The organism is Pseudomonas putida (assembly GCF_009883635.2).
GTDB classification, from domain to species: Bacteria; Pseudomonadota; Gammaproteobacteria; order Pseudomonadales; family Pseudomonadaceae; genus Aquipseudomonas; species Aquipseudomonas putida_W.
In genome coordinates this window covers 1,695,408-1,807,149 of the sequence record NZ_CP026115.2, presented here as the reverse complement: position 1 = coordinate 1,807,149, position 111,742 = coordinate 1,695,408, and the positions used below count along the sequence as shown (strand labels likewise).

The window sequence follows — 111,742 nt, the reverse complement described above, 5'->3', positions numbered from 1 at the left end:
GTCGCCTCGGCGGGCTTGATCGGGCCGATCAAGGTGCTCAAGCTCAAAGAGAAGAAGGGCCTGCTGTCGGTGCATTACGACGTGGCTCGATAGCGCTGCCATTCAATACAACGACCGTGTCGACTTGCTGGTGTCCGCCACCAACCCTGAAGCTGCGGCGTTCTTCGGCAGTTTTTTCATCACTGTGCTGCCGGCACAGGCCTCTGGCTGGGTGCCGGTGGCTGCCGTCACGGTTGTCTCGCTGACGTCCGAAGTTAATCGGCAATAATCAGCAAATTCTCCACCGCAATCACCGATTTCGCGTATGGTGCGCCTTACGGCCCCGCCAAAAAGGCCGTCACTCCCGTCTTCGGCGCCGCCGAAGACCCATGCCAAGTTATTACACGTTGCCCGCCTCTCGCGTCGACTATTCTCACAAGCAGACCGCATGGATCGCTCTGCCCGGCGCAATGCTGAACGACATCGGAACCGGTATGACTCTCCATCAGCGGAACAACGTGAGCATCGCGGGCAAAGGCCGCGCCACCCTGATCCTGTCCCATGGCTTTGGCTGTGATCAGTCCATGTGGAAGTTTCTGCTGCCGCATCTCGTCGAGCGGATGCGCGTCATCACCTATGACCTGGTGGGCGCTGGGCAGTCAGACCTCGCGGCCTACGATCGGGAGAAATACGCATCGCTGTGGGGCTACGCGGAAGACCTCAACGAGATCATCGACGCTTATGGCCAAGGCCCCGTCATCGTCGCCGGCCACTCGGTCAGCGCCATGATCGGCGTGCTGGCCGAGCGTCAGCGGCCCGGGCGGATTGCCGGCCTGGTCATGATCGGTGGGTCACCTTGCTACATCGACTCGGGCACCTACAGCGGGGGCTTTTCGCGCGATGAGGTGCAGACACTGCTCTCGGTTATCGACGAAAACTACCTTGGCTGGTCCAGCACCATGGCGCCCGTGCTGATGGGGGCATCCGGTGAGCCGGCGCTTCAGGAGCAATTGCTCAGCAGTTTCTGCCGGACCGATGGGCAAATCGCCCGGCATTTCGCCCGGGTCATTTTTTTGTCTGATCATCGACAGGAGGTGGACGGCCTGCGCTTGCCGAGCTTGATCCTGCAAAGCTCCGACGACCCGGTCGTGCCGATGGCAGTGGGTGAGTATCTGCATCGTGTGCTGCCCGACAGCCAGCTGGTGGTGGTCGACAACATGGGCCATTACCCACAGCTGAGCGCCCCTAGCGCTTGCTCCGCGGCCATGGACGGCTTCTTCACCCGGCTGGGGCTTGGCCATGAATGATCCGGCCGTGTTGTTCACCGAATCGTACTTCGAGCACGCGCCCTGCGGGTTGGTGGTCATGGAGGCGGACGGCACCCTGGTGCGCTGCAACGCCACGCTGGGCAACTGGCTGGGGTATGACACGGACAGCTTGAAACAGCGCAGTTTCGACCAACTGCTGACCGTGGTCGGGCGCACCTTCCAGCTTACCCACTGGGGGCCGTTGCTGAACATGCAGGGTTCGGTGTCGGAGGTGAAAGTTGGCCTGCGGCATCGCGATGGCCATGTGGTTGCCATGCTGCTCAACGCTGTGCGGCGCGAAACCCCCGATGGGGTTCGCTACCAGCTGGCGCTGTTCTGCACCACCGAGCGCGATCGCAACGAGCAGTTGGTGTTCCAGGCCATGCAGCGCGCGGAGGAGCTGCTGGCGCAGAAAATCACTGCCGAGCAAGCCTTGCAGCGGGCCAAGGAAGAGCTGGCCACGGCCTACGCCGAAGCCCAGCGGCGCGCGGTGCTCGCCGAGCAGATGGTCGCCGTTGCCAGCCATGACCTGAAGAACCCCATGACGGCCATCAAGATGGCCACCGAGCTGCTCGGGCGCGATGCCCACAGCGACCGGGCGCGTCGCCTGTTGGGCAGCATCAGCACCTCGGCCGAGCGCGCGCAGCGCATGGTTGTCGACCTGCTGGACTTCGCCTCGGTCAGGCTGGGGCAGGGCATCAGTATCCGGCGCCAACAGGTCGACCTGCTGAGGGCGGTGGACCAGTGCGTGAGCGAACTGCGGATCGCCTTTGGCAACGCTTGCATCCGCCATCTGTCACGGGGGCAGGGCGCGTTCGAAGTGGATCAGGACAGGTTGCAGCAGATGATCGGTAACCTGGTCGCCAACAGCGTGGCATACGGCGACCTGCGCTACCCCGTCACGCTGACTTCCGAATTCTGCGCCGAGGGCGTGACCCTGAGCGTCCACAATCATGGGCCTGCCATCCCTGAGGCGCTGGTGCCGACCTTGTTCGAGCCGATGACGCGGGGCAGCGACCGGCAGGATGCGTTGCGCTCTGTCGGGCTTGGCCTGTTTATCGTCAAGCAGATTGCCGAGGCGCACGGAGGGCGGATCACCATGACGTCCAACCCGGTCTACGGCACCACCTTCACCATCCATCTGCCTTCGCAGCCGAGCTAGATCTCCCGCTCCTACACTGTAGGCATAGGCCGGCGCGCCTCAGGTGGCGCACGCCGCTGGGAGGTGTCAGGTGAACAAGTTATCAATCGTGGGTGCCGGGATCGTGGGCGAGGCGGCGGCGCAGGTGATCGCCCGGGAAGAATACTGCCGTGAGCTGGTGCTGATCGACGTACAGGGCGAGCTGGCGCAGGGCAAGGCGCTGGACGTGTGGCAGGCGGCCGTGGAGTCGGGTTCAGATACCCGCGTTCATGGCGGCGCCAAGCCTGAAATGCTGCAAGACTCCGACCTGGTGGTGATCACCGCAGGCGTGCCGCGCAAGCCCGGGCAATCTCGCCAAGATGTATTAAGCATCAACCTGCCGATCATCGACGGCATCATGCAGGACATCAACCGTTATGCGCCGGCGGCGACAGTGCTGGTGGTGTCGAACCCGGTCGACGTGCTCACCTACCGGGCCTGGTCGCTCAGCAAGCTGGGGCGAGGCAAGGTGTTCGGGCAGGCGGGGGTGCTGGATACCGCACGCATGAAGTGCTTCATAGCCGAAGAGACCGGGTTTTCTGCCCGAGACATCACGGCGCTGGTGCTGGGCGGGCATGGCGACAGCATGGTGCCGCTGATGCGTTACTGCCAGGTCGGGTCGGTGCCGCTGTCTCACTTCCTGTCCGCTGAGCAGATCGAACGGATCGTCGAGCGTACGCGTAAGGGTGGTGGCGAGATCCTGGGCTTTAAGAAGGTCGGCAGCGCCTGCGATGCCCCGGGTGTGGCCATTGCGCAGATGGTGGATGCGATCGCCAATGGGCGTAACCGCATTTTGCCGGCGGTTGCGATTCTTGAAGGGGAATACGGGCGCACCGATATCGCCATGGGCGTTCCCTGCGTGCTGGCAGAAGAGGGGATTGCCAGGGTGATTGAGTTGCCGCTGGATGCTCAGGAGCAGGCGATGTTTGATCACTCGGCGGATCAGGTGGCGAGGGATATTGCGGAGATGAAGGCGTTGTGAGGATTTGAATTGTCGTTGGTCATGCCATGCAGCGGGTGTGCAGGCTCGGGTGGTGTGGGGTAACTCAGGCAACCGTTACGCCAGGGAACATTTCACCATCCTACGTGTCACACCCGTTCATCGGGGTATCTCCCCACCATTACCAAGGAGAGGTAAGCATGGCCTTTGACGCTTTCATCCAAATCGACGACATTGCTGGCGAAGCGCTGGATGAGCAGTACACCAACTGGATCGAAATCAACGGCTATAACTTCGGCGTGAATCAAAGCACGTCTGCCACCGCGAGCTCTTCTGGCGGTGCCACATCGGGGCGAACCACCCTGACCAACTGCCGATTACTCGCAGAACGCCAGTTCAGGCGTTCCCATCGAAATCGTCCAGCTGAACTACGGGCGTATCAAGACCACCTACACCCGCCAGAAGCGCTCCGACGGCAGCGGCGGCGGTAATGTGGCCGGGGGCTGGGACCGGATCAACAACAAGAAGTACGCGTGAGGTAGGGCCATGTCCGAAGCACGCAGCTTCATCAACCCAAGAACCCAGTCGTACCAGTCGCTGAAAGCCAGTACGCCAGTGTCCGGTTACGCCAGGGGCAAATTCGATGTCTTGAATGCGCACATTGCCAACAGCGTGGTCATGGCCGGTGAACTGGTCATCCTGGGCGACCCCGATACGCCTTCTTGCACCAGCCAGGAAGCGTTCCTGATGGCCAAGGCTAGCGAGGTGCACGCATGCCTGCTGACCAGCGGGGTGGACGCGGATGATTTCTTCCTCGAGCACTTCGACTTGCTGCAAAGTCTGCTGGCCCACGCTTCGATGGGGGCCGGTGCTGCCAGCGAGGGTTGGAGCAAGCACCTTGGCAATATCAAGACCACGCTGGAAGATATCGAGAAACTGCACCGCGACTACCTGGGTTCTGGCACGCTCGCTGCCCGTGATGCGTTCTACGCCAAGCGCTCTGCCTTGTTCATGAAGCTCGAAAAGCAGTTGGGCAATGTTGCCGCGTACGGTTCGGGGTTGCGCCGCCAGGGCAAGGTCAAGCAGGCATTGGGCATCTCGACCCGCAGCTACCTGCATACCGGTGAAATCGCGGGTTATGCCGACAAGGTGTCTGGCGTTGCCAGAGCGTCGAACCTGGTCAAGAAGGGCACTTACATCGGTACCGCGTTGGATGTGGCATCCACAGGCCTGTCGATTCATAAAGCTTGCACTACGGGGCGAGAGGATCAGTGTCGGCGGGCCAAATATGTTGAAACATCGACTTTGATGGGGAGCCTGGCGGGAGGTAGCGCCGGGGGATATGCAGGAGGTATGGCAGGGACCGGTATTTGTGCCGTTGTACTGGGGGTCTCTACAGGCGGCCCCGGAGCATTGGCTTGTGCTGTCGTTGGCGGTGCATTGGGGGGGAAGGTTTTCGGTGATTTAGGGGGCAAGTGGGGCGAGACTTTTGGTGACGTATTGTATAGCGAGGTATCGGAGTGAATGCAGTTGAGCCTGTATGGATTGCGTTTATTATCCTTGCATCCATGATGCTGGCTATGGTCGTACAGTGTTATATCGCACATAAGTACACTGAGCGTTTTGAGTCCTTTCTTACAAACTGCATATTCGTGACCGGCAATAAAATTACTTTTCAACATGCAGGACTGCTGGGCAAGCTCATGCGCACAGGATTGATCTCCATGGTGTTGGCTGTGCCGAAGATTTTCTTGCGCAGGGGGTTGATTGATCTCGATGAAGTTAAACGCTTCCCGCCGCGTATGAGGCGACTGCTGGTGACGATGTTGGTAATCCAAATCGGATTGCTTGCTGCGCTGGTCATTTTCGATTACACGCAGCCCCCGATGGATCACTGAGGAGAAAATGAGGTTGAGATATTCCCCTTGAATCCAGGGGGCTGCATTGCAGCCCTTTCGTGGCTGAAGGCCGCCCCTAAAGGAAATTGCGATCAGGCCAGACGGGGTGGTACGAGTAGCGGAATCAGACGGATGTATAACAGCTCGCTCACTAATTCCACCAGCGTTTGGGTGATCACCGCCGCTGCTGCAAGCGCACGCAAGTCTTCCGGCAAGGCCAGCGCCAATGGCAACACCACCAGCGAGTTCCGTGTCGCGGCGCTGAAGGTCACCGAGCGTGCCTCGGCCACCGGCAGGCGCAGCAACCGTGCCGAAACGAACCCGAGCACCGGCGCCAGCAGCATGAAGCCGACGTACACCGGAATCACCGGCAGCAACTGGTCAAAATCACGCATAACCACGGCAATCTGCGACCCGATCACCGCCACCAGCACCAGGGCCATCGCGGGCACCGGCATCCATGCCCAGGCGTCATTCCAGGCCGACACAGCGCGGGAGCGGCGGGCGCCAGCACTGGTCAGTACGGCGAGGACCATCGGCAGCACGATCAGCAGCGCGAAGGCTTCCACGAACGGCGCGATGCTGATGGCCACGCCGCTGCTGTCGCCGAGCATCAGCGCCAGGTACACCGGCAGCAGCACCAGCTGCACCAGCAACAGCACGGGCGTGGCGGCGAGGGTCAGGCGCGAGTCACCCTTGCCGATGTGGGTGAACACCACCACATAGTCGATGCACGGCGTCAGCAGCACCAGCAGGGCGCCGATCAGGATCGCCGGGTGCTCGGCCAAGCCGCGGGTGAGGCCCCACACCAGCAATGGTACAAGGACAAAGTTGGCAAGCAGCAGGGCAGCCATGAAGCGGCGGTTGCCCAGGCCTTGGCGCAGGTCAAGGAAGGGGATCTGCAGGAACATCGCATACATGAGGACGGCGATGGCGGGGGTGATCAGGGCTTGCAGGTGTTGTGCGGCGTCGCCGGCCAGCAGGCCGAAGGCAACGGCAGCGAGCACCGCGGCAAAGTAGATCGGGATTTGCTGGGTTTCGAGTTGCTCTCTGGTCAAGACCGGGCCTGTGCTGGGTTGTGCTTGGGGTGGCACAGGTTAATACGTGACGACGGATGGCGCACGACGTATCAGGCCGGCTTGAGCCAATCGACACCGCGCTCCTGAATGATCAGGCTCAAGGTCCCTTGCTGGGCAGCCGGATAGCAGGCCAGAAACCCGCCCACCGGATGCAGATTGTGCACTTCCAGCGGATGCCCATCCGCACTGGCCAGCTGAATTTCCCTGCGCCCATTTTCAAGCTGGGTCAGGTCGAACGCCTCACCGGTTTGAGCATCGGTCAGCGCCCACAGGCTTGGGTCTTCTGCCTTGATCGGCTGGGCATTCACAAGGCCATCGTCGGTGATAAACACACCCTGGCCAGCTTGGGGGCCGCTGCGCAGATAGAGGCGGTAACCCGCATCGCCATGGCGAAAATACAGCAGCAACGCCGCTGGCTGGGCGGCTTGCTCGAAGGTGATCAGCCCGATCTCCTGGCCGTGATGCCAGTCCGTTTCGGTGCCATTCAACATGCCAAGGGTCGTGGCGCCTTCAACCGCGTAACCCGACGCTTGATGCGGACTCACCAGCATTACGGGCCCGGTGGTCATGTCGCCCAGTACATTGATGGGTGCTTCAGCAACCTGCAAGGTGGCAGTGAAGGACAGTGCTACGTGATCAGCCATGAGTGGCCTCCTGCTCGTTTATCAGAGGAGGTGGCAGGTTAGGCAGCCTGGTTCACACAGCCTATTCGGAAGCGGTTCCCGCGCCAGGACGCAGGCATGAAAAAACCCGGCACAAGGCCGGGCTTCTTCACATCAGGCTTGCGCCAATCAGTTGCCGTAGACCGGCAGCTTCTTGCAGATGGCCTTGACCTTCTCACGCACGGCGTCGATCACCGCTTCGTTGTTCAGGTCAGCCAGGATGTCGCAGATCCAGCCGGCCAGCTCGCGGCACTCGGTTTCCTTGAAACCACGGGTGGTGACGGCTGGGGTGCCGAAACGCAGGCCCGAGGTGACGAACGGGGAACGTGGGTCGTTCGGTACCGAGTTCTTGTTGACGGTGATGAAGGCTTTGCCCAGGGCAGCGTCAGCATCTTTACCGGAGATTTCCTGCTTGATCAGCGACAGCAGGAACAGGTGGTTCTGGGTGCCGCCGGAAACGACGTCGAAACCACGCTCGATGAACACTTCGGCCATGGCCTGGGCGTTTTTCACGACCTGCTGCTGGTAAGCCTTGAACTCAGGTTGCAGTGCTTCCTTGAAGCAGATGGCCTTGGCGGCGATCACGTGCTCCAGCGGGCCGCCCTGGGCACCTGGGAAGACGGCGGAGTTCAGCTTCTTCTCGATGTCGGCGTTGGCACGGGCCAGAATCAGGCCGCCACGTGGACCGCGCAGGGTCTTGTGGGTGGTGGTGGTGACCACGTCGGCGAACGGCACCGGGTTCGGGTACACGCCAGCGGCAACCAGGCCGGCAACGTGGGCCATGTCGACGAACAGGTAGGCACCGACCTTGTCGGCGATGGCGCGGAAGCGGGCGAAGTCCAGGACCTGCGAGTAAGCCGAGAAGCCGGCAACGATCATCTTCGGCTTGTGCTCTACAGCCAGGCGCTCGACTTCGTCGTAGTCGATCAGGCCGTTGCCGTCGATGCCGTACTGGATGGCGTTGTACAGCTTGCCCGACGAACTTACCGAAGCACCGTGGGTCAGGTGGCCACCGTGGGCCAGGCTCATGCCCAGGATGGTGTCACCGGCCGACAGCAGGGCCAGGTAGACTGCGGCGTTGGCTTGCGAACCCGCGTGCGGCTGGACGTTGGCGTAGTCGGCGCCGAACAGCTCTTTGGCACGGTCGATGGCCAGTTGCTCGACCACGTCGACGTACTCGCAGCCACCGTAGTAGCGCTTGCCTGGGTAGCCTTCGGCGTACTTGTTGGTCAGGACCGAGCCCTGGGCTTCCATGACTGCCGGGCTGGTGTAGTTTTCCGAAGCGATCAGCTCGATATGCTCTTCCTGGCGCAGGGCTTCTTGCTGCATGGCTTCGAAGAGCTCGGCGTCGTACTTGGCAATGGTCAAATCACGGCTGAACATGGCGGTCCTCAAGGATCGGGGTAATTTGGGGGGGCATTCTAACCGATTGATCCGCGCCTGGCATATGAACTGGCATCAAGTCGCGGACCAATGGGGCTCATGTTGCATCCCGCGCCGTGTCTGGGCTGGCTGGGAGTTGGAGTTGACCTCCAGGTCCGTTTTTACTGGCGCTCACTGGAACATGAACAGGGTCTCGTTGGCGAACTGCGCCTCGAACTGGCTGGCCGGCATCGGCCGCCCGAACAGGTAGCCCTGCACCTCGTCACAGCCATGCTCGCGCAGGAACTCCAGCTGCTCGTGGGTCTCCACGCCCTCGGCGATCACCGCCAGGTTGAGGCTGTGGGCCATGGCGATGATCGCCCGGGCGATCTGCGCGTCCTGCTCGCCTTCGGGCAGGCCGTCGACGAAGGTGCGGTCGATCTTCAGCACGTCGATAGGGAACTGCTTGAGGTAGTTCAGCGACGAGTAACCGGTGCCGAAGTCGTCGACCGCAATGCTCAGGCCAAGGTTCTTCAGGCTGGCGAGAATCTGCAGTGCCTCGTTGACCTCGCGCATCAGGATGCTCTCGGTCAGTTCCAGCTCCAGGCACGCCGGCGGAAGGCCGGTTTCCTCGAGGATGGTGGCGATGCGCGTACCCAGCTGGCCGTCGGAGAACTGCCGCGCCGAGATGTTCACCGACACCTTCGGCACGCGCACCTTGTTCTTGTGCCAGACCTTCAGCTGGCGGCTGGCCTCGCGCAGCACCCAGTCGCCGACATCCACCACCAGGCCCAGTTCTTCGATCACCGGGATGAAATCGCCAGGCGGCACCAGGCCGCGTGTCGGATGGCGCCAGCGCAGCAGTGCTTCGGCACCGGTCAGGCGCTTGCCGTCGCCGCTGAACTGCGGCTGGTAGTAGAGGATGAATTCGTTCTGCTCCAGCGCGTGGCGCAGGTCGCTCTCCAGCTCCAGGCGCTCCAGGGCGCTGGCATTCATTTCGGTCTGGTAGAACTGGAAGTTGTTCTTGCCGCGCTCCTTGGCGTGGTACATGGCAGTGTCGGCGTTCTTCATCAGCTGGCTCAACTCGTTGCCGTCCTGCGGGCTGAGGGCGATGCCGATACTGGCGGTGACGAAGAACTCGCGGCCTTCCAGCACGAACGGCCGCACCAGGCTGCCCAGAATGCTCTCGGCCACATGGATGGCGCGGTTCAGGGCCATCTCGCGGGTGGCGCGCGGCTGCAGCAGCAAGGTGAATTCGTCGCCGCCCATGCGCGCCACGGTGTCGTCGTCGTCGACGCAGGCCAGCAGGCGCAGGGCCATGTCCTTGAGCATGCGGTCGCCCGCAGCGTGGCCGAGTGAGTCGTTGATCGGCTTGAAGCGGTCGAGGTCGAGGAACATCAGCACTACCCACGACTTCTGCCGTTCGGCCTGCTGCAGGGCGGTGTGCAGGCGGTCCTGGAACAGCGTGCGGTTGGGCAGGTGGGTCAGGGCGTCGTAGTAGGCCAGGCGGTGGATGCGCTGTTCGCTGGCCTTGCGCTCGCTGATGTCGGTGAAGAAGCACACATAGCTGGCCAGGTCGCCTTCGTCGTCGAGCACAGCGGTAATGCCGACCCAGGCCGGGTAATGGTCGCCGTCGCGGCGCTTGAGCCACACTTCGCCTTCCCAGCTGCCGCGCTGGTGCAGTTGCTTGAGCACGTAGCGCAGGTGGCTTTGCTGCTGGTCCTCGACCACCAGCATGGCCGGCAGCTGGTCGAGCACGTCGCTGACTGCGTAGCCACTGACTCGGCTGAACGCTTCGTTGGCTTGCACGATGTAGCCGGCCGGGTCGGTGATGAGGATGGCCGAGGTGGAGTGTTCGAATACCGTCGCGGCCATGCGCAGGTCTTTCTCCGCACGGCGTTGCTGGCTGATGTCGCGGCCCACGCCGAGCACGCCTTCGAAGCGCTGGTGCTCGTCCCAGACCAGCACCAGGCGCAATTCGATGGGGATCTTGCGGCCATCGGCGCGCAGGCAGTCGAACAGGAACAGTTGCGTCGGCAGCTGGCTGCGCAGCTGTGCCAGCTGCTCGCTGTCGCCCATGGCCTTGCTGACCCGCTCCATCAGGCTGTAGATGCCGGTGAGCTGGGCCGGGTTGGCGATGATCGACTGCCAGCCGTTGTCGAAGATCCAGTCGGCCTGGTAGCCCAGCACGGCCTGCACCGAGGGGCTGACGTAGTTGAGCTGCAGGCGGCTGTCGGTGGAGAAGATCACGTCGCTGATGCTTTCGGCGAGCATGCGGTAGCGCTGCTCGCTGTCCCGCAGCGACTGGCTGGCTTCGATCTGCACGGTGACATCCTTGCCCACGCCGATGATGCGCGTGACCAGGCCATCCTCGTCGCGGGTCAGCACCTGCTCGCGGATTTCGTAGCAACGCCAGCCGCCGTCGCGGTGGCGGAAGCGCAGCTGGGTGTGCAACGACTGGCTGTGTGCGCTGTCACGCTGTTGCTGGCGCAAAGCCTGATAGTGCGCGGCGTCTTCGGGGTGCAGCAGCAGTTCCCAGAAGCGGTCGCCCATCTGCGCCAGCTCGGTGCGGTCGTAGCCGAGGGTCTGGCCGAGGTGGCGGTTGCTGAAGATCATTCGCTGGCTGAGCACGTCCTGCACGTACAGCTGGTCGGGCACGGTGCGCACCACGTCGGACCAGAAGCTTTCACGCTCCAGCAGTGACAACTCCACCTGCTTGCGGCTGGTGATGTCGCTGATGCTGAGGATCACCGCCTGGTAGTCGCGGCGCTGCTGTGGCAGGCGCGCCATCAGCCACAGGTGCAGTTCGCCGCCCAACGGTGCGGGCAGGCGCACTTCCAGCTCCAGTGACGGGCGCTGTTCGATCAGGGCGTCGATCAGTTGCATGCCAATGCTGTCGCGGCCAACGCCGCTGCCATTGATCAGCCGTTGCCAGGCACCTTCGTGGCACTCGACATTGAGCAGCTGGCGCGCCACCTGGTTGATCTCGGTGATCTTCAGCTCCAGCAGCAGCGAGCGGCGCAGGTCGGAGTCCAGTGCCAGGCTCTGCTTGAGCCCGGCCAGGTTGCGCAGGTGGTAGCGGTCGAGCTGGCCGGGCAGGCTCGACAGATCCAGCACGCATAACGCCACGCCTGTCCCTTCGAAGATCTCCTGGTAGCGCCGGCGGTCTTCCTGCAGCGCACGCTGGCGACGGCGCATGTTGACCAGCGCCAACACCGGCAGCAGGGCGCAGAGCAGCGCCAGCAGGCACTTGCCGATCAGTGCCGGCAGCAGCTTCTGCTGGGCCAGGCCGGCGTCGAACAGGCCACGCAATTGCCAGGCGCTGTTGTCGATGAAGGCGAGCATCACGCTTTGCAGCGGTTCGCCGCTGGTCTGTGCTGGGGCGTGGCGCTCCAGTACCTCGCCACTGCGGCTGTTTTCCAGCAGCCACAGCGGGTGGCCGGGGCCGTCCAGGTGTACGGTGAGCGCCTGGTAATAGTCCGGTGACAGGCGCAGCAGCCAGTAGCCACGATCCTGTTCCGCCGTTTGGCGCAACAGCAGGTAGACAGTGCGGTTGTCCGCCGAGTTGGCGAAAAAGTAGCTGCGGCCTTGGTTCAGGCCGACCAGTTCGTCAATCAACTGGCGGTCGGGGCTACCGGCCAGGCTGTCGCTGCGCAGTTGCCCGGCATGGTCCAGCCACGCCAGGTCGCGCAGGGCGGGCAGGCGTTCGCGAAGGGTCACCAGCAGGCTCGGCAGGGCGGCGGGCGTCGGCGCCTTGACGTAGGGCTGGACCACGTTGAGGGCCTGCTGGGCCTTGAGCGCCAGGTTCAGGCCCAGGTGGTCGGCGAGTTCGGCGCTCGCGTCGAGGTTCAGCTGGCGCTGGTCGGCCTGGGTGTGGCGGAACTGCGAGAACAGTTGCCACAGCAGCAAAGCCAGCAGGATCAGGGCCAGCAGGGCCAGCGCACCTTTGACCGAACCACGCAGCGAAGCGACTGGGGCCGGCGAAGCGGGGCGCAGCAGAGTCGGATGATTGAGATCGGTCAAGCGTTGGTCCTGCGATTGGGCTGGCGATGGCAGGGAGGGAACATGCACGGTGTATGCCGGTATCTGCACAGGCCAGGACCGCGGCTGCGCACTATAAAGCCGGACTTCCGAACGGGCTAGCATGCCTGTGATTATGGCAATGTGCCAGCCCTGTTGTCCGGTGCCAGTGGTCGTGGTGATGCCGGCCCGTTCGGCAAGACCCTGCATCCTGTGCGAGAATGCCGCCCGCTTCAATGACAACGCATCGGAGATGTTCGGTTTTGGTTACTCACTTTTCCACCAATGGCCTCGATTCCGCCTGTGGGCGCAGCAGTCAGACCCTTGTCAGCACTGCCGTGACCGCGGACGTATCCTGCAAATCGTGCCAGCGCTCGCTGGACAAACCAGACGCGGCTGCGGCCTCGAAGAACAAGACGCCATCGCTGGCTGAACTGCGAAAGACCGCCAAGGCGGCGGCAGCGCCAGCTGAACAGGCACCTGTGGCTGCCGTGGCCAAGCCGGCTGGCAAGGTTGTCAGCACGCCAGCTGCAGCCAAGCCTGCCAAGGTTGCCGAGCAGCCTGCCCGCAGCGGTGGCTTCAGCGTAAAGGCCGCTTATGCGGCGCGCCTGGCCGAGCAGGGCGAGCGTTGCCGTCTGCCACGGGGCAAGGCTGGCAAGCAGCGTCACGTCTGAGCCATCTTCGGCTGCCGTGCCGGCCTATTCGCGGGGCAAGCCCGCTCCTACAGGCCTGGTGGTCTTTGTAGGAGCGGGCTTGTCCCGCGAAAGGGCCGGCACAAGCAATAAATGCCCCCCAGGATCACAACGATCCCACCCCACCATCCGACCACCCTGTGCAACGCCGCGCGTTGGCGTAGAATGGTCGACTTTGTTCAATGAAACCCCGTAAACACATCCCCCTGGCCACAAAGGCTGGGCGATCGTCGATGTCTTTACCTATTTAGAGGGCTTGGTTTTGGCTCAATACGTCTACACCATGCATCGGCTGAGCAAGGTCGTGCCGCCGAAGCGGGAAATTCTCAAGAATATTTCCCTGTCGTTCTTCCCAGGCGCCAAGATCGGCGTGCTCGGCCTGAACGGCGCCGGTAAATCGACCCTGCTGCGGATCATGGCGGGCGTCGACAAGGAATTCGACGGCGAAGCCCGTCCGATGCCCGACATCAACGTGGGTTACCTGCCGCAGGAACCGCAACTGGACCCGAACAAGTCCGTGCGTGAAGTGGTCGAGGAAGCGGTCAGCGTGATCAAGGACGCCCAGGCTCGCCTGGACGAGGTCTACGCTGCCTACGCCGAGCCGGACGCCGACTTCGACAAGCTGGCTGCCGAACAGGCCAAGCTCGAGGCCATCCTGCAGGCTGCCGACGGCCACAACCTGGAGCGCCAGCTGGACGTCGCCGCCGACGCCCTGCGCCTGCCGGCCTGGGATGCCCGCATCGAACACCTGTCCGGTGGTGAGAAGCGCCGCGTGGCCTTGTGCCGTCTGCTGCTGTCGGCCCCCGACATGCTGCTGCTCGACGAACCGACCAACCACCTGGACGCCGATTCGGTAGCCTGGCTGGAGCGCTTCCTGCACGACTTCCCGGGTACCGTGGTTGCGATTACCCACGACCGTTACTTCCTCGACAACGTCGCTGGCTGGATCCTCGAACTGGATCGCGGCGCCGGCATTCCGTACGAAGGCAACTACTCGGGCTGGCTGGAAGCCAAGTCGGAGCGTCTGGCGCAGGAATCCAAGCAGCAGAGCGCCCACGAGAAGGCCATGAAAGAGGAACTGGAGTGGGTGCGCAAAGGCGCCAAGGCCCGCCAGTCCAAGTCCAAGGCCCGTCTGCAGCGTTTCGAAGAAATGCAGTCGCAGGAATTCCAGAAGCGCAGCGAAACCAACGAGATCTACATCCCGGCCGGTCCGCGCCTGGGCGACAAGGTCATCGAATTCAAGAACGTCACCAAGGGCTACGGCGACCGTGTGCTGATCGACAACCTGTCGTTCGCCATGCCGAAGGGCGCCATCGTTGGCGTGATCGGGGGTAACGGTGCCGGTAAGTCGACCCTGTTCCGCATGCTGATGGGCAAGGAACAACCGGACTCGGGCAGCATCGAGATCGGTGAAACCGTGCAACTGGCCTGTGTGGACCAGAGCCGCGAAGACCTGGACGGCGGCAAGACCGTGTTCCAGCAGGTTTCCGACGGTTCCGACATGATCAAGATCGGCAGCTACGAGATCCCGTCGCGCACCTACGTTGGCCGCTTCAACTTCAAGGGTGGCGACCAGCAGAAGTTCGTCAAGGACCTGTCCGGTGGTGAGCGTGGCCGCCTGCACCTGGCCCTGACCCTGAAGGAGGGCGGTAACGTCCTGCTGCTCGACGAACCGTCCAACGACCTCGACGTTGAAACCCTGCGTTCCCTGGAAGAGGCCCTGCTGGACTTCCCAGGCGCCGCCATCGTGATTTCCCACGACCGTTGGTTCCTGGACCGTGTGGCCACTCACATCCTGGCGTACGAAGACGACTCGAACGTGGTGTTCTTCGAAGGCAACTACACCGAGTACGAAGCCGACCGCAAGAAGCGCCTGGGCGATGCTGCTGCCCAGCCGCACCGCGTACGGCACAAGAAGCTGGCCCAGTAAGCCGGTCTTCTAATGCACAAGAATGGGGCCCTTCGCGGCCCCATTTTTGTGCCTGCCCACAGCGAAAGGGCGCCTGTTTTACCAATGGTTTGAAGCGTATTTTGTATACACTTATATAAAACGCACCAAATAATTTCATAAAAACGACATTTCGCCCTATTCCAGTGCGATTGCTTCTTGGTACATTCCAGAAAAAACCAATAAGTCCAATCCTCTTGGTGAGATGTCTACCATGATCGAATCTGTCGACAATTTCCTCGCGCGCCTTCAGCAACGCGACCCGGGCCAACCAGAATTCCACCAGGCTGTGGAAGAAGTGCTGCGTACCCTGTGGCCCTTCCTGGAAGCCAACCCGCACTACCTGCAGTCCGGCATCCTCGAGCGCATGGTCGAGCCTGAGCGCGCCGTGCTGTTCCGCGTGTCGTGGGTCGATGACCAGGGCAAGGTCCAGGTCAACCGCGGCTACCGCATCCAGATGAGCAGCGCCATCGGCCCGTACAAGGGCGGCCTGCGCTTCCACCCGTCGGTGAACCTGAGCGTGCTCAAGTTCCTGGCCTTCGAACAGGTGTTCAAGAACTCCCTCACCTCGCTGCCCATGGGCGGCGGCAAAGGTGGCTCGGACTTCGACCCTAAAGGCAAGAGCGATGCCGAAGTCATGCGCTTCTGCCAGGCCTTCATGAGCGAGCTGTACCGCCACATTGGTGCCGACTGCGACGTGCCGGCCGGTGACATCGGCGTGGGTGCCCGCGAGATCGGCTTCATGTTCGGCCAGTACAAGCGCCTGGCCAACCAGTTCACTTCGGTGCTGACCGGCAAGGGCATGACCTACGGTGGCAGCCTGATTCGCCCTGAAGCCACCGGCTACGGCTGCGTGTACTTCGCTGAAGAAATGCTCAAGCGTCAGAACCTGCGCATCGATGGCCGCCGCGTGGCCATTTCCGGTTCCGGCAACGTCGCCCAGTACGCTGCGCGCAAGGTCATGGACCTGGGCGGCAAGGTGATTTCTCTGTCCGATTCCGAAGGCACCCTGTACGCCGAAGCCGGCCTGACCGACGCCCAGTGGGACGCGCTGATGGAGCTGAAGAACGTTAAGCGCGGCCGTATCAGCGAGCTGGCTGACCAGTTCGGCCTGGAGTTCCGCAAGGGCCAGACTCCGTGGACACTGCCGTGCGACATCGCCCTGCCGTGCGCCACGCAGAACGAACTGGACATCGAAGACGCCCGTACCCTGCTGCGCAATGGCTGCATCTGCGTGGCCGAAGGTGCCAACATGCCGACTACCCTGGCGGCGGTCGACCTGTTCATCGAGGCCGGCATCCTCTACGCGCCGGGCAAGGCCTCCAACGCCGGTGGCGTGGCGGTGTCGGGGCTGGAAATGTCGCAGAACGCCATGCGCCTGCTGTGGACGGCCGGTGAAGTGGACAGCAAGCTGCACAACATCATGCAGTCGATTCACCATGCTTGCGTGCATTACGGTGAAGAGGCCGATGGCACGGTCAACTACGTGAAGGGCGCCAACATCGCCGGCTTCGTGAAGGTTGCCGATGCCATGCTGGCTCAAGGCGTAGTCTGATTCGAGATCGCCGGGACCGCTTTGCGGCCCATTCGCGGGTCAAGCCCGCTCCTACAGAAGTACGCGGTCCCCTGTAGGAGCGGCGGTGCGGCGATCCGACTTGTCCCGCGAATGGGCTGCAAAGCAGCCCCAGGGCCTCAACCGATTTCGATAATCTCGATCATCTGATCCCCCGCCGGCCGCCGCCACAGCACTTCATCCCCAGGCCCGGCCCCAAGCAAGGCCCGCCCCAGCGGCGATCCCCAGTTGATCATCCCGCGCCCGGCATCCGCCTCATCCTCGCCCACCAGCTGCACCACATGCTCCTGGTCCTGCTCGTCGACGAACCTGACCCGGCTCCCGATCTGCACCTTGCTGCTCGATGTCGCCGCCGGCACCACCTGCGCGCTCTGCACCCGCGCGCTGAAATAACGCAGGTCCCGCTCGGTATCGGCCAGGCGCTGCTTGTCGCCGCGCTCGCCCTGGGCCTGCAACTCGCTGCGCAAGGCATTCAGTTCGCTCACGCGCTGTTGCAGCTGGCGCAGGCCGCTGGCGGTGACGTAGTTGGGCTGGTCGCTGACGCGCCGCTCCACGGGCTGGTCGGCCTGGGCGGCGGCCTGGTCTTCGTTGACGAATGCTCGGCTCATGCAATGCCCTCCTTCTGTTGGAGACCAGCATGGCAGGCCGGTGGTTTCAGTGAATGTCCGTTTGCGACTTACTTGCTGCGATAGGCACGGGCGGCGCCTTGGTCTTTCTCCTGCTGCCACTCGCGATCACGCTCGTCCCAGAAGCGCTCATGGTACTGGCGCTGTTCCTCGCTGTTCTGCATCGCGTGGCACTGGCGGAAGCCATCGTCCCAGCCAGTCTCGTAGTGGCGATCGTGCAGGTAACGCGGTACGTCTTTCTTGAAGTCGCCAACCATCAACCCGGCCGCCTGACGGCCGCTGCTGCAACCGTCCTGATAGCCGTCGGCGTAGGCGGGGGGATAGCCGTGGTTGACCATCTGATCGTGGGTGGTTTCGCAACCCGCCAGCAACAACGCAATGCACACACCAAACCAGTACCGCGACATGACCACCTGAACCCTTGGATAGATATCGGAAAGTCTAGGTGGCGATTTGTCGGGGAGCTGTCAAAACAGTGTCAAAGAGTCGGTTGGTTCACATCTGTAGGAGCGGCCTTGCCGGGGCGCCGGACGGTCGGAAAAGGGCGCAAAGCGCCCTCATCGATCTCAATAGTGATACCACTTCAACTCCAGCATCACCTCATTCTGCGCCGTCGCCAGGTGGCTGAATTCCCGCGAAGCACTCAACCTCACCCCGAGGTTCTGGCTGATCTCCCACTGCTGATTCAGGCTCACACTGCGCCGCACTTCGCCATTGGTGAAGTAGTCGCCCTTGGCCTCCAGCGTCATGTTGCCCAGCCCGTTGCGCCATAGTAGCCCGCCATTGAACCCCGTCGCCGGGGCAATGAACTGGGCGAAGTCGTTGTGGTGCTCGATCCGTACCGTGCCCAAGGCAAAACCCAACAAGCCATCGGTCAGTTGCCAGGTGCCACCGGCACCGCCATTCACATGGCTCACCAGCACCTCGTCGTCATGCTTGCCCGGCACCCGCTCCAAGCCACCTGCCACTTGCCAGGACCAAGGCTTGAGCAGCTCGTTGCGCGGCGTCAGCGAGCGGATGGTGGCCAGGTCCAGGCGCTGCACCTGCCAGTCGTTGCCTTCGTACTGGCGGACCTTGAGCTGCAGGATCTCGATCTGCGCCCCCAGCGGGAAGCCATAGGCATTGTCGTTGAGGTCGTGGTAGGCCATGCGCAGGCCGTATTCGGCGTAGGCGCGATCCTCTCGGGTGCCGACGCCCAGTTGCCAGGTCCGCGAGTCATGGCCGTCCTCGGGCAGGCCGGGGCGCTCGATCTGCAAGGGCGGCGGTGGGTTGCTGTTGATCGCCCGCAGCAGCTCGAAACTGCGCTTGGCCTGCCCAGGGTCACGTTCCTGGCCATTGGCCCGGTAGCGCTCCAGGCGGTACGCGGCATCCTGCACCAGCGCCTGGCGCTCGCGGGGCAGGGCTTTGAACTCCGGACTCTGCAACTGCGTGGTATCGGCACTGACGGCCAGCACCTGGCGCTTCTCGTCATGGTCCAGGGGCTCGGCCCGGGCCAGCAGCTCGCGTTCGCGTGACGGGCGGTAAGTCTCGCTGGCGACCAGCCCCGACTGTTTCACCGCTTTCACCGTGTCGGTGGGAATGGCGGTCAGTGGGAACTGCGAGGTCAGGTCCAGGCTCGGCCGGGCTACCTGCAGCAACTCCAGCAGGCGGTAGGAGCAGTTTTCGTCGAAGAAGAAGTAATCGAACTGGATCTGCTTCAGTTCCCATACGTGCTCGACCATGCGCCCGGTTTCCTCCGGCGTCAGGTCCAGCTGGTATTCCCACAGGTCGCGGTTCTCCAGGCTGCGGTATTCGGAGAGCTTTTCCTGGTAGGGCATCAGCGCGAACAGGCCCGGGTAGCCGCCCATCAGGCCCTTCCAGGCATACAGGATGCTGTTGTCGCTGCCTTCGATGTAGGCACCGAAGTTGATTGCATAGCTCAGCAGCGTGGTGTCGTCGCTGCGGGTGTTGGACTGGTCGATGCGCAGCAACGTGTGGCCGAACATCGACGAGGGGCTGTTCAGGTAGGCTGCCGGGAATATCAGAGCCGCGCTGTGCGGGTCGATCGACTGGTACCAGGTCTTGAACTCCTGGCAGTCCGGTTGCGGCAGGCCTTGCAGGTCGAGTTGCTCACGCAACCAGCGGGTGCGTGCGGGGAATACGCATTGGGCGTGCTTGTCACCAAGGCTGGCCGGGGCGTACAGCGCTTCAACCGTGGCCTTGAGTTCCTGGTCCGGGTGGTGCGCGCCGTCCTCGGCGAGGAAGAAGGCATCATCGTCCACATAGCTGCGCCAGCCGCCGAACTTGGCGGTTTCGTAGTGGCCCAGGGCAATCCAGTAAGGGGTGTTGGCCAGTTGCTGGATACGGCCTGGGTCCAGCACGGGCATGGCATGAACGGGGGCGCAGGCACACAGCGCCAGGGAAGCGAGGCGTTTGAGCATGTCGGGCAACTACTTCTTAACGATGCCGAAAAAAGGCGAAACCCGCCCCGGAGACCGGGGCGGGAGCAGCTGCTGTCAGGCCTCGGTAGCGTATTTGGCCAGGCGTGGGTCGTTCTTCAGAACCGCCAGGGTGTTGCTGTGGACAGTCTCGGCAGTCACGTCGGCGCTGTTGAAGATCTGGTTGAAGTGCTGGTGGGTGACCGAGGCGAAGTAGCCGCGATCTTCCGGCGCGACGCCGAGGACCACGGCGTAGGTGGTCAGGGCTTCGCCCTGGCCCATGGCCATGTCTTCGGACAGCTCGTTCATCATGCCATTCATGGCAAACCAGGATTTGCCGCCGTAGGTCAGCGAAGCTTTGGTCGAGCAGCCGTTGGTGCCCGAAGTCATGCCGAAGGTGGCGTTACCGGAAGTGCCGTTGGTGGTGGAGGCCAGGAAGTGCGCTGGCGTACCGCGCTGGCCTTCGAACAGCATGTTGCCCCAGCCGCAGTTCGGGCCGCCCGGCGCTTCGGCGAGGGCGTTGAGCGAGACCACGGTGAACAGAGTACCCAGAAGAATCCGTTTCATAGCATTGTTCTCTTTGTCTTAACCAAGGGTCAGGGTTGTCTGGCAACGCGGTTGCCAGGTCGGGAAAGCATTTCACCCACCCGCGCAGCTTGGAGTTTAGGCATGTTCTAAAGGTTGCGTCGTTGATTGCGAAAAATTTGCTTGTACCTGACTGCGTCTTGGCTGCGACATAAAGTCCCGTGGAGCCTTGCAAGGCGCGCGCGGGCAGCGCCAGAATGCTGCATATCTGCCCCGCCGAAGTAAGGAAACCCAATGCCCGATCCTGTCGCTGCGCGCCTGCGTCTCGCGCCTGAAGCCCTGACCCGGCGTTTCTCCCCCGAGCAGTTTGCATTTACCAATACCGACGATCTGGAGCCGTTTCGCGGAGTCCTGGGCCAGGAGCGTGCTGTCGAGGCCCTGCAGTTCGGCGTGGCCATGCCGCGCCCCGGTTACAACGTGTATGTGATGGGCGAGCCGGGCACCGGCCGCTTCTCGTTCGTCAAGCGCTACCTCAAGGCCGAGGGCAAGCGCCAGCAGACCCCGGCCGACTGGCTCTACGTCAACCACTTCGACGACACTCGCGAGCCACGTGCACTGGAACTGCCCTCCGGCAGCGCGGCCGAGTTCATCAGCGACATGGGTGGGTTGATCGATAATCTGCTGTCGACCTTCCCGGCGGTGTTCGAGCACCCGTCGTACCAGCAGAAGAAGGGCGCCATCGACCGCGCCTTCAACCAGCGTTATGACCGTGCGCTGGATGTGATCGAGCGCGCCTCGCTGGAAAAGGACGTGGCCCTGTACCGCGATGCCAGCAACGTCGCCTTCACCCCGATGGCCGACGGCAAGGCGCTGGACGAAGCCGAATTCGCCCAGTTGCCCGAAGAGGTCCGCGAGCAGTTCCACGAAGACATCGCCCTGCTCGAGGAGCGCCTCAACGAGGAACTGGCCAGCCTGCCGCAATGGAAGCGCGAATCGAACAACCAGCTGCGCCAGCTCAACGAAGAAACCATTACCCTGGCCCTGCAGCCGCTGCTGGCGCCGCTGTCGGAAAAGTACGCCGAGAACGCGGCCGTCTGTGCCTACCTGCAGTCCGTGCAGTTGAACCTGCTGCGTACCGTGGTCGAGCAACTGGTGGAAGACAGCAAGACCGACGCCGCTGCGCGCAAGCTGCTCGAAGAGCAGTACGCGCCGAGCCTGGTGGTCGGTCACCACGCTGACGGTGGCGCGCCGGTGGTGTTCGAGCCGCACCCGACCTACGACAACCTGTTCGGCCGCATCGAATACAGCACCGACCAGGGCGCGCTGTATACCTCGTACCGGCAATTGCGCCCGGGCGCCCTGCACCGCGCCAATGGCGGCTTCCTGATTCTCGAAGCCGAGAAGATGCTGGGCGAGCCATTCGTCTGGGACGCTCTCAAGCGCGCCCTGCAATCGCGCAAGCTGAAGATGGAATCACCCATCGGCGAGCTGGGCCGTGTCGCCACGGTCAGCCTGCAGCCGCAAATGATCCCGCTGAACATCAAACTGATCATCATCGGCTCGCGCCAGCTGTACTACGCGCTGCAAGACCACGATTCGGACTTCCAGGAGATGTTCCGCGTGCTGGTCGACTTCGACGAAGACATGCCGATGGTCGACGAAAACCTTGAGCAGTTCGCCCAGCTGCTGCGCACCCGCACCAACGAAGAAGGCATGGCGCCGCTGACCAGCGATGCCGTGGCGCGCCTGGCCACCTACAGCGCCCGCCTGGCGGAAAACCAGTCGCGGTTGTCGGCACGTATCGGTGACCTGTTCCAGCTGGTCAGCGAGGCTGATTTCATCCGCCAGCTGGCCAGTGACGAGATGACCGATGCCGGGCACATCGAGCGTGCGCTGAAGGCCAAGGCCACCCGTACCGGGCGTGTCTCGCAGCGGGTGCTCGACGACATGCTCGCCGGCATCATCCTGATCGACAGCGAAGGCGCGGCCATCGGCAAGTGCAACGGCCTGACCGTGCTGGAAGTCGGCGATTCGGCGTTCGGCATGCCGGCACGCATTTCTGCCACCGTCTACCCGGGCGGCAGCGGCATAGTCGACATCGAGCGCGAGGTCAACCTCGGCCAGCCGATCCACTCCAAGGGGGTGATGATCCTCACCGGGTACCTTGGCAGCCGCTATGCCCAGGAATTCCCCCTGGCGATTTCCGCGAGCATTGCCCTGGAGCAGTCCTACGGCTATGTCGATGGTGACAGTGCCTCGTTGGGTGAAGCATGCACGCTGATCTCGGCCTTGTCGCGCACGCCGCTCAAGCAGTGCTTCGCCATCACCGGCTCGATCAACCAGTTCGGTGAAGTGCAGGCGGTGGGTGGGGTCAACGAGAAGATCGAAGGCTTCTTCCGCCTCTGCGAGGCGCGTGGCCTGACCGGCGAGCAGGGTGTGATCATCCCGCGTGCCAACGTTGCCACGCTGATGCTCGACGAGCGCGTGCTGCAGGCGGTGGAGAACGGCATGTTCCACGTCTATGCGGTTAGCCAGGCCGATGAAGCATTGAGCCTGCTGGTGGGCGAAGATGCAGGCGAGCTCAACGACGAGGGCGTGTTTACCGAAGGCAGCGTCAATGCCCGCGTGGTCGAGCGCCTGCGTGAAATCGCCGAGATGATCAGCGAGGAAGAGATCGAGAAGGCGGAAAAGGAACGCCTGGAAGAGGTGATTGCCCAGGCCAAACCGGCCTGAGTCAATAAATCGGCGCTGGCGGCCATGTGCTACCGTTCAGCGCCGGTTTTCCATCTTTCTGTGCTGTTCTTCTATGCTGGAACTTAAGGACGGTATCAGGGTTCAGGATGGAAACAGCCTGGCTTTTCAGGCTGAACAGGGCTCATTGGAGGGGACGCGGCCATGCGCAACCTCAGCCTTACTCGCCAGTGCCTGGGCCTGGTGACCCGCATCGAATGCAGCATCCGCCCACTGGCCGGCGACAACGGCATGTGGACCTTGCTTTTCGCCGCCGGCATGGCCGGTGAACAACCCTCGGCGATCAAGGCCCAGGGGCCTTTCCATGGGCCGATGGTGGCCGAATCCGTGCTCAGTGCCATCGTCGACAGCCTGACCCTGCACGGGTATCAGGTGGCCGATGATCCACAGATCTGGTGCCTGCACCTGCAGGCACAGCTGCGGCGGATCAACGGCGAACGCTGCCGGAACCTGGGGGATTACCAGTTCCACCCTGAAACCTGAGCATACAAACCAGCGGTGCGGCATCTGGCCGCAGGCTTTTGCTGTCACAGGTGGCTGGCTATACTCGCGGCCGATTTCCAGTCACCTGACGAGTCCCAAACCCTCCATGGAACGTATTCTCGAAAACGCGATGTATGCCTCGCGCTGGCTGCTCGCTCCCATCTACTTCGGCCTGTCACTGGGCCTGCTGGCCCTGGCGCTGAAGTTCTTCCAGGAAGTTGTCCACGTCCTGCCCAACGTCTTCGCCCTCAGTGAAGCCGACCTGATCCTGGTCATCCTGTCGTTGATCGACATGTCGCTGGTGGGCGGCCTGCTGGTGATGGTGATGATTTCCGGCTACGAGAACTTCGTGTCGCAGCTGGACATCGACGAGAGCAAGGAAAAGCTCAACTGGCTGGGCAAGATGGACTCTTCGTCGCTGAAGATGAAGGTTGCCGCTTCGATCGTGGCGATTTCTTCCATCCACCTGCTAAGGGTGTTCATGGATGCGCAGAATATCTCCACCGACTACCTGATGTGGTACGTGATCATCCACATGACCTTCGTGGTCTCGGCCTTCTGCATGGGCTACCTGGACAAGCTGACCAAGCACTGAGCGCCTTTTCTGTGGGATCGAGGCATAACTGACGAGCGGCGTCAGTTATGCCTTGTGCAATCCCCCGATCCGTACAAAAAATGAGCACTCATGCGTGGTTCCCAAAGCGAGGTGCTCTCATGAACCTGCATCAGCTCAATACCGAGGCCAGGGCAGGCCATGTCGATGAAGTGAACCTGATCGCCATCGAAGGCGGCGACTATCTCCTCGAGGCCCGGGTCAAAGGCCATCCCCACCCTCTGTCCGATACCCGTGGTGAGCGCTTGCGCGTGCACTCGGTGGAGGATGCGCGCAAGTTGCTGCAGACCATTCCAATGGTGTCGATGAACCTCGTGCACTGGTCGGTACAGGACGAAATGTGCGGCATGGGCACGCACCCGGAAGAAGACCTGAAGGTGCCGATTTCCCAGCGTTCGGCCTGGTAGCTGCTCGCGCCGCCCCAGTGTGCTAGGCTGCTCGCCCTTTTCATCAAGGGCGCGGCTGCACTGCGCCCTGCAGTGGAGCACGACAATGTCCGAACTCAACCTGTCCACCGACGAAACCCGCGTCAGCTACGGCATCGGCCGTCAACTGGGCGGCCAGCTGCGCGACAACCCGCCACCAGGCGTGAGCCTGGAAGCCATCCTGGCCGGCCTGACTGACGCTTTCAACGGCGCCGAGAGCCGTGTCAGCGAAGCCGACCTGTCGGCCAGCTTCAAAGTCATCCGTGATGTGATGCAAGCCGAAGCTGCTGCCAAGGCAGAAGCCGCCGCTGCCGCTGGCAAGGAATTCCTGGTCGAAAACGCCAAGCGTGACGGCATCACCACCCTGGCTTCGGGCCTGCAGTTCGAAGTGCTGACCGCCGGTGAAGGCGCCAAGCCGACCCGCGAAAGCAACGTGCGCACCCACTACCACGGCACCCTGATCGACGGCACCGTGTTCGACAGCTCCTACGACCGTGGCCAACCGGCTGAATTCCCGGTTGGCGGCGTGATCGCTGGCTGGACCGAAGCCCTGCAGCTGATGAACGCCGGCAGCAAATGGCGCCTGTACGTGCCGAGCGAGCTGGCCTACGGCGCCCAAGGCGTTGGCAGCATCCCGCCGCATAGCACCCTGGTGTTCGACGTCGAGCTGCTCGACGTTCTGTAATGCCGTTGAGGCCGGCGTTGCCGGCCTCAATTCCAGTCTGTTCCCCCTGGGCGCAAGGCCCGTGCATAGCAGAACAGAAACAGGTTTCGCACCAGCTCCTTGAGCACCATCGGCTCACTCGAATTCAGCCCGTACAGATCCAGGTCACCCTGGTCGCGCAATTCGTCCAGTGCTTCTTCTTCGAGCACTGCGCATACCTCACCGGTTTCCCGATGGAGGATGCGCAGATAGGGGTGGGGGCGGTCCAGCCAGGCGTCGATCAGATAAGTCATGGCTATTCTCCTTGGAAAGCGGTTCCAATGAGAATAATTCTTATTATCAGAATAGCAAGCGCCAATTGCCAGAATTTGTAATCAGACCTTACGCACGAATTCCGACTTCAGCTTCATGGCGCCGATGCCGTCGATCTTGCAGTCGATGTCGTGGTCGCCGTCGCACAGGCGGATGTTCTTGACCTTGGTACCGACCTTGACCACCAGGGACGAGCCCTTGACCTTGAGGTCTTTGATCACGGTAACGGTGTCGCCGTCCTGCAGGATATTGCCGACCGAATCCTTCTTCACCACGTCATCGCTGGCCGCTTCGGCTTCGCCGCTGGCCGACCACTCGTGGGCGCACTCGGGGCAAATCAGCTGGGTGCCATCCTCGTAGGTGTATTCGGAGTTGCATTTGGGGCAGGGTGGCAGCGTGCTCACTTCGGTTCCTTAAACAGCAGACGGTTAAAGGCCCATATTATATAAGGTTTTGCAGGGGAAGTGTTTCGTCCGCACAAAAGCTTCGCGGGTAAACCCGCTCCCACAGGTTTTGCGCTGCCTTTGAGCATGCGCGGTCCTTGTGGGAGCGGGTTTACCCGCGAAGAAGTTGACGCGTTTTATCAGTGGGTACGCGCGACCGCAAACTCGCTCAGCTCGACCAGCGCATCCCGGTATTCGCTGGCTGGCAGCGCTTCCAGGCATTCGATGGCACGCTTGACGTAGTCACGCGCCAGCTCGGCGGTGTATTTCAGGGCACCCGAAGCCTCGACGGCCTCGCGAATCTGCTCCAGGTCTTCCAGGCCACCCTTCTGGATCGCCTTGCGCACCAGTGCCGCCTGCTCCGGCGTACCTTCACGCATGGTGTAGATCAGCGGCAGGGTGGGCTTGCCTTCGGCCAGGTCGTCGCCGACGTTCTTGCCCAGGGCTTCGGCATCGCCTTCGTAGTCGAGCAGGTCGTCGACCAGCTGGAAGGCCACGCCCAGGTGGTCACCGAAGGTGCGCAGGGCTTCGCGCTGCGCTGCGCTGGCTTCGGCCAGTGCCGCGGCGCTGTGGGTCGAGGCTTCGAACAGCATGGCGGTCTTGCCGCGGATGACGTCCATGTAGATCTCTTCGGTGGTGCTGGCGTCGCGTACTCGCGACAGCTGCAGCACTTCGCCTTCGGCGATCACCCGGGTGGCCTTGGACAGGATCTGCATGACCGGCATCGAGCCCAGCTCGACCATCATCTCGAACGAACGCGAATAGAGGAAGTCGCCCACCAGCACGCTCGGTGCGTTGCCCCACAGGGCGTTGGCGGTGGAGCGGCCACGGCGCATGCCAGACATGTCGACCACGTCGTCGTGCAGCAGGGTGGCGGTGTGCAGGAACTCGATGGTCGCGGCCAGCAGGCGCAGGTCGGCGCCTTCACGGCCCAGGGCCTTGCCGCACAGCAGGACCAGCAGTGGACGCAGGCGCTTGCCACCGGCCGACGTGATATAGTCGCCGATCTTCGATACCAGCGGCACGCGCGAGGTCAGCTGCTTCTTGATGATCTCGTCGACGGCGCTGAAATCTTCAGCCACCGCGCGGTAGAAGGTTTGGGGTTGCATCGGCTGCTCCAGTGAGGTTGCGCGGCATGCTAGGTCGCAGGTCCCGGTGTGTCAAGGCGCGGTGCCCGCTGGCCGGGGGCGGGACTTGCAAGCAAAAGCGGGGTTGCGTACAATCGCGCACCCTAACTTCCTGGGCAGCACCTGCCTTACGCAATTGCACAGGGCCGTTCCAGCCCCATGCAGCCATGCCAGCCAATACTCATCATATAAAGCGCTGGGTGAGCAGGATTATCGGAGAAATACCATGTCTTACGCAGTAATCGTTACCGGCGGCAAGCAGTACAAAGTCGCTGAAGGTGAATTCCTCAAGATCGAAAAACTGGAAGTCGCCACTGGCGAATCCGTGACCTTCGATCGCGTCCTGCTGGTTGCCAACGGTGAAGAAGTCACCATCGGCGCACCAGTCGTCGCCGGCGCTAAAGTGGTTGCCGAAGTCGTTTCGCAAGGCCGTCACGACAAGGTTCGCATCATCAAGTTCCGTCGTCGTAAGCACCACATGAAGCGTATGGGCCACCGCCAGTGGTTCACCGAGATCAAAATCACCGGTATCCAGGCTTAATCGCCTCGGTCCCCTGAATTTATTTGGAGAATTGAACCATGGCTCACAAGAAGGCTGGTGGTAGTACTCGTAACGGTCGCGACTCAGAATCGAAACGCCTTGGCGTGAAGATGTATGGCGGCCAGGTTATCAAACCAGGCAACATCATCGTCCGTCAGCGCGGCACCGAATTCCACGCTGGCTACGGCGTTGGCATGGGCAAGGATCACACCTTGTTCGCCAAGATCGAAGGCGTGATCAAGTTCGAGAAGAAAGGCGAGTTCATGCGCCGTTACGTGAGCATCGTCGCCGCTTAATCGCGACGTCGCTCCAGAAGCCCCGTCATGCGACGGGGCTTTTTCGTTTGTGGTGAGCCTCTTGCAAAGCTGTTTGTCTGGGTTGCCGGCGTTGGTTTCTACGGTCGTACGGGGCCGCCGCGCTCATTTTTGCAAGAGCCTCATGTTTTTGAGTCATTCAGCTCGTCTACCGACGAGAGGCGGTTTTAATGAAGTTTGTTGACGAAGTATCGATTCGGGTCAAGGCCGGTGACGGCGGCAACGGTTGCATGAGCTTCCGTCGCGAGAAGTTCATCGAAAACGGTGGCCCCAACGGCGGTGACGGTGGTGACGGCGGTTCGGTGTACATGGTTGCCGACGAAAACCTGAACACCCTGGTCGACTACCGCTACACCCGTCACCACGAAGCCCAGCGCGGCTCCAACGGCGGCAGCACCGATTGCACTGGCAAGAAGGGTGAAGACCTGTTCCTGCGCGTGCCGGTCGGTACCACCGTGATCGACGCCTCGACCCAGGAAGTGATCGGTGACCTGATCACTCCAGGCCAGAAGCTGATGGTCGCCCAGGGCGGCTGGCACGGCCTGGGTAACACCCGCTTCAAGTCCAGCACCAACCGTGCGCCGCGCCAGACCACCCCAGGCAAGCCGGGTGACCAGCGCGACCTGAAGATGGAAATGAAAGTATTGGCCGATGTTGGCCTGCTGGGCCTGCCGAATGCGGGCAAGAGCACCTTCATCCGTTCGGTCTCGGCCGCCAAGCCGAAAGTCGCCGACTACCCGTTCACCACCCTGGTACCCAACCTGGGCGTGGTCAGCGTCGACCGCTGGAAGAGCTTCGTCATCGCCGACATCCCCGGCCTGATCGAAGGCGCCTCCGACGGTGCCGGCCTGGGTATCCGCTTCCTCAAGCACCTGGCGCGCACCCGCGTGCTGCTGCACCTGGTCGACATCGCGCCGCTGGACGAAAGCAGCCCGGCCGATGCCGCGGAAGTGATCGTCAACGAGCTGACCCGTTTCAGCCCTTCGCTGGCCGAGCGCGAGCGCTGGCTGGTGCTGAACAAGTCGGACATGGTCATGGACGACGAGCGCGATGAGCGCGTGCAGGAAGTGATTGACCGCCTGGAATGGGAAGGCCCGGTCTACGTGATCTCGGCCATCTCCAAGCAGGGCACCGACAAGCTCAGCCACGACCTGATGCGCTACCTCGAAGACCGCGCTGACCGCCTGGCCAACGACCCGGCCTATGCCGAAGAGCTGGCCGACCTCGACCAGCGCATCGAAGACGAAGCCCGCGCCCAGCTGCAGGCCCTGGACGACGCCCGTACCCTGCGTCGCACCGGCGTCAAGAGCGTGCACGACATCGGCGACGACGACGATGGCTGGGATGATGATTTCGAGGACGACGAAGACGGCCCGGAAATCATTTACGTGCGCGACTGATCGGTTGCAGTACACTAAACGCCGCTCTCAGGAGCGGCGTTTTTGTATCCACGGTATCTACAGATTCGACATAGGTTGGAAGAAGATGCGAAGCAAGGTGACGGGCGCCAAGCGCTGGGTCGTGAAGATTGGCAGTGCCCTGCTGACCGCCGATGGCAAGGGCCTCGACCGCGGCGCCATGGCCGTATGGGTCGAGCAGATGGTCGCGCTGCGTGAAGCAGGCGTGGAGTTGGTACTGGTCTCCTCCGGGGCCGTGGCTGCCGGCATGAGCCAGCTGGGCTGGACTTCCCGACCGAGTGCGATGAACGAGTTGCAGGCGGCTGCCTCGATCGGCCAGATGCGCCTGGTTCAGGCCTGGGAAACGAGCTTCGGCGAGCACGGCAAGCACACCGCGCAGATCCTCCTGACCCACGATGACCTGTCCGACCGCAAGCGTTACCTGAATGCCCGCAGCACCCTGCGTACCCTGGTTGACCTGGGCGTGGTGCCGGTGATCAACGAGAACGACACCGTGGTCACCGACGAGATCCGCTTCGGCGACAACGACACCCTGGCCGCGCTGGTGGCCAACCTGGTGGAAGCCGACCTGCTGGTGATCCTCACCGACCGCGACGGCATGTTCGATGCCGACCCGCGCAACAACCCCGAAGCCCAGCTGATCTACGAAGCCCGCGCCGACGACCCGTCGCTGGACGCCGTGGCCGGTGGTACCGGCGGTGCCCTGGGCCGTGGCGGCATGCAGACCAAGCTGCGCGCTGCGCGCCTGGCAGCCCGTTCCGGCGCCCACACGATCATCATCGGTGGCCGCATCGAGCGTGTGCTGGACCGCCTGAAGGCCGGTGAGCGCCTGGGCACGCTGCTGTCGCCCGAGCGCGGCATGCTGGCGGCACGCAAGCAGTGGCTGGCTGGCCACCTGCAGACCCGTGGCACCCTGGTGCTCGACGCGGGCGCCGTGCAGGCGCTGCGCGGGGCGAACAAGAGCCTGCTGCCGGTCGGCGTGAAGACCGTGCAAGGCAGCTTCCGCCGTGGCGAGATGGTGGTCTGCGTCGGCCCGGATGGCGTCGAGGTGGCCCGTGGCCTGGCCAACTACAGCGCGCTGGAAGCGCAGAAGATCATCGGTCAGCCGTCCGATCAGATCGAGGCCGTGCTGGGCTACATCGCCGAGCCGGAGCTGGTGCACCGCGACAACCTGGTGCTGGTATGAAGCTGCTCAAGCGGGCGCTTGCCCTGGCCGTCTTTACCCTGCCGATGCTGGCCGGGGCCGAAGAGATTGGTCAGGTGTCCACCGTGTTCAAGTTCCTCGGGCCGAACGATCGCATCGTGGTCGAGGCGTTCGATGACCCCAAGGTCGAAGGGGTGACCTGCTACCTGTCGCGGGCCAAGACTGGCGGCGTGAAGGGTGGTTTGGGGTTGGCGGAAGATCGGGCGGAGGCTTCGATTGCCTGCCGTCAGGTTGGGCCGATCAACTTCAAGGGTGACTTGAAGGACGGTGAGGAGGTGTTCAAGGAGCGCACCTCGCTGGTGTTCAAGACCATGCAGGTGGTGCGCTTTCTCGACAAGAAGCGCAATACGCTGGTGTACCTGGTGTATAGCGACCGCATGATCGAAGGCAGCCCGCAGAATGCGGTGACTGCGATCCCGATCCTGCCTTGGGCTCATTGATAGCCAGGTAGATCGCCGGGAGGCCTTTGGCCTCCTTTCGCCGGCAAGCGCGGCTCCCCCAGATACTGTGCAAGCTTTGAGATCTACACGGTACCTGTGGGAGCCGCGCTTGCCGGCGATGGGCCGCAAAGCGGCCCCCAGATGCCTCAGGCCAGCTCTTCGGCCTGATCCTCCCGCACAATCGCCTTCACTTCATCCAGCCGGCTGATGTACTTCCAGTCCGCCTCGTCGATGTAGATGCCATTCGGCCCACTGCCACCTTCCAGGTCGATCGCCACGCGTGCCGACACCTGCGGCTTCACGCTCGCCAGAATCGGCACGAAGCCCAGCTGCAGGCTGGTCTCCAGCAGTGCCGCCTGGTTGCGTTCGTCGATGTCCGCCGCTTCGTCGAGGTAGTACGGCAGGCGAATGCGCCCGGCCAGGTCACGGTCCATCAGGTGCAGCAACAAGTACATGTTGGTCAGCGCCTTGATGGTCATGGTGGTGCCGTTGGACGCCGCGCCGTCGATGTCGGCGTGGATGATCGGCAGGCCGTTGACCTTGGTGATCTCGAACGCCAGCTCGAACAGGTCCTTCAGGCCCAGCTGGTTGTGGTTTGCAGCCACCAGCCGTGCCAGGTACTCCTTGGCCTCTTCGTTCTTGTTGTCCTGATCGGCGCTCTGGGTCAGGTCGAACACCGACAGGGTCTCGCCTTCCTCGTACTGACCGGCGCTGTGGATGATCTGGTCGATGTGCTTGAGCGCTTCCTTGTTCGGCGCCAGCACCACGCGGAAGCTTTCCAGGTTGGACACCTGGCGCTTGTTGATCTCGCGGTTGAACAGGGCCAGCTGGTGCTCGAGGCTGTCATAGTCGCTGCGGATGTTGCGCAGGGTCCGGGCGATGTCGGTGACTGCGGCGCGGCGCGCCTTGGCCAGGGTCAGGGCCTCGTCGGTGCGGTGCGCGTAGGCGTTTACCAGCAGCTGCAGGCGGCGCTCCATGTCGTCTTCGCTGTCGAACTTGGCCACGCCCTTCAAGCGCACCTGGGCGTACAGCGCCTCGATCTGGTTGTCGACGCGTTGCAGGGCCTGCCAGCTGTCCTGGTAGTCGTTGAGCATCGGCAGCAGGTTGTCCATGGAGTCGTCGACCGCTTCCATGAACGGCGTGCCGTAGGGCAGGTCGGCCGGCAGCAGCTGGCGGCGACGCAGGGCGTCTTCCAGGGTACGCTGCTTGGCTTCGAGGTCGCCGATCTGGCGGCCGACCAGCTGCAGCTTGGCCGACAGCTGCTGGACGCGCTCGGTGAAGGCGTCGCTGGAGCGCTTGAGCTCGTCCTGGGCGGCTTCCAGTTGCGCCAGTTGCTCCATCTTCTCGGGCTCTTCGGCGCTCAGGGTTTCGCTGCGGCGGAAGTCTTCCAGGGCCTTCTGGGCGTCCAGCACCTCCTGGTAAAGGGCTTCTGTCTGCGCTTTGGAGGCGGTGCGGTCGGCGGCGACCTGCTGCTGGGTCTTGAGCTGCTTCAGCTCCTTCTCCAGGCGCTCCTTCTGGTCGCGCAGGGCGGCGCGGTCGGCCAGGGCCTGCAGGGCTGGCGGGTCGATGTTGGAGATGTCGATGGACAGGCCGGGGGCCTCGAAGCGCTCGCCCTTGAAGCCGTCGAGCACCGCTTCCAGGGATTTCACCCACAGGTCGCTGTCGTCCAGCTCGATGCCACGGTCGCCCAGCGGCAGGCTGAACAGCGCGCCGTTGAACAGGCGCATCAGGCGGTCGACATCCTGCTGCGAGAACTCTTCGCGCAGGCGGGCGTAGCTGTTGTTGTCGGCGTGGTCGAGCTGCTGCTTGACCTGCTTCAAGCGTTTTTCCAGGTCGCGCACGCGCTCGTCGAGGTCTTCGGCGCTGAACTGGCGCGACTGTGCCAGGGCGCCGGCCAGTTCGTCGTGGGCGTCCTTGGCGGCCAGCAGCCCCTGCTCCAGCACCTTGACGTCATCGACCAGGGCGAAGCGGTGCTTGAGCACCGACAGTTCGCCGAGCCAGCGCTGGATACCGGTGATTTCACGTTCCAGGCGCATCAGCTCCTGGGTGCCGCCACGCTGGTCGTTCTGCAGGCGGTCCTGCTCGCCACGGAAGTGCTCGGCCTGGATCACCAGCTCTTCCTTGCGCGCCATGGCGTATTCCTGCCAGGTGCCCAGCAGGTTGTCGAGCAGCGGCGAAAGGCGGTGCAGCTTGCCGCGCAGGATGTCGCGCTGGGCGACGCCGCCGGCCAGCGCCTCGACCAGTGGGCCGGCCGCGACCAGCGCGTTGTAGTCCTGCTCCATGCGGCGCACGTCGCGGAAGGCTTCTTCGCAGGCGGCGATGTAGTCGACGCTGCCCGAGCGCAGGCTGTGCTCAAAGGCATCGAGGAACAGCTGCTTGAGCTTGGCGGCGGTGATCTCGCGCATGTGCAGCAGGTTGATGAACAGGGCGCGGAAGGTCTTCAGGCTCTGCTCGCTGGTGGAGCGCAGCGGGATCAGGGTCAGGTCCAGCGGGCACGAGGTGTGGCCGCCGACCAGCAGCCGGCGCAGTTCATCGGGCTTGAGTTCATAGGCCTTCAGGCCCAGGCGCTCAAGGTTGGTGAACAGCTCTTTCTGGCGCAGGCAGGTGTCGTTCTTCTGGTAGTGGGCCAGGTCCAGCTCACCCTTGTAAGCGAAGAACTGGTGGCCGAAACCGCCGCCCGGGCCGCGGCCGACCACGCCGATCACGTGCGGGCCGTGGGGCAGGTTCAGTTCGCAGAGGATGTACGAGGTGTCGCTGGCGAAGTAGAAGCGGCGCGACTGCTCCAGGCTGTACTTGCCGAAGCTCATGTCGGACATGCGCGCCAGGATCGGGAACTGCAGGGCGTTGATCGACGCCGATTTACCCAGGTTGTTGGCACCGTACACCGACAGCGGGTGCTCCAGCGGGAACAGGCCGAGGCTGTAGCCGGCGGTGTTGAGCAGTGCGAAGCGGCGGATGCCGTAGCGTTCCTGGCTCATGCGTCAATCTCCTGTTGCTCTTCGCGGATGGCCCGGGCCAGGGCGTCCTCTTCGCTTTCCTCGCCGTCGAACGGGGTGAGGTCGAGCGGGTCGTCGGTGCGGTTGAGTTGTTCGGGCGTTTCTTCCACGACCAATACCGGGACTGGCAGCGGCAGGTCGCTGTGCAGTGTGGCGGCCAGGTCGCGGTCCTGTTGCACCGACAGGCACACGTCGAGGAAGCGGTGCATTGGCGGCAGGAAGCGGTAGATGCCGCCTTCTTCATGGGCGAAGCCGAGCTGGGTCATGCGGCGCATGATCTTTTCTTCCAGCTCTTCGACCGTTTGCACTTCGGCCTGCAGGAACAGGTCGCGGTATTTGTCGAGCATCGACGGCAGTTCGTCACGGCCGATGCTGCCGCCGTCGAGCACGGCCATCGGGTCGCGACCCTGGTCGGCCAGATGTTCGACCAGGATGAAGGTGAACAGCGACAGACGCTGGGCGGTCTTGTTGACCTGCGCGGCGGCTTGATCCGGGACGAAGTAGTAAAAACCTCGGGTATCGCACACCAGTTCGAAGCCCAGGGCCTTGAACAGGGTGCGGTACTGGTCCTGGAAGTTCGATAGCTGCGCGTACATTTCAGGGTCGCGGCGGCTGACGTGGAAGCCTTTGAACAGCTCGCGGAAGATCGGCGCGAGCTGGGACAGTTCGGAAAGATCAAGATGCATTGGCTGGGCTCGCGTTGGTTTCGGGCTTGGCTTCGCGGCTGGAGGTCAGGGCGAACGAGCGCAGGCTTACCAAGTGTTCCTGCGTGGTGTACTCGCGGCGGTCGAGGCGCTCGCGCTTGAAGCGTTTTTCCCGCGAGAGGCGCGAGAACCAGTAGAGCAGCTCGTCGGTAGCGCCTTCGGGCTCCTGCTCCAGCAGCCAGACCATCAGGTCTGGTAGTGGCAGGGCGTTCTCGCAGCGCTCGAGCATTTCCTTGACCGTGCGCGGTGCGCGCGGTTGTGGGCCATCCTGAGTCTTGTGGGCCTTGGGGAATTTGGCCGGTTTCGGCTCGAAGCGGGCGAGGGCGTAGACGTAAGCCTCGACCTGGCTGGCGCTGCCGAGGAAGGTGCTCTGCGGGCGGGTAAACAGCGGCATGGCTGCTTGCGGCACGGCATCGATGCCTTTGCGTCGGATCACCGACAGCGCCAGCGCGGCACCGCGGGTGACGGCGTTGTGCCGGCGCGCTTCTTCACGCAGCGGCAGAAGCAGTTCGCGGGCGTGGCGCAGGGTCAGTTGGGCGCTGGTCTGCATCTCCAGGATACGCGCGTGGGTGCGCAGGAGCATGTCGTCATCGACCAGGTGGCCCAGGCGAGCTTGCTCTCCGAGTAGTTTGAGCAGTACGGTCTCGACCTTGCGCACGCCTTGTTCGAAGGCGCCGTCAGCGTTGACCAGCTGGATCATCGGTTCGACGTATTCGTCCCAGGTCGCCAGCACTTCGGCATACCGCTGGCGCAGCGGGATCTGGCGGTTGCTGGTCTTGGCCCGTTCGGCCACGGCGACCAGTGCCTGCTCGTCGTTGTCGAGCTTCTTCAGTACGTCGCGCACGCGCATGTCGAGCAGGCGCAGTTGGCGCGCCAGGTCGTCGCTGTCGCGGTTTTCAAAAGCGTCCTGGATGTGCCCGGCCAGGCGCTCCAGATGGCGCAGGTAGGCCTCGATCTCCAGGCACAGACCCAGCCGGTGCTCCCGGCGCAGATAGGCGAGGAAGTCGTGAATCTGGGCGTTGAGCTCGAAACGGTTCGGGCTTTTCGCCACGGGCACCAGGATGTCCAGGCGGATCCATACATCGAGCAGCTGGGTGATGTCCTGCGGCGTGCTTTCGACCTGCTGGCGCCCTACGTGCTGGCGCAGTTCGACCAGGCTCAGGGTGCCTTGGTCAAAACGCTCACACAGTGGCTCGATCAGAGCCCAGTGCTCAGCTAGGGCGCGCAGGACGCGCTTTGGTTCGATCATTGGCGTCTACTCGTTGCCAAGTAAAAAGGGGGCGATTGTACTTCATCCGGGGGGGAGGATTTCACCCCTTGGTCTGTAATGAGAGATAACCTTTGCGCTTGTAGGGGATTCACTGGCTCGTTTGCAGGGCACAGGCAGCAAATTTCCGCCGACCAGTTGCAGCACAGCCCGGCCAACAACGTTAGAATGTGCGACGTTTCGAACCCCGGACCCCCGAGCCTTGCTGACCGAACCTCGCCGCCGCGCCTACCTTTCCGCCATGCAAGTGGTGCATTGGCTGCCGCGCGCCGAACTGCCGTTCGCCGCACCTTCGCGCCCTGAGCTGCTGTTGCCGCAAGCGCCGGTAGAGCAAGTCGATTTCGAGGTTCGGCCATCCGCGCCGGCGGCCAGCGAGGCCCCGGCCGCGCCCCCGGCGCGCTCCGGCGAGCGCCCGAAAATCGAGATTCCGCGTCCCGGCAGCACGCCCAAGGTCGCTGCCAAGCCAGTCGAAGCCGAGGAAGAGGCCCCCGCACCGCGCCCGGCCCCGGTGCCGCCACCGCGTTTCTCGTTGCAGTTGCTGCGCGCCGGCAGCTGCCTGCTGCTGGTCGAGCTGGCTACCGGTCAGCCTTTCCAGAGTCGCGACCCCTCCTATCTGCTGCTCAAGGACATGCTGCGTGCCGCCGGCCTGCCCGATGCGCCGCAGATCATCGGCGAACCCGTGCGCTGGCCGCTGCTGGTGCGCGGCAACATGGACCAGGGCCCGGATGCTGCACGCGACTTCGTCCAGGGCTTCATCCAGGCGCGCCTGGAAGAAACCCCCTGCAGCGTGCTGTGGCTGATCGGCTTGCCGGCCATGCGTTTCGCGGCCAGTGCCGATGATGCAGCCTATTACCAAGTACTGAAGGTCGAAGGCCTGGGCGATGCCTGGGCCTTGCCGGGCCTTGAACTGTTGATGGACGAGCCGCAGCGCAAGGCGGACGTCTGGCAAGCGATGCGCCAGCTGATGGCGCGCTGGAAGAGCGTTGAATGAGTGACTCGATCAGTTTCCGCCCGATGACCGAGGCGGATCTGGATGCCGTGCTTAAGATCGAATATGCCGCGTTCAGTCATCCCTGGACCCGCGGGATTTTCCAGGATGCGCTCAAATCCTATGAAGTGTGGCTGATGTTCGATGGCCAGCAGCAAGTGGGGCATGGGGTGATCAACGTGATCATCGATGAGGCGCACCTGCTCAACATCACCGTCAAACCCGAGAACCAGGGCTGTGGACTGGGGCTGAAGCTGCTTGAGCACCTGATGGCGCGGGCCTACCAGCTTAATGGCCGTGAGTGCTTCCTTGAAGTGCGGGCCAGCAACCAGTCGGCCTATCGCTTGTATGAGCGTTATGGCTTCAATGAAATCGGCCGACGCCGCGATTACTACCCGGTTGCCGGTGGGCGTGAAGATGCGTTGGTGATGGCGTGTACGCTGCTTGAGGACTGAGTAAGTCTGTACCGGCCTCTTCGCGGGGCAAGCCCGCTCCTACAAGGATCGCCTCAGATTTGAAGGGCAGTGTTGAACCTGTAGGAGCGGGCTTGTCCCGCGAAAGGGCCAGCAAGTCGATCACAGCTCCCGCGGCACGACCTCGACCGGCTTCTTCAGGTCCCGCAGGCTCCTGGTCATCTCCCCGGTATTGCACTTCGCCGCCGCCTGTTCCGGCGTGTACTTGCGCACGGTGCGGAAGAACAGCTCACAGGTCTGCTTCTTCTGTGCCACCTGCCACTTGGTCGAGCAGGCCTCCAGGGTCATCTTCGGTTCGGCCCGCGGGTTACGCCCCATGCCGGCCTGCCAGCAGGCCGCCGTCAAGTCCTGCCCCATCATCTTCAGCCCCGCCGCATCGGCCGCATCCTGATCGCCGCCATGGCTGTCCTTGTCTGCCGCATACCAGATCGCACTCGGATGGTTAGCGCCCAGCACCGGCACCTGGGCGCCCGCTTGCGGCCTGATGCTGACCAGGCCCAGCACATTCACCTGTGGCCCGTACTGTTGCTGGATCCAGCTGCGCACCGGTGCACCGAAGGCGAGCATGGGCAGTGGCTTGGCGGTGTTCTGCAGGGTCATCTCCTTGACCATGCGCAGCTGGTAGTCCTTGAAGTAGCCATAGGTGCCAGTCAGGGCATCGCCTGCACTAGCCGGGGCGGCGATCGGGGCGATGTCGATGATGGTCTGGTAGACCGGGGTCTGGCTGGCGTCGACGCCGTTGAAGGTCAACAGTTCGGCCCAGCGGTCAGTGGTGTTGGAGCGCAGGTAGTCCTGGGCCTGGGTCAGCGAATAGTCCGGCGGGAAGTGCAGCAGCTCGATGCTGCGGCGGTTCTGCAAGGCCATGCCCAGCGGCAGGAACAGGTACCAGTCGTAGGACCACTTGCCGTCCTTGTTCAGCTGGGTGGCACCGTTGTAGGCCAGCTCGCCACTGTCAAGCAGTTTGCGCAGGGGCTCGACATAGTTGGCGGGCACGTCGCTGATGGTGGCATGCAGCCGGTCGTGTTCGCGGCTGACATGCACCTGGGCGTTGGCATGGCCGTCGCGGCGTACGCTTTGGGTCAGGTAGTGCTCCACGGTCTGCTCCAGCGTCCAGTCGCGGTAGCAGATCACGTGGCAATTGTTGGGGAAGGCGAACAGGCGGGTGACGCGCTGGGCGTCACCCAGGTCGATGTGTGCATCGGCCAGGGCCAGGCCGCTGAAGGCGAGGGCGGCGAGGCTCGGTAAGGCAGTCTTGTGCATGCTTAACTCCTTGTCAGTGGCCTCCCGGGTTGGCGGCCGTGCTCATACTGAGGCAGGGAGCGTGGGGATGAGAAGAGCAAGCGGGCTGCTGCTGGCTGCAGGTGTGCTGTCGAGCACAATGGCACTGGCGGACGAGCGCGACGTGTGGATGTTCGCGCAGTGGGCGGGTGACCATCAGACCCGGCCGTTTCGCGAGATGCTGGTGGATGCGCGTCTATATGGAGTTGTGCCTATCCATCAGCTGCTGCGTTCGGCGTCGGACTGGAAGTTGTGCCATGCCTCGCCGTTCGCGGTACCGCCGGCCAGCAACTGGCCGGCAGTGCGCTCCACGTTGTCGTTGCTCAATGCCCTCGACGGGCAAGGCATCTTGCGCCAGTTTGAAGTGGTGTCGGCCTATCGCAGCCCCGATCTCAATCGCTGCGCGGGCGGCGCCGTGGGTAGTGCCCATACCCGCGCCTTCGCGGTCGATATCCTGCTGCCGGCCTGGGCCGACCCCAATCCACTGTGCCGCTTCTGGCAGCAGCATGGCCAGGCCTGGAACATGGGCCTGGGGCGCTATCCGAGCGGGCGCATCCACATCGATACCGCGGGTTATCGCACCTGGGGTGGTGATGGCGGTTCAAGCTCGTCGTCATGCAGCAAACCCAGGTGAGTGAGGCAGGCCTGGCATTCACTCATCACCCAGTCGGCGAAACGTTGGCGCTTGCCACCATCGCTCAGTGGCTGCGGGCTGAGCAGGTAATAGGCAGAGCCATCGCGCAGGAAGCCGAACGGGGCGTGCAGCTGGCTGTTGTCGAGTTCGTCACGCACCATCAATGCCGAGGCGATGGCCAGGCCCAGGCCGGCGCTGGCGGCCTGTAGCGACAGGTAGAAGTGTTCGAACTCGCTGCGCTCGCTATGGGTTGCCTGCCGCTCGCCAAGGCGCAGCCAGGTGGGCCAGGCGTTGGGGCGGGTGCTACTGTGCAGCAGGCGTTGGCCGTCCAGGTTGTCGCTGTTTGTGCGGCTGACCGGGCCAATCCACTCATCGCAGATTTTCATGCTGTGCAGCGTCGGTGGCCAATGGAAGTCATCCCGGCGAAGCGCCAGGTCGACCCCGCTCCGGGCAAAGTCCACCGGCCCGCCGGCAGCCACCAGATGCAGTTGCAGGTCCGGGTGCGCGGCATGGAAGCGCGGCAGGCGCGGGATCAGCCAGCGCATGGCGATGGTCGGCTCGCAGGACAGCACCAGCACGTTGTCGCGTTCCTGCTGTTGCAGGCGCTGCACGGCGCCTTCGAGCTGTTCGAAGATCGCTTGGGTGGTGCCATGCAATGCCCGGCCGGCGGCGGTGAGGAAGATCGCCCGGTTGCGCCGTTCGAACAGTTCGACGCCCAGGCTTTCCTCAAGCAGCCGCACCTGGCGGCTGACGGCGCCGTGGGTCACATGCAGGCGCTCGGCTGCGCGGACGAAGCTTTCCGTTTCGGCGGCGGCGTCGAAGTAGCGGAAGGCACTGAGGGCTGGCAGTTTCATGGTTTCCCTGTTTGCCTATCTGTGAAAAAAACTATCAGATTTGCTCAACTATAAATCGATTTTTACGCATAGCCATGCCCGCGATAATAGATGCATCTGTGCTTTTTCATCGTCTATCGAGGCCTTCCCTTGACCGAACTCATCGCTGTCGCCCTGTTCACTGTCCTGGCCGTCATCAGCCCCGGCGCCGACTTCGCCCTGGTCACTCGCAGCAGTTACGCGCAGGGCCGCAAGGCCGGGCTGGCCGCCGCAGTGGGGATCGCCCTGGGCGTGCAGGTGCATGTGCTGTACACGGTGCTGGGGATCGCCGTGGTCATCAGCCAGAGCCCGGCGCTTTTTCTGGCCATGAAAGTGCTCGGTGCGGGCTATCTGATCTACCTGGGCTATCAGTCGTTGACCAATACCGGTCGTATCAGCCTGGAAGGGGAGGTGGCGCAATCCGGCGTGCTGGCTGCGTTGCGCACAGGCTTCATGACCAACGCCCTCAACCCCAAGACCATGCTCTTCGTCGTAAGTGCCTACACCCAGGTGGTGCGGCCAAGCAGTTCATTGGGAATGGATTTCGCCTACGGGGCATTCATGTCGTTCGCTCACTGGGCCTGGTTCAGCCTGGTAGCGTTGTTCTTTTCTCGTGCGGGGTTGCGTGCACTGATGATCGCAAGGCAGCGGCTGGTCGACCGAGTGATCGGGGTTGCGCTGATCGGTCTGGGTCTGGCCGTGGCGGTCGCCGGGGTGCGTTGATAGGGTGGGACTTTTCTGCAGGCAAAGAAAAAGGGCCTACCTTGCGGTAAGCCCTTTGACTTGTTTGGTGGCTACACAGGGACTTGAACCCCGGACCCCAGCATTATGAATGCTATGCTCTAACCAACTGAGCTATGTAGCCGATGGGGCGCATTATTCCCTTGTGATGGACCTGTGTCAACACTCATTTCAAAAAAAATTGCACGCCTTTCAAAAACTTAGCGACCGACCCCGGTTTCAGCGGACGATCAGCCACTGGTCGAGCACGCCGTACAGCTGCAAATGCTGCTCGGCAGCCAGTGCCGCCAGGGTTTCGCCCGGGCGGTCGAGGTTGAAGTCGCCACTCACCCGTCGATAGGCAGTCTGCTCATCCATCAGCCAGACCCGGTGGCCCTGATAGCTGGCCAAGCGTTCGATGACCTGTCCCAGGGGCATGTCGCTGGCGAGGAGGTGGCCGGTGCGCCAGGCATCCGCCGTCTTCACGTCGACGTTCTGCACCGGGTTGATCCGTGCCTTGCTGAAGGTCACTCGCTCACCCGCCGACACCATGCGCTGGTCGCCGCCCTGAATGACCATGGCTTTGCCATTGAACACCACCAGTTCATCTTGATCGGCATGGCGCGCCACCATCAGGCGGGTGCCGTACACCTGGATACGGGTATCGTCGACCTGAACCTCCATGGCGCGGCCATCGAGCACCACCTCCAGGTACACCTGGCCTTGCACCAGGTGCAATTGGCGCGTGCGCCCGCGCAGGTCGACGTTCATCGCGCTGGCGCTGTCCAGGTGCAACGTCGAACCGTCGGCCAGGCGCACGCTGCGCCGCTCACCCACATCAGTAGCCAGTTCGCTGGCCAGGCGTTGCATCAGTGGCCAGTAAAGATAGGCAACAGCGCCGAGCAACAGCAGGAACAGCACGGCCAATACCTTGCCCAGGTAGCTACGGCGGACCTCGAGCAAACGCGGCCGTGGCCGGGCGGGGGGCACCTGAAGTTGCTGCCAGCACGCTTCCAGTTCGGCATAGGCGTGCGCATTACGCGGCTCCTGGCACCAACGGCCGAATGCCTGGCGTTCGCCTTCATCGCAGCCGGGCTGGCGTAGGCGCGAAAACCACTCCAGCGCTTCCTGCTGAGGATCGGCCTGAATCTGCGTGGCGGGCATCGGGCTCATGGGTCGGTGTGCTCGCGTGAGGGCTGTTGCGCCCAACGATTACGGGGAAGTTAGGCTGAGGATGCTAAATATATTGAGAACCATTTACAAGTAAGTGATGCCCGGCAAATAAAAAAGGTAGCTATGTATCTATTTGTTTCCTGATAATCGGATCCCGAACCTGCGGACGGAATTCAAGCCCATGGCCATCAGCAGCACCTCCACCGCCAGCACCGGGTCGGCGAACCAAGCCAACCCGCTGGTGATGCGCATTATCGGCTTCTGCGCCCTCGCGCACCTGATCAACGACCTTATCCAGTCGGTGCTACCGGCGATCTATCCGATGCTCAAGGCCAACTATGACCTGAGCTTCGCCCAGATCGGCATGATCACCTTGACCTTCCAGATCACTGCCTCGCTGCTGCAACCGTGGGTCGGTTTCTTCACCGACCGCAGGCCGACGCCCAACCTGTTACCGCTGGGCACCCTGTGTACCTTGGTGGGGATCGTCATGCTGGCCTTCGTCGGCAGCTTCCCGATGATTCTGCTGGCCTCGGCACTGGTCGGCATTGGTTCGTCGACCTTCCACCCGGAGACCTCGCGGATCGCCCGGCTGGCATCGGGTGGCCGTTTCGGCCTGGCGCAGTCGACCTTCCAGGTTGGCGGCAACACAGGTTCTGCCTTCGGCCCATTACTGGCAGCGGCCATCGTGATTCCTTTCGGCCAGACCCATGTGGCCTGGTTCGGTGTAGCGGCGCTGTTCTTCTTTGCCGTGACCCTGATGCTGCGCCGCTGGTACAAGGAGCACCTGAACCAGGCCAAGGCGCGCAAGGCGGTGCAGGCCACCCACTGCATCTCGCGCGGGCGGGTGATCGCGGCGCTGGTGGTGCTCGGGCTGCTGGTGTTTTCCAAGTACTTCTACATGGCCAGCTTCACCAGTTACTTCACCTTCTACCTGATCGAGAAGTTCGACCTGTCGGTGGCCAGTTCGCAGCTGCACCTGTTCCTGTTCCTCGGCGCGGTGGCGGCCGGTACCTTCTTCGGTGGGCCGATCGGTGACCGCATCGGTCGCAAGGCGGTGATCTGGTTCTCGATCCTTGGCGTGGCGCCGTTCACCCTGGCGTTGCCGTATGCCGACTTGTTCTGGACCACGGTGCTCAGTGTGGTGATCGGTTTCATCCTGGCCTCGGCGTTTTCCGCGATCGTGGTGTATGCCCAGGAGCTGGTGCCGGGCAGCGTGGGCATGATTGCCGGGGTGTTCTTCGGGCTGATGTTCGGCTTTGGCGGTATTGGTGCGGCGCTGCTGGGGTACCTGGCTGATTTGCGCGGGATCGAGTACGTATATGGACTGTGCTCGTTCCTGCCGTTGTTCGGCTTGTTGGCGGTGTTTCTGCCAAATACCGGTAAGCGCTGATACCGCTAGGGGCTGCTTTGCATCCCTTTCGCGGGACAAGCCCGCTCATACAGGTATTGCACATCGTTGGGTTGCGCGGTTTCCTGTAGGCGCGGGCTTGTCCCGCGAATGGGCCTCGCAGAGGCCCCAACGGCAATTGACGATAAGGTCAACCTTGGCCTAGAGTGCCGCCTCTCTTTTCGACACCTGCGTAGTAGCCATAGCAATGCGCCGTACCCAATCCCTCCCACACGCCCGCCAGCCTGCCCTTCAGGCCATGCGTCGTGCGTGGCCGAGCGATACGGTGCTCAAGCGTCGCCGCAGCGTGCTGTTCGCCTTCACCTTCTCGCCACACCAAGCCCTGAACTGACACCCCGCGCCTTTGCGTCGTCCGCCTTTTCGGCGTGCGCGTGGGCGCCTGTATCTGCGCGTCTTTTCAGTTTTGCCTGGAGTGGTACATGAACATGCGTTTGCTGGCGGGCCTTCTGTTCGCCGTGTCGGTGGTGGGCTTCAGCCTGGGGGCCAGCCTGCCGCTGGTGTCGTTGCGCTTGCACGAGGCCGGTGCCGGCACCCTGGAAATTGGTGTCATCTCGGCCATCCCGGCCGCGGGCATGATGCTCTCGGCGTTCATGGTCGACGCCTGCTGCCGGCACCTGACCCGGCGCACCATCTACCTGCTGTGCTTCAGCCTGTGCACCGTGAGCATCGCCTTGCTCGATTCGGCGTTCGATACGCTGTGGCTGCTGGCCGTGTTGCGCCTGGGCCTGGGCATCGGCATGGGCATCGCGATCATCCTCGGTGAGTCCTGGGTCAACGAGCTGTGCCCGGACCACAACCGCGGCAAGATCATGGCCCTGTACGCCACCAGCTTCACCGGCTTCCAGGTGCTTGGCCCGGCGCTGATCGCGCTGATTGGCGCCGACAGCCCGTGGATCATCGGCGTGGTCACCATCGGTTATGGCCTGGCCCTGCTGTGCATCCTCCTGACCGTGCCTAACGACCATGTTGAGCACGGCGAAGAAGGCGAGAAAAGCTTCGGCCTGGCGGGCTTCTTCCGTGTGGCACCGGCGCTGTGCGTGGCGGTGCTGTTCTTCTCGTTCTTCGATGCCGTGGTGCTGTCGCTGCTGCCGGTGTATGCCAGCAGTCATGGTTTTGCGGTGGCCGTGGCGGCGCTGATGGTGACCGTGGTGTTTGCCGGCGACATGGTGTTCCAGCTGCCGCTGGGCTGGCTGGCCGACCGCGTCGAGCGCACCGGGCTGCACCTGGTGTGCGGGCTGGTGGCGATGGCCATCGGCATCGCCCTGCCATGGCTGCTGCAGGTAACCTGGCTGCTGTGGCCGATGCTGGTGCTGCTGGGCGCGGTGGCGGGCGGCATCTACACCCTGGCGCTGGTGCTGATCGGGCAACGCTTCAAGGGGCAGGACCTGGTCACGGCGAATGCCAGCGTGGGCCTGCTGTGGGGTGTGGGCAGCCTGATCGGGCCGCTGGTGAGCGGGGCGGCGATGGATGTTGCGCCACATGGCTTGCCGATGGCGCTGGCGCTGATGGCGGGGCTGTTCGTGTGCTTTGCCCGGCAATCGTACCGCCGGGTCGGGAAATTGCGGGCGGTTGCCGACTGAGATGTGGGCTGCCTGTACGGGCCTCTTCGCGGGGCAAGCCCGCTCCTACAGGTAGGAGCGAGGCCGGTGCAGGAGATCAGAAGGTCCCGCGCAGGGTCACCGACACGTTGCGTGGGTCGCCCCAGTAGTAGCCGGTCGGCGTTGGCGCCACCTGGCGGTAGTACTTGCGGTCGAAGATATTGTTGGCATTCAACTGCAACGAGTAGTTGTCGTTGAAGCGGTAGTTGACCATGGCGTTGTACACCGCATAGCCCGACTGTGAAGCCACCGCCGTGCCGCTGCGGTTGTAGATGTCGCTCTGCGCTTGCACCCCGCCGCCGATGGTCCAGGCCTCCAGTTCACCCGGCAGGCGATAGGAGCTGAACAGGCGCAGCATGCGCTTGGGGTCGGTAGTGCGGATGGCATTGCCGGTGTTGCTGGTGGTGTCCTTGAGGTACTCGGTAGTGTTGTAGGTGTAGCCACCGCTGACGTTCCAGCCCGGCAGCACTTCACCAGAAATCTCCAGCTCGAAGCCCTGGCTGCGGTTCTTGCCCGCCGCCACCTTGCAGTAACCCGAGGTGTAGTTGGGCAGGCACGGGTTGGGGCCGCTGATGTCGTCCAGCGGGTTGCCCACCTGGTAGATGCGGAAGAACGCCAGCGAGGTGTTCAGCCTACCTTCGTAGAACTCGCCTTTGATCCCGGTTTCGTAGGCTTCACCCGTGGTCGGCTCGAGCACCGAGCCGCTGACATCGGTGGCGGTTTGCGGATTGAAGATTTCGGTATAGCTGGCGTATGTGCTGAAGTTGTCGTTGAGGTCGTAGATCAGCGCGGCGTACGGCACGATCTTGTTGTCGACGCTGAACTTGCCATTGCTGCGCGTGTTGTTTTCCTGCTCGTAGTCATACCAGTTCGAGCGCGCGCCGATGATCGCGGTGAGTGGGTCAGCCAGCGAAATGCGCCAGGTGGCATAGGCGCCTTCCTGGGTGGTGCGGGTACGCACCGGGTGGGCGGTGATGTCGATATGCGGGTTGGCCAAACTGGTCTTCGGGTCCCACTCACGGATGTCGAACACGCCGGACTGCACATTATTTGTGGCTGATGCGTAGGAGTCGTTGCGAATGCGCTCCACGCCCAGCATCAGCTCATGGGTGCGGCCGAGCAGATCGAATGGCCCGTTCAGCGTGGCGCTGAGGTTGTTCTGCAGGCTCTCACCGCCATCGCCTTCGGTGACCTGGTAGTTCATCAGGTACGGGTTGTTGGTCGGGTTGGCGGCACCGCTGGCGCGGGTAAAATACGTCTGCTTGAAGCCGTCGTCGGCCAGCTCGAAGTGCGTGCGCTGGGCCATCAGCTTGAGCTTCCAGTCGTTGTCGAAGTGATGCTCCAGTTCGGCGAACGTCTGCAGGTTGCTGCGGTTCCAGCGGTTCCAGTCAGCACCCAGGTAGGTGCTACGGCCGAATGGCAGGGGCGAGCCGTCGTAGTCGGCAGGCAAGTTGCCCCAGGCGCCTGTGGCGTCGAGCTTGGTCCACTCAAGACCAGTGGTCAGGGTGGTGCTGTCGTTCAGGTCGAAGGCCAGCACGCCGTAGAGTACTTCCTTGCGTTCCTGGCGCGATTCCTGGAAGTGGTCCTTGTCATCGTGTACGGCAATCACCCGGCCACGCACGTTGCCGGTTTCCGTCAGCGGGCCGGAAATGTCCGCCACGTAGCGCTGGGCGTCCCACGAGCCCAGGGTTACGCTGCCTTCGCCCTGGTACTCATAGGTTGGGCGCTTGCGCACCAGGTTGACCGTGCCCGACGGGTTGCCGGCACCGCGGATCATGCCGGTGGCGCCGCGCAGGATCTCGGCGCGGTCGATGATTGCCGAATCGCTCTGGATGAACGAACCGCCACCGCTGCTTTGCACTACGGTGGCACCGTCATACTGAATGGCATCGATCGCATAGCCGCGCGAGTAGTACTGCACCCGCTCGCTGTCGGTCAGGTTCACCACCACGCCGGGCGTCTGCTCCAGCAGGTTGGTGAGGTTGGTGATGTTCTGGTCGTCGATGCGCTGACGGGTGACCACAGTGACCGACTGCGGGGTGTGGCGAAGGCTTTGCGCGGTCTTGCCGATAGTCACTGCACCAGTAGCGTAAGAACCGCTGTTCTCGGTGGTTTCGCCCAAGCGGTCAGAAGAAATGCTGGTGGCCCCCAGCTCCAGCGCGCCCCCCGCATCCATGGCCGGGATCAGCAGGAAGCTGCTATCACCTTCCTGCTGCACCTGCACACCGCTGCCTTGCAGCAAGATCGACAACGCCCCGGCGCCATCATGGCGGCCCTGCACGCCACGGGTGGTCTTGCCTTGCAGGCTGGTGGCATCGAACGACAGATTCAGCCCGCCTTGACGAGCCAGCTGGTCCAGCGCGGGGGCCAAAGGGCCGGCTGGAATGTTCCAGTCGATCTGCTGCTGGCTGGCCGGCGCCGCCAGTGCCGCCAGCGGAAGTGCCAAGCCAGCGCCAAGGCCAAGGCCGAACATGGCAGCGCGCACAGCCTGGCGCAGCTGCTCGTTGCGGGGGGAACTCGGGTGAATCATCGACCGCTCCTGAAGGTTTCGTAGACCACTTTTCGGGCTTTGTTCCTTCAGGCCGGACGAGAATGAGATTTCACCTCATTCTTTTTTGTAAAACTTCAGGCCGCGCCGATGCTGGCCCAGTAACGCGTGCGGTAATCGACACGCACCGGCAGGCTGCGCGTAAGCAGCTGCAGGATTCGTTCGCTGTCGCCCAGCTGGTAGGTGCCTGAGACTTTCAGTTCGGCCACTTCTGGTGCACAGCGCAGCAAACCTGGGCGGTAGCGCGCCAGTTCGGCGACAAACTCGCCGAGCGGCATCTGCTGTACGCTGAGAACGCCATCGGTCCAGCCCCACGGGTCGGCGTGCAGGTTGGCCGGTGAGTAGGCGCCGTTCGCCGACACTTGCAGCACTTCGCCGGCATGCACCTGGCGTGGCGAGCCGGAGTAGGGGAATAGCGTCACCTCGCCGCGGCGCACGGCCAGCAACAGGCCTTGGTCGTTCTCGCGCAGCAGCAACTGGCCGTCGCGGGTGGCCAGCGGGCCAAGGCGGGTATTGATGCGGAACGGTCGATTGTCGCTGGCGTTGCTATCCAGGCTGAACTCGCCACGCACCAGGGTCAGTTCACGTTGATCGGCGCTGTAGTGCAGGTCGATGGCACTGGCGGTATTGAGTTGGATGTGGCTGCCATCACTACCCTGCACGCGGCGGCGTTCGCCGGTTGCCGTGCTGTTGTCAGCCATCAGCGCCGGCAGGCCGAGGGGTTCGCGGGCGGCCCAGCCGAGGCTGCCGCCGACGGCCAGCACGGCCAGCAGCTTGAGGTGGCCACGACGGCTGATGCGCTGGCGCTGGCTGCCCTCCAGGGTACGCCGGCTCAGTGTGTTGGGCAGCCCGGCCAGCTCGTTGCTGAGGCCACTGACCCGCTGCCAGGCCAGGGCATTCTGCGGGTGGCTGGCCAACCATTGCTGGAATCGCTGCTCGGTAGCCGGGCTCGGGGTATCGAAGCGCAGTTTGACCAGCCACTCGATGGCCTGGTCGACCTGGGCTTGTGCGGGTGCGCGTTCAGAGCTCGGCATAGCGCAACCGGTAGCAGGCGCCCAGGGCCTTGGCCAGGTCGCGCTCGACGGTGGCCCGTGACACTTCAAGGCGCAGCGCAATTTGCGGGATGCTCAGGTCGTCGAGCTGGGCCAGCAGGAAGGCCTGACGGGTGCGCGGCTTGAGCTGGTGCAGGGCACGATCGAGACGTTCGAGGGTATCGAGTATGACCAGTCGGTGTTCTTCGCTGGGCACCTCGCCCTCGGGCAGCAGCGCCAGGCTTTCCTGATAGGCGCGCTCCAGCGTCCGGCGACGGAACTGGTCGATCATCAGCCCGCGGGCGATGCTGCTGAGGTAGGCACGCGGTTCTTTCAGCGGCGACACCTGGCGTGCGCGCAGCAGGCGGACGAAGGTATCTTGCGCCAGGTCGGCAGCGTGCTCCTGGCAGCCAACCCGGCTGCGCAGCCAGCCACGCAACCAGGCGTGATGGGACTGATAGAGCAGGGCGACCTCGGTCGGTTTGAGCGTGTCGTTGATCTGCATAGTATCGAAAGCCTGGCCCCGTGGAGTGCGCGTGACTGTGAATAGTTCTCAATTCTATGCGGGGATGCTGGCACGGAGCAATGGCATACCAAGAATTGGCCAGCAAGATTCGGGGTTTGCCCGATGGGAGGCTGGGCTAAGCTGGACCTGCCTTGAACCCACAGGAGCTACGGATGATCCTCGCCGACCTCTCGCCTGACGCCTACCGTGAAGCCACTGAATACCTGGCTGCGCTGGACCCGGACTGGGCGCGGCATATCGAGGTGACTGGGCCCTGCCTGCATCAGGCAACGCCAGGGCGTGAACCTTATGAAGCACTGGTGCGGGCGATTGCCTATCAGCAGTTGCATGCGCGGGCGGCCGAGGCGATCCTCGGGCGCTTGCTGGCGCTGTTCCCCGGGCAGGTGTTTCCGGCGCCGGAGCAGCTGTTGGCGGTCAGCCCCGACGTGATGCGCGGGTGCGGCTTTTCGGCGAGCAAGCTGGCGACCATTCAGGGTATCGCCCAGGCCAGCCTGGAGGGCGTGGTACCGAGCCGGGAGGAGGCTTTGGCACTTGCCGATGATGCCTTGATAGAGCGCCTCGTGCCCTTGCGTGGTGTGGGCCGTTGGACAGTGGAAATGCTGTTGATCTACAGCCTGGAGCGCTCGGATATCCTGCCCGTGGACGATTTTGGTGTACGCGAGGGGTATCGCCGGCTCAAGGGGCTGGACAAGGCACCGACACCCGCGCAGATGCGCTCGCTCGGTGGTGGCTGGAGCCCCTACCGTACGGTGGCTGCCTGGTACCTGTGGCGGGCCTGATTTTCTGCATGGGCATTGCCGGCCCTTTCGCGGGTCAAGTCGGATCGTCGCACCCCGAAAGGGTCGGAACAGGCGAAACAAATAGTTGAGGTAGACCGCTATGAATGCCTTCACCACTGATACCCAACGCTGGCAAGCCGTCGAGTCCCGTGACACTTCTGCCGCCGGCCACTTCGTCTACGCCGTGCGCACCACCGGCGTGTACTGTCACCCCGGCTGCAAATCGCGCATGGCCAAGCGCGCAAACGTAGAGTTTTTCAACGACGCCACCAGCGCCGAAGCTGCCGGCTATCGTGCCTGCCGCCGCTGCATGGCCAAAGCAGACGCCAACCGTCGCTCAGATCTGGTCGCCCGCGCCTGCCGTCTGCTTGAAAGCAGCGACACCCCGCCCAGCCTCGATCAGCTCGGCGCGCAACTGGCCGTCAGCCCCTTCCATCTGCACCGCCTGTTCAAGGCCGAAATCGGGCTCACCCCCAAGGCCTACGCCAGCGCCTTCCGTGCCCGACGCCTGCGCGAGCGGCTGGGCGACGGGCACAGCTCGGTGACCGATGCCATCTACGACGCCGGCTACAACTCCAACAGCCGCTTCTACGAAAGCGCCGACCAGCGGCTGGGGATGCGCCCCCGTGAGTTTCGGTCAGGCGGCGCCGGGGCGAGCATCCACTTCGCCATTGGCCAATGTTTCCTGGGGGCGATTCTGGTGGCCCAGAGTGACAAGGGGATCTGCGCGATTTTGCTGGGCGATGATCCTGAGGTGTTGCTCGAACAATTACAGGATCAGTTCCCCAAAGCCCACCTGATCGGCGGCGATGCCGCCTATGAGCGGCTGGTCGCCGAAGTTGTCGGCTTTATCGAGGCGCCGGCACTGGGCCTTGACCTGCCGCTGGATGTCCAGGGTACTGCCTTCCAGGAGCGTGTCTGGCAGGCCTTGCGCGAGGTACCGGTGGGCAGCCGGGTCAGCTATACCGACATCGCCGAGCGCATTGGTGCACCCAAGGCAGTACGTGCCGTGGCCATGGCCTGCGCCGCCAACCACATTGCCGTGGCCATCCCTTGTCACCGGGTGGTACGCCGTGATGGCGATATCAGCGGCTATCGTTGGGGCGTAGAGCGCAAGCGGCAGTTATTGGCGCGAGAAACGGCACTCTCCTGATCGCCTCAAGCCGCGTAGAATCCACCGCCAAATCGATGTGTAAAGAGGAACATTCGATGAGGCGTGTCAGCCTTGCCCGATTCTATGTGGGGGTAATGACCCTGATGCTGGCCCTGGCCGCGCCGGCCTGGTCGGCCCCGGCGACGCCGGTGTCCAGCCTGGCCGCAGCGGAAATGCCGGTGCTCGAAGAAAATGCCAGCTACGAGCAATTGAGCGATCGGCTCGACCAGATCCGCCAGGGCGTGACCAGCAATGCCAACGACGACTTGCTCTCGCAGTTGCGCATGGCCGCTGTGCAGGTGCAGCGCCAGGCCGATGCCCTGACGACCTTGCGTACCGCCGACGTAGAGAAGATCAACGACAAGCTCAACGTGCTCGGCCCGGTTCAGCCGGACGAAGCCGAAAGCCTGACCCTTCAGCGCAAGCAGCTCGATGCTGAAAAAAAGGCTTTGGTCACGCAGCAGGATCAGGCCGCCAAATTGACTCAATCGGCGCGTGACCTGTCGACGCAAATCGTCAACCTGCGCCGCAGCCAGTTCAACTCGCAGATCCTCAGCCGTGCCGCTACGCCGCTGAGCCCGGCGTTCTGGTCAAGCCTGATTCGCCCGACCGAGGACGACGTGGCGCGCCTGCGCGACCTGCGTGGCGAGGCCAGCGATGCCCTGAGCAGTGCATTCAGCGCCGAGCATCGCTGGTTCTTCATCGGCAGTGTGGTGGCCGCGTTCCTGGTGTGGATCTGGGTGCGGCGGCTGATCGAGCGCCTGCTGGCCAGCATCATGGTGCATCGCCTGCCGGAAGGCCGCCTGCGACGAAGTGCCCTGGCTCTGGGCGTGAGTCTGGCCACTCTGGGTACCATCTCCGGCTCGGTGTCGCTGCTGCGCTGGGGCCTGGAAAGCAGCGCCGAGCTGGGCTCGGACATCGCCAGCCTGACCAATCACTTCCTCACCCTGGTGGTATTCAGCGCGTTCATCACCGGCCTCGGCCGCGCCATGCTGATGCTGCAACGCCCATCCTGGCGCCTGCCGCCGATTCACGACGATGTGGCCAATGCACTGGGCTGGTTCCCCAAACTGTTGGCCCTGGCGTTAATGGTCATGCTGACCATGGAGCGCATCAACAGCGTGATTGGCACCAGCCTGGCGCTGACCGTGGCCACCAACGGCCTGACGGCGCTAGTGGTGGCGGCGATCTTCGCAATGGCGCTGGTGCGATACCGCCGCACACTACGCAAGCACAAACTGGATCGCCCGACCGGGTTGGCCGGGCTCATTCCGTTCGTGATCGTAGTGTGGGTCGGGCTGATCATTCTGGCGCTGCTGGCTGGTTACCTGACCCTGGCCTACTTCCTCACCGCCAAGCTGCTGTGGATCAGTGTGGTGGCGGTGTGTGCCTACCTGCTTACCACGTTCCTTGCAGACCTCTGCGAAACCCTGCTTTCGCCGCGCCAGCCGGGCGGCCTGGCGCTGGCCTCGACCCTGGGGCTGGCGCCACGGCACCAGGCCCAGGCCAGCACCATCCTGGTCGGCATCAGCCGCACGGTGCTGCTGTTCCTGGCGGTGATGCTGGCGCTGATGCCCTCCGGTACCAGCCCCGGCGAGCTGCTGCTGAGCCTGGGTGACTGGGATGGCACTGGCGGCAAGCTGCTGGGCAATCTGAACATCGTGCCGCAGGACATCCTGCTGGCCGTGGCTATGTTGTTCGGCGGAATGTTCGGCATTCGTGTGGTCAAGCGCTGGCTGAGCGAGCGCCTGCTGCCGGAAACCGACATGGACGCGGGCATGCGCGCCTCGCTCGTGACCCTGGTCGGTTACCTCGGCTTCCTGTTCCTGGCCATGCTGGTGATGTCGACCCTGCGCATCAACCTGACCAGCCTGACCTGGGTGGTCAGTGCGCTGTCGGTCGGTATCGGTTTCGGCTTGCAGCAGATCGTGCAGAACTTCATCTCCGGCCTGATCCTGCTCACCGAGCGCCCGGTCAAGGTGGGCGACTGGGTGAGCCTGGCGGGGGTCGAAGGGGACATCCGCCGGATCAACGTGCGCGCCACCGAAATCCAGATGTCCGACCGCTCCACGGTGATCGTGCCCAACTCGCAGTTCATCTCGCAGAACGTACGCAACGTCACCATGGGGAATGCCTTGGGCGTGGTGGGCATCACCCTGACCTTGCCGCTGGAGACCGATGCCAACCACGTGCGCGAGCTGCTGCTGGCGGCCTATCACGAGCATGAAGCGATTCTTGATGCACCGGCCTGCTCGGTGACCTTCAAGGACCTGACTTCAGCAGGTATGGTCATTGGTGTCAGTGGTTACGTGGCGGGGCCGCGGCAGGTGTCGGGTACCCGAAGCGACTTGCTGTTCACCATTCTTGGCCGCTTGCGCGATGAAGGCATTGCCCTGTCGTCGCCGCAGAGCATGGTGCTGGTGCAGGAAGGCTCGCGCCCGGCCGACGAACCGGCGTAAGGGCCTTCGCGGGCAAGCCCGCTCCCACAAGATTTCAATTGCCAGAAGGCTAATGAGATCCTGTGGGAGCGGGCTTGCCCCGCGAATGGGCTGCATAGCAGCCCCGGTTTCAATGCTGCTTGGCCTGCTTTATCCGCAGCAGGATCACCAACAGCACCAGCAGCACCGGCGGCGCCATCCCCAGCAGCGCATCCCGCGCCGTCAGCCCAAGCCCCAGCACATTCAGCCCGCCATACAGCAGCTTGAACAAGTTCAGCAGGTAGTAGGTGATGGCGATGATCGACAGCCCCTCCACCGCCCGCTGGATCTTCACCTGAGCATCGGCGCGGGCATTGAGGCTGCGCAGGATCCCGGCATTCTGCTCTTCCATCTCCACCTGGACCCGCGCCTGCAGCAGGTCGCCCAGGTTGGCGACGTTCTTCGCCAGTTGCTCCAGGCGCTGTTCGGTCGCCGCGCAGTAACGCACCGTTGGCTTGAAGCGACGCTCGATGAACACCCCCAGGCGCTGGCAATCACCGACATGGCTCTCGCGCAACTCGCCCAGGCGTTCGAACACCAGCTGCGCATAGGCCTGGGTGGCACCGAAGCGATGGCGGGTCTTCACCGTGCGGCTGACCACCTGCCGCGACAGGTGGGCGATGGCTTCGAGCAGGGCCTTGGAATCGTGGCCATCACCGCCGGCGCTGCGCTCCGACAGTTGCACCAGGGTCTTGTCGAAAGCATCCAGCTCCTGGCTCAGGGCCTTGGCCGTGGTCAGGGTCAGCGAGGCCATCATGCGGTAGGTCTCGATCTCCAGCAGGCGCCGGATCATCCGGCCCTGGCGGTAGGCGTTGAGGCGACGGTTGATGAACAGGAAGCGGTTGGTGCCGTCCTCGGTCAGGCGAAAGTCGCTCCACACCACCGCATCGCCACCGCCGACGCAGGAGCCGCATGGGTCCTTGAACCCGTAGTGGGGCAGGTCGAGGTCCTGCTCGTCGCGTACCAGCACCTGCACGGCATTGATCACCTGCGCCGCCTGCGGCGCGATGGCCTCGGCCAACACTGGCGGTAGCGCCTGCCATTCGGTGTCGGCGGCAGAGCAAGGCACCACCAGGGTCAGGGTGAAGAATTCGGTGTGACGCTCCCACTTGAACGGGTGGCCATCCAGACGGGTGATGCCCTGGGCGGCCTCGGTGTCGATCGCTTCCGGGCAGCAGCGCTGCAGCAGTGCGGCGCAAGCCGCATCGCCGCCCAGGACGGCCAGGTGGAAGACATGCGCCGGGCCATCGAAGTACAGCGACGGGCGGGCGTGCAGCTCGTTGTGCAAGGCGGTGCGTTGAGGGTGCATGGTGGTCCGGCCTGGTGTTGTGATTGTGGGGGTACCAGGGAGTGGGACTCAGGGAGGAGTGGGGAAAGTCACTGGGGGGCGAAATCTGTGTGGGAAACTGTCTGTTCGCCGTTAGAGATTCTGCGCCTGGGAGATTGAGCGCCGCCCGTGCGGCGCTCGTTCTCACAAGCGACAAAGGTGCTGTGGCGGGCACCCCTAGGCCATCACCCCAAACACCGGGTCACATGCTTAACCGACTGGTAGGCCGACAACCCCCAAGGCCCCAGCTCCCGGCCGATCCCGCTGCCCTTGGTGCCGCCCCACGAGGTCTCTACAAACACCGCCTGCACCGAGTTGATCCACACATGCCCGACCTCCAGCGCATCGGCCACGCGCTCGGCGCGCTCAAGGTCGCCGGAGCAGACCGTGGCGACCAGCCCGAAGCGGCTGTCGTTGGCCTCGGCAATGGCCTGTTCTTCCGTTGCGAAGCGACGTGCACACAGCACCGGGCCAAAGATCTCTTCAGTCCAGAGGCGGCTGTCCTTCGGCACATCGGCATACAGGGTCGGGCTCACGAACCAGCCCTCACGGTCCAGCGCCTGCCCGCCGGTCAGGCAATGCAGGCCCTCCTCACGCGCCGTCGCGAAGTAGCTGGCAACCTTCAGCCACTGCGCCTGGCTGGTCAGGGGCCCCATGTCGACCTCTTCGGTCAGCGGGTTACCGACCCGCAGCTTTTGCAGTGCGGCCTGCAGGCGCGGCAGCAGCACGTCGGCAATGCCGTCCTGCACCAGCAGGCGCGAAGTGGCCGAACACATCTGCCCGGCGTTCCAGGTGATACCGGCAACAATCCATTCCACCGCCTGGTCCGGGTCGCAGTCGTCGAACACCACGATCGCCGACTTGCCACCCAGCTCCAGGGTCACCGGCCGGCACTGTGCCGAAGCGCTGCGCATGACCTGGCTGCCAACGTTGTTGCTACCGGTGAACGACAGCTTGTCGAGGCCGCTGTGGCTGCTCAGCGCGGCACCGGTCTCGGCCTTGCCGTTGACGATGTTCAGCACGCCAGCAGGCAAGCCCAGGGCGTCGGCGATCTGGCCGTAAGTCTGCTCGATCAGCGGCGTCACTTCCGACGGTTTGAGCACCACGGTGCAACCGGCCGCCAGGGCCGGGGCTAGCTTCCAGGCGCTGGTTACCAGCGGGAAGTTCCACGGTACGATCAGGCCGACCACGCCCACCGGTTCCAGGCGGGTGCGAGCAGTGAAGCCCGCTGCGGCCAACGGCACGTCACGGTTCTTCGATGGCAGTTGTTCGGCCAGCTCGGCGTAGTAGGCGAAGGTGGCGACCGCATCATCCAGGTCGATCTCGGCCTCGTGGCGCGGCTTGCCGTTGTTGCGCATCTGCAGTGTGATCAGTTCTTCACGGCGTTGGCCGAGCTGCTCGGCAAAGCCGCGCAGGAAGGCCGCGCGCGTGCTGGCGCTGACCTTTTTCCAGGCAGGCAGGGCATCACGGGCAGCGGCCACGGCCTGGTCGACCTGAGCCACGCTGGCGGCCATCAGTTCGGCGAAGGGCAGGCCCAGCGCAGGCTCGCTGACGCTGATGCAGTCGCTGCCCTGGCCTTCGACCCAGCGGCCGGCGATATAGTGGGAAGTGGTCATGGTCGGTATCCAGTCAGGCCATTTCGGCGGTGGTCACCGGCGTGCGCGGGGCGCTTGTGCAGCGCACCCAGCGCGGGCCATTCGGGCCATATACGCCAGCAGGTTCAGGGAACAGGTTGAGCAGCAGCAGGTACAGCACGCCGGCCAGGCCCAGGGTCACCGGCAGGCTCAGGTCGATGCCGCCGGCCAGGTCGCCCAGCGGGCCGACGAACTGCCCTGGCAGGTTGACGAAACACAGGCCGACCATCGCGCTGGGGATCCACGCGCCCATGCCGCGCCAGTTCCAGCCATGCAGGAACCAGTAGTGGCCGCCTCGCTGGCCGCGGGTGAACACCTGCAGGTCGTCAGCGTGGTAGAAGCCGCGGCGAGTGATCAGGCCGAGGATCATGATCACCATCCATGGGCTGGTGCAGGTGATGATCAGCACGGCGAAGGTCGACACGCTCTGCACCAGGTTGAATGTGAAGCGGCCAATGAAGATGAAACCGATCGCCAGTACACCGATCAGCAGGGTGGCGCCAGCGCGGCTGAGCAGGCGCGGGAACACGCTGGACATGTCCAGGCCGGTGCCATACAGCGCGGTGGTGCCGGTGGACATGCCGCCGATCACCGCAATCAGGCACACCGGCAGGAAGAACCAGCTCGGCGCCACGGCCAGCAGGCCGCCGACGTAGTTGTTGGCGGCGATGTAGTCAGGCGCCTGGGTGGCCACCAGGGTGGCGGTGCACAGGCCGAACAGGAACGGGATCAGCGTGGCGACCTGGGCGGCGATCACCGCCAGCATGATGCGCGATTTCGGCGTTTGCCGCGGGATGTAGCGCGACCAGTCACCGAGGAAGGCGCCGAACGACACCGGGTTGCTCATGGCCAGGATCGCCGCGCCGACGAAGGCTGCCCAGAAGCCCGGCTGGCTGAGGTTGACGCTACCGGCAAAGCCCGCGTCGAACGGCCCGGCAAAGGCGAAGATACCCAGCAGGAACAGCAGGCTCGAAGCCCACACGGCGATCTTGTTGACCCACAGCATGAAGCGGAAGCCGAAGATGCACACCACCAGCACCAGCACCGCGAACAGGCCGTAGGCCAGGCCCAGGGTCAGGTCGGTTTCCGGCAACCCGGCCAGGCGCTTGGCGCCGCCGACCAGGGCATCACCTGAACTCCACACCGACAGCGAGAAGAACGCCACGGCGGTGAGCAGCGACAGAAACGAGCCGACGATGCGCCCGTGCACGCCGAAGTGCGCGCCCGACGATACGGCGTTGTTGGTGCCGTTGAGTGCCCCGAACAGGCCCATCGGCGCCAGGATCAGCGCGCCCACGCCGACGCCGAGCAGGATCGCCCAGACCCCGGCCTGGAACGACAGCCCGAACAGCACCGGGAAGCTGCCCAGCACGGCAGTGGCGAAGGTGTTGGCACCGCCAAAGATCAGGCGGAACAGGTCCAGCGGGGAGGCGTCGCGTTGATCGTCGGGGATCTGTTCGACGCCATTGGTCTCGATACCGGTCGAGTGGCTCATGTTGATGCTCCAGCGCGGTTGTTGTAGGCCCGTCGCGGTGCGCGGGCCCTCTTGTGGGTGCGATGGCAGTGCGGCAAGGCCGCGTAAATTCGGATCAGGCTGCGGTGACGACCGACAGGTGCTCGTGGCACGCCAGCCATTGTTCGCCGTGGCGGCGGAAGACGATGGTCTCGCGCTCGGCCAGCTGGTGCGCTTCACCGGCAATGCGGATGTGCGTGGCCACGTCGTGCATGAAGATCGCCACGTCGCCCTGCAGGCTCACCTGCACGTTGCTCGACTCACAGCCGAGCACGGCAAAACCCTCGGCCTGCCATTGGGCCCAGAGGTCTTCATAGGCACGCCGCGACAGCAGTGGTTGCGGCAAGGTGTGGAAGAGGAAAGTGGCGTCTTCGCTGAAGCAGGCGAAGTAGCGGGCGGTGTCGTTGCTGGCAAAGGCAGCGACGAGGTCGGCGGCAGCTTGCCGTACCTGAAGTGTCTGGTCCACGGGAGTGGCCTCACGGTTATTGTGATTGTGGTGAAGCGATTCTGGTGGGGGCGGGCGAGGGGAAAAATCGCGGAGGAGAAATAATTAGTTCAGAAATCTGTGAAGTGAGTGCCATGGCACAAGGCAGGCAATCATGGCCTGTCAGGTTTGGCACGTTGCAACAAATGTAGGAGCGGATTTATCCGCGATGCGCCGCGCGGGCGGCGCTCGATCTCCCAGGCGCAACAAGGCCCAAGGCGAACCCATCTGTCATCGAACTGCAATCTGCAGCGCGCACCCTCACAGTCTCCGCCCCACTGCCTCATTGCGAGTTCGAATGGGCCATCACGCGCTGTACCCCCAGCAGGAACACGACCTGTTCGGCCTGCTCTACGCCTTCTCCTTCCGCCCTGGCCAGCCTGGCCGCGAGCTCGATTCGGCTCAGGTGCTGCGCAAGCTCAGCGAGCCGCAAGACCCGGATGAATTCCTCTGGCTGCACCTGAACCTCGCCCACGCCGCCTGCGAGCGCTGGCTGCGTTCGCACCTGGCGTTGCCGGAGGCGTTCTTTGAAACCTTGCGCGAAGGCTCGCGCTCGACACGCATCGAACATGCCGACTCGACCCTGCTGGCCGTGGTCAACGACGTGGTGTTCAACTTCGGCCTGGTGTCGTCGGACGTCTCCACACTCTGGGCCTGCGCCAGCAGCCGGCTGCTGGTGAGTGCGCGGTTGCAGCCGTTGCATTCCGTGGACAAGCTGCGCTCATCGGTGAAGCAGGGCGAGCGCTTCCATTCACCGATCGAACTGCTGGTGCACTTGCTGCGTGATCAGGGCGACCTGCTGACCCAGATCGTGCGCGAGACCACCACCAGCGTCGACCGCATCGAAGACCAGCTGCTGTCCCAGCGCCTGAGTGACAACCGCGCGGAACTTAGCAGCATGCGCCGGGTGCTGGTGCGCCTGCAGCGCCTGCTGGCGCTCGAGCCCGGCGCCTTGCTGCGCCTGCTCAACCGCCCACCAGAATGGCTGCAGGAACAGGACATGCGCCAGCTGCGCGCGGCCACCGAAGAATTCACCCTGGTGATCAGCGACCTGACCGCCCTGGGCGAGCGGATCAAGCTGCTGCAGGAAGAAATCGCTGCCAAGCTCAACGAGCAGACCAACCGCACCCTGTTCACCCTGACCGTGGTCACCGTGCTGGCGCTGCCGATCAACATCATCGCCGGCTTCTTCGGCATGAACGTCGGCGGCGTGCCGCTCTCGGACGATCCGAACGGCTTCTGGCTGCTGGTGGCACTGGTGGCGACCTTCACCTTCCTGGCCGGGCGCTGGGCGTTCAGCAAGCGTCGGGAGTACTGAGATCGCGCCTGCCGCTTTGCGGGCGCAGGCGAACCGACTGACGGTCCCTCCCATCTCTCATCCTTGCCTACGCTGATAGTCCCAACCCGTCAGAGCAAGGAGTTCCGCCATGGCCTTCCAATACAAGCGTCTGGACAAGAACAACGCCGCCGTCCTGCTGGTCGATCACCAGACCGGCCTGCTTTCACTGGTCCGCGACATCGACCCCGACCGCTTCAAGAACAACGTGCTGGCACTTTCTGACCTGGCCAAGTACTTCAAGCTGCCGACCATCCTCACCACCAGCTTCGAAACCGGCCCTAACGGCCCGCTGGTGCCCGAACTCAAGGCGCAGTTCCCCGACGCCCCCTATATCGCTCGCCCCGGCAACATCAATGCCTGGGATAACGAAGACTTCGTCAAGGCCGTGAAAGCCACCGGCAAGAAACAGCTGCTGATTGCCGGGGTGGTCACCGAGGTCTGCGTAGCCTTCCCGGCCTTGTCGGCGCTGGAGGAGGGCTTTGAGGTGTTCGTGGTCACCGACGCCTCTGGCACGTTCAACGAGCTGACCCGTGATTCGGCCTGGCGACGCATGGAGGCAGCCGGTGCCCAGCTGATGACCTGGTTCGGCGTGGCCTGCGAGCTGCACCGCGACTGGCGCAACGATATCGAAGGCCTCGGCACGCTGTTCTCCAACCATATTCCGGACTATCGCAACCTGATGACCAGCTACAACAAACTGGCGAAGTAAGGGCTGCCGGGGCGCGGCAATTTGCCTTGACAAGCGAAACGGCAAATTGTCATGAATCGACCATACTGACTCTTCATTCGCCCTCAGGAGAGTGCCATGGCCAAGCCTTCCAAGAACAACGATGCGAAAGAGCACGCAGAGAAACTGGGCGGCAAGGCCTATGAGCAAGCGCTCAAGAAACTGCACGTGGAACTCGTGAAACTGCAGGAGTGGGTGGTGGCCAAGGGGCTGAAGGTCTGCATCGTGTTCGAGGGCCGTGATGGTGCCGGCAAGGGCGGCACCATCAAGGCCATCACCGAGCGGGTCAGCCCACGAGTGTTTCGGGTGGTGGCGCTGCCGGCACCGACCGAGCGGGAAAAGACCCAGATGTATGTGCAACGCTACCTGCGCCATCTGCCTGCCGCCGGCGAGGTGGTGATCTTCGACCGCAGCTGGTACAACCGCGCCGGCGTCGAGCGGGTGATGGGGTTCTGCAGTGAAGAGCAGAGCGCCAAGTTCCTCTCCGTGGTGCCGCTGTTCGAAAAGATGATGGTCGAGTCGGGCATCATCCTCATCAAGTACTGGCTCGAAGTCAGCGCAGAGGAGCAGACCCGTCGCCTGCAGGACCGCATCAACGACGGGCGCAAGTTGTGGAAGCTGTCACCCATGGACCTCAGGTCGTACACCCGCTGGGATGACTACACCCGGGCCCGTGACGACATGTTCGCCGCCTCCGATTCGTCCTGGGCGCCGTGGTTCATGGCGCACTCCAACGACAAGCGGCGTGCCCGGCTGAACATCATCAGCCACATGCTGACCCGCATCCCCTACAAGGACATCACCCGCGATGAGGTGGTGAAGCTGCCCAAGCGCGGCAAGATCGGCAAATACAAGGCTGTGCCTTATCCATTCAAAGTGGTTGAAGAGCGTTTCTGAACCCTCCCGGCGGGGGAGTTGCAAGGGTGCGAACCTATGCCTCATGACGGCAGCTTGCTGCAGGCAACGGTAGTGTTCCTGCTGGCCGTGGTGCTTCTGGTGCCGCTGGCGCAGCGTTTGAAAATGGGTGCCGTGCCCGGTTATCTGCTGGCCGGCATCCTGATCGGGCCCTCGGTGCTCGGCCTGCTGGGTAACCCCGAAAACGTCGCCCGTCTGTCGGAGATGGGCGTGGTGATGCTGTTGTTCGTCATTGGCCTGGAGCTGTCGCCACGGCGGCTGTGGACCATGCGCAGGGCACTGTTCGGCATCGGCTCGTTGCAGGTGGGGCTGACGGCGGTGGTACTCGGCCTGTTGGCGTACTTCCTGTTTGGCCAATCGAAAGCGGCGGCCATCGTGCTGGGTCTGGGGCTGGCGCTGTCGTCGACGGCTTTCAGCTTGCAGGTGCTGGCCCAACGCAAGGACCTGGGCAAACCACACGGTCGCCTGGCCGTGGCCATCCTGCTGTTCCAGGACATCGCGGCGATTCCCTTGATTGCCGTAGTGCCGCTGCTCGGTGGCGATGTCAGTACCGCTGACGAAGGTTCCTGGCCACTGCTGGCGGTGGCGGCGGGCATTGGTGTGGTGATCATTTTTGGCCGCTATCTGTTGACCCCGGTATTCAAATGGACGGTCGGTTCGGGTTTGCCCGAATTGTCCACGGCGACTGCCTTGCTGGTGGTGCTGGGCACTGCCTGGTTGATGGAGCATGTCGGTGTATCCATGGCCCTGGGCGCCTTCCTTGCCGGTGTGTTGATGGCCGACTCGCCTTTTCGGCATGAGCTGGAAACCCAGATTGAACCGCTCAAGGGCCTGCTCCTCGGGTTGTTCTTCGTCGGCGTCGGCATGAGTGCCGACTTGCAGTTGTTGTTCGGCATGCCTCTGATCGTGCTGGGGCTGACGTTGCTGCTGGTGGTGATCAAGATGCCCCTGTTGCTCGTGCTGGGGCGCAGGGCAGGCGGGCTTAACCGCGCCGAGGCGTTGTGCCTGGCGATCGTGCTGGCGTCCGGGGGGGAATTCGCCTTCGTGGTGTTCAAGCTGGCGCTGGATCACCAGGTGTTGACGCAACAGGTTCATGACTTGCTGGTGCTCGCCATCACGCTGTCGATGGTGGTGGTGCCCCTGGTGATGATGGCCCTGGCGCGGCAGTTGCGTGACAAGGACCGCCCGGTAGCCGAGACGGGCCACTGAATAGCGCCTTGCCGGCGCGCCTGACGTTCGGAGGTGAAACATGCAGCCGAGTTTGAAGCTGGACAGTGCCCTGTCGCGGGGTCTGCTCGACGTGCTGATCAAGGCGGGCCTGGTGGCCGCCCTGGTGATGTTCGCCTTCCAGGTTTTCCAGCCGTTCCTGGAGCTGATGCTGTGGTCGGTGATTCTGGCGGTGACGCTGTATCCGTTGTACTTGCGGATAAGGCGCGGCACCGGCATCAAGGATGGTTATGTGGCAACACTGGTGGTGCTGCTGGTGCTGATCGTGCTGCTGGTTCCGGTCTACCTGGTGGTGATGTCGATTGGCGAGTCGGTGGACAGCCTGGTGACGCTGCTCAAGAGCGGTAGCTGGAGCGTGCCAACCCCGCCCGAGTCGGTGGCGACCTGGCCGCTGATCGGGCCCAAGTTGTATGCATTGTGGCTGTCTGCATCGCAAAACATGGCCAGTGTCCTCAACCAGTGGCTGCCACAGCTCAAAGGTGCGGGGCTTACGGTGCTGGGCGCCGCAGCCAGTGCCGGTGGTGCGTTTCTGCTGTTCATCGGCGCGATTATCATTTCTGGCGTGATCATGGCCTTTGGCGAGCGTGGTGAAGTCGCGGCGCAGCGCATTGCCATTCGGGTCTCCGGCGAGGAGCGCGGCAAGCCGCTGGCTCAGCTGTGCACCGCAACCATTCGTGCCGTGGCCCAGGGCGTGATCGGCATTGCCTTCATCCAGATGCTGCTGATTGGCGTCGGTTTCGTGATCAAAGGGGTGCCAGGTGCCGGCATGCTGGCCATCGTCATCCTCATGCTGGGGATCGCCCAGGCACCCGCGACGCTGGTCACTGTACCGGTGATCATCTATGTGTTCAATGTCGAGGGTTTCACCGCCGCGACCATCATCTTTGCCGTCTATACCTTCGTTGCCGGGCTTGCCGACAACGTGCTCAAGCCGCTGCTGCTGGGGCGCGGGGTGGATGTACCAATGCCGGTGGTGTTGATTGGTGCCTTGGGCGGCATGGTGGTCAAAGGCATCATCGGCCTGTTCATCGGCCCGGTGATCCTTGGCGTGACCTACGTACTCTTCTGGCAATGGGTGGCGCTGCAGGTACCGGAGCAACCGACCCCGCCTGCGGCCTGAACCATGTCCAAACCCTGCTATGGCCTGGGACTGCTGATGTTTCTGGCCGGCTGTACCCAGATCGGACCGGACTTCGAGAAGCTCCAGGACCCATGGCTGGACAGCTGGAGCACGCCCCTGCTGGAGCAGGCCGGGCGCTTTGCGTCAGCACCGGACCTGCGTCAGTGGTGGCTGGTGTTCGCCGACCCGACGCTTGCAGGCCTGATCGCCGAAGCTGACGCCAACAACACTAACTTGCGTGTGGCCGGCCTGCGCATTGCCGAGGCGCGGGCGCAGCTGGCCATCGTGCAGACCGGGCGTTATCCACAGCTGCAGCAGTTGAGCGCGCAGAGCCTGTACCTGAAGCAAGACCAGTCCGGCACGTCCACTGCGCGCGACTCGGTGTTCTGGCAGTCCAGCGTGGGCTTCGACATCGGTTGGGAAATCGACTTCTGGGGCCGTTTCAGTCGCGCCATCGAGAGCGCCGATGCGTTCTACTTCGCCTCTCAGGCCAATTACGCCGATGCCATGCTGCTGCTACGTGCGCAGGTGGCCGACACCTATTTCGCCCTGCGCACCGCCGAAGCGCGGCTGGACATTGCGCAAGAAAACGCCAAGCGCCAGGCACGCAGCCTGCAGATCACCGAGCGGCTGTTCCGCCACGGCGAGAACGACGAGCTCGACTGGCAGCAGGCGCGTACCCAGTACCTGGCCACCCTGGCCACCATCCCCGAGTTTGAAAACCAGCTCAATGCCTTGCGCAACGTGCTCTGCTCGCTGCTTGGCAGGCCACCGGGCCCGTTGCCCGAACTGGAGGCGCGCCACGGGCAGTTGCCGTTGCCGGACCGCGCAGTGTTGCAGGACGTGCCGGCCAGCCTGCTGCAACGGCGCCCGGACATCCGCGCGGCTGAACAGGCGGTGGCGGCGCAATCGGCGCTGGTGGGCGTGGCCGAGGCAGACCTTTATCCACAGTTGAGCCTGCTGGGCAGTATTGGCTGGACCTTCCTGTCGGCCAGCCATCTGCCCAACACCTTCGACCTGGCGGTGGGGCCGAGCATGATCTGGAACCCGTTCGACTACGGCCGGCGCAAGAACGCCGTGCGGGTCGAGGACGCCCGCCTGCAGCAATTGATCGAGCTGTATCACCAGCGCGTGCGTGAAGCCGCGCACGAGGCCGACGACGCCGCCAGCGGCCTGGTGCGTTCGCTGCAGAGCGCCAGCATTCGCCAGGATGCCTCGCAGGCCGCCCAGCGTTCGCTGACCTTGGCCAGCTCGCAGTACCAGGAAGGTTTTGCCGACTTCCAGCGTGTGCTGGACGCCCAGCAACTGCTGTTGCAACAGCAGGATGGCTACCTGGTCAGCCGTGGCAATGCGGTGAGCAGCCTGGTGAGCTTGTACAAGGCGCTGGGTGGCGGCTGGGACAACCACCGCAAACCGATCGACCCGGCCACCCGTCAGCAGATGGAAAACCGTACCGATTGGGGCGGCCTGCTCGACGAGCCGGCCCCTGCCGATTCCGAACAAGGTGAGCCGAAATGAGTGACGCCGCGCACACCCCGCCAGCCCCCGATCGCGGCATGCGCTGGGTGTTGATAGTGATCGTCGTCAGCCTGGTCTGGTACCTGCTGGCCGACCGCTTCACGCCCTACACCCAGCAAGCCCGGCTGCAGGCCTACGTGGTGCCGGTGGCCGCCGAAGTGGCCGGGCAGATCAAGCGCGTGGCCGTGGGCAACAACCAGGAAGTGCGCCAGGGCGATGTGCTGTTCGAACTGGACCAGGACCAGTACCGCATCGCCCTGGCCCGCGCCGAAGCCGACCTGGATACCGTGCGCCGGCAGATCGGCGCCAGTACCGCCGGCATCGATTCGGCCCAGGCCGCGCTGGTGGCGGCCCAGGCCAACGAACGCAAGGCGCGCCAGGATGCCGAACGGCTCAAGCGACTGATCGACGAAGACCCGGGAACGGTATCGGTGCGCCGCCTGGAAGGCGCCCAGGCCACCCGCGACCAGGCCATCAGCCAGGTGGCCGCCGCGCGCGCCGAGGTACAACGGGCCCGTGAGCAGCAGGGCGGGGCCGATGCCGACAACGCGCAACTGCGCAGCGCCGCAGCCAATGTGGAAAAAGCCCGCCTGGACCTGGCCCGCACGGTGGTCCGCGCCGACACCGACGGCTTGATCACCGACCTGCGCACCGACGTGGGCCACTACGTGGGCGCCGGCAGCCCGATGATGACCCTGATCGCCATCCATGATGTGTGGATAAGTGCCGACATGACCGAGAACAACCTTGGCCGCCTGCGCCCTGGCGCGCCGGTGCTGGTGGTACTCGATGCCATGCCCGGCAAGGTGCTGAAAGGGCAGATCCGCAGCATCGGCTATGGCGTGAGCGTCGGCCAGCCTGCGCCCCCGGGAAGCTTGCCGACCGTGCAGAACACCCGCGACTGGTTGCGTTCGGCGCAGCGCTTCCCGGTGATCGTCGAACTCGACCGTGATCAGCTGACAGACAGGTCCGGCTTGCGTGTGGGCGGCCAGGCCGAAGTCATGGCACTGCCCGGCGAAGGCAACCCGCTGAACCTGCTGGGCCGCGTGTTCATGTGGCTGATGAGCTGGCTGTCGTATGCCTATTGAGCTGCGTCGCCTGCGCGCGCTTCGCCTGGCCTGGGGTGTGGCGCTATGCCTGGCGACCAGTTTCGGCCTGGGTTTGCCGGTGCCGATCCTGGCGCCGGTGTTCGCGGCGCTATTACTGGCCATGCGCAGTGAGGCGCTGCCGATCAAGGCGGCGCCGGCGCTGGCGATACTGGTGATGCTCAGCTGCGGCAGCGGCCTGCTGTTGATTCCGCTGTTGCGCCATGCCCCGCTGAGCGGGGTGCTGCTGGTCGGCGTGGGGGTGTATCTGGTCTTGCGCTATGCGCTCATGGGCGGCAATGGCCTGCTGGCCAACCTGCTGGTGATCGGCCTGACCATGATCGCGGCGGCTGGTACCCGCAATTTCGACCTGGCGCTGTCGGTGGTCGAGGCGTTGGCCAAGGGCATGCTGCTGGCCGTGCTGGGTACGGCGCTGGCCCATGTGCTGTTTCCTGAACCGGCCGGCGCGCCTGTGCAGCCTTCGCCGCCCTTGCTCGACAGCGCGGATGTCAGCTGGGTTGCCCTGCGCGCCACGCTTATCGTCATGCCGGCCTTCCTGCTGGCGCTGATCGCCCCGGACCAGTTCATGCCACTGATCATGAAGGCGGTGAGCCTGGGGCAGCAGGCGGGGGAGACGCGGGCTCGGCATGCCAGTCGTGAGTTGATCGGTTCGACCTTGCTGGCCGGGGTGTTGGCGATGCTGGTGTGGGGCGCGTTGAGCCTGTTCGTGCACCTGTGGATGTTCTTCCTGTGGGTGCTGCTGTTCGTCCTCTGGCAGGCGCGCAGGCTCTACCGTGCGGTGGATACCCGGCAAAGCCCGGCGTATTGGGTGAGCTGCCTGACGACCATGCTGATCCTGCTCGGGCAGTCGGTGCAGGACAGTGCTGGCGGGCAGGATGTGTACAAGGCCTTTGCGGTGCGCATGGCGCTGTTCGTGGCCGTGTCGCTGTATGCCAGTGCCATGTTGATCTGGATCGACCGGCGCCGGGTTCGGGCTGCCTAGGGTTTCCAGTCAATCCCGGTATCTGCCAGGTAGGCATCCACCGCCGCCCCGACCGTAGGGTGAAATGCCCTCTCGCCCATGTGCTCGAACAACTCGAAGCGCTTCATCTTGTCCTTCACCGGGTCTTTCATCTCGGCAAACTGCAGCTCCACCCCCCGAGCCTCCAGCGTACGATCAAGCTCGGCGAGCATGTCTGCCGACGTGATATCGATGCTGGTCACCGGTTCTGCCGCAATCACCAGCCGCTGCACCGGGGTCGGTGATTCATCCACCGCCGCCAGCACCGTGCCCTGGAACTGCTCGGCGTTGGCGAAGAACAGCGGTGCATCCCAGCGCAGCAGCACCAGCCCCGGAATCCGCCGCGCCTGTGGATAACGCTTCACGTCATGGTAGCCACGGGTTCCATCGACCCGCCCGAGTACGGCGTAATGTGGCCGCCAGCCGTCCCACAGGAATTCGACCACCGATATCGCCACGGCAATGCAGATCCCCGGAATGGCGCCGAACACCGCGACACCGACGAAGCAGGTGAAAGACAGCCAGAACTCCCACTGCTGCATGCGGAAGATGCGCTTGAGGTCTGCGAACTCGAACAGCCCTAATGCCGCAGCGATCACCACGGCAGCCAATGCGCTGTTGGGCAGGTGCTGCATCAGGTTGGGCGCGACCAATAGCAACAGGGTTACTGCCAGCGCGCCGATGATGCCGGTGAGCTGGGTTTTCGAGCCGGCCGCCTCGGCCACTGGTGTGCGCGACGAACTGCTGCTGATCGGGATACCCTGGAACAGACCGGAGGCCAGGTTGGCCACTCCCAAGCCGAACATCTCCTGATTCGGGTTGACCGGGGTCTTCAGTCGCGCGGCATAGGAACGCGACAGCACGCTGGTATCGGCGAACGACACCAGCGCCACGGCAATCCCGCCCAGTACCACTTCGACCAGGTCGATGTCGCTGACCCATGGGAAGACGAAGCTGGGCAGACCCTGGGGCAATTGGCCAAGTACCTTGACGCCCATCTGGTCGAGGTTGAACAGGCTCACGGCCAGGGTTGCCAGCACCACGGCGATCAGGATGCCCGGGATGCGCTTGAAGGGTTTGAGCAGCAGGATCAGCACCAGGCTGCCGGCGCCGATGATCAAGCTTGGCCAGTGCCCATTGCCTGCAAACAGCGCCTGGATCAGGTTCCAGACGTCCCGCAGCGGCCCCTGGCTGTCGACTTCAATGCCGAACAGCTTGGGCAGCTGGCTGATCAGCACGGTGAGGGCGATACCGTTCATGTAGCCGTAGCGGATCGGCTTGGACAGCAGCTCGGTGATGAAGCCCAGGCGGAGCAGCCCGGCGATCACGCAGAAGGCACCGGCCACCAGCGCCATCATGCTGGCAATGGCGATGGCGCGCTGTGGGTCGCTGGCGGCGTATTGCACCACCACCGCCAGGATTGGCGCGGCCAGTGCCGAGTCCGGGCCTAGCACCAGAATGCGGCTGGGACCGAACAGGGCATAGGCCAGCAGCGGGATGATGGTGGCATACAGGCCGTAGATGCCCGGTACCCCGGAAGCTTCGGCGTAGGCGATGCCGACCGGCACCAGCATGGTGGTGAGCACCAGGCCGGCGGCGATGTCCTTGGGCAGCCAGGCGGGCTGGTAGTGCAGCAGGGTGGCCAGGCCGGGGAGCCAGCGCTGCCAGTCGAAGCCCGAGCGGGGAGGCGTGTTATGCATGGTCGAGGCTCTTGGGAGCAGGGCGCAGGCCCTTCAGAGACTCAGCTTAGATGCAGAAAGTTGGGGCCGCTCTGCGGCCCTTTCGCGACACAAGGCCGCTCCCACAAGTACTGTGCAAGCCCCAAGATAGCGCCGAACTTGTGGGAGCGGCCTTGTGTCGCGAAAGGGCTGCAAAGCAGCCCCGGCAATCGTGCAGGAGAAGCTCAAAGACAAAACCCCTTGAAACCATGGGCCTCAAGGGGTTTTCAGTACTGCAGACTGCCGCTTAGACGTTGAAGCGGAAGTGCATCACATCGCCGTCTTTGACGATGTAGTCCTTGCCTTCCAGGCGCCATTTACCGGCTTCCTTGGCACCGCCTTCACCCTTGAACTGGATGAAGTCGTCATAGGCCACCACTTCGGCGCGGATGAAGCCTTTTTCGAAGTCGGTGTGGATCACGCCAGCGGCCTGCGGGGCGGTGGCACCGACGCGTACGGTCCAGGCGCGGACTTCCTGCACGCCGGCAGTGAAGTAGGTCTGCAGGTTGAGCAGCTCGTAACCGGCGCGGATCACGCGGTTCAGGCCAGGCTCTTCCAGGCCCAGGGCCTCGAGGAACATGTCTTTCTCTTCACCGTCGTCCAGCTCGGCGATTTCCGCTTCGATCTTGTTGCACACCGGCACCACGACCGCGCCTTCTTCTTCGGCGATGGCCTTGACCACGTCCAGGTGCGGGTTATCTTCGAAGCCGTCTTCGGCAACGTTGGCGATGTACATCACCGGCTTGCTGGTCAGCAGGTGGAAGCCACGGATGACAGCCTTCTCGTCGTCAGCCATGTTCTTCATCAGGCTGCGCGCAGGCTTGCCTTCGGTGAAGTGCGGGATCAGCTTTTCCAGAATCGCCTTCTGTGCCAGGGCGTCCTTGTCGCCGCCCTTGGCGTTGCGGGCAACCTTCTGCAGTTGCTTCTCGCAGCTGTCGAGGTCGGCGAAGATCAGTTCGAGGTCGATGATCTCGATGTCGCGCTTGGGGTCGACGCTGTTGGAAACGTGGATCACGTTTTCGTCTTCGAAGCAGCGCACCACGTGGGCGATGGCGTCGGTCTCGCGGATGTTGGCGAGGAACTTGTTGCCCAGGCCTTCACCTTTCGACGCACCGGCCACCAGGCCTGCGATGTCGACGAATTCCATGGTGGTCGGCAGGATGCGGTTAGGCTTGACGATTTCCGCCAGCGCCGCCAGGCGCGCATCGGGCATCGGCACGATGCCGCTGTTCGGCTCGATGGTGCAGAAAGGGAAGTTCTCCGCCGCGATGCCAGACTTGGTCAGGGCGTTGAACAGGGTGGACTTGCCGACGTTGGGCAGGCCGACGATGCCGCAATTGAAACCCATGGGTATTCCCCTCTCTAGGAAATCAGGCCTTCTGGCTGTGCAGCTCGCGCATGGCCTTGGCGAAGTCGCCGGCCAGTACGTCCGGCAGCACGCCGAGGGCAAAATCGATGCTGGCGTCGAGCTTCTCCTGCTCGGCGCGCGGCGCGCGGCCCAGGACGAAGTTGGAGACCAGTTTGGCGTCGCCCGGGTGGCCAATGCCAAGCCGCAGGCGGTGGAAGTCGTTCTGGTTGCCGAGCTGCGCGATGATGTCGCGCAGGCCGTTGTGCCCCCCATGGCCGCCGCCGCGCTTGAGCTTGGCAACGCCCGGAGGCAGGTCGAGTTCGTCGTGTGCCACCAGGATCGCTTCCGGCTTGATGCGGAAGAAATTGGCCAATGCCGCCACGGCCTGGCCGCTGCGGTTCATGTAGGTGGTGGGGATCAACAAACGAACGTCGTTGCCCTGATGGCTGAACTTAGCCGTCAGGCCGAAATATTTCTTGTCAGCGGTGAGCGATACACGCTGGGCGCTGGCAATGCGTTCAACGAAAAGAGCCCCTGCGTTATGCCGGGTCTGTTCGTATTCGGGGCCGGGGTTACCCAGGCCAACGATCAACTGGATGGCGGTCACGTCAGGGGCTCTTCCTTGGAGTTGGTGGGTTACAGGGCGCGGGGCGCACTGTAACCCGATCAACACCGGCGCGCGAGTGGATTACTCGGCAGCGCCTTCTGCTTCTGGAGCAACGCGTGGAGCGTGAACGTTGGCAACAGCTTTGTCATCACCGTGGGCCAGAGCTACGAACTCAACGCCTTTCGGAGCTTTCAGGTCCGACAGGTGGATGATGGCGCCGATTTCGGCCTTGGACAGGTCGACTTCGATGAACTCAGGCAGGTCTTTGGCTTCGCAGGAAACTTCGATCTCGGAAACAACGTGCGAGATTTCGCCGCCTTTCTTGACCGGAGCTTCTTCACCAACGAAGTGAACTGGAACCTTGGCGGTCAGCTTCTGGCCAGCAACGACGCGAACGAAGTCGGCGTGCATGATGAAGCCTTTGGCCGGGTGACGCTGCATGGCTTTGACCACGACGTTCTGCTTGGCGCCGTCGACGTTCAGTTCGATAACGTGGCTGAAGGCAGCTTCGTTTTCGAACAGCTTGGCGATTTCCTTGGCCACGATGGTCAGGGATTGGGCTTCTTTATCGCCACCGTATACAACGGCTGGGATGCTGGCGGAGTGACGCAGGCGGCGGCTCGCACCTTTCCCCAGGTCAGTACGCGCTTGGGCGTTCAGGATGAAATCAGTCATTTTGCTTCTCCAAAATAGCCTCCCGAAAGGCGTTTGCGACCAGCGCCAGACGGGGATGGCAAAAAAGCCCCGCCCCAACAAATGCTGGGGCGGGGCGCTTCACATCAACACGAGTCCCGCTTAGCGGAACATCGCGCTGATCGATTCTTCATTGCTGATGCGGCGGACCGCTTCAGCGACAACCGGTGCGATATCCAGCTGGCGGATACGGTCACAGGCTTGAGCAGCGGCGGACAGCGGCACGGTGTTGGTCACCACCAGCTCATCCAGTACCGACTTCTCGATGTTCTCGATCGCGCGGCCCGACAGGACAGGGTGCGTGCAGTAGGCGTAAACCTTGGCAGCGCCGTGTTCTTTCAGGGCTTTGGCCGCGTGGCACAGGGTGCCGGCGGTGTCGACCATGTCGTCTACCAGGATGCAGGTGCGCCCTTCGACGTCGCCGATGATGTGCATAACCTCGGAGTGGTTAGCCTTTTCGCGGCGTTTGTCGATGATACCGAGATCGACGCCCAGGGACTTGGCAACGGCGCGTGCGCGCACAACGCCACCGATGTCCGGGGAAACGATCATCAGGTTCTCGAAACGCTGGTCTTCGATGTCATCGACCAGTACGGGCGAGCCGTAGATGTTGTCGACCGGGATATCGAAGAAGCCTTGGATCTGGTCAGCGTGCAGGTCGACGGTGAGAACACGGTCGATACCCACGACAGTGAGCATGTCAGCGACGACTTTGGCGCTGATGGCTACACGTGCCGAACGCGGACGGCGGTCCTGGCGGGCATATCCGAAGTAAGGAATCACGGCGGTGATTCGGGATGCTGAGGAGCGGCGGAAGGCGTCGGCCATCACTACCAGTTCCATCAGGTTATCGTTGGTCGGGGCACAGGTCGGCTGGATAATGAAAACGTCTTTACCGCGAACATTTTCATTGATCTCAGTGCTGATCTCGCCGTCGGAGAATTTACCGACAGAGACGTCACCGAGAGGGATATGCAGCTGACGTACGACACGCCGAGCCAGATCGGGGTTAGCGTTCCCCGTAAAGACCATCATCTTGGACACGCGCAGTACCTGAAGGCTGAGGGTATACCTGGATGAGTATAAGGAAAATGGCAGGGGCGGCTGGATTCGAACCAACGCATGGCAGGATCAAAACCTGCTGCCTTACCGCTTGGCGACGCCCCTGTATCTGTTGCTTGCGAACGCTTATGCGCTCGACTTCTTGACCAGACTTTGCAGCTTGCGATGCAACATCGAAACATTGCTTCCTTTCGCCACAAACCCTGTTTGGGTCGCTGAAAGAAGGGCCAGAACTTTATCAGCTTCGGCTTTGCTTGGGAAGGCCCCAAACACACAACTTCCAGTTCCGGTTAGTCGAGCCTCTGTGAATTTACCCAATGAATTCAGCGCGTTGCGAACTTCTGGGTAATTCTGCTCTACCACCGGTTGGCAGTCATTTCGACTGTTTCCCTCGGGAACGGGGCGCATCTTAAGGGGGAGTGAATCACGTGTCAACTGCGGATGTGAAAAAATTTCTACTGTGCTGACAGACACTTGCGGCACCAGCACGACATACCAGGGCTCTTCGGGGTCGACCGGGGTCAGTTGTTCACCCACACCCTGGGCAAAGGCGGCGTGGCCGCGGACGAACACCGGCACGTCGGCACCCAGGCTCAGGCCCAATGCGGCCAGGCGGTCTTCGTCCCAGTCCAGCTGCCACAGGTGTGCCAGCGCCAGCAGTGTGGTCGCCGCATCCGAACTGCCGCCGCCGATGCCGCCGCCCATGGGCAGTACCTTGGTCAGCCAGATATCGGCGCCCAGCCGGGTGCCGGACTGTTCCTGCAATTTACGTGCAGCGCGCACGATCAGGTTGCTGTCGTGGGGCACCGCTTCGATTTCGGTGTTCAGGCGGATCACGCCGTCTTCGCGCAGGGCGAAGCTCAGCTCGTCGCCATGGTCGAGAAACTGGAACACGGTTTCCAGCTCGTGGTAGCCGTCGGGGCGGCGACCGATGATGTGCAGCCACAGGTTGAGCTTGGCCGGGGCCGGCAGGGTGAGCGTGTGCATGTAATCAGTGCCCCAGCTGGCGTGGTTGCCAGTCCTTGACCACCAGGGTCACGTCGAGGTCCTTGCCGTGCAGCTTCATGCGCTCCGGCAGCCAGTAGCCGTTCTGCTCGGTATAGTGCAGGTACTGTACCTGCCAGCCATCCTGGTCGAGGCTGGCCAGGCGGCTGTCGCCGTCCAGGGTCAGCTTGCTCTTGCTGTCGGGAGCGGGCAGGCCGCGTACCCACCAGACCAGGTGCGAGACCGGCAGCTGCCAGCCGAGCTGCTCTTCCAGCAAGGCTTCGGGGCTGGCGGCTTCATAGCGGCCCTGGTTGGCCACTTCCAGTACCACGCCGCCAGGGCGGCCGGTCAGGCGGGCAGCGCCGCGGCCGAGCGGGCCGGCCAGGCGGATGTCGTAGTAATCCTGGCGTTGCAGCCAGAACAGCGTGCCACTGCCGGAGTCGCGCGGTGCGCGGATGCCGACCTTGCCGTTGATCTGCCAGCCGTCGAGGCTGCTCAACTGCTCTTTATGGGCACGCCACTGCTGTGGGTCGCCATGGCCCTGCAGGGCCTCGCGGCTTCCGAAGCCGGCGCAGCCAGCCAGCAGGGCGATCAGGGTGAAGGTGATGCAATGGCGCAGAAACATGGCGTTAAAGGGTCTCGGATCCGGTCAGGCGCAGGATGGTCTTGCGCAGGATGGGGCTGTCGGCCTGGGCTTCGAAGCCCTTGGCCCAGACCTGGCGGGCTTCGCGGCGCTTGCCGTTGGCCCACAGGACTTCGCCCAGATGAGCGGCCACTTCGTGGTCGGGGAAGCGGGCAAAGGCCTGGCGCAGGTAGTTTTCAGCCTCGTCGAGGTGGCCCAGGCGGTAGTTGATCCAGCCCAGGCTGTCGAGCACGGCAGGGTCGTCCGGGGTCAGCTGGTGGGCCTTGTCGATCAGAGCCTTGGCTTCGCTGTAGCGGGTGGTGCGGTCGGCCAGGGTGTAGCCGAGGGCGTTCAGCGCCATGGCGTTGTCCGGCTCGCGGGCGATGATGGCGCGCAGGTCTTTTTCCATCAGCGGCAGGTCATCGCGCTTTTCGGCCAGCATGGCGCGGGTATAAAGCAGGTTGAGATCGTCCGGGTAGTGCTTGAGGGCTTGCTGCAGCACCTGGTCGGCCTGGGCGTCCTTGTTGTTGTTGCTGTAGCTTTCCGATTCGATCAGGTACAGCTGCACGGCGTAGTCAGGCTGCGTCTCGCGGGCCTCGGCGAGCAGGCGCGAGGCCTCGGTGCCGCGGCCGTTGGCAATGAGGATGTCGGCTTGGCGCAGTTGCGCCGGCAGGTAGTCCGGGCCGTTGCCGACCAGGGCGTACTCGCGCAAGGCACCGGCCGGGTCATGGCGCTCTTCGGCGATGCGGCCCAGGTTGAGGTGGGCCGCATCGACGTTGCTGTCGCGCTCGATCAGCTCGCGCAGGTAGACCTCGGCTTCGTCCCAGTCCTTCATCTCCAGGCACACCAGGGCCAGGGAATAACGCGATTCGTCGTCATCCGGGTACTGCTGGACCAGGCTGAGGAATTCGGCCTTGGCGTCGGCCATGCGGTCCTGCTCGACCAGGGTGCGCGCGTAGGTCAGGCGCAGGCGCTTGTCTTCCGGATTGTCACGGATAGCACCACGCAGCAGCGGCAGCGCTTCAGGGCCACGGTCCAGGCTCTGGAGCAGGCGGGCGCGCAGCAGGATCGGGGCGATTTCGCCATTCTGCGTCGGGTGCGCTTCGAGCAGGTCGAGGGCCTCTTGGGCCTTGCCGTCCTGGTTCAGCAGCAGCGCCTTGCCGAACACCAGCTGGCTGTTGTCCGGGTACTTGACCAGCAGGCGGTCGAAACTCTGCATCAGGCCGTCGCGGGTGCTCTGGTCGGTTTCGGCGGCGGACAGGGCGAGGAAGTCGAAGTGAGTGTCACCCTGGCCCTGCAGCACCTTCTCCATATAGGTCATGGAGTCGTCATAGCGACCGGCCCGTGCCAGCTGGATGGCGGCGGCGCGTTGGGCGTCGAGGTTCTCAGGGTCGTTCTTGGCCCAGATCAGCGCGCTGTCCAGCGCCGGCTCGTCGGCGCCGAGGTATTCGGCAATCCGGTAGGCGCGCTCGGAGACGCCCGGGTCCTGGGTCTTCTCGGCCTGGTCGGCGTAGTTGGCCAGGGCGATGTCGAAGCGGTTGCGCTGCCCGGCCAGTTCAGCCACCAGCAGGCTATAAAGCGTGTCTTGCGTGAACGACCCATACACCACGGGCTTTTTTGCCTCGGCCTCAGCGGCGGGAGGCTCGGCCTTGTGCGGGGCCAGGCTCTGGCAGCCCTGGAGCAGGGCGAAGGCAAGCAGCAGTGCGTAGGGTCTGTTCATAGAGAGGCTTAAAAAGACTAACCGGCGGTCGGAGCATGATGACACAAGCGCGGGGGCAAACCCACCTGCGAAGGTCGTGGTTTACAGCATGGTGGTGCTAGGTCGGACAGCGGGGTAGGTGAGAGGTTCGGTGGTGGAGATTGCCCCGTTTACTCGGTTATTGAGCTGGAAACAGGAAGTGGGAAAGCACGAGCGCTGATAGCATATATGCATCAGCATAACCTCCAGCGCTAGCGCCTGAATTTGTCACCCTAGGCGCGAAAGGGCGGGAGGTTCAAATGAAATATCGGCAAGTGTGAATTAATAGTAATGCTAGAAATAATGCCAGGTTGAAGATGACGAGCCTGCATAGTCGTTTTTTTAATCGAGTGGGTAGTCTATCAACCTCGTCGAGGTCTGTTAGGCCCCTGCGTGCATATGCTTCTGGGAAAACCAGCATGAGAGATAGAGCCCCAAATCGAATGATTTTTCCTGTCAGGCCAAATCCAGAATATAGGTTTCTATTGTCATTGACGATTTTACAGCTGGGTAACAGGGATTCAATATATTCGGTATCGCGATTTGATAAGTAGAATGTTAGGGGTAGTGAGATGAAAATCGCTGTAAAAATTATGCCATAGGCTGCACCCAGGGCAAGCTGGATTGTGCTCACTTTATCACCCGCTCATACAGAATTTCGCCCAAATATTTTCCTCCGTCACTTCCGAGCCTCCCTCCTACCATTCCGCCCAAGGCTCCGCCCCCCACTCCGCAAGTGATCGCTCCAGGTCCGCCTGACGCTATTCCCAAGACCACGCTACAGGCTGCCATACCAATCAAATTCCCACCGTATGCGCCAGCTATGCCTCCTCCCAAACTACCTGCAAGTGAACCACTCTCAACGATGGTAGCTTTTTTGCAATCTTCCTCTCTCCCTTCTGTGCATGCTTTTTTGATTGATAGGCTTGTACTTGCGACCTCCAACGCAATGCCTAAATAGGCGCCTTTCTTGATCAGGTTGGCAGCCTTGCCGACTCCCGCGACCTTGTCGGCATACCCTGCAATCTCACCAGCGTTCAAATAGCTTTTCGTGGAAATGCCTAGGGTCTTTTTGATCGACCCCTTGTTTCGCAAGCTGGTACCAAATGCTGCCATTTTACTCAGCTGCTCATCCAGTCTGGCGAACAGTGCCGCGCGCTTGGCATACAACTGATCCCGAGCCTTGAACGTCCCCGAGCTCATGTGCTCCTGATACAGTTTTTCAATTTCCAGCAACGTGTCCTGAATAGCCTTCAGGTGCCTGCTCCAACCATCACTGACCACGCCTGCGCCCGTGGCGGCATGGGTGAGCAGACTTTTAAGCAACTCGAAATTATCAAGAAAAAATTCATCGGCACCTTGCCCGCTGCGCATCAGCCCCATGTGTGCCACGGCAGCTTTCTCCATCAGATACGCCTCCTGGCTTGTACACGAAGGCGTGGACCAGTCACCGACTATGACTAGCTCGCCGCTTCTGACCACATTGTTGTAGATGTGTGCATTCAGAACGTCGAACTTGCTGGCCGAGTGCCCACTAAGCGCAAGGCCTGCCTTGAGTGTGTGGTAGTTCTGCATTTTGGGGTTGATGAACGCGCGGGCTTCGGTCATGGCATTTTCCTTATGCGTGCTTCTTGTTGCCGATGCGGTCCCACCCGCCAGCGATGTTGCCGCCGCCGGAGCCGTCGGTGCGTTTCTGTTGGGTATAGGTGGTCTTGATCAAGTGGGCTTGAGCCGGCTCCTAAAGGTTTCGTGCTTGCCTCGGCACACCCTGTTGCGATACAAGGCCACACTTTATTTCGTAAGCCGGCCTATCATCCCGCCGACAGCGCCTACTCTACGGTCAAGTCACATACTTGCAGAGAGAAGGTCCGAAAGCATAAGTGCCACGAAAAGCGTGAGCTGCAGGGTCAGCAGGGAAAGCAGAATGTAACGCTCGCGCAGGGGGAAATCTTTGACTTCTTGTGCTTGGGCGACCCCCCTCCATACAAATAATCTAGGAATCGCCAGAACAATTGAAATCGAGCCTGTGCGCATCAGCTTACCTGGCAGGCCGGCATGCTTGTAGGTGATCTTGTTGTCTGTAATGTATTTGCAGTTAGGTAGGTAAGACTCAAAATGCTCAGTGTACTTGTGAGCGACGTAACACTGAGTGATGAACGTAATTGCCATAGGAGCAAGAATAAAAATAACTATTGTCCCGGGTTCAATCGCGTTCATTTGAGGCTCTCGTGATACAGCATTTCCCCATATTCTCTACTTTTATCTGCCCCGTAATCACCAGCATATTTACCTGCTATGGCTCCTAGCACAACTGCGCAAACAAGTGTGCCCGTGCCGCCACTGGGAAGGCCGAGAGCCACGCACACTGGTTTCGCAATCAGTGCACCAGCAAAACCGCCAGCGCTAGCGCCTGTTAATCCACCCGCCAATGATGCACCCTCGACGAATTTTGCCTTCCTGCATTCCTCTTCTCGCCCTAAAGTGCAGGCCCTTTGAATTTCCAGGCTCGTTGCACCCACTCCGAGCGCAACGCCGATGTAGCTGCCACTCTTGATCAGGCTCGTAGCTTTGCCCACACCGGCAACCTTATCCGCATACCACGCAATTTCCCCTCTATGTAAATAGCTTTTCGTGGAGATGCCAAGCGTTCTCTTGATAGCCCCTTTGTTTCGCAAGCTAGCACCAAACGCTGCCATTTTGCTCAACTGCTCATCCAGCCTGGCGAACAGCGCCGCACGTCTGGCATAGAACTGATCGCGAGCTTTGAGCGTCCCTGAACTCATATGCTCCTGATACAGCTTCTCAATTTCCAGCAACGTACCCTGAATGCCCTTCAGGTGCCTGCTCCAGCCATCACTGACCACGCCTGCGCCCGTGGCGGCATGGGCAAGCAGACTTTTGAGCAACTCGAAATTTTCCAGAAAGAAATCATCGGCACCTTGCCCGCTGCGCATCAGCCCCATATGCGTCTGGGCAGCCTTCGCCATCAGATACGCCTCCTGGCTGGTACACGACGGCGTGGACCAGTCACCGACTATAACCAGCTCGCCGCTTCTGACCACATTGTTATAAATGTGTGCATTCAGAACGTCGAACTTGCTTGCCGAATGTCCACTGAGCGCAAGGCCGGCCTTGAGTGTGTGGTAGTTCTGCATTTTGGGGTTGATGAACGCGCGGGCTTCGGTCATGGCCTTTTCCTCACGCGTACTTCTTGTTGCCGATACGATCCCACCCGCCAGCGATGTTGCCGCCGCCGGAACCGTCGGTGCGTTTCTGTTGGGTATAGGTGGTCTTGATTCGGCCGTAATCGAGTTGCACTACCTCGATCGGCACACCATCGGCAGCGCTCTGGGTGTAATCGGCAATGATCACTTCTTCGAGAATGACCTCGTAGTACTTGAGCTTGTCGCCGCCTGCGCGACACAGGGCGAGTTTCACTTCCTTTAGATGTAAACCTGCACAACTGGCTTCCATCAGTTTGCAGCTTGCGCTGTCGAGAAACTTGGTGAACCTGAAGTTGCTGACGGCGGTGCGGCCTGAGGTGGCGCCACCGGCGGAGCTGGCAGTGGCTGAGGTGCTTTGGCTTACGCCAAAGTCGTAGCCGGTCACTTCAATCCATTTGTTGTATTTCTCATCCAGGGCTTCGCCTGCGATTTCGTCGATTTGTATATATGCGTCAAAAGCCATGCTTACCTCTCCTTGGCAATCATATACAGGGGGGGCTGACGGGAAACTTGGACCGGTCAGTGATTGGCAAGCCTAGGCACCGATATCGGGGAAGGCAATAGAGGGACATCTATTTGGGAAATGGACTACAAGAATGTGGATAACTTCGGTCTGAACGTGTCGAGAAGTTTCATTGACGACTGTTATTTGTAGGAAATATTACCCATTGGCTGTGCAACCAAAGGCGGCGAGCAGCCTGGTGAGGGAGGGCTATCGTCAGAAATTGGCTAAGCCTGCTCTGGCCTCTTCGCGGGGCAAGTCGGATCGCCGCACCGCCGCTCCTACAGGTTTCGTGCGTGCCTTCAGCCTTGGGCAGGGGCTTCCCGGGGCCGGGTCGGCCCGGGCTATCACGACAATAGCGAACGGTGGTTGTTCTAAAACCTGCGAAAGAGGACAATTATCGGCTTCTCGTCACAACCAGCGACCTTGCATGGCCTTTCTTGCACTTGGTATCAACCATAAGACTGCCTCGGTAGACGTACGCGAGCGCGTGGCGTTTACCCCAGAGCAGCTGGTAGACGCCCTGCAGCAGCTCTGCCGACTGACCGCCAGCCGTGAGGCTGCGATCCTGTCGACCTGCAACCGTAGCGAGCTTTATATAGAGCAGGACCATCTGTCCGCCGACGCCGTTCTGCAATGGCTGGCCGCGTATCACCGGCTGAGCCTCGATGAGCTGCGCGCCAGCGCCTACGTCCATGAAGAACACGATGCAGTGAAGCACATGATGCGGGTGGCCTCCGGGCTCGACTCGCTGGTGCTTGGCGAGCCGCAGATCCTCGGCCAGATGAAGTCCGCCTATGCGGTGGCGCGTGAGGCTGGCACCATCGGCCCGCTGCTCGGGCGCCTGTTCCAGGCGACCTTCAGCGCCGCCAAGCAGGTGCGCACCGACACCGCGATCGGCGAAAACCCGGTTTCCGTGGCGTTCGCCGCGGTCAGCCTGGCCAAGCAGATCTTCAGCGACCTGGGCCGCAGCCAGGCTCTGCTGATCGGCGCCGGCGAAACCATCACCCTGGTCGCACGCCACCTGCATGAGCAAGGTGTGCGCCGCATTGTCGTGGCCAACCGCACCCTGGAGCGAGCGAGCATTCTCGCCGAACAGTTCGGGGCCCATGCCGTGCTGCTGGCCGACATCCCGCAAGAGCTGGCCAACAGCGACATCGTCATCAGTTCCACCGCCAGCCAGCTGCCGATCCTCGGCAAGGGTGCGGTGGAAAGTGCGCTTAAGCAGCGCCGGCACAAACCGATCTTCATGGTCGATATTGCCGTGCCGCGCGATATCGAGCCGCAAGTGGGCGAACTCGACGACGTTTACCTGTACACCGTCGATGACCTGCACGAAGTGGTCGCAGAAAACCTAAAGAGCCGCCAGGGCGCAGCCCAGGCCGCCGAGGAGCTGGTTTCGGTGGGCGCCGAAGACTTCATGCTGCGCCTGCGCGAACTGGCCGCCGTCGATGTGCTGCGCGCCTACCGCCAGCAAAGCGAGCGCCTGCGTGACGAAGAACTGCAAAAGGCCCAGCGCCTGCTGGCCAATGGCGGCAACCCCGAGGATGTACTGGCGCAACTGGCCCGGGGCCTGACCAACAAACTCCTGCATGCCCCTAGCGTGCAGCTGAAAAAGCTCTCGGCCGAGGGCCGCCTCGATGCGCTGGCCATGGCCCAGGAACTCTTTGCCCTCAACGAGGGCTCGACGGACAAATCCCCGCAATGAAAGCGTCGCTGCTGAACAAACTGGAGATTCTCCAGGACCGCTTCGAGGAACTCACCGCGCTGCTTGGTGACGCCGAAGTCATATCCGACCAGACCCGCTTCCGCGCCTATTCCCGCGAATATGCCGAAGTCGAGCCGGTTTACGCCGCCTATAAAGAGTGGCGCAAGGTGCAAGACGACCTCGAAGGCGCCCAGGCACTGCTCAAGGACGCCGACCCCGACCTGCGCGAGATGGCCGTCGACGAAGTACGCGAAGCCAAGGAGCAGCTGGTCGAGCTGGAGTCCAACCTGCAGCGCATGCTGCTGCCCAAGGACCCCAACGATGGCCGCAACGTGTTCCTCGAAATCCGCGCCGGCACTGGCGGTGACGAGGCGGCGATCTTCTCCGGCGACCTGTTCCGCATGTACTCGCGCTATGCCGAGAAGCGCGGCTGGCGCCTGGAGATCCTGTCCGAGAACGAAGGCGAGCATGGCGGCTACAAAGAGATCATTGCCCGTGTCGAAGGCGACAACGTGTACGGCAAGCTCAAGTTCGAGTCCGGTGCGCACCGTGTTCAGCGTGTACCGGAAACCGAATCCCAGGGCCGGATCCACACCTCTGCCTGCACCGTGGCCGTGCTGCCCGAGCCCGATGAGCAAGCGGCTATCGAGATCAACCCGGCCGACCTGCGCGTCGATACCTACCGTGCCTCGGGCGCCGGTGGTCAGCACGTGAACAAGACCGACTCGGCAATCCGCATCACCCACTTGCCCACCGGCATCGTGGTCGAGTGCCAGGAAGAGCGTTCGCAGCACAAGAACCGCGCCCGCGCCATGTCGTGGCTGTCGGCCAAGCTCAACGACATGCAGACCAGCGCCGCGCAGAACGCCATCGCCAGCGAGCGCAAGCTGCTGGTCGGTTCCGGTGACCGTTCCGAACGCATCCGTACCTACAATTATCCACAGGGGCGGGTGACCGATCACCGCATCAACCTGACCCTGTACTCCCTCGACGACATCCTTGCCGGTGGCGTGGAGGCCGTGATCGAACCGTTGTTGGCCGAATACCAGGCCGACCAACTGGCTGCCCTGGGGGACTGATGACCATCATTGCCAGCCTCCTGCGCAACGCGCAGCTGCCAGACTCGCCCAGCGAGCGCCTGGACGCCGAACTGCTGCTGGCTGCCGCCATCGGCAAGTCGCGCAGCTTCCTGCACACCTGGCCCGAGCGCATCGTCAGCAGCGAAGATGCCGAGACCTACGCCAGCTACCTGCAGCGCCGCCGTGCCGGCGAGCCGGTGGCCTACATTCTGGGGCAGCAGGGTTTCTGGAAGCTCGATCTGGAAGTGGCGCCACATACGCTGATTCCGCGCCCGGATACCGAACTGCTGGTCGAAACTGCGTTGGAGCTGCAGCCCGCATCGCCAGCCAAGGTCCTCGATCTGGGTACCGGCACCGGTGCCATTGCATTGGCCCTGGCCAGCGATTGTCCGGCATGGCAGGTGACGGCCGTGGACCGCGTCGAAGAAGCTGTGGCGTTGGCCGAGCGCAATCGCCAGCGTCTGGGCCTGGGCAACGTCCAGGTGCTTGCCAGCCATTGGTTCGGCAGCCTGGCCGGGCAGCGTTTCGACCTGATTCTCAGCAACCCGCCATACATCCGCGCCGAAGACCCGCACCTGGTCGAAGGCGACGTGCGTTTCGAGCCCAGTAGCGCGCTGGTGGCCGGTAGCGATGGCCTCGATGACCTGCGGGTGATCGTCGCCCAGGCACCTGAACATCTGTTGCCCGGTGGCTGGCTGCTGCTCGAGCACGGATACGACCAGGCGGCGGATGTGCGTGCCTTGCTGAGCGCACAAGGCTTCACCGAGGTGGCCAGCCGCAAGGACCTGGGCGGCCATGAGCGTATTTCACTGGGGCGCCTGCCATGCTGAGCGATCAGGAACTGTTGCGTTACAGCCGGCAGATTCTGCTGGCCCAGGTGGACATCGACGGCCAGCTGCGGCTCAAGCACAGCAAGGTATTGATCGTCGGCCTCGGCGGCCTCGGCTCGCCGGTGGCGCTGTACCTGGCGGCTGCGGGTGTGGGGGAGCTGCACCTTGCCGACTTCGACACCGTCGACCTGACCAACCTGCAACGCCAGGTCATCCATGACAGCGACAGCGTCGGCATGAGCAAGGTGGATTCGGCATTGCAGCGGTTGCAGGCGATCAACCCCGAGGTTGCGTTGGTTGCCCACCGCCAGGCACTGGACGAAGACTCCCTGGCCGCCGCGGTGGCAGCGGTCGATCTGGTGCTGGACTGCTCCGACAACTTCGGTACGCGCGAGGCGGTCAATGTGGCCTGCTTCGCGGCGGGTAAACCACTGGTGAGCGGCGCGGCGATCCGTCTGGAAGGCCAGTTGTCGGTATTCGACCCGCGCCGTGACTACAGCCCTTGCTACCACTGCCTCTACGGCCACGGCAGCGAAGACGAGCTGACCTGCAGCGAAGCCGGCGTGATCGGCCCGCTGGTGGGGTTGGTTGGTAGCCTGCAGGCACTGGAGGCGATGAAGCTGCTGGCCGGCTTCGGCGAACCGCTCATAGGCCGCCTGCTGTTGATCGATGCCCTTGGCACGCGGCTGCGTGAGCTACGGGTCAAGCGTGACCCGGCCTGTGCCGTGTGCGGCAAGCGCGATGGCTGAGCGCTCGGCGCCGGTCGGCGTGATGGACTCGGGGGTCGGCGGCTTGTCGGTGCTCGCCGAGATCCAGCGCCTGCTGCCAGACGAGTCACTCCTTTACGTGGCTGATTGTGGTCATGTGCCCTATGGCGAGAAGTCCCCGGACTACATCCGCCAGCGTTGCCGGCGCATCGCCGAGTTCTTCCAGGCGCAAGGTGCCAAGGCAATGGTCCTGGCCTGTAATACAGCGACCGTGGCTGCGGTTGCCGACCTGCGCGAGTTGTACCCCGACTGGCCCTTGGTCGGCATGGAGCCGGCGGTCAAGCCTGCCGCTGCCGCCACCCGCTCGGGCGTGGTCGGCGTGCTGGCCACCACCGGTACCTTGCAGAGTGCCAAGTTTGCTGCCTTGCTCGACCGCTTTGCCAACGATGTGCAAGTGATCACCCAGCCCTGCCCAGGGCTGGTCGAGCTGATCGAAACCGGTGACCTCGGCAGCCCGCAGTTGCGCCAGCTACTGCTGGGTTATGTGCAGCCGTTGCTGGCCGCTGGCTGCGATACGTTGATCCTCGGCTGCACCCATTACCCGTTCCTGCGCCCGCTGCTGGCGCAGATGGTGCCTGCCAGTGTGGCCATCATCGATACCGGTGCCGCCGTGGCGCGCCAGCTGCAGCGGCTACTTGGGGAGCGGGACATGCTGGCGGAAGGGCCTGCGCGGGACGCGGTGTTCTGGACCAGTGCCGATCCGCAGTTGTTGAAACAGATCCTATCTGTGCTGTGGCACAAGTCCGACAGTGTGCAAAGCTTTGCGTTGTGAAAAAAACGTTAAAAGCAGCTGAACTATCGTACTAACGCCGACCTCTATCGCATTGCCTGATGGTAGGTGGAAAATCAATAACAGCATCGAAAGGAAGGATGTTTCTCATGAAGAAACGGCTCGGCTTAGCGGCGGCTGCCGCGTTTACCTTGGGGCAGGTGATGGCGGTGCAGGCTGCCGATGTTTCATTTTCGGTCGGGCAGACGGGGGACTCCACCATGGTCTACCGCCTGGGGCTGCAGTCGAACTGGGATGCGAGCTGGTGGCAAACCAGCGTCGGCCGGCTGACCGGCTATTGGGACGGGGGCTATACCTACTGGGACGGTGACGAAACAGCGAGCAACCACAGCCTGTCGTTTGCCCCGGTGTTCGTCTATGAGTTCGCCGGGGAGTCGGTGAAGCCCTACATCGAAGCAGGGATCGGTGTGGCTGCATTCTCCAGCACTGAACTGGAGAGTAACGAACTGGGCTCGTCCTTCCAGTTCGAAGACCGGATTGGTTTTGGTCTGCGATTTGCCGGGGGGCATGAAATCGGAGTGAGGGCAATCCACTATTCCAATGCGGGAATCAAAGAGCCAAACGACGGAGTGGAAAGTTACAGCCTGCATTACCGCATGGCCCTCTGATCACCGCTTAGCTACCTATCGCCAGTAAGCTGGCGATAGGCGCCTCGCGCAGATACGGCGCTTAGCTCGATAACGGCCACAAACTGCTGATGTCCAGCACCTCCAGCACCAGCTCAGGTTCGCGTAACGCCAGGCGTGAGATCAACTCATCCGCCGCACTCTGCGGCGTCCAGGCATCCGGCACTGCCTGCACGGAAGTCACCGGCGTCTTCAGCGACTGCGGTGCCACCACGGTCAGGTCGATCCCCTGGTCCTTCAACGCCTGACGCTGCTCACGCGACCACTGCGGCACATTGTTCCAGCCCGCCGACACTTGCGTCGGCGAGTAGAGTTGCAAGGCCGAATAGCGATTGAAAATCGCCATGACCTGTGGCTGATGCCCCTTCGCCAGCAGCGGTTTCGCACTTGCCAGGCAAAATTCGGCAGCCAGCTGGTTACTAATGACGATGGCCTCGAAAAGCTCAGTGTCTGGCATTTCATCAGCCAGATAATCGCTGGTCCCGGCGTTAATGATCAGCACGTCAAGTGAACACCAGGCATGGCATATTTGCTGCGCAGCGCTGTCTGCTTCCCCTTCCTCCTGCAACTGCCAGGGCAGGCGCAACAACTTGCTGCCGTGCCTTGCTGCCAGTGCTTCCAGTTTCTCGCTTCCTTTGCTACTTGCGGCAACGTGATGCCCTTGTTCGAGCAACTGTTCCACCAAGGCCAGGCCTAGTCCGTTGCTGGCCCCCGTAACCCAGAAACTACGCGAGTGATTCAAGATACTGCCCTCTGATCCTGCCGGCGTGGAAGCCCCTTGAAAGCTTCCAGCGCACGTTGGCGGCTACTACTGAGATCGACTATTGGACTGTGATACGAATTATTAGCAAAAAGATCCCCCGACTTCATGGGTTGATGAATGGATTTTTCATCCATATGCCCCAATTCCGGTAGCCAGTGGCGAATGAAGCGACCTTCGGGGTCAAAACGCTGCGACTGGGAGACCGGGTTGAAAATACGGAAATAGGGCACTGCGTCGGTGCCGGTGGAGGCACTCCACTGCCAGCCACCATTGTTGGCAGCCAGATCGCCGTCTATCAGATGACGCATGAAATGGCGTTCGCCCAGGCGCCAGTCGATCAGCAGGTTCTTGCTGAGGAACATGGCGACGATCATGCGCAGGCGGTTGTGCATCCAGCCGGTGTGCAGCAGTTGGCGCATGGCTGCGTCGATGATCGGGAAGCCGGTATGCCCCTGCTGCCAGGCCATGAAGTCGTCCGGTGCATCGCGCCAGGGCAGTGCTTCGGTCTGGGCGCGGAAGGCACGATGCCGGGACACTTGTGGATAACCGGTCAGGATATGTTTGTAGAACTCGCGCCAGAGCAGCTCGTTGATCCACGTCTGGACGCCGCTGCTGCCACTGTCGAACTCACCGCGGTTGCTGGCAAGGGCGGCATGCAAACATTGGCGGGGCGAGATCACGCCTGCGGCCAGGTAGGCTGAAAGCTGGCTGGTGCCTGGCTTGGCCGGGAGGTCGCGCAGGTACCCATAGTCCTCGACCGTTTCATCGAGAAAGAGGGCCAGCCGCGCCTGCGCTTCGTCTTCACCGGCGGGCCACTGTTCACTCAGTGTGCGGGCAGGTTTGTCGAAGCCCTCGATATGCTGCGGGATCGGGTCGCTGGTGATAGCCAGCGGCTGCTGGCGTTTCACCCGTTGGGCCAGTGACGGCAGGCTGCGGTGCAGGTGTTCGAGGCAGACTTTCTTGAACTGGGAGAAGACCTGGAAGTAGTCGCCGCTGCGGGTCAAGATGGTGCCGGGGCGGAAGAACAGCTGGTCGAGGTAGCTGTGGGCACGGACACCGGAATCCTCCAGCAGCTTGCGCGTGGCTGCATCGCGACGTTCTTCGTTGATGCCGTATTCATCGTTCCAGTGCACCGCCTCGATAGCGTGCTGGCGGCAGACTTCGAGCAGTGTGGCCGGAGCCTGGTCCCAAGTGTCGATCTTGCGCACCAGCAGCGGGATATTCAGCCGGTCCAGCGACTGGCGCAGCTGGCGCAGGTTGCGCAGCCAGAAGTCGACCTTGCAGGCAGCGTCGTCGTGGGCCTGCCATTGGCCGGGGCTGGCCAGCCACAAGGCCAAGGTCGGGCCGCGTTCGCAGGCGACGCTGAGGGCGGAGTTGTCATTGATGCGCAGGTCGCTGCGCAGCCAGATCAGTTGCATGGGGTACTCGTCTCTACAAGCCGGCGGACATTGCCTTGCAACACGCGCAAGGCTGCCTGCGGGGTATCGAACAGGAAAAGGTCGGGCAGATCGAAAGCCTGCAGCTGGGACTGGTGCAGGGCGAGGGTGGCGCCGCCCAGCAACTTGGTCGCGGCGATGCCCTGCAAGGTGCGCAGCAAGGCGCTGGCATCGATACGCGGGCCAAGGTGCATCAGTACTGCCCGTGGTTGCAGGGTGATCACGGCGCGTTGCAGCTGCGCGCCACCCACCGGTTGCTCAAACACCTCTACGGGAATGCCGTTGCTGCTCAGCAGCCAGGCGCATAGCCACAGGCTGGGGTCGAACGGGCGCTCGCTGTCTTCACAGAGCAGCACGGCTGGCCCTTGCAACGATTGATTGTCGTGGTACACCCGTGCCCCCAGCTTGCTACGCAGCCAGGTGTGGAAAAACACTTGTTCAAGGCGCGCGTTGAAGTGGCTGCGCCAGCGAACGGCGAGGGATTCCAGCAGCGGCAGCAGCAACTGTTCGCACAGTGTCACGGCGGGGTACAAGGCCATGACCTGGTTCAGTTGCTGATCGAGGCTGCGTTGGGAAAGATGGGCGATGGCTTCGACCAACTGCTGCTGGCGCGGTTGCCAGTCGCCCACCGGCGCCCGCTCTACCGGCTGCTCGAGCAGCTCGCGCACCTGGCCGACCGACGCTCCGCGTTCAAGCCAGGCGAGAATCGCCTGCACCCGCTCGAACTGGTCTTGCCCGTACAAACGATGCCCCTTGGCGGTACGTTGTGGCTTGAGCAGGCCATAGCGGCGTTCCCAGGCGCGCAAGGTGACGGGGTTGACGCCGGTGCGCCGGGCCAGTTCGCCAATCGGCACGAGGGTTTCAGACAGCATTGCGCAGGCCCAAACTGTCGGGGTGTGGCTGCAGGTAAGTCTGTTGCTGCAGATACGGATCAGGATGCTTGCGCAGGTGATGCTTGAGCAGGGTCAGTGGTACCACCAGCGGCACCTCGCCTTGCTGATACTGGTTGATGATGTGCTGCAATTCGGCTTTGTCCTGCTGTGTCAGCGAGTCCTTGAAGTAGCCGCTCAGGTGCTGCAGGACATTGCAGTGGGTGCCCCGGCTGGCGCACCGGCGCAGGGCCTGCATCAGCTGGCTGAAATAGCGGGGGCCGACTTGCTCGGGGTCATCTTCCCGGCTCATGCTGCCCAGCAGGCGGCCAAGCTGGCGATAGGCCTGGGGATTGTTCGCCATCAGCAGGTACTTGTAGCGAGAGTGGAAGCGCACCAGTGCGCCACGGCTCAACCCTTGGGCCAGCAGCTGTTGCCAATCGGCGTAGGCATAGACGCGGCTGATGAAGTTTTCGCGCAGCACCGGGTCGTGCAGGCGGCCTTCTTCCTCGACCGGCAGGTCAGGGCGTCGAGCGCAGAAAGCGGCGGCATAGGCCCCCGTGCCGCCTTGCGGCGCAGGGTGACCGTTGTCCTGATACACCTTGACCCGCTCCAGGCCACAGGAAGGGGACTTCTGCATGAAGATGTAGCCACAGATGTCATCGAGCTCATCGGCCATCTGCTCGCCATAGTTGCGCAGAGGGCCGGTCAGGTCCATGCCTGGGTTGCGCGTGCCGACCACGGCTGGCTGCGCGGGGTCACCCACCAAGCGTATCGGGTCGCGTGGAACGCCCAGGCCAATGGCGACCTCAGGACACACCGGTAGCCAATCGAAATGCGCTTGCAGTTGTTCACGGCACAGTTCGGAGGCCTTGTGCCCGCCGTTATAGCGCACACTATGGCCGGTCAGGCAGGCGCTGATGGCGATACGGGGCTTATGTGCGGGGGCGGAATCCTGCATGGCTGTCTCCGGTAAACTTGTACATGGAAGCGAGCGCGTACAAGTTCATTCCAGCACAGCCAGAAACTTATGCAAACTAGTATTTTTGTATAGTTTTCCCGCGTGATGTCATTCCAGATGTTCCAGCAGCCTTCGCGCGGCTTCCTGGCCACTGAGCCAGGCGCCTTCGACGCGGCCTGACAGGCACCAGTCGCCGCAGGCATACAGGCCTTGGTCGGCATCGGCCAGTGCGCCCCATTCATGATTGCTCGTTGGTCGCGCATACAGCCAGCGGTGGGCCAGGGCAAAGCTCGCTGCCGGTACCACGCAGCCGACGAGTTCAGCGAATTCACCCCACAGATGCTCGATGACTTCTTCCTTAGGCAGGTCGATGTGCTGCTTGCTCCAATCGGAGGTGGCGTGCAGTACCCAGGTGTCGAGGTGATCCTCACGGCCGGGTTTGCTGCGGTTGCGGGCCAGCCAGTCGAGTGCGCTGTCCTGCACGAAGCAGCCTTGCATCGGTGTATCCAGTGGCGTCTGAAAAGCCAGGGCAACAGCCCAGGTCGGCTCCATCTGCACACCGGCCGCCACTGCGGCGAGCTTGGGCGTGGCGGCCAGCAACGGGGTGGCCTGGGGTGCGGGCACGGCAATCACCACGCGGCTGAACGGGCCATGGCTGCAACCTTCGGTGTCCTGCAGGTGCCAGAACTGCTTGCCGCGGAACACCTCGGCGATACGGCAGCCAAAGTTCACCGTGACGTCCTTGAGCAGGCCGCGGGTGATGGCGCTCATGCGTGGCACGCCAACCCAGCGGGTCTGTTCGTCGGGGGAGGGGGTGAGTTCGCCATCACGGTAGTTGTACAGCTGCGGCTTCCACTGCTCGGCCCAGCCGGCGGCTACCCACTGCTGCACCTGTTCGACGAAGCGCCGGTCGCGGGCAGTGAAGTACTGCGCGCCAAGGTCCAGGGCGCCGGCTTCGCTGCGCTTGCTGGCCATGCGCCCGCCACTGCCGTGGCCTTTGTCGAACAAATGGACCGATTGCCCGGCCTTTTGCAGCGCCTGGGCGGCAGACAAGCCGGCGATACCGGCACCGATGATGGCAATAGGTACTGTCATGATGGCCTCTTCGAACCTTGCTGTAGGCAGACTACGCTGTCAGGCAAACCTGTACAATGCACAATCTTTGTATAAGGTTATTCCGCTACATAGGCATGTTGGCCTATGGTTATCCGAGAGCGATGGGTCTGGAAAAGTGCCTTGTTCTTAAAAATAGACCATGGCCGCACGCTGCGAGGACACAGCCATGCATATATTGCTGACAGGTGGTACAGGTTTGATCGGCCAGCATCTTTGCCAGTACTGGCTCGGCAAGGGCCATCGTCTGACCGTGTGGAGCCGGCGCCCTGAACAAGTGCCGCGATTGTGTGGCAGTGGGGTGCGGGGCATTGGCCGTCTGGAGGACCTGGGCGCCGATGAACAGCTGGATGCGGTGGTCAATCTGGCCGGTGCGCCGATCGCCGATCGGCCATGGTCGGCAGCGCGTCGCAACCTGTTGTGGGCCAGCCGAATCACGCTCACCGAGCAACTGCTGGCCTGGCTGGGCAGCCGTGAGCAGCGACCAGAGGTGTTGATTTCCGGTTCCGCCGTGGGCTGGTACGGCGATGGCGGCGAGCGCGAACTCACCGAGGCTTCGCCGCCGGTTCGCGAAGACTTCGCCAGCCAGCTGTGCATCGCCTGGGAAGAAACCGCCCAGCGCGCGCAGCACCTTGGCATTCGCGTGGTACTGGTACGCACCGGGCTGGTACTGGCCAGTGACGGCGGCTTCTTGTCGCGCCTGCGCCTGCCGTTCAAGCTGGGGCTGGGCGGGCCGTTGGGTGATGGCCGGCAATGGATGCCGTGGGTGCACATCGACGACCAGATCGCCCTGATTGATTTTCTCTTGCAGCACAAGGATGCCAGCGGTCCTTATAATGCCTGCGCGCCAGAGCCGGTACGCAACCGTGACTTCGCCAGGCAGCTGGGGCGTGCCCTGCACCGGCCAGCGTTTGTGCCCATGCCCAGCCTGCTGCTCAAGGCCGGCCTCGGCGAGTTATCGACTTTGCTGCTTGGCGGCCAGCGAGCACGCCCGGTGCGCTTGCTGGCGGCAGGCTTCACTTTCCGCTTCAACGATTTGCAATCGGCCCTGGGCAACCTGTCCAGCCGCCTCTGACATAGGACGCTGCATGACCGATCACGCTCTGCTGCTGGTCAATCTGGGTTCCCCGGCCTCCACTTCGGTGGCCGATGTGCGCCGCTACCTCAACCAGTTCCTCATGGACCCCTATGTGATCGACCTGCCATGGCCGGTGCGGCGTCTGCTGGTGTCGCTGATCCTGGTCAAGCGGCCGGAGCAGTCGGCGCACGCCTACGCCTCGATCTGGTGGGATGAAGGCTCGCCCCTGGTAGTGCTGACCCGGCGCCTGCGGGCGGCGATGGTCGAGCACTGGCCACACGGCCCGGTGGAAGTTGCCATGCGCTACGGTGAGCCGGCGTTGCCCGAGGTGCTGGCGCGCCTGGCTGCACAAGGTGTGCGCAAGGTAACCCTGGCGCCGCTTTATCCACAGTTTGCCGACAGCACGGTGACCACGGTGGTGGCACAGGCACAACAGACTGTCGCCGAGCGGCACTTGCCGCTGGAGCTGCGGGTGCTGCAACCGTTCTACGATCATGCGGCGTATATCGATGCCCTGGCCGCCAGTGCCAAACCGTATCTGCAACAGGATTACGACCACCTGCTGCTGAGCTTCCACGGCCTGCCTGAGCGCCATCTGAAGAAGCTCGACCCGACCGGCAAGCATGACTTCCAGGCGGCAGACTGCTGCAAGGATGCCAGCGCCGAGATGCGCGCGGTGTGCTACCGCGGGCAATGCCTGGCGACGGCCAAGGCCTTCGCGACGAAGATGGGCATTGCGGACGGCAAGTGGTCGGTGTCGTTCCAGTCGCGACTGGGGCGGGCCAAATGGATCGAGCCCTACACCGAGACGCGCCTGGATGGGCTGGCCAAGGCAGGGGTGAAGAAACTGCTGGTGATGTGCCCGGCGTTCGTTGCCGATTGCATCGAGACGCTGGAAGAGATCGGCATGCGTGGCAGCGAGCAGTTTATCGAGGCGGGCGGCAAGGAGTTGGTGCTGGTGCCGTGCCTGAATGATCACCCGGAGTGGGCGAAGGTGTTGGCGGGGATGTGCGAGAAGGTCTGAATTGAGGGGGCCGCTTTGCGGCCCCTTCGCGACACAAGGCCGCTCCTACACATCCAGCTTCTTGTGCTTCCAGCCGTCATTGCCTGGCAGGATCAGGTTCAGGGCAATGGCCACGATGGCGCACAGGGCAATTCCCTTCAGGCCCCAATCGTCCGGGCCGTCGCCGCTACCGATCAGCACGCCGCCGATACCGAACACCAGAGTTACCGAAACAATCACCAGGTTGCGCGCTTCGGCCAGGTCGATCTTGTGGCGGATCATGGTGTTCATGCCCACCGCCGCGATCGAACCGAACAGCAGGCACAGGATGCCCCCCATCACCGGTACCGGGATGCTCTGCAGCAGCGCGCCGAACTTGCCGATGAAGGCCAGGGTGATGGCAAAGACTGCCGCCCAGGTCATGATTTTCGGGTTGTAGTTCTTGGTCAGCATCACCGCGCCGGTCACTTCGGCGTAGGTGGTGTTGGGCGGGCCGCCGAACAGGCCGGCTGCGGTGGTGGCAAGGCCGTCACCCAGCAAGGTGCGGTGCAGGCCGGGCTTCTTCAGGTAGTCGCGGCCGGTTACGCTGCCGACTGCAATCACCCCGCCGATGTGTTCGATCGCTGGCGCCAGAGCGACCGGGACGATGAACAGGATGGCCTGCCAGTTGAATGCTGGGGCGGTGAAATTGGGGATTTCCAGCCACGGAGCGGCGGCGATCTTGGCGGTGTCGACCACGCCAAAGGCGAACGACAGGGCAAAGCCTACCAGCACGCCCGAGATGATCGGTACCAGGCGGAAAATACCTTTGCCGAACACGGCGACGATCAAGGTCGTCAGCAAGGCCGGCATGGAGATCAGCATTGCAGTCTTGTAAGGCATCAGCGCTGTGCCATCACCGGCCTTGCCCATCGCCATGTTGGCGGCGATCGGGGCCATGGCCAGGCCGATGGAAATGATCACCGGGCCGATCACCACGGGCGGCAGCATGCGGTCGATGAAGCCGGTGCCCTTGATCTTCACCATCAGGCCCATGAAGGTGTACACGAAACCTGCGGCCATTACGCCGCCCATGGTCTCGGCCAGGCCGAACTGGCCCTTGGCGAGGATGATCGGGGTGATGAAGGCAAAGCTCGAAGCCAGGAACACCGGAACCTGGCGACCGGTGACCAGCTGGAACAGCAGGGTGCCGATACCGGCGGTGAACAACGCCACGTTCGGGTCGAGGCCGGTGATCAGCGGCATCAGCACCAGCGCGCCGAATGCCACGAAGAGCATCTGCGCGCCCGAAACGACCTGGCGCCAGAGCGGGTCGTTGAAGCCGTCCTGCATGGTCAGGCGTCCTTCTGCTTGGTGCCGAAGATCTTGTCACCGGCATCGCCCAGGCCTGGGACGATGTAGCCATGCTCGTTCAGGCGCTGGTCGATCGACGCGGTGTAGATCTGGACGTCCGGGTGGGCTTTTTCCACCACCTCGATGCCTTCTGGCGCAGCGACCAGCACCATGGCGCGGATCTCCTTGCAACCGGCCTTCTTCAACAGGTCGATGGTGGCGACCATCGAACCGCCGGTGGCGAGCATCGGGTCGATGATCAGGGCCAGGCGCTGGTTGATGTCCGGTGCGAGCTTTTCCAGGTAGGTGTGCGCTTCGAGGGTTTCCTCGTTGCGGGCAACTCCGACGGCGCTGACCTTGGCGCCCGGGATCAGGCTGAGCACGCCGTCGAGCATGCCGATACCGGCGCGCAGGATCGGTACCACGGTGATCTTCTTGCCGGCGATTTTTTCAACTTGCACCTTGCCGCACCAGCCGTCGATCTCGTAGGTTTCGAGGGGCAGGTCCTGGGTGGCTTCGTAGGTCAGTAGCGCGCCGACTTCCTGGGCGAGTTCGCGAAAATTCTTGGTGCTGATGTCGGCACGGCGCATCAGGCCGAGCTTGTGGCGGATCAGCGGGTGGCGGATCTCACGAGTAGGCATAGGGGGCTCCGAAAGGCGGGCAAAAAAACCGCGCTAGATTAATCTATTCAGCCTTTGCTGTCGTGCAGTCCTTTTGCACGTTAGTCCATAAATGCTTGATCTGTGACGAGCGGATGCGTACCTTTGCCCGCTTTTCCAAAATGCACCCCCCGGAGAGCGCCATGTCCGCCGATCTCGAGCACATCCGTCAAGTCATGCGCGAGGCAGACTGCCTGTACAACGAAGCCGAAGTCGAAGTGGCCATCGCCAAGGTCGGCGAGCAGATCTGCAAGGACCTGCACGACACCAACCCAGTGGTGTTCTGCGTGATGAACGGCGGCCTGATCTTTGCCGGCAAACTGCTGACCCACCTGCAGTTCCCGCTGGAGGTCTCGTACATCCATGCCACCCGTTACCGCAACCAGACCAGTGGTGGCGAGTTGTTCTGGAAGGCCAAGCCGGAAGTGTCGTTCATCGACCGCGACGTGCTGATCGTCGATGACATCCTCGACGAAGGCCACACCCTCAGCGCCATCATCGAGTTCTGCAAGCATGCCGGCGCACGCGCCGTACACACCGCTGTGCTGATCGACAAGGACCACGACCGCAAGGCCAGCCCGGGCCTTAAGGCCAGCTACGCCGGCCTGCCCTGCATCGATCGCTATATCTTCGGTTACGGAATGGACTATAAAGGCTATTGGCGTAACGCAAACGGCATTTTCGCGGTCAAAGGACTGTAACCATGAGCCAGCCTGCATTCATCGATCAAACGTTGTTTACCGGGCTGGCGCAGAAAGCCGCCGATGCGCCGCGTCTGCGGCACCATCACAACTTCCATGCCATGGAAGACCCTTGCCATCGACTGGCAATCGGCTTGCAGCCCTCGACCTACATCGCACCGCACCGGCACTTGAGTGACGACAAGGCCGAAACCTTGCTGGTGCTCAAGGGCCGACTCGGGCTGTTGTTGTTCGATGAGCAGGGCGCGCTGTCCAGCACACGCATCCTCGAAGCCGGTGGCGAGTGCATGGGCGTGGACCTGCCGCCGGGCATCTATCATGGCCTGGTGGCGCTCGACGCCAACAGCATCATGTTCGAGTGCAAGGCCGGCCCTTATCGCCAGTTGGTCGAAGGTGAACATGCGCCCTGGGCGCCCCGTGAAGGTGAAGCCGGCTCGGCTGAATACCAGGCCTGGATGCTCGCACGGTTCGATTGAGGCCTGCCGTTGCCTGCATGCTAGAGTGCTCCTTCATGCCAAGGAGCCTCACATGCGTGCGATTCTTCCCCTGCTATTGGCGGTGAGCTTACCCCTCGCAGCCGCGCCGTTGCACAGTCAGTTCCTCCCGCCCGATGACCAGTCCCTGCGCCAGGAAGCGCCAACTGGCCAGCAATTGCTGCAAGTCACCGACTACTCGGTGGTCGTGGGTGCCCAGCGCCAATCCGACCAGCAGCCGATCCCGATCACCGCTTCGCTGCAGATGCGCCTGAAGGGCAAGCCGCTGAGCAAGGGCGCGACGATCAGCCAGGTGCTGCTGAATTTCGACGGTGAGGCCGGCAAAAGCCTCAAGAAGCCGGTGTACGACGACAAGACCCGCACCCTGAGCCTCAATTACCCAGTCAGTGACTACCGGGTGATCATGGACCTGCTGCGCAATGAGACGGTCTATGTGCAGTTCCTGACCTACGCCAATGGCCACATCTGGGCCGACCTGCACACCGGCACCGTACGTTCGCGTTGAGGCGTGCCGCCTGTGGGGGGTAAACTGCCGGCCTTCGAAATTCCATGATGGTCAGTTGGAGCCGGCAATGCGTAAAGACAAGAAGCAGGTGATTGGTGACGAAATCAGTGACGACTACATCAAGTCGTTCCTCCAGTTTGAGCCGGCCGACGGCGTGACCTCGCCTTCGCACCACAAGCTGATCAAAGGCTACCGCGGCCTGCGCGTCGATGACTTCGAGCGCTTCGTGGGCTTCTTCGTCGAGGCTGGCCTGGACCTGGATGGCAAGGACGAGCACGGCAAGACCTTCGTCGAAGTGATTGCCGACCAGCGCAATGCGCCAGAGTACGTCGAGATCATCGCCAAGGCCCGCGGCTGATAAAGCCCAGGCACAAAAAAACGCCCCGAGGGGCGTTTTTTCGTTTCAGGCCGGCTCAGGCGTAATGCTTAGCCGGGCTGTCTTCCACCAGTTCCAGCGCTACATCGTTGTCGGCACTGATCTTGCGGTACAGAGCTGCATCGGTGGCCAAGGCCTTCTCGCGGGCCGGGAAGATTTCCTTGAGCTTGGCAGCCCAGGCACCTTTGGCCTGCTCGGGGAAGCAGCGCTCGATCAGTTCGAGCATGATCGACACGGTTACCGAAGCACCTGGCGAGGCGCCGAGCAGTGCTGCCAGGCTGCCGTCCTGTGCCGAGACCAGCTCGGTGCCGAACTGCAGGATGCCACCTTTCTTCGGGTCCTTCTTGATGATCTGCACGCGTTGGCCAGCCACTTCCAGGCGCCAGTCTTCAGCTTTGGCCTGCGGGTAGAAGCGGCGCAGGGACTCCAGGCGCTGTTCCATCGACTGCATCACTTCGCTGACCAGGTACTTGGTCAGGTCCATGTTGTCGCGGGCCACGGCCAGCATCGGGCCGATGTTGCCCATGCGCACCGACAGCGGCAGGTCCATCAACGAGCCGTGCTTGAGGAACTTGGTGGTGAACCCGGCGTAAGGGCCGAACAGCAGCGAAGTCTTGCCGTCCACCACGCGGGTGTCCAGGTGTGGCACCGACATCGGCGGTGCGCCGACCGCAGCCTGGCTGTACACCTTGGCCTGATGTTGCTTGACGATTTCCGGGTTGTCGCAACGCAGCCACTGGCCGCTCACCGGGAAGCCGCCGAAGCCTTTGCTTTCCGGGATGCCGGACAGTTGCAGCAGTGGCAGCGCCGCGCCACCGGCACCCAGGAACACGAAGCGGGCATCGACTTCGCGGGTACCGCCGCTGTTGACGTCCTTGATGCTCACGGTCCAGCCGCTGCCGTTACGGCGCAAGCCGACGACTTTCTTGCTGTACTTGACCTGCGCGTCTGCGCTGTCGCCCAGCACCTTGAGCAGCTTGTTGGTCAGTGCCCCGAAGTTGACGTCGGTGCCTTTGGCCACGCGGGTTGCGGCGATGTGCTGGTCGGCCGGGCGGCCTGGCATCATCAGCGGCATCCACTGGTTCATCACGGCCTTGTCTTCGGTGTACTCCATCTCGGCGAAGGCGTGATGCTGCTTGAGCATCTCGAAACGCTTCTTGAGGAAGGACACACCCTTGTCACCTTCGACGTAGCTCAGGTGCGGGACCGGGTTGATGAATGCACGTGCCGAGCCGAAGGTGCTCTTCTTGCTCAGGTAAGCCCAGAACTGGCGCGAGACCTCGAACTGGGTGTTGATGTGCACGGCCTTCTTGATGTCGATGCTGCCATCGGCGGCCTGAGGCGTGTAGTTCAGCTCGCACAGGCCGGCGTGGCCGGTGCCTGCGTTGTTCCAGGGGTTGGAGCTTTCCGCGGCTCCGGAGTCCATTGCCTCGACGACCTCAAGCTTCAGGGTCGGGTCAAGCTCCTTGAGCAGTACGGCCAGGGTGGCACTCATGATGCCCGCGCCTACCAGTACCACATCAACCGATTCGTTCTGCGCCATTTAACGCGTCTCCACAATCTACAGCTACCTAATTGACAGCATAGGACCACTGGGGTTGCCAGGATCGCCATGTCCGACTCTTCGCAGTTCTTGCCACTTCCGCGGACACCGCCAATCAGTCTTTGGGTTGCGATATTGAACCCTGATTGCCACGGGTGCGGCAATTCGACTTATGGTCAAGGTGTCGTGGGTGCGCTAAGGAACGACCTCAGGCACTCATCCGAAATGAGCGCATCAGCCGCCTGTTCAGGGCTGTTCGGGACACATCTGCCGCTTTTGCACATGCCAGACTGTTCATTTGCTCGCCACACTCTTGTGAAGTAGTGAAAACCGTTTTTTCACGCTCTTTTGGAGACGTGAACCTCAAAAGGGGACTGCGCGATGGCAACCCACAGGTTCATGCAGTGCGAAGGGCCGGAAAAGCAGGCACGACAGCCGATGCAAGACCTGAGTGGAAGGCTCTCTGTGGGCGAAGCGGGTGAAGGTGCCGGGGTCAATCGGCGAGTGCGGGGCCCGATCAGGAGACGTCCTTATAATCGGGGGGAGATTATAACGATGTCGCGGGCAGAAAGGTCGTAATTCGTGGTTTTTATTGCAGCGTTTGTCAGGCTGCGAGGATGCGCTGGTGCCAACGGCGGCTTGCGCGGGCGCAAACCCGGGCATCGGCGGGCAGTTCACGGCCTAGCCAGGCCAGCTGGATTTCGCCGATCTGCACCCATCCGCTACCGCTGGGTGCCTGGCTGCATTGCTTGAAGGCCAGGCATTTGCCTTCGCCGTCGAGGCGGGCGTAGGCATTGTGGCGCGGGCGTTGGCAGAGCAGTGTCCAGAGCGAAGCCATGGCGATGCGTCCTGTGCGTTTGGGCTTGGCGCAAGGATAAGGGCATGGCCATGAAACGATTGTGACAAGCGGGCCGGGGCGATGACTGGTCGGTGCCTGGCTGGGTATACTGTGGGCCTTTGCCGCATCTTCTGGAGAAACGCGCATGTTGCAACGTCTGTTGTTCGGTTTGATTGCCGTAGCCAGCCTCAGCCTGGTCGGTTGTGCCCACAGCCCGCAACAACTCAGCCCGCAACCCACGCTCAAGGCTCAGCTCGCACCGGTCGGCCACGGCCAGCCGGTGGTGGTCAAGGTGGTCGACGGGCGTGCTTCGCAGTCCCTGGGCACCCGTGGTGGCATGTACCCTGAAACCAGCACCATCAGCGTCAGTGGCAATGATGTCGTGCCCAAGCTGCAGGCCCAGGCCGAAGCTGCCGTGCGCCTGCTTGGCTTCACCCCGACGCCTAACGCCTACAACGCACCGCAGCTGACCGTGACCCTGGCCGAGCTGAAGTACCAGTCGCCGAAGGACAACCTGTATGTGACCGAAGCCACCATCGGCGCCACCTTCCGTGCCGATGTGCAGAATGCCAGCCGCCGTTACAGCGGCCGCTACGGTGCTTCGCTGGACCAGCGCTTCGGCATGGCGCCGAACCAGGACACCAACACCCAGCTGGTGGGCGATGTGCTGAGCGATGCACTGACCCGCCTGTTCAAAGACCCGACCATCGGTCAGGTGCTGGGCGAGTAAGCCTCACGCTGCAAACGAAAAACCCGCTACCTGAACGCCAGGTAGCGGGTTTTTTGTTGTCTGCGCCCACCTAGGCGGCTTCGATGTGGAAATCCAGCAAGCTGACGCCGGTGCTTGCATCCACCTCGGGCAAGTCCTCGTGCACATGCCCACCCAGCGCGCAGTACACCAGCCACTGGCGGTCCTGGACATTGATGGCGAAACCATCGATCAACGCCTGCTGCTCATCGCTCTGAGCCACGAGATAGAGACGGTCCTGGTTTTCGGCGTGCAGCATCAACAAGCTCCGGTACGGGAAAAGGCCGATAGAGTGGCCTGCCCTGATGACGAGCATGTGACAGATGAAATCAAGTGACACTTTGTCGCCCAGACCGGGCGGGCGGGTCGGACTCCGGTAGAATGCCGGGCTTCGCTGTGGCTATGACCGAGGTTGCGTGATGTCGTTGCAAGTGCTCTGGGGCTTTCTTTCCGCCCACCCTACCAAGCTGATCAATCTGCTGGCGCTGTTGCTGACCTGCCCAGGCGGGTTGCTGCTGCAGAGTGCGCGGCGGCGTGAGGTGACCAGCCGTGAGAGCCTGGCAGTGGAAGAGGGGCCGGTGGATGCCTTCGACCGGCGCGTGCCGCGCTACTACTACATCCTCGGGTTTTCCTGCCTGGCGATGGCGCTGCTGCTGTCCTGGTTCAGCACCTGGATCTGAAACGCTTGGGGCCGCATTGCGGCCCCAAGAAGATTGATCAGGCGACAGGTGCCTGCTGCTTGACCTGATACTGGTTGCGCACCGGCGTCGCATACTGCAACACCAGGTACGGCCGCTGCTCTTCGGGGCAGGCATCCAGGCGGCGCTGCCACTCTTCCCTGGCCTTGGCCAGCTCTTCGGCCGGAAACACCTTCTCGGCGCTCGGCACCTGCAGGGCCTCGTCCTTCTCGCTCCACATCGCATAGGCCAGATAATGCACCGGGAACAGGCGGTAGCCGCCGAGGATCTGCCGGTCGGTTTCCTGTGCCAGCTGCTTGGTGTCCTCGTAGTACTCGGTCACCGGCGGGGCGAAGTGGATGTGCACCCGGCCTTTGTAGCCGGTGATGCCCTTGGCGATGCTGTTGTCGTCCTCGCCCGATGCCTTCTTGTAGGTGCCGGTGGTGGCGCGGATGTACAGCTCGCGGGCCTTGGCCTGGTCGCAGGGGTCGTACTCGTAGCTGATCGACACCGGGATCAGGTTCAGGCTCTGGATCACCGCGCCGAACGGCTCGTCCTTGCGGCTCATGTGGAACATCTTGAGGATCGCCGAATCGGTACGGTCATCACCGTCCTTGGCGCGCCCTTCGGCCTGGGCGATCCAGATCGACGCGCCGTCATTGCGGATCGAGTGGTTGATGTACGCCGAAAGCAACTGGTAGGCCGCGAGTTTTTCGCGGCGGCCACTGATCGAGCGGTGCACGATGAAGCTCTTGTTCAGGCGCATCATGTCGCTGACGAACGGCTTCTGCAGCAGGTTGTCGCCGATGGCGATGCGTGGAGTCGGCAGGCCAGCGTGGTACACCGCGTAGTTGACGAAGGCCGGGTCCATGACGATGTCGCGGTGGTTGGCCAGGAACAGATAGGCAGTGCCCGACTTGAGCTGTTCGACGCCGGAGTAGGTGACGCCGTCGGTGGCGCGCTCGATGGTCTGGTCGACGTAGTACTCGACTTTGTCCTGCAGGGTCGACACGCAGGTGACACCGGAAAATTCCTTGCGCAGGCGCCGGGCGATCAGCGGCTTGAGCAGCCAGCCGAGGGCGCCGGCCGCGCGCGGGAACTTGAAGTGGGTGAGGATATCGAGGAATGCCGGGTCGCTGAGCAGGCGTGCCAGAACGGCAGGGACCTCAGCATCGTCGTACGGTCGGATGGCATCGAATTCGCCCATCATGCTCTCTTGTTGGAAACGGCTAGGGTAATAAGGTAAGGGGTGGGGCCCGAAAAACGGCTCGGGCACACGCAAGCCCTGTAAACAGACCGGCAATTATACGCACAAGTCACCCCGGAGGCCGCGATGCTCGAACAAGCGTTCTACGATTGCCCTTATTGTGGTGAGGAAGTCGAAACGACGGTGGACCTGTCCGGGGGCGACCAGGAGTACATCGAGGACTGCCAGGTGTGCTGCAAGCCTATCCGCTTCGTGCTGCAGGTTCATGGCGACGAATGGATGCTGGATGTCTACGGTGAGAACGACTGATGCGGCGAATCTACGAACCGGAAAACCTGCTGGAGGCCGAAATGCTGGTGGGCATGCTCGTCAGCGAGGGTGTCGAAGTGCACCTGGTCGGCCGCGACCTTATCGGCGCTGTCGGTGAGTTGCCGTTGCAGGGGCTGCTCGGGCTCGCGGTGCCTGACCAACAGGCCGAATACGCACGGCAACTGATCGATGCGTACAATGGTGCAGAGCCGCTCGCCGGCGACGAGCCGGAGAGTCATCCCGGTACCTTGATCTGCTAGGTTCTTAAATCGCCCATGTGTGGACGTTACGCCCTGTTTCGCTGGCCCCAGGCGCTGGCCAGCCTGCCGGGCTTCCCTGCCGGCCAGCCGGCCCAATGGAATATCTCGCCCGGTGCTTCGGTGCTGATCCAGCGCCAGCTCGACGGCCAGCAGCAGCTGGCCAAGGCGCGTTGGGGGCTGACCCCCGCCTGGCTCACCGATCTTTCGCGCACCCCCGCCCATGCCCGGGCCGAGACCTTGGCCGAGCAGCCGATGTTCCGCGAAGCGTTTCGCCTGCGCCGTTGCCTGATGCCGGCCAACGGTTTCTATGAGTGGCGCGGCACGGTGCGTAAACGGCCTTACTGGCTGACGCCTGGGGAGGGCGCCTCGCTGTATTTTGCCGCCGTATGGGAGGCCTACCCGGTGCAGGACCAGGTGTGGTTGAGCTGTGCAGTGGTGACCCAGGCCGCGATGAACCAGCGCCGGCCTCTGATTCTCGACGAAGCCGGTCGGGCCGCCTGGCTGGACCCGGACACACCGTTGCCGCGCTTGCACGAGTTGCTCGCCAGCCCGCCAGCGACGCTACGCGAGCGGGCCCTGGCGAACTTCGTCAACGACCCGAAACTGGACGCGCCGGAGTGCCTGACCCCCGCTTGAGTAAAATCTTCCCTGTGGCTATGGCGGGTTACGGGCGACTCAGCCTAGGATACGGCGCATGTAATAAGGGAGTGTTTCGATGCGTAAGTCTTTTGTCGTCAGCCTGTTGAGTGCTGGCATCCTGCTGGCCGGCTGCCAAGCGGTGAATACCACCAGTGGCGGTGCTGTCGGCGTCGAGCGCCAGCAGTACATGTTCAGCATGCTCTCGACCGATGAGGTCAACCAGATGTACGCCCAGTCGTACCAGCAGACCCTCGGCGAGGCGTCGAGCAAGGGCGTGCTGGACAAGTCCAGTGCCGATGCCAAGCGCGTGCAGGTCATCGCCAGCCGGTTGATCGCCCAGGCACCCAAGTTCCGCCCCGATGCCGCGCAATGGAACTGGGAAGTCAACGTCATCAAGAGCGACGAGCTCAATGCCAACTGCGGGCCGGGCGGCAAGATCATCGTGTACACCGGGCTGATCGACCAGCTCAAGCTCACCGATGCGGAAATCGCCGCAGTGGTCGGCCACGAAATCGCCCACGCCTTGCGCGAGCACAGCCGTGAAGCGATGTCCAAGGCCTATGGCGTGCAGATGGCGCGCCAGGGCGCAGGTGCATTGCTTGGCCTTGGCCAGGACAGCATGGCGCTGGCCGACGCCGTGGTGAACTACTCCATGACCCTGCCCAACAGCCGCGCCAACGAGAACGAAGCCGACCTGATTGGCCTGGAGCTGTCGGCGCGTGCCGGTTATGACCCGAATGCCGCGATTACCTTGTGGAACAAGATGAGCAAGGCTTCGGAAGGTGCACCGCCCGAGTTCATGAGCACTCACCCGGCGTCCAGCAGCCGGATCGCCTCGTTGCAGGCGGCGATTCCGAAGGTGATGCCGCTGTACGAAGCCGCCCAGAAGTAAAACCGATGGGGCCGCTTTGCGGCCCTTTCGCGTTACCCAACCCAGCCACTGGTCTTCATCGCCGAGTACACGGCCACGATCGCCAGCACGAAGAACGCGGTCGCTGCCAGGCGACGAATCAGCGTCAGTGGCAGTTTCTCCGCAGCGAAGTTACCCGCCAGCACCACCGGCACATTGGCAATCAGCATGCCCAGGGTCGTCCCGACGATGACCAGGATCAGGTGTGGATACTGGGCAGCCAGCATTACCGTAGCGACCTGGGTCTTGTCACCGATTTCAGCCAGGAAGAAGGCGATCAGCGTGGTCAGGAACGGGCCAAAGCGGCGGGCCGGGTTCTCGTCATCGTCCATCTTGTCGGGTACCAGGGTCCACAGCGCGGTGGCGGTGAAGCTGGCGGCAAGAATCCAGTGCAACACCGACTCGGTGAAGAAACTGCCGACCCAGGCACCTACGGCACCGGCTGCGGCATGGTTGGCCAAGGTGGCGGCAATGATGCCGGCGATGATTGGCCAAGGCTTGCGGAAGCGTGCGGCGAGGATGAGCGCGAGCAATTGCGTCTTGTCGCCGATTTCGGCCAAGGCAACGATTGCGGTGGGGATCAACAGAGATTCCAGCATCAGGATTCCTACGGGGGCGGGTCGACACGGCTATGACACGTACAGCCTTCCCGCCCCGGGTAAGGTGTGCGTGTCATAGGTCTTGTCAAACCGAGGACCTGTCTGTGCAGGTCGCTGGGTCGCACGCGCCATGGCCTGTGGGCCAAGTATGTTGACGCGTACCGGGCGAGCAGGGCGCTCGCGGGAGACTACTCCCCTAGGACGGAGCGGATTCTGCCTAGCCGAAACCTTTTCGGCAAGCCCTGTTTTTATCAGCGTGTGGCGCGATAGATGCGGAAGCCATCGGCCTCGGCACAGGTCTGGCAATTGCCCAGGGCACCTTCGATCAGTGGCTGGTAGCGCAGGAAGCTATTAGCCACAAGGCGCATTTCGCCACCTTTTCGCAGATGTTGGCCGGATTTTTTCAGCAGGTTTTCCGACGCCTGATAGTTGGTGTGCACCCCGGTGTGGAACGGTGGGTTGCTCAGGATCAGGCTCAGGTCGGCGGGCGCGGCATCAATGCCATCGCCGCTGATGACTTCGCCTTCCAGGCTGTTGGCCGCCAGGGTCAGGCGGCTGGCTGCCACGGCGAAGGCGTCGACATCCAGCAGGGTGACCCGGCTCTGTGGATAACGACGCTTGACCGTGGCACCGAGCACGCCAGCGCCGCAGCCGAAGTCGAGCACATGGCCGACCGGCAGGTTGTCCAGGTGCTTGAGCAACAGGGCAGTGCCGCGGTCGAGGCGGCCATGGCTGAATACCCCCGGCAGGCTCACAACCTGCAGTGGGCCATCTTCGAGTTCGAGGGTGAAGCGCTCGGCCAGGCTCTCCAGCGGTTTGGCTTGCGGGGCGTTGTCCACAGTCACCTGCCACAGCTGGCAATGCCGCGCGCTGTCCAGCTTGCGCGGCTTGCCGAAAGCCTGCAGCTGTTTGGCCGCGCCTTCGATGCCGCCACGCTTTTCACCCACCAGGTACAGTTCGCGGCCCGCCAGGCGCGAAGCGAGGGCATTGAGCAGGTAGGCCGCCAGCTCGCGGGACTTGGGCAGGAACAGCACGGCCGTCTCGAAATCGACCGGCGGCACGTCGACGCCGTAGTGGCTGCGCCCGCTGAAGCGGCTGTCGAGCATGGCCTGGTCACCGGCATGCCAGGCCCAGCCATGGGCCTGGGGCAATTGCCCGAGCAGGCCGTCGGCGGGGGCGCCGGCGAGCAGCAGCGGGCCCTGGAACAGCTCTGCCTGGCGGAGCAACACTTCACTGCGCGGGTCCATGGACGACGCCTCCTGAAAAAAGTGGCGCAGTGTAGCAGAGCCGGGCGTGGGGCTGAGCTGGCGCTCAGCTGACCACGCGGCGTGGCTGGCCTTCGAAGAAGGCCTTGGCGTTTTCGCTGAGCTGGCCGACGATGCGCTGGCGCGATTCCACCGCGCCCCAGGCACTATGTGGGGTGATCAGCAGTCGCGGGATGCCCTTTTCTAGCAGCGGGTTGCCGTTGACCGGCGGCTCGACGCTCAGCACATCGGTGGCCGCACCGCCCAGGTGGCCGCTGCGCAAGGCGTCGGCCAAGGCCTGCTCGTCGATCAGGCCGCCACGGGCGGTGTTGACCACCAGTGCGCCTTTTTTCAGCAGTGCCAGTTCGTGGGCACCAATCATGTGCCGGGTGTGCTCGTTGAGCGGGCAGTGCAGAGTCAGCGCGTCGACCTGCGGCAGCAGTTCGTCCAGCGCCAGGCGATCGTCACGGGCCGGGCGGCCAGGGATCTGCCCGCTCAGCACGCGCATGCCGAAGGCTTCGGCCAGCCGTGCCACTGCACCACCGAGTTCGCCATGGCCGAGCAGGCCGAGGGTCTTGCCTTCCAGTTCGACGATCGGGAAATCCAGCAGGCAGAACTGGCTGGCCTTGGCCCACTGGCCGTCGGCCACCGCCTGGTTGTAGTCGCACAGGCGCGTGGCCAGGGCCAGCAGCAGGGCGAGGGTGTGCTGGGCCACAGACGGCGTGCCATAGCCCTGGCAGTTGCAGACGGTAATGCCCTGGGCGCGCGCAGCGGCCAGGTCGACATTGTTGGTTCCGGTCGCGGCCACCAGGATCAGCTTCAGCTGCGGGTTGGCGGCCAGTGCGGCGGCATCGAGCATGACCTTGTTGCTGACCACCGCCACAGCGCCCTGCAGGCGTTCGGCTACCTGCTCCGGGTGGGTGGCGGCGAACAGCTCGAATTCGTCGAATTGCTGCTGCAACGGCGACAGGTCGAGGTCGCCAAGGTCCAGGGATTGGTGGTCGAGAAACACGGCACGGCGCAAGCTGGGCATCACGGGAAGCTCCGGAGGCAGGGCAGGGGTTGATCCATCTCCCCGCACAATGCCACTCATACCTTGCGTCGCCAAATCATTCCTTCGGCTGATTTGACCGTCACATTGAGCTACTACAGTAGATCCAGACTTGTTCGGCATGCTTTTCAGAAAAGGGATCACCATGTTGCAGACCCGCATCATCAAGCCCGCCGAGGGCGCCTATAACTTCCCTCTGTTGATCAAGCGCCTGCTGATGTCCGGCAGCCGCTACGAAAAGACCCGCGAGATCGTCTACCGCGACCAGCTGCGCCTGACGTATCCACAGCTCAACGAGCGTATCGCCCGCCTCGCCAACGTGCTGACCGAAGCCGGGGTCAAGGCCGGTGACACCGTGGCGGTGATGGACTGGGACAGCCACCGTTACCTGGAATGTATGTTCGCCATCCCGATGATCGGCGCGGTGGTGCACACCATCAACGTGCGCCTGTCGCCCGAGCAGATCCTCTACACCATGAACCACGCCGAAGACCGATTCGTACTGGTCAACAGCGATTTCGTCGGCCTCTACAAGGCCATCGCCGGGCAACTGACCACGGTCGACAAGACCCTGCTGATCACCGATGGCCCGGACAAGACCGCCGACTTGCCGAACCTGGTCGGCGAATACGAGCAACTGCTCGCGGCCGCCAGCCCGCGCTACGACTTCCCGGATTTCGACGAGAACTCGGTGGCCACCACCTTCTACACCACCGGCACCACGGGCAACCCCAAGGGCGTCTACTTCACCCACCGCCAGCTGGTGCTGCATACCCTGGCCGAAGCCGCGGTGACCGGCAGCATCGACAGCGTGCGCCTGCTCGGCAGCAACGACGTGTACATGCCCATCACGCCGATGTTCCACGTGCATGCCTGGGGCATCCCCTACGCGGCCACCATGCTCGGCATGAAGCAGGTCTACCCGGGGCGCTACGAGCCGGACATGCTGGTCAAGCTGTGGCGCGAAGAGAAGGTCACCTTCTCGCACTGTGTGCCGACCATCCTGCAGATGCTGCTCAACTGCCCGAATGCCCAGGGTCAGGACTTCGGCGGCTGGAAGATCATCATCGGCGGCAGCGCCTTGAACAGCTCGCTGTACAAAGCCGCACTGGCCCGTGGTATCCAGCTGACCGCCGCCTACGGCATGTCCGAAACCTGCCCGCTGATTTCCGCCGCGCACTTGAATGACGAGCTGCAGGCCGGCAGCGAGGATGAGCGCGTTACCTACCGCATCAAGGCCGGCGTACCGGTGCCGTTGGTGGAAGCGGCGATCATCGATGGCGAGGGCAACTTCCTCCCGGCCGATGGCGAGACCCAGGGCGAACTGGTGCTGCGTGCGCCGTGGCTGACCATGGGTTACTTCAAGGAGCCGGAAAAAAGCGAGGAGCTGTGGCACGGCGGCTGGCTGCACACCGGTGACGTCGCCACCCTCGACGGTATGGGTTACATCGATATCCGCGACCGCATCAAGGACGTGATCAAGACCGGCGGCGAGTGGATCTCCTCGCTCGACCTTGAGGACCTGATCAGCCGTCATCCGGCCGTGCGCGAAGTGGCGGTGGTCGGGGTGGCCGACCCGCAATGGGGCGAGCGCCCGTTCGCCTTGCTGGTGGTGCGTGACGACAAGTCGATCGACGCCAAGGCGCTCAAGGAACACCTCAAGCCTTTTGTCGAGGAAGGGCACATCAACAAGTGGGCCATTCCGAGCCAGATCGCCGTTGTTACTGAAATTCCCAAGACCAGTGTCGGCAAGATCGACAAGAAGCGTATCCGCCAGGACATCGTCCAGTGGCAGGCCAGTAACAGCGCCTTCCTGTCTACCTTGTAACCCCGCTGCGGGTCGCGTGCGATGTTTTGCGACCCGCATTCTAGACGGCTTCAGGCCTTGCCAAACGAGAAAAATCGGCCATGCTTCAGCACGGCCGATGCGCTACCCGGGAAACACCGGGGCGATTTGGTAGCGGGTGCGCAAATCACACTTTAGAGGGATCAAGCACCTGAGCCTGCTGGCTATAGTCGGGGCCAGGGGATCTTCAGGAATGGGGGAGAGCGGTACGCGCAAGACGTGCCGCTGCAGGGCAAACCTGCACACCGGTCGCTCGGGCCGTTTCTGAAAGGACTCACTGCCATAACAATAAAGTACATGGAGTAGCGTCGATGAAATCTGCAAATCCGTTCTGGCGCCGGGCCAAGCTGCCCTTGGCCGTCAGCCTTGCTTCCACGCTCGCAAGTCCTGCTTTCGCTGTCAGTTTCAACATTGGTGAAATCGAAGGCCAGTTCGACTCGTCGCTCTCCGTCGGGGCCAGCTGGTCCACTGCCAACCCCAACAAGAACCTGATCGGGGTCAACAACGGCGGCAAGGGCCTGTCGCAGACCTCCGACGACGGCCACCTGAACTTCAAGAAAGGCGAAACCTTCTCGAAGATCTTCAAAGGTATCCATGACCTTGAACTCAAGTACGGCGACACCGGTGTGTTCGTACGTGGCAAGTACTGGTACGACTTCGAGCTGAAGGACGAAAGCCGTCCGTTCAAGGACATCAGCGATTCGGGCCGCAAGGAGGGCGCCAAGTCGTCGGGCGCGGAGCTGCTCGATGCCTTTGTCTACCACAACTACTCGATCGGCGATCAGCCGGGTTCGGTACGCTTCGGCAAGCAGGTGGTGAGCTGGGGTGAAAGTACCTTCATCGGCGGCGGCATCAACTCGATCAACCCGATCGATGTGGCCGCGTTCCGCCGCCCGGGCGCCGAGATCAAGGAAGGCCTGATCCCGGTCAACATGTTCTACATCTCGCAGAGCCTGACCGACAACCTGTCGGCCGAGGCCTTCTATCAGCTTGAGTGGGACCAGACCGTCGTCGACAACTGCGGCACCTTCTTCTCCCAACCTGACATCATCGCCGACGGCTGTACCGACAACCTGCGCGTGCTCAACAGCAGCCGCACGGTGCCGGCAGCAGCACAGCAATTTCTCGCCACCCGCGGCGTCAACATCAACGAAGAGGGTGTGATGGTGGCGCGTGGTGCTGACCGCGATGCCCGTGACAGCGGCCAGTTCGGTGTGGCCATGCGCTACATGTTCGAACCGCTCGACACCGAGTTCGGCGCCTACTTCATGAACTACCACAGCCGTGCGCCGATCTTCAGCGCCACTGGCGCCTCACCGTCGGTATTCGCCGGCCTCAGCCAGTTGCCGCCGCAACTGCGCGCACTGGCGCCGCTGATCGTGGCGGGCAATTCGAAGTACTTCGTCGAGTACCCCGAAGACATCCGCCTGTACGGCTTGAGCTTCTCCACCACGCTGCCTACCGGTACCGCCTGGAGCGGTGAGGTCAGCTACCGGCCGAACGCGCCGGTGCAGCTGAACACTACCGATATCCTGTTCGCCGGTGTCCGCCCGATTGGTGGCGCGCTGAGCAACGCCTCGTTGCTCACTGGTACTCCAGGCCAAGACCTGCACGGCTATCGCCGCAAGGAAATCACCCAGTTCCAGACCACCCTGACGCACTTCTTCGACCAGGTGATGGGCGCCAGCCGCATGACCGTGGTCGGTGAACTGGGCGTCACCCATGTGGGTGGCCTGGAGAACGCGCACGATACCCGTTACGGTCGTGACCCGGTATTCGGCCCTGGCCCGCTGCCCGCAACCGGCGGCGCCGACACCTGCCAGGCGCTCAACGCCAGCACCATCGCTGGCGCCGGCGCCGGTGCGTCGACCGCCAACCTCAACCGCAAGTGCGAGAACGACGGCTACACCACCAGCACCTCCTGGGGTTACCGCGCCCGGGTCATCTGGGACTACAACGACGTGTTCGCCGGGGTCAACCTCAAGCCCAACGTGGCCTGGTCGCATGACGTCTCCGGTTACTCGCCGGGCCCTGGCGGCAACTTCGAGGAAGGGCGCAAGGCCGTCAGCCTGGGCCTGGATGCCGAGTACCAGAACACCTATACCGCCAGCCTGTCGTACACCAACTTCTTCGACGGCAAGTACAGCACCGTGGATGATCGCGACTTCGTCGCCCTCAGCTTCGGCGTGAACTTCTAAGAACATTGATCCAGGACGACACGAGATGAACAAGACCAGAAGTCTGCTGCAAGCCGGTGTACTGGGCCTGTCCCTGCTGGCGACCAGCGTCATGGCTGCGGTATCCGCCGATGAAGCGGCAAAACTTGGCAGCACCCTGACCCCGATGGGCGCGGAAAAGGCAGGCAACGCGGACGGTTCGATCGGCCCCTGGGAGCCACTGTCGAAGACCGCAGGCAGCGTCGATGCCAAGGGCTTCCTTGCCGACCCCTATGGCAGTGACAAGCCGCTGTTGACCATCACCGCGCAGAACGCCGATCAGTACAAGGACAAGCTCTCGCCGGGCCAGCTGGCGATGCTCAAGCGCTACCCGGACACCTTCAAGATCCCGGTCTACAAGACCCACCGTGGCTCCACGGTGCCTGACGATGTGTTCGCCGCGATCAAGAAGAACGCCACCGCGACCACCCTGGTCGAAGGCGGCAACGGCCTGAACAACTTCCAGACTGCCGTGCCTTTCCCGATCCCGAAAAGCGGCCTGGAAGTGATCTGGAACCACATCACCCGCTACCGCGGCGGCAGCGTCACCCGCCTGGTAACCCAGGCCACACCGCAGCAGAACGGG

General features: G+C 62.9%; 109 protein-coding genes, 2 tRNA genes, 2 pseudogenes and 1 riboswitch (2 of these 114 only partly in view). Of the genes and pseudogenes, 59 read left to right on the top strand and 54 right to left on the bottom strand.

The genetic code is table 11. The annotated features are described in order from the left end of the window. Nucleotides 1–93, top strand: the final stretch of a protein-coding gene (locus C2H86_RS08300; protein ID WP_159412179.1) for an alanyl-tRNA editing protein. It extends 540 nt beyond the left edge of the window; the window shows 93 of its 633 coding nt (coding positions 541–633); its start codon lies beyond the left edge, outside the window; its stop codon occupies nt 91–93. Between the two features lie 9 nt (nt 94–102). On the opposite strand, the gene C2H86_RS08295 is transcribed toward C2H86_RS08300, so the two are convergent. Next, on the bottom strand, nt 103–375 hold the full coding sequence (locus C2H86_RS08295) for a hypothetical protein (RefSeq protein ID WP_159412178.1): 273 nt from the start codon (nt 373–375) through the stop codon (nt 103–105). Between the two features lie 98 nt (nt 376–473). On the opposite strand from C2H86_RS08295, the gene C2H86_RS08290 reads away from it, so the two are divergent. The 6 genes and pseudogenes from C2H86_RS08290 to C2H86_RS08265 all read left to right on the top strand — a co-directional run bounded on the left by C2H86_RS08290 (nt 474) and on the right by C2H86_RS08265 (nt 5,304). Then, nucleotides 474–1,286: an alpha/beta fold hydrolase gene (locus tag C2H86_RS08290; RefSeq protein ID WP_159412177.1), complete on the top strand. Its 813-nt coding sequence runs from the start codon at nt 474–476 to the stop codon at nt 1,284–1,286. Then, complete coding sequence (locus tag C2H86_RS08285; RefSeq protein ID WP_205524599.1) at nt 1,279–2,448, top strand: PAS domain-containing sensor histidine kinase; 1,170 nt, start codon at nt 1,279–1,281, stop codon at nt 2,446–2,448. The genes C2H86_RS08290 and C2H86_RS08285 overlap by 8 nt, the downstream gene beginning before the upstream one ends. Before the next feature lie 70 nt (nt 2,449–2,518). Beyond that, nucleotides 2,519–3,448 (top strand): malate dehydrogenase, encoded by a 930-nt coding sequence (locus tag C2H86_RS08280; RefSeq protein WP_159412176.1) that lies wholly within the window; start codon nt 2,519–2,521, stop codon nt 3,446–3,448. A 158-nt stretch (nt 3,449–3,606) separates the two neighbouring features. Next, a pseudogene (locus C2H86_RS08275) lies at nt 3,607–3,943 on the top strand (type VI secretion system tube protein Hcp). 9 nt (nt 3,944–3,952) lie between these two features. After that, on the top strand, nt 3,953–4,930 hold the full coding sequence (locus C2H86_RS08270) for a hypothetical protein (protein ID WP_159412175.1): 978 nt from the start codon (nt 3,953–3,955) through the stop codon (nt 4,928–4,930). Further along, the gene (locus tag C2H86_RS08265; RefSeq protein WP_159412174.1) at nt 4,927–5,304 is read left to right on the top strand and encodes a hypothetical protein; all 378 of its coding nucleotides are present in this window, start codon (nt 4,927–4,929) and stop codon (nt 5,302–5,304) included. The genes C2H86_RS08270 and C2H86_RS08265 overlap by 4 nt, the downstream gene beginning before the upstream one ends. A 92-nt stretch (nt 5,305–5,396) precedes the next feature. Here the strand turns inward: C2H86_RS08265 and C2H86_RS08260 are convergent, their stop codons facing one another. The 4 genes from C2H86_RS08260 to C2H86_RS08245 all read right to left on the bottom strand — a co-directional run bounded on the left by C2H86_RS08260 (nt 5,397) and on the right by C2H86_RS08245 (nt 12,430). Beyond that, nucleotides 5,397–6,362: an arsenic resistance protein gene (locus C2H86_RS08260; protein ID WP_159412173.1), complete on the bottom strand. Its 966-nt coding sequence runs from the start codon at nt 6,360–6,362 to the stop codon at nt 5,397–5,399. A 71-nt stretch (nt 6,363–6,433) separates the two neighbouring features. Next, nucleotides 6,434–7,027, bottom strand: coding sequence for a hypothetical protein (locus C2H86_RS08255; protein ID WP_159412172.1), 594 nt, complete (start codon nt 7,025–7,027; stop codon nt 6,434–6,436). A 147-nt stretch (nt 7,028–7,174) separates the two neighbouring features. Continuing rightward, entirely contained in the window at nt 7,175–8,428 is a 1,254-nt protein-coding gene (gene glyA, locus C2H86_RS08250; RefSeq protein WP_027918253.1) for a serine hydroxymethyltransferase, read from the bottom strand. Between the two features lie 171 nt (nt 8,429–8,599). After that, on the bottom strand, nt 8,600–12,430 hold the full coding sequence (locus C2H86_RS08245) for a sensor domain-containing protein (RefSeq protein ID WP_159412171.1): 3,831 nt from the start codon (nt 12,428–12,430) through the stop codon (nt 8,600–8,602). 260 nt (nt 12,431–12,690) lie between these two features. On the opposite strand from C2H86_RS08245, the gene C2H86_RS08240 reads away from it, so the two are divergent. The 3 genes from C2H86_RS08240 to gdhA all read left to right on the top strand — a co-directional run bounded on the left by C2H86_RS08240 (nt 12,691) and on the right by gdhA (nt 16,622). After that, complete coding sequence (locus tag C2H86_RS08240) at nt 12,691–13,101, top strand: hypothetical protein (protein ID WP_159412170.1); 411 nt, start codon at nt 12,691–12,693, stop codon at nt 13,099–13,101. Between the two features lie 280 nt (nt 13,102–13,381). Next, nucleotides 13,382–15,049, top strand: a complete 1,668-nt coding sequence (ettA, locus tag C2H86_RS08235; protein ID WP_103445757.1) for an energy-dependent translational throttle protein EttA — start codon at nt 13,382–13,384, stop codon at nt 15,047–15,049. Between the two features lie 232 nt (nt 15,050–15,281). Next, a complete protein-coding gene (gene gdhA / locus C2H86_RS08230) occupies nt 15,282–16,622 on the top strand; it encodes an NADP-specific glutamate dehydrogenase (RefSeq protein ID WP_159412169.1) in 1,341 nt (446 codons plus the stop codon). Between the two features lie 137 nt (nt 16,623–16,759). Here the strand turns inward: gdhA and C2H86_RS08225 are convergent, their stop codons facing one another. The 4 genes from C2H86_RS08225 to C2H86_RS08210 all read right to left on the bottom strand — a co-directional run bounded on the left by C2H86_RS08225 (nt 16,760) and on the right by C2H86_RS08210 (nt 20,250). Next, complete coding sequence (locus tag C2H86_RS08225) at nt 16,760–17,248, bottom strand: GreA/GreB family elongation factor (RefSeq protein ID WP_159412168.1); 489 nt, start codon at nt 17,246–17,248, stop codon at nt 16,760–16,762. A 68-nt stretch (nt 17,249–17,316) separates the two neighbouring features. Next, complete coding sequence (locus C2H86_RS08220; protein WP_103445754.1) at nt 17,317–17,673, bottom strand: hypothetical protein; 357 nt, start codon at nt 17,671–17,673, stop codon at nt 17,317–17,319. Between the two features lie 159 nt (nt 17,674–17,832). Continuing rightward, nucleotides 17,833–19,686, bottom strand: a complete 1,854-nt coding sequence (locus tag C2H86_RS08215) for a DUF4105 domain-containing protein (RefSeq protein WP_159412167.1) — start codon at nt 19,684–19,686, stop codon at nt 17,833–17,835. 75 nt (nt 19,687–19,761) lie between these two features. After that, nucleotides 19,762–20,250 carry a DUF3015 domain-containing protein gene (locus C2H86_RS08210; protein ID WP_027918261.1) on the bottom strand — a complete coding sequence of 163 codons (489 nt, stop codon included), beginning with the start codon at nt 20,248–20,250 and terminating at the stop codon, nt 19,762–19,764. Between the two features lie 252 nt (nt 20,251–20,502). Between C2H86_RS08210 and C2H86_RS08205 the strand changes: the two genes are divergently transcribed. From C2H86_RS08205 to C2H86_RS08185, 5 genes are all read left to right on the top strand, one after another. After that, nucleotides 20,503–22,941 carry a Lon protease family protein gene (locus C2H86_RS08205; protein ID WP_159412166.1) on the top strand — a complete coding sequence of 813 codons (2,439 nt, stop codon included), beginning with the start codon at nt 20,503–20,505 and terminating at the stop codon, nt 22,939–22,941. A gap of 162 nt (nt 22,942–23,103) precedes the next feature. Further along, entirely contained in the window at nt 23,104–23,442 is a 339-nt protein-coding gene (locus C2H86_RS08200; RefSeq protein WP_027918263.1) for a hypothetical protein, read from the top strand. A gap of 106 nt (nt 23,443–23,548) precedes the next feature. Beyond that, complete coding sequence (locus C2H86_RS08195; protein ID WP_003247486.1) at nt 23,549–24,037, top strand: TIGR00645 family protein; 489 nt, start codon at nt 23,549–23,551, stop codon at nt 24,035–24,037. 119 nt (nt 24,038–24,156) lie between these two features. Further along, nucleotides 24,157–24,462 (top strand): DUF6482 family protein, encoded by a 306-nt coding sequence (locus tag C2H86_RS08190; protein WP_079229784.1) that lies wholly within the window; start codon nt 24,157–24,159, stop codon nt 24,460–24,462. 85 nt (nt 24,463–24,547) lie between these two features. After that, nucleotides 24,548–25,165 carry an FKBP-type peptidyl-prolyl cis-trans isomerase gene (locus C2H86_RS08185; protein ID WP_159412165.1) on the top strand — a complete coding sequence of 206 codons (618 nt, stop codon included), beginning with the start codon at nt 24,548–24,550 and terminating at the stop codon, nt 25,163–25,165. 26 nt (nt 25,166–25,191) lie between these two features. On the opposite strand, the gene C2H86_RS08180 is transcribed toward C2H86_RS08185, so the two are convergent. The 3 genes from C2H86_RS08180 to C2H86_RS08170 all read right to left on the bottom strand — a co-directional run bounded on the left by C2H86_RS08180 (nt 25,192) and on the right by C2H86_RS08170 (nt 27,008). Then, nucleotides 25,192–25,437: a PA4570 family protein gene (locus C2H86_RS08180; RefSeq protein ID WP_159412164.1), complete on the bottom strand. Its 246-nt coding sequence runs from the start codon at nt 25,435–25,437 to the stop codon at nt 25,192–25,194. 81 nt (nt 25,438–25,518) lie between these two features. Continuing rightward, nucleotides 25,519–25,860 (bottom strand): zinc ribbon domain-containing protein YjdM, encoded by a 342-nt coding sequence (locus C2H86_RS08175; protein WP_103445748.1) that lies wholly within the window; start codon nt 25,858–25,860, stop codon nt 25,519–25,521. A 179-nt stretch (nt 25,861–26,039) separates the two neighbouring features. Continuing rightward, entirely contained in the window at nt 26,040–27,008 is a 969-nt protein-coding gene (locus C2H86_RS08170) for a polyprenyl synthetase family protein (RefSeq protein WP_159412163.1), read from the bottom strand. Nucleotides 27,009–27,252: 244 nt separating this feature from the next. Here C2H86_RS08170 and rplU point away from each other — a divergent pair, with 244 nt between their 5' ends. The 5 genes from rplU (at nt 27,253) to C2H86_RS08145 (ending at nt 30,943) form a co-directional block, all read left to right on the top strand. Next, entirely contained in the window at nt 27,253–27,567 is a 315-nt protein-coding gene (rplU, locus tag C2H86_RS08165) for a 50S ribosomal protein L21 (protein WP_003247466.1), read from the top strand. Between the two features lie 38 nt (nt 27,568–27,605). Continuing rightward, complete coding sequence (gene rpmA / locus C2H86_RS08160; RefSeq protein ID WP_003247464.1) at nt 27,606–27,863, top strand: 50S ribosomal protein L27; 258 nt, start codon at nt 27,606–27,608, stop codon at nt 27,861–27,863. A 188-nt stretch (nt 27,864–28,051) separates the two neighbouring features. Continuing rightward, entirely contained in the window at nt 28,052–29,281 is a 1,230-nt protein-coding gene (gene cgtA, locus C2H86_RS08155) for an Obg family GTPase CgtA (protein WP_110639766.1), read from the top strand. An 85-nt stretch (nt 29,282–29,366) separates the two neighbouring features. After that, entirely contained in the window at nt 29,367–30,485 is a 1,119-nt protein-coding gene (gene proB / locus C2H86_RS08150) for a glutamate 5-kinase (protein WP_159412162.1), read from the top strand. Further along, nucleotides 30,482–30,943 carry a CreA family protein gene (locus C2H86_RS08145; protein ID WP_159412161.1) on the top strand — a complete coding sequence of 154 codons (462 nt, stop codon included), beginning with the start codon at nt 30,482–30,484 and terminating at the stop codon, nt 30,941–30,943. The genes proB and C2H86_RS08145 overlap by 4 nt, the downstream gene beginning before the upstream one ends. A 146-nt stretch (nt 30,944–31,089) precedes the next feature. On the opposite strand, the gene mksF is transcribed toward C2H86_RS08145, so the two are convergent. Genes mksF through mksB form a run of 3 tightly spaced genes read right to left on the bottom strand, consistent with a single transcriptional unit; the run spans nt 31,090 to nt 35,892 of the window. Further along, nucleotides 31,090–33,921 (bottom strand): Mks condensin complex protein MksF, encoded by a 2,832-nt coding sequence (gene mksF / locus C2H86_RS08140; RefSeq protein ID WP_159412160.1) that lies wholly within the window; start codon nt 33,919–33,921, stop codon nt 31,090–31,092. Beyond that, a complete protein-coding gene (gene mksE / locus C2H86_RS08135) occupies nt 33,918–34,625 on the bottom strand; it encodes an Mks condensin complex protein MksE (protein ID WP_159412159.1) in 708 nt (235 codons plus the stop codon). Before mksE ends, mksF begins: the two co-directional genes overlap by 4 nt. Continuing rightward, complete coding sequence (gene mksB / locus C2H86_RS08130; protein WP_159412158.1) at nt 34,615–35,892, bottom strand: Mks condensin complex protein MksB; 1,278 nt, start codon at nt 35,890–35,892, stop codon at nt 34,615–34,617. Before mksB ends, mksE begins: the two co-directional genes overlap by 11 nt. 220 nt (nt 35,893–36,112) lie before the next feature. Here mksB and C2H86_RS08125 point away from each other — a divergent pair, with 220 nt between their 5' ends. Next, entirely contained in the window at nt 36,113–36,901 is a 789-nt protein-coding gene (locus tag C2H86_RS08125) for an energy transducer TonB (RefSeq protein WP_159412157.1), read from the top strand. After that, the gene (rimI, locus tag C2H86_RS08120; RefSeq protein WP_060512520.1) at nt 36,898–37,353 is read left to right on the top strand and encodes a ribosomal protein S18-alanine N-acetyltransferase; all 456 of its coding nucleotides are present in this window, start codon (nt 36,898–36,900) and stop codon (nt 37,351–37,353) included. The genes C2H86_RS08125 and rimI overlap by 4 nt, the downstream gene beginning before the upstream one ends. Nucleotides 37,354–37,473: 120 nt before the next feature. Here the strand turns inward: rimI and C2H86_RS08115 are convergent, their stop codons facing one another. Next, nucleotides 37,474–38,631, bottom strand: coding sequence for a hypothetical protein (locus C2H86_RS08115; protein ID WP_159412156.1), 1,158 nt, complete (start codon nt 38,629–38,631; stop codon nt 37,474–37,476). A gap of 67 nt (nt 38,632–38,698) precedes the next feature. Between C2H86_RS08115 and C2H86_RS08110 the strand changes: the two genes are divergently transcribed. Continuing rightward, on the top strand, nt 38,699–39,283 hold the full coding sequence (locus C2H86_RS08110) for a D-Ala-D-Ala carboxypeptidase family metallohydrolase (RefSeq protein ID WP_159412155.1): 585 nt from the start codon (nt 38,699–38,701) through the stop codon (nt 39,281–39,283). On the opposite strand, the gene C2H86_RS08105 is transcribed toward C2H86_RS08110, so the two are convergent. Further along, nucleotides 39,223–40,137: a LysR substrate-binding domain-containing protein gene (locus C2H86_RS08105; protein WP_159412154.1), complete on the bottom strand. Its 915-nt coding sequence runs from the start codon at nt 40,135–40,137 to the stop codon at nt 39,223–39,225. The genes C2H86_RS08110 and C2H86_RS08105 overlap by 61 nt on opposite strands. Before the next feature lie 129 nt (nt 40,138–40,266). Here C2H86_RS08105 and C2H86_RS08100 point away from each other — a divergent pair, with 129 nt between their 5' ends. Continuing rightward, nucleotides 40,267–40,878 (top strand): LysE family translocator, encoded by a 612-nt coding sequence (locus C2H86_RS08100; RefSeq protein WP_159412153.1) that lies wholly within the window; start codon nt 40,267–40,269, stop codon nt 40,876–40,878. Nucleotides 40,879–40,943: 65 nt separating this feature from the next. Here the strand turns inward: C2H86_RS08100 and C2H86_RS08095 are convergent. Both C2H86_RS08095 and C2H86_RS08090 read right to left on the bottom strand, forming a co-directional pair. Continuing rightward, nucleotides 40,944–41,020: transfer RNA gene (locus C2H86_RS08095), tRNA-Met, on the bottom strand. A 95-nt stretch (nt 41,021–41,115) separates the two neighbouring features. Then, nucleotides 41,116–42,048 carry a FecR family protein gene (locus C2H86_RS08090; protein ID WP_240349691.1) on the bottom strand — a complete coding sequence of 311 codons (933 nt, stop codon included), beginning with the start codon at nt 42,046–42,048 and terminating at the stop codon, nt 41,116–41,118. A 181-nt stretch (nt 42,049–42,229) separates the two neighbouring features. On the opposite strand from C2H86_RS08090, the gene C2H86_RS08085 reads away from it, so the two are divergent. The 3 genes from C2H86_RS08085 to C2H86_RS08080 all read left to right on the top strand — a co-directional run bounded on the left by C2H86_RS08085 (nt 42,230) and on the right by C2H86_RS08080 (nt 45,039). After that, entirely contained in the window at nt 42,230–43,441 is a 1,212-nt protein-coding gene (locus tag C2H86_RS08085) for an MFS transporter (protein ID WP_159412152.1), read from the top strand. A 205-nt stretch (nt 43,442–43,646) separates the two neighbouring features. After that, nucleotides 43,647–43,790: a hypothetical protein gene (locus C2H86_RS28180; RefSeq protein ID WP_165837390.1), complete on the top strand. Its 144-nt coding sequence runs from the start codon at nt 43,647–43,649 to the stop codon at nt 43,788–43,790. 88 nt (nt 43,791–43,878) lie between these two features. Continuing rightward, the gene (locus C2H86_RS08080) at nt 43,879–45,039 is read left to right on the top strand and encodes an MFS transporter (RefSeq protein ID WP_159412151.1); all 1,161 of its coding nucleotides are present in this window, start codon (nt 43,879–43,881) and stop codon (nt 45,037–45,039) included. A 76-nt stretch (nt 45,040–45,115) separates the two neighbouring features. Here the strand turns inward: C2H86_RS08080 and C2H86_RS08075 are convergent, their stop codons facing one another. The 3 genes from C2H86_RS08075 to C2H86_RS08065 form a co-directional block, all read right to left on the bottom strand. Next, the gene (locus C2H86_RS08075; protein WP_159412150.1) at nt 45,116–47,587 is read right to left on the bottom strand and encodes a TonB-dependent siderophore receptor; all 2,472 of its coding nucleotides are present in this window, start codon (nt 47,585–47,587) and stop codon (nt 45,116–45,118) included. 95 nt (nt 47,588–47,682) lie between these two features. Continuing rightward, on the bottom strand, nt 47,683–48,639 hold the full coding sequence (locus C2H86_RS08070; RefSeq protein WP_159412149.1) for a FecR domain-containing protein: 957 nt from the start codon (nt 48,637–48,639) through the stop codon (nt 47,683–47,685). Beyond that, on the bottom strand, nt 48,626–49,141 hold the full coding sequence (locus tag C2H86_RS08065; protein ID WP_159412148.1) for a sigma-70 family RNA polymerase sigma factor: 516 nt from the start codon (nt 49,139–49,141) through the stop codon (nt 48,626–48,628). Before C2H86_RS08065 ends, C2H86_RS08070 begins: the two co-directional genes overlap by 14 nt. Nucleotides 49,142–49,314: 173 nt before the next feature. Here C2H86_RS08065 and C2H86_RS08060 point away from each other — a divergent pair, with 173 nt between their 5' ends. From C2H86_RS08060 to C2H86_RS08050, 3 genes are all read left to right on the top strand, one after another. After that, entirely contained in the window at nt 49,315–49,941 is a 627-nt protein-coding gene (locus C2H86_RS08060; protein ID WP_159412147.1) for a DNA-3-methyladenine glycosylase family protein, read from the top strand. Between the two features lie 100 nt (nt 49,942–50,041). After that, nucleotides 50,042–51,094 carry a bifunctional DNA-binding transcriptional regulator/O6-methylguanine-DNA methyltransferase Ada gene (ada, locus tag C2H86_RS08055; RefSeq protein ID WP_159412146.1) on the top strand — a complete coding sequence of 351 codons (1,053 nt, stop codon included), beginning with the start codon at nt 50,042–50,044 and terminating at the stop codon, nt 51,092–51,094. Nucleotides 51,095–51,150: 56 nt separating this feature from the next. After that, a complete protein-coding gene (locus tag C2H86_RS08050; protein ID WP_159412145.1) occupies nt 51,151–53,553 on the top strand; it encodes a DUF3772 domain-containing protein in 2,403 nt (800 codons plus the stop codon). A gap of 109 nt (nt 53,554–53,662) precedes the next feature. Here C2H86_RS08050 and C2H86_RS08045 read toward each other — a convergent pair whose 3' ends face one another. The 4 genes from C2H86_RS08045 to C2H86_RS08030 form a co-directional block, all read right to left on the bottom strand. Beyond that, nucleotides 53,663–54,880, bottom strand: coding sequence for a DUF3422 domain-containing protein (locus C2H86_RS08045; RefSeq protein ID WP_159412144.1), 1,218 nt, complete (start codon nt 54,878–54,880; stop codon nt 53,663–53,665). 203 nt (nt 54,881–55,083) lie between these two features. Next, nucleotides 55,084–56,514 (bottom strand): aldehyde dehydrogenase family protein, encoded by a 1,431-nt coding sequence (locus C2H86_RS08040; RefSeq protein WP_159412143.1) that lies wholly within the window; start codon nt 56,512–56,514, stop codon nt 55,084–55,086. A 13-nt stretch (nt 56,515–56,527) separates the two neighbouring features. Then, a complete protein-coding gene (locus C2H86_RS08035) occupies nt 56,528–58,027 on the bottom strand; it encodes a purine-cytosine permease family protein (protein ID WP_159412142.1) in 1,500 nt (499 codons plus the stop codon). Between the two features lie 94 nt (nt 58,028–58,121). Then, a complete protein-coding gene (locus C2H86_RS08030) occupies nt 58,122–58,511 on the bottom strand; it encodes a YybH family protein (protein WP_159412141.1) in 390 nt (129 codons plus the stop codon). Between the two features lie 316 nt (nt 58,512–58,827). On the opposite strand from C2H86_RS08030, the gene C2H86_RS08025 reads away from it, so the two are divergent. The 8 genes from C2H86_RS08025 to C2H86_RS07990 all read left to right on the top strand — a co-directional run bounded on the left by C2H86_RS08025 (nt 58,828) and on the right by C2H86_RS07990 (nt 67,463). Continuing rightward, complete coding sequence (locus C2H86_RS08025) at nt 58,828–59,847, top strand: transporter (RefSeq protein WP_159412140.1); 1,020 nt, start codon at nt 58,828–58,830, stop codon at nt 59,845–59,847. Nucleotides 59,848–59,956: 109 nt separating this feature from the next. Beyond that, on the top strand, nt 59,957–60,577 hold the full coding sequence (gene ycaC, locus C2H86_RS08020) for an isochorismate family cysteine hydrolase YcaC (protein ID WP_159412139.1): 621 nt from the start codon (nt 59,957–59,959) through the stop codon (nt 60,575–60,577). A gap of 96 nt (nt 60,578–60,673) precedes the next feature. Continuing rightward, nucleotides 60,674–61,492 carry a polyphosphate kinase 2 gene (ppk2, locus tag C2H86_RS08015; RefSeq protein ID WP_159412138.1) on the top strand — a complete coding sequence of 273 codons (819 nt, stop codon included), beginning with the start codon at nt 60,674–60,676 and terminating at the stop codon, nt 61,490–61,492. A 36-nt stretch (nt 61,493–61,528) separates the two neighbouring features. Then, entirely contained in the window at nt 61,529–62,719 is a 1,191-nt protein-coding gene (locus C2H86_RS08010; RefSeq protein ID WP_159412137.1) for a monovalent cation:proton antiporter-2 (CPA2) family protein, read from the top strand. A gap of 40 nt (nt 62,720–62,759) precedes the next feature. Further along, on the top strand, nt 62,760–63,857 hold the full coding sequence (locus C2H86_RS08005) for an AI-2E family transporter (RefSeq protein WP_159412136.1): 1,098 nt from the start codon (nt 62,760–62,762) through the stop codon (nt 63,855–63,857). Nucleotides 63,858–63,860: 3 nt separating this feature from the next. Further along, nucleotides 63,861–65,375, top strand: coding sequence for an efflux transporter outer membrane subunit (locus tag C2H86_RS08000; RefSeq protein ID WP_159412135.1), 1,515 nt, complete (start codon nt 63,861–63,863; stop codon nt 65,373–65,375). After that, on the top strand, nt 65,372–66,463 hold the full coding sequence (locus C2H86_RS07995) for an HlyD family secretion protein (protein WP_159412134.1): 1,092 nt from the start codon (nt 65,372–65,374) through the stop codon (nt 66,461–66,463). The genes C2H86_RS08000 and C2H86_RS07995 overlap by 4 nt, the downstream gene beginning before the upstream one ends. Continuing rightward, nucleotides 66,453–67,463, top strand: coding sequence for a DUF2955 domain-containing protein (locus C2H86_RS07990; protein ID WP_159412133.1), 1,011 nt, complete (start codon nt 66,453–66,455; stop codon nt 67,461–67,463). The genes C2H86_RS07995 and C2H86_RS07990 overlap by 11 nt, the downstream gene beginning before the upstream one ends. Here C2H86_RS07990 and C2H86_RS07985 read toward each other — a convergent pair. The 14 genes and pseudogenes from C2H86_RS07985 to C2H86_RS07920 form a co-directional block, all read right to left on the bottom strand. After that, nucleotides 67,460–69,181, bottom strand: coding sequence for a SulP family inorganic anion transporter (locus C2H86_RS07985; RefSeq protein WP_159412132.1), 1,722 nt, complete (start codon nt 69,179–69,181; stop codon nt 67,460–67,462). The two genes, C2H86_RS07990 and C2H86_RS07985, sit on opposite strands and share 4 nt — an antisense overlap. Before the next feature lie 265 nt (nt 69,182–69,446). Continuing rightward, nucleotides 69,447–70,547, bottom strand: a complete 1,101-nt coding sequence (gene ychF, locus C2H86_RS07980; protein ID WP_103445718.1) for a redox-regulated ATPase YchF — start codon at nt 70,545–70,547, stop codon at nt 69,447–69,449. A gap of 22 nt (nt 70,548–70,569) precedes the next feature. Then, nucleotides 70,570–71,154 carry an aminoacyl-tRNA hydrolase gene (gene pth, locus C2H86_RS07975; RefSeq protein ID WP_009686183.1) on the bottom strand — a complete coding sequence of 195 codons (585 nt, stop codon included), beginning with the start codon at nt 71,152–71,154 and terminating at the stop codon, nt 70,570–70,572. Between the two features lie 81 nt (nt 71,155–71,235). Further along, nucleotides 71,236–71,829, bottom strand: coding sequence for a 50S ribosomal protein L25/general stress protein Ctc (locus C2H86_RS07970; protein WP_085673914.1), 594 nt, complete (start codon nt 71,827–71,829; stop codon nt 71,236–71,238). A gap of 120 nt (nt 71,830–71,949) precedes the next feature. Further along, the gene (locus C2H86_RS07965; RefSeq protein WP_003247410.1) at nt 71,950–72,891 is read right to left on the bottom strand and encodes a ribose-phosphate pyrophosphokinase; all 942 of its coding nucleotides are present in this window, start codon (nt 72,889–72,891) and stop codon (nt 71,950–71,952) included. A gap of 48 nt (nt 72,892–72,939) precedes the next feature. Continuing rightward, nucleotides 72,940–73,014, bottom strand: a tRNA-Gln gene (locus C2H86_RS07960). Nucleotides 73,015–73,035: 21 nt separating this feature from the next. Continuing rightward, on the bottom strand, nt 73,036–73,896 hold the full coding sequence (ispE, locus tag C2H86_RS07955) for a 4-(cytidine 5'-diphospho)-2-C-methyl-D-erythritol kinase (RefSeq protein ID WP_159412131.1): 861 nt from the start codon (nt 73,894–73,896) through the stop codon (nt 73,036–73,038). Nucleotides 73,897–73,900: 4 nt separating this feature from the next. Next, on the bottom strand, nt 73,901–74,518 hold the full coding sequence (gene lolB, locus C2H86_RS07950) for a lipoprotein insertase outer membrane protein LolB (RefSeq protein ID WP_159412130.1): 618 nt from the start codon (nt 74,516–74,518) through the stop codon (nt 73,901–73,903). 4 nt (nt 74,519–74,522) lie between these two features. Further along, entirely contained in the window at nt 74,523–76,235 is a 1,713-nt protein-coding gene (locus C2H86_RS07945; RefSeq protein ID WP_159412129.1) for a tetratricopeptide repeat protein, read from the bottom strand. A gap of 648 nt (nt 76,236–76,883) precedes the next feature. Continuing rightward, on the bottom strand, nt 76,884–77,861 hold the full coding sequence (locus C2H86_RS07940; protein ID WP_159412128.1) for a hypothetical protein: 978 nt from the start codon (nt 77,859–77,861) through the stop codon (nt 76,884–76,886). A 10-nt stretch (nt 77,862–77,871) separates the two neighbouring features. After that, nucleotides 77,872–77,970, bottom strand: a pseudogene (locus C2H86_RS07935) (Hcp1 family type VI secretion system effector); the annotation flags it as partial. A 128-nt stretch (nt 77,971–78,098) separates the two neighbouring features. Continuing rightward, nucleotides 78,099–78,470: a hypothetical protein gene (locus C2H86_RS07930; RefSeq protein ID WP_159412127.1), complete on the bottom strand. Its 372-nt coding sequence runs from the start codon at nt 78,468–78,470 to the stop codon at nt 78,099–78,101. Then, nucleotides 78,467–79,441 (bottom strand): hypothetical protein, encoded by a 975-nt coding sequence (locus tag C2H86_RS07925; protein ID WP_159412126.1) that lies wholly within the window; start codon nt 79,439–79,441, stop codon nt 78,467–78,469. The genes C2H86_RS07930 and C2H86_RS07925 overlap by 4 nt, the downstream gene beginning before the upstream one ends. A gap of 10 nt (nt 79,442–79,451) precedes the next feature. After that, on the bottom strand, nt 79,452–79,940 hold the full coding sequence (locus C2H86_RS07920; RefSeq protein WP_159412125.1) for an Hcp family type VI secretion system effector: 489 nt from the start codon (nt 79,938–79,940) through the stop codon (nt 79,452–79,454). 469 nt (nt 79,941–80,409) lie between these two features. Between C2H86_RS07920 and hemA the strand changes: the two genes are divergently transcribed. The 6 genes from hemA (at nt 80,410) to C2H86_RS07890 (ending at nt 85,761) form a co-directional block, all read left to right on the top strand. Next, a complete protein-coding gene (gene hemA / locus C2H86_RS07915; protein ID WP_110638411.1) occupies nt 80,410–81,687 on the top strand; it encodes a glutamyl-tRNA reductase in 1,278 nt (425 codons plus the stop codon). Then, a complete protein-coding gene (prfA, locus tag C2H86_RS07910; RefSeq protein WP_159412124.1) occupies nt 81,684–82,766 on the top strand; it encodes a peptide chain release factor 1 in 1,083 nt (360 codons plus the stop codon). Before hemA ends, prfA begins: the two co-directional genes overlap by 4 nt. Beyond that, nucleotides 82,766–83,596 (top strand): peptide chain release factor N(5)-glutamine methyltransferase, encoded by an 831-nt coding sequence (gene prmC / locus C2H86_RS07905; RefSeq protein ID WP_159412123.1) that lies wholly within the window; start codon nt 82,766–82,768, stop codon nt 83,594–83,596. Before prfA ends, prmC begins: the two co-directional genes overlap by 1 nt. Next, nucleotides 83,590–84,345 (top strand): molybdopterin-synthase adenylyltransferase MoeB, encoded by a 756-nt coding sequence (locus tag C2H86_RS07900; protein WP_159412122.1) that lies wholly within the window; start codon nt 83,590–83,592, stop codon nt 84,343–84,345. Before prmC ends, C2H86_RS07900 begins: the two co-directional genes overlap by 7 nt. Further along, a complete protein-coding gene (gene murI, locus C2H86_RS07895) occupies nt 84,338–85,135 on the top strand; it encodes a glutamate racemase (protein WP_159412121.1) in 798 nt (265 codons plus the stop codon). Before C2H86_RS07900 ends, murI begins: the two co-directional genes overlap by 8 nt. Nucleotides 85,136–85,242: 107 nt before the next feature. Continuing rightward, nucleotides 85,243–85,761, top strand: coding sequence for an acyloxyacyl hydrolase (locus C2H86_RS07890; RefSeq protein ID WP_159412120.1), 519 nt, complete (start codon nt 85,243–85,245; stop codon nt 85,759–85,761). Between the two features lie 61 nt (nt 85,762–85,822). On the opposite strand, the gene C2H86_RS07885 is transcribed toward C2H86_RS07890, so the two are convergent. From C2H86_RS07885 to C2H86_RS07865, 5 genes are all read right to left on the bottom strand, one after another. After that, nucleotides 85,823–86,521: an SDR family oxidoreductase gene (locus tag C2H86_RS07885; protein ID WP_159412119.1), complete on the bottom strand. Its 699-nt coding sequence runs from the start codon at nt 86,519–86,521 to the stop codon at nt 85,823–85,825. After that, nucleotides 86,518–87,960 (bottom strand): deoxyribodipyrimidine photo-lyase, encoded by a 1,443-nt coding sequence (phrB, locus tag C2H86_RS07880; protein WP_159412118.1) that lies wholly within the window; start codon nt 87,958–87,960, stop codon nt 86,518–86,520. Before phrB ends, C2H86_RS07885 begins: the two co-directional genes overlap by 4 nt. Next, nucleotides 87,951–88,850, bottom strand: a complete 900-nt coding sequence (locus C2H86_RS07875) for a MerR family transcriptional regulator (protein ID WP_159412117.1) — start codon at nt 88,848–88,850, stop codon at nt 87,951–87,953. The genes phrB and C2H86_RS07875 overlap by 10 nt, the downstream gene beginning before the upstream one ends. Next, nucleotides 88,840–89,808: a YbgA family protein gene (locus C2H86_RS07870; RefSeq protein ID WP_159412116.1), complete on the bottom strand. Its 969-nt coding sequence runs from the start codon at nt 89,806–89,808 to the stop codon at nt 88,840–88,842. Before C2H86_RS07870 ends, C2H86_RS07875 begins: the two co-directional genes overlap by 11 nt. A 108-nt stretch (nt 89,809–89,916) precedes the next feature. Continuing rightward, a complete protein-coding gene (locus tag C2H86_RS07865) occupies nt 89,917–90,903 on the bottom strand; it encodes an NAD(P)/FAD-dependent oxidoreductase (protein WP_159412115.1) in 987 nt (328 codons plus the stop codon). Nucleotides 90,904–91,090: 187 nt separating this feature from the next. On the opposite strand from C2H86_RS07865, the gene C2H86_RS07860 reads away from it, so the two are divergent. Both C2H86_RS07860 and hemH read left to right on the top strand, forming a co-directional pair. Next, nucleotides 91,091–91,996: a TIGR01777 family oxidoreductase gene (locus C2H86_RS07860; protein ID WP_159412114.1), complete on the top strand. Its 906-nt coding sequence runs from the start codon at nt 91,091–91,093 to the stop codon at nt 91,994–91,996. 13 nt (nt 91,997–92,009) lie between these two features. Further along, entirely contained in the window at nt 92,010–93,023 is a 1,014-nt protein-coding gene (hemH, locus tag C2H86_RS07855) for a ferrochelatase (protein WP_159412113.1), read from the top strand. A 45-nt stretch (nt 93,024–93,068) separates the two neighbouring features. Here hemH and C2H86_RS07850 read toward each other — a convergent pair whose 3' ends face one another. Both C2H86_RS07850 and upp read right to left on the bottom strand, forming a co-directional pair. After that, nucleotides 93,069–94,334, bottom strand: a complete 1,266-nt coding sequence (locus C2H86_RS07850; protein WP_103445700.1) for a uracil-xanthine permease family protein — start codon at nt 94,332–94,334, stop codon at nt 93,069–93,071. 2 nt (nt 94,335–94,336) lie between these two features. Beyond that, nucleotides 94,337–94,975, bottom strand: a complete 639-nt coding sequence (upp, locus tag C2H86_RS07845) for a uracil phosphoribosyltransferase (protein ID WP_011532223.1) — start codon at nt 94,973–94,975, stop codon at nt 94,337–94,339. A 161-nt stretch (nt 94,976–95,136) separates the two neighbouring features. Between upp and C2H86_RS07840 the strand changes: the two genes are divergently transcribed. The 4 genes from C2H86_RS07840 (at nt 95,137) to C2H86_RS07825 (ending at nt 97,051) form a co-directional block, all read left to right on the top strand. Then, nucleotides 95,137–95,694 (top strand): hypoxanthine-guanine phosphoribosyltransferase, encoded by a 558-nt coding sequence (locus C2H86_RS07840; RefSeq protein WP_159412112.1) that lies wholly within the window; start codon nt 95,137–95,139, stop codon nt 95,692–95,694. Between the two features lie 2 nt (nt 95,695–95,696). Further along, nucleotides 95,697–96,170, top strand: coding sequence for a WbuC family cupin fold metalloprotein (locus C2H86_RS07835; protein WP_159412111.1), 474 nt, complete (start codon nt 95,697–95,699; stop codon nt 96,168–96,170). Nucleotides 96,171–96,222: 52 nt separating this feature from the next. Continuing rightward, nucleotides 96,223–96,693, top strand: a complete 471-nt coding sequence (locus tag C2H86_RS07830) for a hypothetical protein (protein WP_110638426.1) — start codon at nt 96,223–96,225, stop codon at nt 96,691–96,693. A 67-nt stretch (nt 96,694–96,760) separates the two neighbouring features. Continuing rightward, a complete protein-coding gene (locus C2H86_RS07825) occupies nt 96,761–97,051 on the top strand; it encodes a PA4642 family protein (protein ID WP_027918322.1) in 291 nt (96 codons plus the stop codon). Between the two features lie 55 nt (nt 97,052–97,106). On the opposite strand, the gene mqo is transcribed toward C2H86_RS07825, so the two are convergent. Both mqo and C2H86_RS07815 read right to left on the bottom strand, forming a co-directional pair. Next, nucleotides 97,107–98,612 (bottom strand): malate dehydrogenase (quinone), encoded by a 1,506-nt coding sequence (gene mqo / locus C2H86_RS07820; RefSeq protein WP_159412110.1) that lies wholly within the window; start codon nt 98,610–98,612, stop codon nt 97,107–97,109. 604 nt (nt 98,613–99,216) lie between these two features. Then, nucleotides 99,217–99,450 (bottom strand): hypothetical protein, encoded by a 234-nt coding sequence (locus C2H86_RS07815; RefSeq protein ID WP_159412109.1) that lies wholly within the window; start codon nt 99,448–99,450, stop codon nt 99,217–99,219. A gap of 145 nt (nt 99,451–99,595) precedes the next feature. On the opposite strand from C2H86_RS07815, the gene C2H86_RS07810 reads away from it, so the two are divergent. Then, nucleotides 99,596–100,180, top strand: coding sequence for a YajG family lipoprotein (locus C2H86_RS07810; RefSeq protein WP_054887481.1), 585 nt, complete (start codon nt 99,596–99,598; stop codon nt 100,178–100,180). A 70-nt stretch (nt 100,181–100,250) separates the two neighbouring features. Here the strand turns inward: C2H86_RS07810 and C2H86_RS07805 are convergent, their stop codons facing one another. Then, the gene (locus tag C2H86_RS07805; protein ID WP_060484531.1) at nt 100,251–100,457 is read right to left on the bottom strand and encodes a hypothetical protein; all 207 of its coding nucleotides are present in this window, start codon (nt 100,455–100,457) and stop codon (nt 100,251–100,253) included. Between the two features lie 160 nt (nt 100,458–100,617). Here C2H86_RS07805 and C2H86_RS07800 point away from each other — a divergent pair, with 160 nt between their 5' ends. After that, nucleotides 100,618–100,878: a hypothetical protein gene (locus C2H86_RS07800; protein WP_159412108.1), complete on the top strand. Its 261-nt coding sequence runs from the start codon at nt 100,618–100,620 to the stop codon at nt 100,876–100,878. Between the two features lie 37 nt (nt 100,879–100,915). Here C2H86_RS07800 and C2H86_RS07795 read toward each other — a convergent pair whose 3' ends face one another. Next, on the bottom strand, nt 100,916–102,085 hold the full coding sequence (locus C2H86_RS07795; RefSeq protein WP_159412107.1) for a 1-acyl-sn-glycerol-3-phosphate acyltransferase: 1,170 nt from the start codon (nt 102,083–102,085) through the stop codon (nt 100,916–100,918). A gap of 123 nt (nt 102,086–102,208) precedes the next feature. Between C2H86_RS07795 and C2H86_RS07790 the strand changes: the two genes are divergently transcribed. The 4 genes from C2H86_RS07790 (at nt 102,209) to C2H86_RS07775 (ending at nt 104,182) form a co-directional block, all read left to right on the top strand. After that, entirely contained in the window at nt 102,209–102,391 is a 183-nt protein-coding gene (locus C2H86_RS07790; protein ID WP_027918329.1) for a CPXCG motif-containing cysteine-rich protein, read from the top strand. Continuing rightward, nucleotides 102,391–102,651: a putative signal transducing protein gene (locus C2H86_RS07785; RefSeq protein WP_159412106.1), complete on the top strand. Its 261-nt coding sequence runs from the start codon at nt 102,391–102,393 to the stop codon at nt 102,649–102,651. The genes C2H86_RS07790 and C2H86_RS07785 overlap by 1 nt, the downstream gene beginning before the upstream one ends. 15 nt (nt 102,652–102,666) lie before the next feature. Continuing rightward, a complete protein-coding gene (locus C2H86_RS07780; RefSeq protein WP_159412105.1) occupies nt 102,667–103,287 on the top strand; it encodes an SOS response-associated peptidase in 621 nt (206 codons plus the stop codon). 79 nt (nt 103,288–103,366) lie between these two features. Continuing rightward, a complete protein-coding gene (locus C2H86_RS07775; RefSeq protein ID WP_159412104.1) occupies nt 103,367–104,182 on the top strand; it encodes a M48 family metallopeptidase in 816 nt (271 codons plus the stop codon). A gap of 32 nt (nt 104,183–104,214) precedes the next feature. Here the strand turns inward: C2H86_RS07775 and C2H86_RS07770 are convergent, their stop codons facing one another. The 3 genes from C2H86_RS07770 to C2H86_RS07760 all read right to left on the bottom strand — a co-directional run bounded on the left by C2H86_RS07770 (nt 104,215) and on the right by C2H86_RS07760 (nt 107,076). Further along, complete coding sequence (locus C2H86_RS07770) at nt 104,215–104,796, bottom strand: TMEM165/GDT1 family protein (protein WP_205524617.1); 582 nt, start codon at nt 104,794–104,796, stop codon at nt 104,215–104,217. 90 nt (nt 104,797–104,886) lie between these two features. Beyond that, a riboswitch (yybP-ykoY riboswitch) is annotated at nt 104,887–105,009 on the bottom strand. 41 nt (nt 105,010–105,050) lie between these two features. After that, complete coding sequence (locus tag C2H86_RS07765) at nt 105,051–106,046, bottom strand: class I SAM-dependent methyltransferase (protein WP_159412102.1); 996 nt, start codon at nt 106,044–106,046, stop codon at nt 105,051–105,053. A 64-nt stretch (nt 106,047–106,110) separates the two neighbouring features. Further along, complete coding sequence (locus C2H86_RS07760; RefSeq protein WP_159412101.1) at nt 106,111–107,076, bottom strand: 2-hydroxyacid dehydrogenase; 966 nt, start codon at nt 107,074–107,076, stop codon at nt 106,111–106,113. Between the two features lie 163 nt (nt 107,077–107,239). Between C2H86_RS07760 and C2H86_RS07755 the strand changes: the two genes are divergently transcribed. From C2H86_RS07755 to C2H86_RS07745, 3 genes are all read left to right on the top strand, one after another. Continuing rightward, on the top strand, nt 107,240–108,922 hold the full coding sequence (locus C2H86_RS07755) for a fatty acid--CoA ligase (RefSeq protein WP_159412100.1): 1,683 nt from the start codon (nt 107,240–107,242) through the stop codon (nt 108,920–108,922). Between the two features lie 329 nt (nt 108,923–109,251). Beyond that, nucleotides 109,252–111,138 carry a DUF1302 domain-containing protein gene (locus C2H86_RS07750; RefSeq protein ID WP_159412099.1) on the top strand — a complete coding sequence of 629 codons (1,887 nt, stop codon included), beginning with the start codon at nt 109,252–109,254 and terminating at the stop codon, nt 111,136–111,138. Nucleotides 111,139–111,163: 25 nt separating this feature from the next. Continuing rightward, nucleotides 111,164–111,742: the 5' end (the start) of a DUF1329 domain-containing protein gene (locus tag C2H86_RS07745; protein ID WP_103445685.1), read on the top strand. It continues 786 nt past the right edge of the window; only the first 579 of its 1,365 coding nucleotides appear in the window; it begins with the start codon at nt 111,164–111,166; its stop codon lies beyond the right edge, outside the window.

Coding starts and splice junctions, on each gene's coding strand:
- C2H86_RS07750 (WP_159412099.1), top strand. CDS start 109,252: ATGAAATCTGCAAATCCGTTCTGGCGCCGGGCCAAGCTGCCCTTGGCC.
- prmC (WP_159412123.1), top strand. CDS start 82,766: ATGACCATCATTGCCAGCCTCCTGCGCAACGCGCAGCTGCCAGACTCG.
- C2H86_RS08080 (WP_159412151.1), top strand. CDS start 43,879: ATGAACATGCGTTTGCTGGCGGGCCTTCTGTTCGCCGTGTCGGTGGTG.
- C2H86_RS07765 (WP_159412102.1), bottom strand. CDS start 106,046: ATGGACCCGCGCAGTGAAGTGTTGCTCCGCCAGGCAGAGCTGTTCCAG.
- C2H86_RS07835 (WP_159412111.1), top strand. CDS start 95,697: ATGAGCCAGCCTGCATTCATCGATCAAACGTTGTTTACCGGGCTGGCG.
- upp (WP_011532223.1), bottom strand. CDS start 94,975: ATGCCTACTCGTGAGATCCGCCACCCGCTGATCCGCCACAAGCTCGGC.
- C2H86_RS07825 (WP_027918322.1), top strand. CDS start 96,761: ATGCGTAAAGACAAGAAGCAGGTGATTGGTGACGAAATCAGTGACGAC.
- C2H86_RS08200 (WP_027918263.1), top strand. CDS start 23,104: ATGCGCAACCTCAGCCTTACTCGCCAGTGCCTGGGCCTGGTGACCCGC.
- C2H86_RS07985 (WP_159412132.1), bottom strand. CDS start 69,181: ATGCATAACACGCCTCCCCGCTCGGGCTTCGACTGGCAGCGCTGGCTC.
- C2H86_RS07775 (WP_159412104.1), top strand. CDS start 103,367: ATGCGTAAGTCTTTTGTCGTCAGCCTGTTGAGTGCTGGCATCCTGCTG.
- rimI (WP_060512520.1), top strand. CDS start 36,898: ATGAGTGACTCGATCAGTTTCCGCCCGATGACCGAGGCGGATCTGGAT.
- C2H86_RS07760 (WP_159412101.1), bottom strand. CDS start 107,076: ATGCCCAGCTTGCGCCGTGCCGTGTTTCTCGACCACCAATCCCTGGAC.
- ada (WP_159412146.1), top strand. CDS start 50,042: ATGAATGCCTTCACCACTGATACCCAACGCTGGCAAGCCGTCGAGTCC.
- C2H86_RS08290 (WP_159412177.1), top strand. CDS start 474: ATGACTCTCCATCAGCGGAACAACGTGAGCATCGCGGGCAAAGGCCGC.
- C2H86_RS07870 (WP_159412116.1), bottom strand. CDS start 89,808: ATGCAGGATTCCGCCCCCGCACATAAGCCCCGTATCGCCATCAGCGCC.
- C2H86_RS07785 (WP_159412106.1), top strand. CDS start 102,391: ATGCGGCGAATCTACGAACCGGAAAACCTGCTGGAGGCCGAAATGCTG.
- mksB (WP_159412158.1), bottom strand. CDS start 35,892: ATGATCGAACCAAAGCGCGTCCTGCGCGCCCTAGCTGAGCACTGGGCT.
- C2H86_RS08060 (WP_159412147.1), top strand. CDS start 49,315: ATGATCCTCGCCGACCTCTCGCCTGACGCCTACCGTGAAGCCACTGAA.
- C2H86_RS08195 (WP_003247486.1), top strand. CDS start 23,549: ATGGAACGTATTCTCGAAAACGCGATGTATGCCTCGCGCTGGCTGCTC.
- C2H86_RS07830 (WP_110638426.1), top strand. CDS start 96,223: ATGCGTGCGATTCTTCCCCTGCTATTGGCGGTGAGCTTACCCCTCGCA.
- C2H86_RS07890 (WP_159412120.1), top strand. CDS start 85,243: ATGAAGAAACGGCTCGGCTTAGCGGCGGCTGCCGCGTTTACCTTGGGG.
- phrB (WP_159412118.1), bottom strand. CDS start 87,960: ATGCAACTGATCTGGCTGCGCAGCGACCTGCGCATCAATGACAACTCC.
- C2H86_RS07780 (WP_159412105.1), top strand. CDS start 102,667: ATGTGTGGACGTTACGCCCTGTTTCGCTGGCCCCAGGCGCTGGCCAGC.
- C2H86_RS08105 (WP_159412154.1), bottom strand. CDS start 40,137: ATGAAACTGCCAGCCCTCAGTGCCTTCCGCTACTTCGACGCCGCCGCC.
- rplU (WP_003247466.1), top strand. CDS start 27,253: ATGTCTTACGCAGTAATCGTTACCGGCGGCAAGCAGTACAAAGTCGCT.
- C2H86_RS07995 (WP_159412134.1), top strand. CDS start 65,372: ATGAGTGACGCCGCGCACACCCCGCCAGCCCCCGATCGCGGCATGCGC.
- glyA (WP_027918253.1), bottom strand. CDS start 8,428: ATGTTCAGCCGTGATTTGACCATTGCCAAGTACGACGCCGAGCTCTTC.
- C2H86_RS07970 (WP_085673914.1), bottom strand. CDS start 71,829: ATGACTGATTTCATCCTGAACGCCCAAGCGCGTACTGACCTGGGGAAA.
- C2H86_RS08070 (WP_159412149.1), bottom strand. CDS start 48,639: ATGCCGAGCTCTGAACGCGCACCCGCACAAGCCCAGGTCGACCAGGCC.
- C2H86_RS07925 (WP_159412126.1), bottom strand. CDS start 79,441: ATGACCGAAGCCCGCGCGTTCATCAACCCCAAAATGCAGAACTACCAC.
- hemH (WP_159412113.1), top strand. CDS start 92,010: ATGACCGATCACGCTCTGCTGCTGGTCAATCTGGGTTCCCCGGCCTCC.
- C2H86_RS07815 (WP_159412109.1), bottom strand. CDS start 99,450: ATGGCTTCGCTCTGGACACTGCTCTGCCAACGCCCGCGCCACAATGCC.
- C2H86_RS08270 (WP_159412175.1), top strand. CDS start 3,953: ATGTCCGAAGCACGCAGCTTCATCAACCCAAGAACCCAGTCGTACCAG.
- prfA (WP_159412124.1), top strand. CDS start 81,684: ATGAAAGCGTCGCTGCTGAACAAACTGGAGATTCTCCAGGACCGCTTC.
- C2H86_RS08005 (WP_159412136.1), top strand. CDS start 62,760: ATGCAGCCGAGTTTGAAGCTGGACAGTGCCCTGTCGCGGGGTCTGCTC.
- C2H86_RS08215 (WP_159412167.1), bottom strand. CDS start 19,686: ATGCTCAAACGCCTCGCTTCCCTGGCGCTGTGTGCCTGCGCCCCCGTT.
- C2H86_RS08170 (WP_159412163.1), bottom strand. CDS start 27,008: ATGCAACCCCAAACCTTCTACCGCGCGGTGGCTGAAGATTTCAGCGCC.
- C2H86_RS07860 (WP_159412114.1), top strand. CDS start 91,091: ATGCATATATTGCTGACAGGTGGTACAGGTTTGATCGGCCAGCATCTT.
- mksE (WP_159412159.1), bottom strand. CDS start 34,625: ATGCATCTTGATCTTTCCGAACTGTCCCAGCTCGCGCCGATCTTCCGC.
- ychF (WP_103445718.1), bottom strand. CDS start 70,547: ATGGGTTTCAATTGCGGCATCGTCGGCCTGCCCAACGTCGGCAAGTCC.
- C2H86_RS08185 (WP_159412165.1), top strand. CDS start 24,548: ATGTCCGAACTCAACCTGTCCACCGACGAAACCCGCGTCAGCTACGGC.
- C2H86_RS07755 (WP_159412100.1), top strand. CDS start 107,240: ATGTTGCAGACCCGCATCATCAAGCCCGCCGAGGGCGCCTATAACTTC.
- C2H86_RS08205 (WP_159412166.1), top strand. CDS start 20,503: ATGCCCGATCCTGTCGCTGCGCGCCTGCGTCTCGCGCCTGAAGCCCTG.
- C2H86_RS07990 (WP_159412133.1), top strand. CDS start 66,453: ATGCCTATTGAGCTGCGTCGCCTGCGCGCGCTTCGCCTGGCCTGGGGT.
- C2H86_RS08065 (WP_159412148.1), bottom strand. CDS start 49,141: ATGCAGATCAACGACACGCTCAAACCGACCGAGGTCGCCCTGCTCTAT.
- ppk2 (WP_159412138.1), top strand. CDS start 60,674: ATGGCCAAGCCTTCCAAGAACAACGATGCGAAAGAGCACGCAGAGAAA.
- C2H86_RS07940 (WP_159412128.1), bottom strand. CDS start 77,861: ATGACCGAAGCCCGCGCGTTCATCAACCCCAAAATGCAGAACTACCAC.
- C2H86_RS08090 (WP_240349691.1), bottom strand. CDS start 42,048: ATGAGCCCGATGCCCGCCACGCAGATTCAGGCCGATCCTCAGCAGGAA.
- mqo (WP_159412110.1), bottom strand. CDS start 98,612: ATGGCGCAGAACGAATCGGTTGATGTGGTACTGGTAGGCGCGGGCATC.
- C2H86_RS08050 (WP_159412145.1), top strand. CDS start 51,151: ATGAGGCGTGTCAGCCTTGCCCGATTCTATGTGGGGGTAATGACCCTG.
- C2H86_RS07795 (WP_159412107.1), bottom strand. CDS start 102,085: ATGATGGGCGAATTCGATGCCATCCGACCGTACGACGATGCTGAGGTC.
- C2H86_RS07875 (WP_159412117.1), bottom strand. CDS start 88,850: ATGCTGTCTGAAACCCTCGTGCCGATTGGCGAACTGGCCCGGCGCACC.
- C2H86_RS07805 (WP_060484531.1), bottom strand. CDS start 100,457: ATGCTGCACGCCGAAAACCAGGACCGTCTCTATCTCGTGGCTCAGAGC.
- C2H86_RS08110 (WP_159412155.1), top strand. CDS start 38,699: ATGAGAAGAGCAAGCGGGCTGCTGCTGGCTGCAGGTGTGCTGTCGAGC.
- murI (WP_159412121.1), top strand. CDS start 84,338: ATGGCTGAGCGCTCGGCGCCGGTCGGCGTGATGGACTCGGGGGTCGGC.
- ispE (WP_159412131.1), bottom strand. CDS start 73,896: ATGCACACGCTCACCCTGCCGGCCCCGGCCAAGCTCAACCTGTGGCTG.
- mksF (WP_159412160.1), bottom strand. CDS start 33,921: ATGAGCCAGGAACGCTACGGCATCCGCCGCTTCGCACTGCTCAACACC.
- C2H86_RS08085 (WP_159412152.1), top strand. CDS start 42,230: ATGGCCATCAGCAGCACCTCCACCGCCAGCACCGGGTCGGCGAACCAA.
- C2H86_RS07930 (WP_159412127.1), bottom strand. CDS start 78,470: ATGAACGCGATTGAACCCGGGACAATAGTTATTTTTATTCTTGCTCCT.
- C2H86_RS07790 (WP_027918329.1), top strand. CDS start 102,209: ATGCTCGAACAAGCGTTCTACGATTGCCCTTATTGTGGTGAGGAAGTC.
- C2H86_RS08285 (WP_205524599.1), top strand. CDS start 1,279: ATGAATGATCCGGCCGTGTTGTTCACCGAATCGTACTTCGAGCACGCG.
- C2H86_RS08255 (WP_159412172.1), bottom strand. CDS start 7,027: ATGGCTGATCACGTAGCACTGTCCTTCACTGCCACCTTGCAGGTTGCT.
- C2H86_RS08045 (WP_159412144.1), bottom strand. CDS start 54,880: ATGCACCCTCAACGCACCGCCTTGCACAACGAGCTGCACGCCCGCCCG.
- C2H86_RS07900 (WP_159412122.1), top strand. CDS start 83,590: ATGCTGAGCGATCAGGAACTGTTGCGTTACAGCCGGCAGATTCTGCTG.
- proB (WP_159412162.1), top strand. CDS start 29,367: ATGCGAAGCAAGGTGACGGGCGCCAAGCGCTGGGTCGTGAAGATTGGC.
- C2H86_RS08035 (WP_159412142.1), bottom strand. CDS start 58,027: ATGAGCCACTCGACCGGTATCGAGACCAATGGCGTCGAACAGATCCCC.
- C2H86_RS08040 (WP_159412143.1), bottom strand. CDS start 56,514: ATGACCACTTCCCACTATATCGCCGGCCGCTGGGTCGAAGGCCAGGGC.
- gdhA (WP_159412169.1), top strand. CDS start 15,282: ATGATCGAATCTGTCGACAATTTCCTCGCGCGCCTTCAGCAACGCGAC.
- C2H86_RS07810 (WP_054887481.1), top strand. CDS start 99,596: ATGTTGCAACGTCTGTTGTTCGGTTTGATTGCCGTAGCCAGCCTCAGC.
- C2H86_RS08075 (WP_159412150.1), bottom strand. CDS start 47,587: ATGATTCACCCGAGTTCCCCCCGCAACGAGCAGCTGCGCCAGGCTGTG.
- C2H86_RS08220 (WP_103445754.1), bottom strand. CDS start 17,673: ATGTCGCGGTACTGGTTTGGTGTGTGCATTGCGTTGTTGCTGGCGGGT.
- C2H86_RS08190 (WP_079229784.1), top strand. CDS start 24,157: ATGAACCTGCATCAGCTCAATACCGAGGCCAGGGCAGGCCATGTCGAT.
- C2H86_RS07850 (WP_103445700.1), bottom strand. CDS start 94,334: ATGCAGGACGGCTTCAACGACCCGCTCTGGCGCCAGGTCGTTTCGGGC.
- C2H86_RS08225 (WP_159412168.1), bottom strand. CDS start 17,248: ATGAGCCGAGCATTCGTCAACGAAGACCAGGCCGCCGCCCAGGCCGAC.
- rpmA (WP_003247464.1), top strand. CDS start 27,606: ATGGCTCACAAGAAGGCTGGTGGTAGTACTCGTAACGGTCGCGACTCA.
- C2H86_RS08010 (WP_159412137.1), top strand. CDS start 61,529: ATGCCTCATGACGGCAGCTTGCTGCAGGCAACGGTAGTGTTCCTGCTG.
- hemA (WP_110638411.1), top strand. CDS start 80,410: ATGGCCTTTCTTGCACTTGGTATCAACCATAAGACTGCCTCGGTAGAC.
- C2H86_RS28180 (WP_165837390.1), top strand. CDS start 43,647: ATGCGCCGTACCCAATCCCTCCCACACGCCCGCCAGCCTGCCCTTCAG.
- C2H86_RS07840 (WP_159412112.1), top strand. CDS start 95,137: ATGTCCGCCGATCTCGAGCACATCCGTCAAGTCATGCGCGAGGCAGAC.
- C2H86_RS08000 (WP_159412135.1), top strand. CDS start 63,861: ATGTCCAAACCCTGCTATGGCCTGGGACTGCTGATGTTTCTGGCCGGC.
- C2H86_RS08180 (WP_159412164.1), bottom strand. CDS start 25,437: ATGACTTATCTGATCGACGCCTGGCTGGACCGCCCCCACCCCTATCTG.
- lolB (WP_159412130.1), bottom strand. CDS start 74,518: ATGTTTCTGCGCCATTGCATCACCTTCACCCTGATCGCCCTGCTGGCT.
- C2H86_RS08210 (WP_027918261.1), bottom strand. CDS start 20,250: ATGAAACGGATTCTTCTGGGTACTCTGTTCACCGTGGTCTCGCTCAAC.
- ycaC (WP_159412139.1), top strand. CDS start 59,957: ATGGCCTTCCAATACAAGCGTCTGGACAAGAACAACGCCGCCGTCCTG.
- cgtA (WP_110639766.1), top strand. CDS start 28,052: ATGAAGTTTGTTGACGAAGTATCGATTCGGGTCAAGGCCGGTGACGGC.
- C2H86_RS08115 (WP_159412156.1), bottom strand. CDS start 38,631: ATGCACAAGACTGCCTTACCGAGCCTCGCCGCCCTCGCCTTCAGCGGC.
- C2H86_RS08025 (WP_159412140.1), top strand. CDS start 58,828: ATGGGCCATCACGCGCTGTACCCCCAGCAGGAACACGACCTGTTCGGC.
- C2H86_RS08145 (WP_159412161.1), top strand. CDS start 30,482: ATGAAGCTGCTCAAGCGGGCGCTTGCCCTGGCCGTCTTTACCCTGCCG.
- C2H86_RS07800 (WP_159412108.1), top strand. CDS start 100,618: ATGTCGTTGCAAGTGCTCTGGGGCTTTCTTTCCGCCCACCCTACCAAG.
- C2H86_RS07920 (WP_159412125.1), bottom strand. CDS start 79,940: ATGGCTTTTGACGCATATATACAAATCGACGAAATCGCAGGCGAAGCC.
- C2H86_RS07865 (WP_159412115.1), bottom strand. CDS start 90,903: ATGACAGTACCTATTGCCATCATCGGTGCCGGTATCGCCGGCTTGTCT.
- C2H86_RS07945 (WP_159412129.1), bottom strand. CDS start 76,235: ATGAACAGACCCTACGCACTGCTGCTTGCCTTCGCCCTGCTCCAGGGC.